The organism is Kocuria gwangalliensis (genome assembly GCF_039544365.1).
GTDB lineage: Bacteria > Actinomycetota > Actinomycetes > Actinomycetales > Micrococcaceae > Kocuria > Kocuria gwangalliensis.
Map to the genome: position 1 here is coordinate 1 of NZ_BAABLN010000001.1, position 115,343 is coordinate 115,343.

Annotated in this window: 101 protein-coding genes and 2 pseudogenes (1 of these 103 running past the window's edge); 42 read left to right on the plus strand and 61 right to left on the minus strand. The window is 65.0% G+C overall.

The window, feature by feature from the left end; genetic code table 11:
* Positions 1-93: 93 nt before the first annotated feature.
* Entirely contained in the window at positions 94-414 is a 321-nt protein-coding gene (locus ABEA06_RS00005; protein ID WP_303382509.1) for a hypothetical protein, read from the minus strand.
* Between the two features lie 209 nt (positions 415-623).
* Here ABEA06_RS00005 and ABEA06_RS00010 point away from each other — a divergent pair, with 209 nt between their 5' ends.
* Positions 624-1,115, plus strand: coding sequence for a YajQ family cyclic di-GMP-binding protein (locus tag ABEA06_RS00010; protein WP_303382508.1), 492 nt, complete (start codon positions 624-626; stop codon positions 1,113-1,115).
* Positions 1,116-1,195: 80 nt separating this feature from the next.
* Here the strand turns inward: ABEA06_RS00010 and htpX are convergent, their stop codons facing one another.
* Both htpX and ABEA06_RS00020 read right to left on the minus strand, forming a co-directional pair.
* Complete coding sequence (gene htpX / locus ABEA06_RS00015; RefSeq protein ID WP_312395671.1) at positions 1,196-2,095, minus strand: zinc metalloprotease HtpX; 900 nt, start codon at positions 2,093-2,095, stop codon at positions 1,196-1,198.
* A gap of 37 nt (positions 2,096-2,132) precedes the next feature.
* Positions 2,133-4,445, minus strand: coding sequence for a sigma-70 family RNA polymerase sigma factor (locus ABEA06_RS00020; protein ID WP_345310145.1), 2,313 nt, complete (start codon positions 4,443-4,445; stop codon positions 2,133-2,135).
* Positions 4,446-4,980: 535 nt separating this feature from the next.
* On the opposite strand from ABEA06_RS00020, the gene ABEA06_RS00025 reads away from it, so the two are divergent.
* Positions 4,981-6,477 (plus strand): catalase, encoded by a 1,497-nt coding sequence (locus tag ABEA06_RS00025; RefSeq protein WP_345310146.1) that lies wholly within the window; start codon positions 4,981-4,983, stop codon positions 6,475-6,477.
* A gap of 56 nt (positions 6,478-6,533) precedes the next feature.
* Here ABEA06_RS00025 and ABEA06_RS00030 read toward each other — a convergent pair whose 3' ends face one another.
* Positions 6,534-7,901: an SseB family protein gene (locus ABEA06_RS00030; protein ID WP_345310147.1), complete on the minus strand. Its 1,368-nt coding sequence runs from the start codon at positions 7,899-7,901 to the stop codon at positions 6,534-6,536.
* A gap of 189 nt (positions 7,902-8,090) precedes the next feature.
* On the opposite strand from ABEA06_RS00030, the gene ABEA06_RS00035 reads away from it, so the two are divergent.
* Entirely contained in the window at positions 8,091-9,512 is a 1,422-nt protein-coding gene (locus ABEA06_RS00035; RefSeq protein WP_345310148.1) for a DUF6882 domain-containing protein, read from the plus strand.
* A 31-nt stretch (positions 9,513-9,543) separates the two neighbouring features.
* Entirely contained in the window at positions 9,544-10,494 is a 951-nt protein-coding gene (rarD, locus tag ABEA06_RS00040) for an EamA family transporter RarD (protein WP_303382502.1), read from the plus strand.
* Between the two features lie 112 nt (positions 10,495-10,606).
* On the opposite strand, the gene ABEA06_RS00045 is transcribed toward rarD, so the two are convergent.
* The 4 genes from ABEA06_RS00045 to ABEA06_RS00060 all read right to left on the minus strand — a co-directional run bounded on the left by ABEA06_RS00045 (position 10,607) and on the right by ABEA06_RS00060 (position 15,014).
* Positions 10,607-10,801 (minus strand): methionine/alanine import family NSS transporter small subunit, encoded by a 195-nt coding sequence (locus tag ABEA06_RS00045; protein WP_303382501.1) that lies wholly within the window; start codon positions 10,799-10,801, stop codon positions 10,607-10,609.
* A complete protein-coding gene (locus ABEA06_RS00050) occupies positions 10,798-12,570 on the minus strand; it encodes a sodium-dependent transporter (RefSeq protein WP_345310149.1) in 1,773 nt (590 codons plus the stop codon). Before ABEA06_RS00050 ends, ABEA06_RS00045 begins: the two co-directional genes overlap by 4 nt.
* Before the next feature lie 100 nt (positions 12,571-12,670).
* Positions 12,671-13,720, minus strand: a complete 1,050-nt coding sequence (locus ABEA06_RS00055) for a polyprenyl synthetase family protein (RefSeq protein WP_303382499.1) — start codon at positions 13,718-13,720, stop codon at positions 12,671-12,673.
* A 22-nt stretch (positions 13,721-13,742) separates the two neighbouring features.
* Positions 13,743-15,014 (minus strand): geranylgeranyl reductase family protein, encoded by a 1,272-nt coding sequence (locus tag ABEA06_RS00060; protein WP_345310150.1) that lies wholly within the window; start codon positions 15,012-15,014, stop codon positions 13,743-13,745.
* 108 nt (positions 15,015-15,122) lie between these two features.
* On the opposite strand from ABEA06_RS00060, the gene ABEA06_RS00065 reads away from it, so the two are divergent.
* The 4 genes from ABEA06_RS00065 (at position 15,123) to ABEA06_RS00080 (ending at position 19,138) form a co-directional block, all read left to right on the plus strand.
* On the plus strand, positions 15,123-16,520 hold the full coding sequence (locus ABEA06_RS00065) for an isochorismate synthase (protein ID WP_345310151.1): 1,398 nt from the start codon (positions 15,123-15,125) through the stop codon (positions 16,518-16,520).
* Positions 16,521-16,608: 88 nt separating this feature from the next.
* Positions 16,609-17,379 (plus strand): ABC transporter substrate-binding protein, encoded by a 771-nt coding sequence (locus ABEA06_RS00070; RefSeq protein ID WP_345310152.1) that lies wholly within the window; start codon positions 16,609-16,611, stop codon positions 17,377-17,379.
* Positions 17,380-17,528: 149 nt separating this feature from the next.
* The gene (locus ABEA06_RS00075) at positions 17,529-18,326 is read left to right on the plus strand and encodes an amino acid ABC transporter permease (protein ID WP_345310153.1); all 798 of its coding nucleotides are present in this window, start codon (positions 17,529-17,531) and stop codon (positions 18,324-18,326) included.
* Between the two features lie 8 nt (positions 18,327-18,334).
* Positions 18,335-19,138: an amino acid ABC transporter ATP-binding protein gene (locus tag ABEA06_RS00080; RefSeq protein WP_345310154.1), complete on the plus strand. Its 804-nt coding sequence runs from the start codon at positions 18,335-18,337 to the stop codon at positions 19,136-19,138.
* 86 nt (positions 19,139-19,224) lie between these two features.
* Here ABEA06_RS00080 and ABEA06_RS00085 read toward each other — a convergent pair whose 3' ends face one another.
* From ABEA06_RS00085 to ABEA06_RS00140, 12 genes are all read right to left on the minus strand, one after another.
* Positions 19,225-20,256 (minus strand): hypothetical protein, encoded by a 1,032-nt coding sequence (locus ABEA06_RS00085; RefSeq protein WP_345310155.1) that lies wholly within the window; start codon positions 20,254-20,256, stop codon positions 19,225-19,227.
* Between the two features lie 506 nt (positions 20,257-20,762).
* Entirely contained in the window at positions 20,763-22,148 is a 1,386-nt protein-coding gene (locus ABEA06_RS00090) for an MFS transporter (protein ID WP_345310156.1), read from the minus strand.
* A 195-nt stretch (positions 22,149-22,343) separates the two neighbouring features.
* Complete coding sequence (locus ABEA06_RS00095; RefSeq protein ID WP_345310157.1) at positions 22,344-23,084, minus strand: SDR family oxidoreductase; 741 nt, start codon at positions 23,082-23,084, stop codon at positions 22,344-22,346.
* A 78-nt stretch (positions 23,085-23,162) separates the two neighbouring features.
* A complete protein-coding gene (menD, locus tag ABEA06_RS00100; RefSeq protein ID WP_345310158.1) occupies positions 23,163-25,022 on the minus strand; it encodes a 2-succinyl-5-enolpyruvyl-6-hydroxy-3-cyclohexene-1-carboxylate synthase in 1,860 nt (619 codons plus the stop codon).
* Positions 25,023-25,151: 129 nt separating this feature from the next.
* Complete coding sequence (locus tag ABEA06_RS00105; RefSeq protein ID WP_303382851.1) at positions 25,152-26,489, minus strand: sulfate adenylyltransferase subunit 1; 1,338 nt, start codon at positions 26,487-26,489, stop codon at positions 25,152-25,154.
* 1 nt (position 26,490) lies between these two features.
* Positions 26,491-27,423 carry a sulfate adenylyltransferase subunit CysD gene (gene cysD, locus ABEA06_RS00110; RefSeq protein WP_303382852.1) on the minus strand — a complete coding sequence of 311 codons (933 nt, stop codon included), beginning with the start codon at positions 27,421-27,423 and terminating at the stop codon, positions 26,491-26,493.
* The gene (locus ABEA06_RS00115; protein ID WP_345310298.1) at positions 27,420-28,178 is read right to left on the minus strand and encodes a phosphoadenylyl-sulfate reductase; all 759 of its coding nucleotides are present in this window, start codon (positions 28,176-28,178) and stop codon (positions 27,420-27,422) included. The genes cysD and ABEA06_RS00115 overlap by 4 nt, the downstream gene beginning before the upstream one ends.
* 92 nt (positions 28,179-28,270) lie before the next feature.
* A complete protein-coding gene (locus ABEA06_RS00120; protein ID WP_303382853.1) occupies positions 28,271-29,983 on the minus strand; it encodes a nitrite/sulfite reductase in 1,713 nt (570 codons plus the stop codon).
* 410 nt (positions 29,984-30,393) lie between these two features.
* A complete protein-coding gene (locus tag ABEA06_RS00125; RefSeq protein ID WP_345310159.1) occupies positions 30,394-32,676 on the minus strand; it encodes a PhoX family protein in 2,283 nt (760 codons plus the stop codon).
* Between the two features lie 131 nt (positions 32,677-32,807).
* Positions 32,808-33,815, minus strand: coding sequence for an o-succinylbenzoate synthase (locus tag ABEA06_RS00130; RefSeq protein WP_345310160.1), 1,008 nt, complete (start codon positions 33,813-33,815; stop codon positions 32,808-32,810).
* 119 nt (positions 33,816-33,934) lie between these two features.
* Entirely contained in the window at positions 33,935-35,455 is a 1,521-nt protein-coding gene (locus ABEA06_RS00135) for a catalase (protein WP_345310161.1), read from the minus strand.
* Positions 35,456-35,531: 76 nt separating this feature from the next.
* Positions 35,532-36,038 carry a Fur family transcriptional regulator gene (locus ABEA06_RS00140; RefSeq protein WP_345310162.1) on the minus strand — a complete coding sequence of 169 codons (507 nt, stop codon included), beginning with the start codon at positions 36,036-36,038 and terminating at the stop codon, positions 35,532-35,534.
* A gap of 708 nt (positions 36,039-36,746) precedes the next feature.
* On the opposite strand from ABEA06_RS00140, the gene ABEA06_RS00145 reads away from it, so the two are divergent.
* From ABEA06_RS00145 to ABEA06_RS00160, 4 genes are all read left to right on the plus strand, one after another.
* Positions 36,747-38,153 carry a glycosyltransferase family 2 protein gene (locus ABEA06_RS00145; protein ID WP_312396338.1) on the plus strand — a complete coding sequence of 469 codons (1,407 nt, stop codon included), beginning with the start codon at positions 36,747-36,749 and terminating at the stop codon, positions 38,151-38,153.
* Positions 38,071-38,733, plus strand: a complete 663-nt coding sequence (locus ABEA06_RS00150) for a family 16 glycoside hydrolase (RefSeq protein WP_345310163.1) — start codon at positions 38,071-38,073, stop codon at positions 38,731-38,733. Before ABEA06_RS00145 ends, ABEA06_RS00150 begins: the two co-directional genes overlap by 83 nt.
* A gap of 46 nt (positions 38,734-38,779) precedes the next feature.
* Positions 38,780-39,979: a non-hydrolyzing UDP-N-acetylglucosamine 2-epimerase gene (wecB, locus tag ABEA06_RS00155; protein WP_345310164.1), complete on the plus strand. Its 1,200-nt coding sequence runs from the start codon at positions 38,780-38,782 to the stop codon at positions 39,977-39,979.
* A gap of 74 nt (positions 39,980-40,053) precedes the next feature.
* Positions 40,054-41,820, plus strand: coding sequence for a polysaccharide deacetylase family protein (locus tag ABEA06_RS00160; RefSeq protein ID WP_345310165.1), 1,767 nt, complete (start codon positions 40,054-40,056; stop codon positions 41,818-41,820).
* Between the two features lie 17 nt (positions 41,821-41,837).
* Here the strand turns inward: ABEA06_RS00160 and ABEA06_RS00165 are convergent.
* Both ABEA06_RS00165 and ABEA06_RS00170 read right to left on the minus strand, forming a co-directional pair.
* Positions 41,838-42,840, minus strand: a pseudogene (locus ABEA06_RS00165) (IS481 family transposase).
* 70 nt (positions 42,841-42,910) lie between these two features.
* Positions 42,911-43,780 carry an NAD(P)H-binding protein gene (locus ABEA06_RS00170; protein ID WP_345310166.1) on the minus strand — a complete coding sequence of 290 codons (870 nt, stop codon included), beginning with the start codon at positions 43,778-43,780 and terminating at the stop codon, positions 42,911-42,913.
* A gap of 87 nt (positions 43,781-43,867) precedes the next feature.
* Between ABEA06_RS00170 and ABEA06_RS00175 the strand changes: the two genes are divergently transcribed.
* From ABEA06_RS00175 to ABEA06_RS00190, 4 genes are all read left to right on the plus strand, one after another.
* The gene (locus ABEA06_RS00175; protein ID WP_345310167.1) at positions 43,868-44,584 is read left to right on the plus strand and encodes a helix-turn-helix transcriptional regulator; all 717 of its coding nucleotides are present in this window, start codon (positions 43,868-43,870) and stop codon (positions 44,582-44,584) included.
* A gap of 21 nt (positions 44,585-44,605) precedes the next feature.
* Positions 44,606-44,800, plus strand: a complete 195-nt coding sequence (locus ABEA06_RS00180; protein WP_345310168.1) for a hypothetical protein — start codon at positions 44,606-44,608, stop codon at positions 44,798-44,800.
* Positions 44,801-45,162: 362 nt separating this feature from the next.
* Positions 45,163-46,182, plus strand: a complete 1,020-nt coding sequence (locus ABEA06_RS00185) for a DUF3644 domain-containing protein (RefSeq protein WP_345310169.1) — start codon at positions 45,163-45,165, stop codon at positions 46,180-46,182.
* A gap of 251 nt (positions 46,183-46,433) precedes the next feature.
* Positions 46,434-46,784, plus strand: a complete 351-nt coding sequence (locus tag ABEA06_RS00190; protein ID WP_345310170.1) for an SCO4225 family membrane protein — start codon at positions 46,434-46,436, stop codon at positions 46,782-46,784.
* Between the two features lie 93 nt (positions 46,785-46,877).
* On the opposite strand, the gene ABEA06_RS00195 is transcribed toward ABEA06_RS00190, so the two are convergent.
* From ABEA06_RS00195 to ABEA06_RS14515, 3 genes and pseudogenes are all read right to left on the minus strand, one after another.
* A complete protein-coding gene (locus ABEA06_RS00195) occupies positions 46,878-48,113 on the minus strand; it encodes a phosphatidylserine decarboxylase family protein (RefSeq protein WP_345310171.1) in 1,236 nt (411 codons plus the stop codon).
* A 131-nt stretch (positions 48,114-48,244) separates the two neighbouring features.
* Complete coding sequence (locus ABEA06_RS00200) at positions 48,245-48,694, minus strand: hypothetical protein (RefSeq protein ID WP_345310172.1); 450 nt, start codon at positions 48,692-48,694, stop codon at positions 48,245-48,247.
* Positions 48,695-48,800: 106 nt separating this feature from the next.
* Positions 48,801-48,869, minus strand: a pseudogene (locus ABEA06_RS14515) (hypothetical protein); the annotation flags it as partial.
* 454 nt (positions 48,870-49,323) lie between these two features.
* Here ABEA06_RS14515 and ABEA06_RS00205 point away from each other — a divergent pair.
* Positions 49,324-49,506 carry a hypothetical protein gene (locus ABEA06_RS00205; protein WP_345310173.1) on the plus strand — a complete coding sequence of 61 codons (183 nt, stop codon included), beginning with the start codon at positions 49,324-49,326 and terminating at the stop codon, positions 49,504-49,506.
* A gap of 496 nt (positions 49,507-50,002) precedes the next feature.
* On the opposite strand, the gene ABEA06_RS00210 is transcribed toward ABEA06_RS00205, so the two are convergent.
* Complete coding sequence (locus ABEA06_RS00210) at positions 50,003-50,815, minus strand: hypothetical protein (RefSeq protein ID WP_345310174.1); 813 nt, start codon at positions 50,813-50,815, stop codon at positions 50,003-50,005.
* 147 nt (positions 50,816-50,962) lie between these two features.
* Here ABEA06_RS00210 and ABEA06_RS00215 point away from each other — a divergent pair, with 147 nt between their 5' ends.
* The 6 genes from ABEA06_RS00215 to ABEA06_RS00240 all read left to right on the plus strand — a co-directional run bounded on the left by ABEA06_RS00215 (position 50,963) and on the right by ABEA06_RS00240 (position 58,249).
* Entirely contained in the window at positions 50,963-52,951 is a 1,989-nt protein-coding gene (locus ABEA06_RS00215) for a type I restriction-modification system subunit M (RefSeq protein WP_345310175.1), read from the plus strand.
* On the plus strand, positions 52,948-54,240 hold the full coding sequence (locus ABEA06_RS00220; protein ID WP_345310176.1) for a restriction endonuclease subunit S: 1,293 nt from the start codon (positions 52,948-52,950) through the stop codon (positions 54,238-54,240). The genes ABEA06_RS00215 and ABEA06_RS00220 overlap by 4 nt, the downstream gene beginning before the upstream one ends.
* Complete coding sequence (locus ABEA06_RS00225; RefSeq protein ID WP_345310177.1) at positions 54,237-57,389, plus strand: type I restriction endonuclease subunit R; 3,153 nt, start codon at positions 54,237-54,239, stop codon at positions 57,387-57,389. Before ABEA06_RS00220 ends, ABEA06_RS00225 begins: the two co-directional genes overlap by 4 nt.
* A gap of 91 nt (positions 57,390-57,480) precedes the next feature.
* Entirely contained in the window at positions 57,481-57,678 is a 198-nt protein-coding gene (locus ABEA06_RS00230; RefSeq protein ID WP_345310178.1) for a hypothetical protein, read from the plus strand.
* Entirely contained in the window at positions 57,657-57,917 is a 261-nt protein-coding gene (locus ABEA06_RS00235; RefSeq protein WP_345310179.1) for a helix-turn-helix domain-containing protein, read from the plus strand. The genes ABEA06_RS00230 and ABEA06_RS00235 overlap by 22 nt, the downstream gene beginning before the upstream one ends.
* Before the next feature lie 71 nt (positions 57,918-57,988).
* Positions 57,989-58,249 (plus strand): GNAT family N-acetyltransferase, encoded by a 261-nt coding sequence (locus ABEA06_RS00240; RefSeq protein ID WP_345310180.1) that lies wholly within the window; start codon positions 57,989-57,991, stop codon positions 58,247-58,249.
* Here ABEA06_RS00240 and ABEA06_RS00245 read toward each other — a convergent pair.
* The gene (locus tag ABEA06_RS00245; RefSeq protein ID WP_345310181.1) at positions 58,220-58,486 is read right to left on the minus strand and encodes a hypothetical protein; all 267 of its coding nucleotides are present in this window, start codon (positions 58,484-58,486) and stop codon (positions 58,220-58,222) included. The two genes, ABEA06_RS00240 and ABEA06_RS00245, sit on opposite strands and share 30 nt — an antisense overlap.
* A gap of 398 nt (positions 58,487-58,884) precedes the next feature.
* Positions 58,885-59,793, minus strand: coding sequence for a glycoside hydrolase family 18 protein (locus ABEA06_RS00250; RefSeq protein WP_345310182.1), 909 nt, complete (start codon positions 59,791-59,793; stop codon positions 58,885-58,887).
* Positions 59,794-60,066: 273 nt separating this feature from the next.
* Here ABEA06_RS00250 and ABEA06_RS00255 point away from each other — a divergent pair, with 273 nt between their 5' ends.
* Positions 60,067-61,281, plus strand: a complete 1,215-nt coding sequence (locus tag ABEA06_RS00255; RefSeq protein WP_345310183.1) for a heparan-alpha-glucosaminide N-acetyltransferase domain-containing protein — start codon at positions 60,067-60,069, stop codon at positions 61,279-61,281.
* On the opposite strand, the gene ABEA06_RS00260 is transcribed toward ABEA06_RS00255, so the two are convergent.
* Positions 61,233-62,360 carry a PLP-dependent cysteine synthase family protein gene (locus ABEA06_RS00260; RefSeq protein ID WP_345310184.1) on the minus strand — a complete coding sequence of 376 codons (1,128 nt, stop codon included), beginning with the start codon at positions 62,358-62,360 and terminating at the stop codon, positions 61,233-61,235. The genes ABEA06_RS00255 and ABEA06_RS00260 overlap by 49 nt on opposite strands.
* 348 nt (positions 62,361-62,708) lie before the next feature.
* On the opposite strand from ABEA06_RS00260, the gene ABEA06_RS00265 reads away from it, so the two are divergent.
* The 4 genes from ABEA06_RS00265 to ABEA06_RS00280 are packed head-to-tail and all read left to right on the plus strand — an operon-like array spanning position 62,709 to position 67,718.
* A complete protein-coding gene (locus ABEA06_RS00265; protein WP_345310185.1) occupies positions 62,709-63,893 on the plus strand; it encodes a TAXI family TRAP transporter solute-binding subunit in 1,185 nt (394 codons plus the stop codon).
* On the plus strand, positions 63,890-66,040 hold the full coding sequence (locus tag ABEA06_RS00270) for a TRAP transporter permease (RefSeq protein WP_345310186.1): 2,151 nt from the start codon (positions 63,890-63,892) through the stop codon (positions 66,038-66,040). Before ABEA06_RS00265 ends, ABEA06_RS00270 begins: the two co-directional genes overlap by 4 nt.
* Entirely contained in the window at positions 66,037-66,840 is an 804-nt protein-coding gene (locus tag ABEA06_RS00275) for an enoyl-CoA hydratase/isomerase family protein (protein WP_345310187.1), read from the plus strand. The genes ABEA06_RS00270 and ABEA06_RS00275 overlap by 4 nt, the downstream gene beginning before the upstream one ends.
* A complete protein-coding gene (locus tag ABEA06_RS00280) occupies positions 66,837-67,718 on the plus strand; it encodes a 3-hydroxyacyl-CoA dehydrogenase family protein (protein WP_345310188.1) in 882 nt (293 codons plus the stop codon). Before ABEA06_RS00275 ends, ABEA06_RS00280 begins: the two co-directional genes overlap by 4 nt.
* Here ABEA06_RS00280 and ABEA06_RS00285 read toward each other — a convergent pair.
* A complete protein-coding gene (locus tag ABEA06_RS00285; RefSeq protein ID WP_345310189.1) occupies positions 67,709-68,635 on the minus strand; it encodes a LysR substrate-binding domain-containing protein in 927 nt (308 codons plus the stop codon). The two genes, ABEA06_RS00280 and ABEA06_RS00285, sit on opposite strands and share 10 nt — an antisense overlap.
* Before the next feature lie 119 nt (positions 68,636-68,754).
* Here ABEA06_RS00285 and ABEA06_RS00290 point away from each other — a divergent pair, with 119 nt between their 5' ends.
* From ABEA06_RS00290 to ABEA06_RS00300, 3 genes are all read left to right on the plus strand, one after another.
* A complete protein-coding gene (locus ABEA06_RS00290; protein WP_345310190.1) occupies positions 68,755-69,999 on the plus strand; it encodes a CaiB/BaiF CoA transferase family protein in 1,245 nt (414 codons plus the stop codon).
* Between the two features lie 109 nt (positions 70,000-70,108).
* Positions 70,109-71,311 carry an acyl-CoA dehydrogenase family protein gene (locus ABEA06_RS00295; RefSeq protein ID WP_345310191.1) on the plus strand — a complete coding sequence of 401 codons (1,203 nt, stop codon included), beginning with the start codon at positions 70,109-70,111 and terminating at the stop codon, positions 71,309-71,311.
* Between the two features lie 195 nt (positions 71,312-71,506).
* Positions 71,507-72,535, plus strand: coding sequence for a phosphatase PAP2 family protein (locus ABEA06_RS00300; RefSeq protein WP_345310192.1), 1,029 nt, complete (start codon positions 71,507-71,509; stop codon positions 72,533-72,535).
* Here the strand turns inward: ABEA06_RS00300 and ABEA06_RS00305 are convergent.
* The gene (locus tag ABEA06_RS00305; protein ID WP_303383050.1) at positions 72,453-73,346 is read right to left on the minus strand and encodes an MBL fold metallo-hydrolase; all 894 of its coding nucleotides are present in this window, start codon (positions 73,344-73,346) and stop codon (positions 72,453-72,455) included. The genes ABEA06_RS00300 and ABEA06_RS00305 overlap by 83 nt on opposite strands.
* Before the next feature lie 76 nt (positions 73,347-73,422).
* Here ABEA06_RS00305 and gluQRS point away from each other — a divergent pair, with 76 nt between their 5' ends.
* The 3 genes from gluQRS (at position 73,423) to ABEA06_RS00320 (ending at position 76,807) form a co-directional block, all read left to right on the plus strand.
* Positions 73,423-74,370, plus strand: coding sequence for a tRNA glutamyl-Q(34) synthetase GluQRS (gene gluQRS, locus ABEA06_RS00310; protein WP_303383051.1), 948 nt, complete (start codon positions 73,423-73,425; stop codon positions 74,368-74,370).
* 102 nt (positions 74,371-74,472) lie between these two features.
* Positions 74,473-76,014 (plus strand): sodium/proline symporter PutP, encoded by a 1,542-nt coding sequence (putP, locus tag ABEA06_RS00315; protein ID WP_303383052.1) that lies wholly within the window; start codon positions 74,473-74,475, stop codon positions 76,012-76,014.
* Positions 76,015-76,123: 109 nt separating this feature from the next.
* A complete protein-coding gene (locus ABEA06_RS00320) occupies positions 76,124-76,807 on the plus strand; it encodes an FMN-binding negative transcriptional regulator (protein WP_345310193.1) in 684 nt (227 codons plus the stop codon).
* 82 nt (positions 76,808-76,889) lie between these two features.
* On the opposite strand, the gene ABEA06_RS00325 is transcribed toward ABEA06_RS00320, so the two are convergent.
* The 3 genes from ABEA06_RS00325 to hrpB form a co-directional block, all read right to left on the minus strand.
* Positions 76,890-77,858 (minus strand): L-lactate dehydrogenase, encoded by a 969-nt coding sequence (locus ABEA06_RS00325; RefSeq protein WP_345310194.1) that lies wholly within the window; start codon positions 77,856-77,858, stop codon positions 76,890-76,892.
* Positions 77,859-78,074: 216 nt separating this feature from the next.
* Entirely contained in the window at positions 78,075-79,013 is a 939-nt protein-coding gene (locus ABEA06_RS00330; RefSeq protein ID WP_396415683.1) for an HpcH/HpaI aldolase/citrate lyase family protein, read from the minus strand.
* Positions 79,014-79,505: 492 nt separating this feature from the next.
* Entirely contained in the window at positions 79,506-82,151 is a 2,646-nt protein-coding gene (hrpB, locus tag ABEA06_RS00335; RefSeq protein WP_345310195.1) for an ATP-dependent helicase HrpB, read from the minus strand.
* 44 nt (positions 82,152-82,195) lie between these two features.
* On the opposite strand from hrpB, the gene ABEA06_RS00340 reads away from it, so the two are divergent.
* The 4 genes from ABEA06_RS00340 (at position 82,196) to ABEA06_RS00355 (ending at position 85,928) form a co-directional block, all read left to right on the plus strand.
* Positions 82,196-83,152 carry a 1,4-dihydroxy-2-naphthoyl-CoA synthase gene (locus ABEA06_RS00340; RefSeq protein ID WP_345310196.1) on the plus strand — a complete coding sequence of 319 codons (957 nt, stop codon included), beginning with the start codon at positions 82,196-82,198 and terminating at the stop codon, positions 83,150-83,152.
* Positions 83,153-83,182: 30 nt separating this feature from the next.
* Positions 83,183-84,427 carry an AMP-binding protein gene (locus tag ABEA06_RS00345; RefSeq protein ID WP_345310197.1) on the plus strand — a complete coding sequence of 415 codons (1,245 nt, stop codon included), beginning with the start codon at positions 83,183-83,185 and terminating at the stop codon, positions 84,425-84,427.
* A 7-nt stretch (positions 84,428-84,434) separates the two neighbouring features.
* Complete coding sequence (locus ABEA06_RS00350; protein ID WP_345310198.1) at positions 84,435-84,944, plus strand: 2'-5' RNA ligase family protein; 510 nt, start codon at positions 84,435-84,437, stop codon at positions 84,942-84,944.
* Between the two features lie 102 nt (positions 84,945-85,046).
* Positions 85,047-85,928, plus strand: coding sequence for a 1,4-dihydroxy-2-naphthoate polyprenyltransferase (locus tag ABEA06_RS00355; RefSeq protein WP_303383196.1), 882 nt, complete (start codon positions 85,047-85,049; stop codon positions 85,926-85,928).
* 22 nt (positions 85,929-85,950) lie between these two features.
* Here ABEA06_RS00355 and ABEA06_RS00360 read toward each other — a convergent pair whose 3' ends face one another.
* Positions 85,951-86,229, minus strand: a complete 279-nt coding sequence (locus ABEA06_RS00360; RefSeq protein ID WP_303383195.1) for a DUF4229 domain-containing protein — start codon at positions 86,227-86,229, stop codon at positions 85,951-85,953.
* A gap of 161 nt (positions 86,230-86,390) precedes the next feature.
* Between ABEA06_RS00360 and ABEA06_RS00365 the strand changes: the two genes are divergently transcribed.
* Positions 86,391-86,954: a PLD nuclease N-terminal domain-containing protein gene (locus tag ABEA06_RS00365; protein WP_303383194.1), complete on the plus strand. Its 564-nt coding sequence runs from the start codon at positions 86,391-86,393 to the stop codon at positions 86,952-86,954.
* 26 nt (positions 86,955-86,980) lie between these two features.
* On the opposite strand, the gene ccsB is transcribed toward ABEA06_RS00365, so the two are convergent.
* The 11 genes from ccsB to ABEA06_RS00420 form a co-directional block, all read right to left on the minus strand.
* On the minus strand, positions 86,981-88,102 hold the full coding sequence (gene ccsB / locus ABEA06_RS00370; protein WP_303383193.1) for a c-type cytochrome biogenesis protein CcsB: 1,122 nt from the start codon (positions 88,100-88,102) through the stop codon (positions 86,981-86,983).
* Positions 88,103-88,109: 7 nt separating this feature from the next.
* The gene (gene resB / locus ABEA06_RS00375) at positions 88,110-89,792 is read right to left on the minus strand and encodes a cytochrome c biogenesis protein ResB (RefSeq protein ID WP_345310199.1); all 1,683 of its coding nucleotides are present in this window, start codon (positions 89,790-89,792) and stop codon (positions 88,110-88,112) included.
* Complete coding sequence (locus ABEA06_RS00380; RefSeq protein WP_345310200.1) at positions 89,789-90,547, minus strand: cytochrome c biogenesis CcdA family protein; 759 nt, start codon at positions 90,545-90,547, stop codon at positions 89,789-89,791. The genes resB and ABEA06_RS00380 overlap by 4 nt, the downstream gene beginning before the upstream one ends.
* Complete coding sequence (locus ABEA06_RS00385; protein ID WP_345310201.1) at positions 90,544-91,185, minus strand: TlpA family protein disulfide reductase; 642 nt, start codon at positions 91,183-91,185, stop codon at positions 90,544-90,546. The genes ABEA06_RS00380 and ABEA06_RS00385 overlap by 4 nt, the downstream gene beginning before the upstream one ends.
* Before the next feature lie 41 nt (positions 91,186-91,226).
* Positions 91,227-91,898 carry a histidine phosphatase family protein gene (locus ABEA06_RS00390; RefSeq protein ID WP_312395022.1) on the minus strand — a complete coding sequence of 224 codons (672 nt, stop codon included), beginning with the start codon at positions 91,896-91,898 and terminating at the stop codon, positions 91,227-91,229.
* A gap of 110 nt (positions 91,899-92,008) precedes the next feature.
* Positions 92,009-92,308 carry a glutaredoxin family protein gene (locus ABEA06_RS00395; protein ID WP_303383317.1) on the minus strand — a complete coding sequence of 100 codons (300 nt, stop codon included), beginning with the start codon at positions 92,306-92,308 and terminating at the stop codon, positions 92,009-92,011.
* A 65-nt stretch (positions 92,309-92,373) separates the two neighbouring features.
* A complete protein-coding gene (locus ABEA06_RS00400; RefSeq protein WP_005504750.1) occupies positions 92,374-92,472 on the minus strand; it encodes a 30S ribosomal protein bS22 in 99 nt (32 codons plus the stop codon).
* A 154-nt stretch (positions 92,473-92,626) separates the two neighbouring features.
* The gene (locus tag ABEA06_RS00405; protein ID WP_190781234.1) at positions 92,627-93,412 is read right to left on the minus strand and encodes a FadR/GntR family transcriptional regulator; all 786 of its coding nucleotides are present in this window, start codon (positions 93,410-93,412) and stop codon (positions 92,627-92,629) included.
* Between the two features lie 86 nt (positions 93,413-93,498).
* Positions 93,499-94,839, minus strand: a complete 1,341-nt coding sequence (gene gdhA / locus ABEA06_RS00410; RefSeq protein ID WP_303383316.1) for an NADP-specific glutamate dehydrogenase — start codon at positions 94,837-94,839, stop codon at positions 93,499-93,501.
* 42 nt (positions 94,840-94,881) lie between these two features.
* Positions 94,882-95,700, minus strand: a complete 819-nt coding sequence (locus ABEA06_RS00415; RefSeq protein ID WP_345310202.1) for an ArsR/SmtB family transcription factor — start codon at positions 95,698-95,700, stop codon at positions 94,882-94,884.
* 44 nt (positions 95,701-95,744) lie between these two features.
* Positions 95,745-96,956 (minus strand): acetoin utilization protein AcuC, encoded by a 1,212-nt coding sequence (locus tag ABEA06_RS00420; protein ID WP_345310203.1) that lies wholly within the window; start codon positions 96,954-96,956, stop codon positions 95,745-95,747.
* Between the two features lie 137 nt (positions 96,957-97,093).
* Between ABEA06_RS00420 and ABEA06_RS00425 the strand changes: the two genes are divergently transcribed.
* Together ABEA06_RS00425 and ABEA06_RS00430 are read left to right on the plus strand one after the other, a co-directional pair.
* A complete protein-coding gene (locus ABEA06_RS00425; RefSeq protein ID WP_303381692.1) occupies positions 97,094-98,533 on the plus strand; it encodes a TrkH family potassium uptake protein in 1,440 nt (479 codons plus the stop codon).
* Positions 98,526-99,194, plus strand: a complete 669-nt coding sequence (locus ABEA06_RS00430) for a potassium channel family protein (RefSeq protein WP_303381691.1) — start codon at positions 98,526-98,528, stop codon at positions 99,192-99,194. The genes ABEA06_RS00425 and ABEA06_RS00430 overlap by 8 nt, the downstream gene beginning before the upstream one ends.
* A gap of 50 nt (positions 99,195-99,244) precedes the next feature.
* Here ABEA06_RS00430 and proC read toward each other — a convergent pair whose 3' ends face one another.
* From proC to ABEA06_RS00465, 7 genes are all read right to left on the minus strand, one after another.
* Positions 99,245-100,084: a pyrroline-5-carboxylate reductase gene (gene proC, locus ABEA06_RS00435; RefSeq protein ID WP_345310204.1), complete on the minus strand. Its 840-nt coding sequence runs from the start codon at positions 100,082-100,084 to the stop codon at positions 99,245-99,247.
* A gap of 208 nt (positions 100,085-100,292) precedes the next feature.
* Complete coding sequence (locus ABEA06_RS00440; RefSeq protein ID WP_345310205.1) at positions 100,293-101,099, minus strand: sugar phosphate isomerase/epimerase family protein; 807 nt, start codon at positions 101,097-101,099, stop codon at positions 100,293-100,295.
* Positions 101,099-102,076 carry a Ppx/GppA family phosphatase gene (locus ABEA06_RS00445; protein ID WP_303381688.1) on the minus strand — a complete coding sequence of 326 codons (978 nt, stop codon included), beginning with the start codon at positions 102,074-102,076 and terminating at the stop codon, positions 101,099-101,101. The genes ABEA06_RS00440 and ABEA06_RS00445 overlap by 1 nt, the downstream gene beginning before the upstream one ends.
* Positions 102,077-102,117: 41 nt before the next feature.
* Positions 102,118-104,994, minus strand: a complete 2,877-nt coding sequence (gene topA / locus ABEA06_RS00450; protein ID WP_345310206.1) for a type I DNA topoisomerase — start codon at positions 104,992-104,994, stop codon at positions 102,118-102,120.
* 119 nt (positions 104,995-105,113) lie between these two features.
* Entirely contained in the window at positions 105,114-105,548 is a 435-nt protein-coding gene (locus ABEA06_RS00455; RefSeq protein WP_303381686.1) for a pyridoxamine 5'-phosphate oxidase family protein, read from the minus strand.
* A 10-nt stretch (positions 105,549-105,558) separates the two neighbouring features.
* Entirely contained in the window at positions 105,559-107,211 is a 1,653-nt protein-coding gene (locus ABEA06_RS00460; RefSeq protein WP_312395006.1) for a DUF7059 domain-containing protein, read from the minus strand.
* Positions 107,212-107,214: 3 nt separating this feature from the next.
* Entirely contained in the window at positions 107,215-107,679 is a 465-nt protein-coding gene (locus tag ABEA06_RS00465) for a pyridoxamine 5'-phosphate oxidase family protein (protein ID WP_345310207.1), read from the minus strand.
* Positions 107,680-107,748: 69 nt separating this feature from the next.
* On the opposite strand from ABEA06_RS00465, the gene ABEA06_RS00470 reads away from it, so the two are divergent.
* Positions 107,749-110,097 (plus strand): DEAD/DEAH box helicase, encoded by a 2,349-nt coding sequence (locus ABEA06_RS00470; protein ID WP_345310208.1) that lies wholly within the window; start codon positions 107,749-107,751, stop codon positions 110,095-110,097.
* Positions 110,098-110,159: 62 nt separating this feature from the next.
* Here the strand turns inward: ABEA06_RS00470 and ABEA06_RS00475 are convergent, their stop codons facing one another.
* The 8 genes from ABEA06_RS00475 to ABEA06_RS00510 all read right to left on the minus strand — a co-directional run.
* Positions 110,160-110,549 carry an Rv3654c family TadE-like protein gene (locus tag ABEA06_RS00475; RefSeq protein WP_345310299.1) on the minus strand — a complete coding sequence of 130 codons (390 nt, stop codon included), beginning with the start codon at positions 110,547-110,549 and terminating at the stop codon, positions 110,160-110,162.
* A gap of 34 nt (positions 110,550-110,583) precedes the next feature.
* Complete coding sequence (locus ABEA06_RS00480) at positions 110,584-110,919, minus strand: TadE family type IV pilus minor pilin (RefSeq protein ID WP_345310209.1); 336 nt, start codon at positions 110,917-110,919, stop codon at positions 110,584-110,586.
* 176 nt (positions 110,920-111,095) lie between these two features.
* Entirely contained in the window at positions 111,096-111,347 is a 252-nt protein-coding gene (locus tag ABEA06_RS00485) for a DUF4244 domain-containing protein (RefSeq protein ID WP_303381680.1), read from the minus strand.
* Positions 111,348-111,430: 83 nt separating this feature from the next.
* Positions 111,431-112,024: a type II secretion system F family protein gene (locus ABEA06_RS00490; protein WP_345310210.1), complete on the minus strand. Its 594-nt coding sequence runs from the start codon at positions 112,022-112,024 to the stop codon at positions 111,431-111,433.
* On the minus strand, positions 112,021-112,812 hold the full coding sequence (locus ABEA06_RS00495; RefSeq protein ID WP_345310211.1) for a type II secretion system F family protein: 792 nt from the start codon (positions 112,810-112,812) through the stop codon (positions 112,021-112,023). Before ABEA06_RS00495 ends, ABEA06_RS00490 begins: the two co-directional genes overlap by 4 nt.
* Complete coding sequence (locus ABEA06_RS00500; protein WP_345310212.1) at positions 112,809-114,023, minus strand: TadA family conjugal transfer-associated ATPase; 1,215 nt, start codon at positions 114,021-114,023, stop codon at positions 112,809-112,811. The genes ABEA06_RS00495 and ABEA06_RS00500 overlap by 4 nt, the downstream gene beginning before the upstream one ends.
* Positions 114,020-115,153: a septum site-determining protein Ssd gene (ssd, locus tag ABEA06_RS00505; RefSeq protein WP_345310213.1), complete on the minus strand. Its 1,134-nt coding sequence runs from the start codon at positions 115,151-115,153 to the stop codon at positions 114,020-114,022. The genes ABEA06_RS00500 and ssd overlap by 4 nt, the downstream gene beginning before the upstream one ends.
* A gap of 186 nt (positions 115,154-115,339) precedes the next feature.
* Positions 115,340-115,343, minus strand: partial view of a peptidyl-tRNA hydrolase gene (locus tag ABEA06_RS00510; protein ID WP_345310214.1) — the 3' end only. Its footprint extends 671 nt past the window's final position; 4 of the gene's 675 nt are visible here — the last part of the coding sequence; its start codon lies beyond the right edge, outside the window; its stop codon occupies positions 115,340-115,342.

Sequence of the window (115,343 nt, forward strand, 5' to 3'; positions counted from 1 at the left end):
GATGACCAGCAGCCACGCCGGGACCCCACAAGCCCGCGCGAAAATCCACACCACACTCACCGACTTTGAAATAGCCCTGCAAAATTGGTCCGATCAGTTCATGTGGCGAACGATTTTGGCCGCAAAGGCATCCGCTTGCTCCTGGGTGACGTCGCCCAGGGCGACCGCGCGATCCAGGTCTTGACGGATGCCTGCCAGGCGCCGCTGGACCGCCACGCCCTGGCCGGCCACTGCATTGGACTGGACGGCGGGAGGAGTCAGCAGTGCGCGGGGTGGTTGAGCCTGAGCCGCTCCGGAACCACCGACGATAAGTCCTGCGGCAAGCGCTGTTCCCGCGAGGGCGCCACTGCCCCGGCGGAGTACGGCCTTGGAGACCTTGACCCCGGGCACACGGATACGCGACTGCTTTTTCATGGGCAAAACCCGTCTTGACAAGGAAGAATGATGGTCTGAAGCAGAACGGCTGCGGTCGATCTGAGTCATGGACTCATCCTTACCCGTGGTCCTGAAATCCGCCTGTGCTCCCGGTGACAAATTGATAACAACCAGGAGACCAGGACGACCACTAGGCTGGTCCGTGAGAGTTATCAGCACGCCTCCAACACCCAAGTGAAAGGAACACCGTGGCTTCAGAATCTTCGTTCGATGTGGTCAGCAAGGTAGACAAGCAGGAAGTCTCCAATGCCCTCAATCAGGCTCAGAAAGAGGTGTCCCAGCGCTACGACTTCCGCGGGGTGGGCGCCGAGATCGACTTCTCGGGCGAGAAGATCTTGATCAAGGCCAACTCCGAGGAACGAGCCCAGGCCGTTCTGGACGTGTTCCAGTCCAAGCTCGTCAAGCGCGGCATTTCCCTGAAGTCCTTGGACGACGGTGAACCGTACGCCTCCGGCAAGGAGTACCGCATCGAGTCCACCATCAAGGAGGGCATTGCCCAGGACCAGGCCAAGAAGATCACCAAGCTCATTCGCGATGAAGGGCCCAAGGGTGTGAAGGCCACCATCCAGGGCGACGAGCTGCGGGTGTCCTCCAAGTCCCGCGATGATCTGCAGGATGTGATTGCGCTGCTCAATGGGTCAGAACTCGACGTGGACCTGCAGTTCGTGAATTACCGCTGAGCCGAACCCGCCCTTGGTGGGGTCAGAAAGAAGCCGTGACCCGGGTTGGGGTCACGGCTTCTTCCGTGGCTGGTCGCTGATCAGTTGGTGCGGCCGTAGAACCCTCCGCTGCGCGCCATGTTCTCCAACCGAGCCACACGGTCGTCGGTCGATGGGTGGGTGCGGAACATGCTTTTGAGCCCGCCGCCCCGGAACGGGTTGGCGATCATCAGGTGCGACGTGTTGACGAGCTGTTGATCGTTAGGATTCATCGGACGCTGAGAGGCGCCGCCCTCGATCTTGCGCAGTGCGGATGCGAGCGCCAGCGGGTCACCGGTGAGCTGCGCGCCTTCCTGGTCGGCGTCGTATTCGCGGGTCCGTGAGATGGCCATTTGGATGACCATGGCGGCAACGGGAGCCAAGAAGGCCATGAGCAAGGCCACCAGCGGATTGCCGCCGCGGTCCCCGCCACGGCCGCCGAAAATGGCGGCGAACTGCAGGAATTGCGCGGCAGATGTGATGAGCCCCGCCACGGCTGCCGCCACCGAAGAGGTCAGGATATCTCGATTGTAAACATGCATCAGTTCGTGGCCCAGAACCCCGCGCAGCTCGCGCTCGTCCAAGATCTGGAGGATACCTTCCGTACAGCACACGGCGGCATTCTCCGGGTTACGGCCGGTTGCAAACGCATTGGGGCTCATGGTGGGGGCAATGAACAAACGCGGCATGGGCTGGCCCGCCCGCTGCGACAGGTCATGCACGATGCGGTACATGGTGGGCGCTTGCTGCGGCGTCACTTGAATTGCCCGCATGGACCGAATGGCCAGTTTGTCCGAGTTCCAGTAGCTGTACGCCGTGCCGATCAGTCCGATCACGGCAAAGATCACGATGAACACCGAGCTACGGGTAGCTCCGGCAATGACCGCGCCGATAACCAGCAGCACCGCCCACATGCCGCCCAGCAGCAGCACGGTTTTCAGCCCGTTGTAATGCTTATGCATTCCACCTTCTCCTCCGCACCGGGCTACCGCGCAGCAATTACGGGCGCGCACCGGTGAGTAAATATGCGATCCAATCAGTCAACGTCCAGCCGCTTGGTACTGTTCCCCACCGCCCTGTGACGTCGCTGGGATTTTCGGCCGCCGTCACGTCGGGGACATCCACCGCATCGGTGGGGTCCGGCGCGGGTTGCGTTGGGCCGGTCACCGGAGCGGTCGGTACGGGCACGGTCGGGTCGGTGGCAGGACCCGTCGGCTGGGTGTCCGGCCCGGCAACAGGCGGTTTCTCGGACGACGACGGCGCTCCGGGCGTCGCGGGCGCTTCGACCTCCGGCGCGCTCGGCTGGGCTTCAGGATTGTCCGGAGTTGCCGGGGCGTCCGGGGCGTCCGGGGTGTCGCTGCCGTTATTGTTTTCGACCGGGCCGTTCGGATCGGCCGGGCCGGGATCACCCGTGCCGACATTGCCCGAATCGGGAACCTCAGGGAGCGAATCGACCACCGGATCCGGAGTTTCGATAGGTCCGGGAACCTCGGGGACGGGAGTGATCGACGGATCCGGAGTCTCAGCGGGTCCGGGAACCTCAGGAAGCGGACTCGCCACAGAATTTGGCGTCTCAACGGACCCAGGAACACCAGGGACGGGCGTGACCACAGAATCCGGCGTCTCAACGGGTCCAGGAACCTCAGGAAGCGGACTCATTACAGAATCCGGCACCTCACCTGGTCCAGAGACACCAGGGACGGGCGTGACCACTGATTCCGGCGCCTCACCCGGTCCGGGAACCTCGGGGAGCGGAGTCACCAAAGGGTCCGGCGTTGCTATGGGTCCGGCAACCTCGGGGAACGGATCGACCCGCGGATCCGGAGTTCCGACGGGTCCGGGAACCTCGGGCGCCTCGCCGTCCCCGCCGCCCTCGGACGGCTCCTGGGCCGGGTTGTCACGCGGACCCGCAACTTCGGGGACCGGGGGCTCAACGGGCGGCACGGGGCCCGGCGGCACGGGCAGCACCGGCACCTCGAGCTGCGGGGTCACGGAATCCTCACGGGCCGCGGGTAGCCGGATGCTTGAAGGGTCATCCTTGGCAGGTGACGGGTCAGGCGCCGAGGATTTCAACGACCCGGTGGATTCGTCACCCCTGTCGCGGGCACCCGCACCCGGTGGATCACCCGCAGAACCCGCAGAACCCCCGGCAGGGTCATCCATGGCCGGTTGCGCCTGTCGCGTGTTCACCACCTCTGATGAGTCATGCTGGACGGTGGCCACGATGCCCGCCGTACCGGTCCCCGCAACGGCCACGCCGGCGGCAGCAAGAATGACCTTGGTGGCCGAACCGGTTATGACCCCGCCCGCGGCAGCGGTCACTGACGAAACCGAGGCAGTGGACGCGGCCGTTGCCGTCGCCGTCGCCGCAGCGGGAACTGAGGCCCCTGGGACGCAGGCCCCGAGCGGCGTCGTGGTAGCGGACATCACGCCGGAAACACCGGAAACGCCGACCGCGCCACCGGCACCCGCGGTGCCGAGTGCGGCAATCAGTCGATCCGGGGCATCGCCCCAGAGCGGCAGACCCGCCAGGATGGGCAGAATCCAGCCGCGCAGGCCCACACCCAGATCCTGGAGCTGAAGGTACTCCGCCGTGCATCGTTCGCAGGAATCGAGGTGGTCCTGCATGAGCTTCATCTTGGACGGTGTAAGCGTGCCGCGGACGAAAGCCCCCAGCTGCGCGGAGTATTCGCCGCATTCCTCGAGGGCTTGCGCGGATACGTGTTGCTGCATGTATGCCGTCCGGAGGCCCTCGCGAGCCCGCTTGCCCAGTGCGGAGACGGCGTTGGGTTGAATACCCACCACGGAGGCCACTTGGCGCGGCCGATAACCCTCGATCTCGAGGTACCAGAGCACCTCTTGCCAACGCTCGGGCAGGGATGCGAAGGCCCGCGCGACGACGGCGGCGTCCACTTGGCGCACCACGGTGTCGTCGAAGAGTTGGACCCGGTCCAGTTTGCCCTGCTCCTGGGGTTCCTGAGGCTGGGTCCGACTGAGGTCATTGGCGCGATCGGCTGCCAGACGGGACACGGCGGTGACCAGGTATGCGCGCAAGAATTGTCGTGGACCGCCACCGGACTTCAGGAGCGCGAGTACCCGGGTGAAGGCCTCCGAGGTGATGTCCTCCGCCTCAGCATGACTGTTGGTGTGCAGGCGGGCAACGGCGAACACTGCACCGCAGTGGCGCTTGTACAGTTCCCCAAAGGCTTGACGATCACCGATGCGAACAGCATCGAGTAATGGCTCATCATTGGCCGCTGGTGTCGAATTCTGCTGGCTATCCCGGAGAGCGGGACGTCGTGTGTCTTCCATGGCGCCTTAGGAGTGCTGACGGGTCCAACCATTGTGTCAGCACATCGGCAGTTGTCAGGCCGGGATACCGACTGTGACACAACTGAAACTATTCAGCCCAAAAGGTGGGCCGGGGGTGCGGTTACTCCCCAGACCCGCACCCCCGTCTCCTATCTCACCCGTCCCTCCCCCATCCGAGCAGCCCGCTCGGAAGTTGGTCGCTCTAGCCCACCGCTGCGCAGGGCCCTCCCCGGTCCTTGTGCTCCAACTGCGGCGGTACGTCGGTCCCCGAGCGCTGAGACCGTCCGGAATCGCACGCAGCCCGCGTGCGATTCACTATGTAGACAGCCCGGGACGTGAATCGTGACGCGAGATCGGAAAGAAATTTTGAAACTTCTTGTGAGACGTGCAGCACATCAAATTATTGTGAGTGATTCAGAATAACGGTACGATGGATACTCAGGAACACCACGTCGACCGGGGGTATCAACCCCTCGCGGTCGGTGTGGCCACAGCCACTGCGTTGAAGCCGGCGCAGGGTCACCCAGGAGGAACCTTGTCCGACAGCACTCCCCACGAACACGGCCTTCGACAGACCGGCTCGTTCACCACCGACCAGTTGGGAAAGCACGTCGCGTCCGACGAGCACTCACTGTCGGTGGGTGCAGACGGGCCCATTGTTCTTCACGACTCCTACGTGGTGGAGAAGCTCGCCGCGTTCGACCGCGAACGCGTCCCCGAGCGCGTGGTGCACGCCAAGGGTTCCGGTGCGTTCGGCGAACTGGACATTACCGAGGACGTGTCCCGCTACACCAAGGCCGCCGTGTTCCAACCCGGCACCAAAACCCCCATGCTGGCTCGCTTCTCCACCGTGGCCGGCGAGCTGGGCTCCCCCGACACCTGGCGCGACCCCCGCGGCTTCTCGCTGAAGTTCTACACCACCGAGGGCAACTTGGACATCGTGGGCAACAACACCCCCGTCTTCTTCGTCCGCGACGGCATCAAGTTCCCGGACTTCATCCACTCCCAGAAGCGACTGCCGGGTTCCGGCCTGCGCGACAACACCATGCAGTGGGACTTCTGGACCCAGTCCCCGGAATCCGCGCACCAAGTCACCTACCTGATGGGCCCCCGCGGCATCCCCAAGAGCTACCGGCACATGAATGGCTACGGCTCCCACACCTATCAGTGGGTCAATGAACACGGCGCGCGTTTCTGGATCAAGTACCACTTCATCGCGGACCAGGGTGTGGAAGGCCTCACCGATGAGGCAGCGAAAAAAATTGCCGGTGAGGATGCCGACGCCCACCGCCGCGACCTCCACCAGGCCATCGAGAACGGCGATTTCCCCTCCTGGACGCTGTACGTGCAGGTCATGCCCTATGAGGATGCCAAGGACTACCGTTTCAACCCGTTCGACGTCACCAAGACGATCTCCAAGAAGGACTACCCCCGCATCAAGGTGGGTAAGTTCACCCTGAACCAGAACCCCCTGAACCACTTCGCCCAGATCGAGCAGGCGGCGTTCTCGCCGGGCAACACCGTTCCGGGCGTGGAGATTTCCCCGGACAAGATGCTGATGACTCGCGTGTTCTCCTACCCGGACACCCACCGCCACCGCATCGGCCCGAACTTCGCGGACCTTCCCGTGAACTTCCCGTACCGCGCCGACCAGAACTCCTACTCCCACGACGGTCCCATGCGTTACTCGTTCAAGCACCCGAACCAGCCGGTCCATGCCCCCAACACCACGGGTGGCCCGGTGGCCGGTGGCGAGAAGGCCGCTGACGAGTTGCGCTGGGAGTCCGACGGCGACATGCTCCGCGCCGCAGCCACCCTGCACTCCGAGGACGACGACTTCGGCCAGGCCGGCACCCTGTTCCGAGAGGTCTTCAGCGCCGAGGAGAAGGCCCAGACCGTTGAGAACATTGCGGCTCACGTGGGCGATGTTTCGGATGAAGCCATCCAGGAACGCGCCTTCCAGTACTGGGAGCACGTGGACACGGACCTCGGCATGCGCGTGCGCACAGCAGTTGCACGGCGGCGGGACTGAGGGTGGCGCGGGTCGGGACCGCATCCATGGCCGTCTACATCGGGTGAGCGCGGCCATTAGCCCTGTTTGTCGTGCCGCTGCCCCTCCTGCTGGGCCACGAGGTCCAGGAGCTCTCGCACTTGCTGTGCGGGGATGGTGGCCACCGGGGGCAGAGCGTTGACGCACACCCCGGCCGCTCCCGAGTCCACGGCGAATTTGAGGACGTCCCGTGACGGTGCGGCACGAACCTGCAGGCTGGTGTCCAGTGCAGCAATTTCCGCAGCCGAGGTGAACACCATGATGGTGTCCGGTGCGGCGTTCGGATCCTGGGGTTGCACCATGACGGGCATGGATTTTCCGTTACGGTCGCGCGTGCCGAAGAGCAACTGGCCGTTGGGGTTGAGGATCGCCGCCAGCAACCCGGACATGTTGTTGTCCAGCAGGGCTTCCTTGACCGCGCGGTTGTGCGGGGTCCGGTTGACCCATTCAATTTGTGCACGCTCGATGCGCATGGGGTTCTCTCCCCCGGGGTCGAAGACCAGTTCGTCGTACTGGGGGTCCGTGGCCACCATGTTGAGCACGGCCGCAGACTGCTGACGGAACAACACCGGTTCCGTTTTCTCGGGATCCTTGTTGTTCTCCCGGAACACCGCGCGCGCCTCGTCCGTGGTCGTGTACACCGCCAAGGCACGAGTGCCGTCCTCCTGTCCCAATGCCTGCACCCGGATCTGCGATTCCGGGCCTACCGGTTGACCCTCCTCGCCCGGCACCAGATCCGAACCGGTGATGTCCAGCAGCACCATGCCGGTCATGGCCTCGCGCAGGACGTTGGCCATTGCCTGGTCCACGGGATTCGCCACGTACTCGGCGATTGCCGCGCGCAATCGGGGGTGGGTGTGGTCGGCCTGGGCACCGTGGTCCTCGGACGGGTCCACGAACTCGAGATCAATGCCCTGTTCCCCGGCAAGCCCGATAGCCCACTCCGGCGTGCGTGCCACAGTGCGAGGGAACTCACCCAGATGCGCGGCGATGTCCTGAGCTTCGTAGCGGCCCTCATGCAAGAACTGCTGCGGCAAATCGTGGAAGTTATACCGCGCTGCAAAGCGGTAGTCGGGTTCGGGCCACCCCTTCGCGGCAATCGTGACGCTGACGGTGAGCCACGTTCCGCGGCCCTTCAGATAGCAACTGCGCTGTAGTTCGGCCAGAGATTCGAGCACGGGGCTGCCCTGCTTGATGGGTCCCGCCGCACCGGGGATCGCGGTTCCGTCCCGGTTTTCGGCGACCCGCAAATACACCCGGTCACCCTGCGGTTTGAAGTCGACGCGCGTGGAGTCCCACCCGGGCTCGGTCCGCAGGACCGACAAAACCCAACGTCCGATCTCCGCCACCAGCTCGCGTTCGCTGCGTGTACCCGGGTCCTGTTCGGTGTGCGGAGCTGAGGTCATGGTGAGTTTTGTTCCCTTCGGCCCGGCCGTCCGGTGCCCGTTGGCTGAAGCGGGCTTTCCCGCGGTCCTCTTGCAGCAACCCTATCCAACGCGATAGGAACGTCAGCAGCCTGGGATCTTTCTGCCAGACGCGGTGAAAACCGCCAGGAGCTGCGCGGAGGTGCCGTGCCAGTTGTTAGCCTGGGTGCTATGACAAAAACGTTGCAGGAGCTGATCGACGCTTCTATTTTCATCTCCACCGAATACCAGGCAGTGCTGGCGGAGCTGTCTCAGGGCGCGGATTGGGACGTGGATTTTTCCGCGCCGTCGTTCACCCTGCAAACCACCCCGCCGCTCACGCTCACCCCGTACCTGCTGGGCACCGAATCAGCGGCGCGCGGTAGCTGGATCTGGTCCTGGCAGGAGCTGGGCCACTTCAACCCGCAGGTCGTGTCCGCCGCCGTCCAGGCCAAGGAGGCCGGCCAGCGATTGGAAGTCGACGAATTGACCACCGACGAGCAGCCACTCCAGGACGGGCTTGCCCGCCGCCTCACGTTGGCGGCCAAAGCGGTCACGGGCCTGTACGCCCACTACCCTGCCCGCGCCGGCGGCAACATCACCGCGTGGCTGCTGCTCGAGGGCGAGGCCTTCCAGCTGCCGCGCTTGAGCGAGCAGCGCATGATGCAGGTGATTGGTGAGTCCCTGACCACCGATACCGCCGTGGACCACAACCTGGCCGTGAACAGTTACGCCGCCCTGCGCGGCGCGCACGTCGAGTGGGACACGGACGCCACCTGCGTGGTCACCGTTCACGACGGCGCTCAGCGCTTCTGGTTCGACGACCACCAGATCACCGGCGTGGAACCCGCGGAGCCCTCCGTGGGCCCGGAGGAACTCGAGGATCTCGAGCGCCGGGCCGAGACCCACCGTGAGGCACTGCGCGAGGACCGCCAGGTCGCCATGAAGCTCGCCGTACAGCTGGGCGAACTCCAACGCGCCGAGGCCGAGGAGAAGAACGAGCGGGAACGCGAGGCGTCCGAGAACGAGCGCCGCGAGCGCGAGGCGGCCAAGGCGGCGTCGGCCCCGGAAGAAGAGCCCCTGCCCGAGGAGCTGTCCGCGGAGGACATCTCCGCCCCGGAGCCGGAACAGCCCGAGGACGACGTCGCTGTTGCCGCCGGCGAGCTGCGCGACGGCGACCGCCCCTTCGATCAGGAACCCACTCGGGAGCCGGCTGTCCCCGGTCGGGTGCAGACCACCGTGCTGCCGGACCCGGAGGAAGTGCCCGAACCCACAGCGGGCCCCGAGGCTTCTCCGCAGCCGAACACCACCACCATTGGGCGTATCCCCGAGCCGGACCTCGCGGCCTCCCAGCCGGGTGTGTCCCGGGAGGAGGAGTCCGCCCTGGTTGATCGCGATGAGCGCGCGGCCCGTGACGAGCCGCGCATTGCCGATGCCCGCGGCGAACGCGAGCATGACACCGCCGCCCGCCGCGAGACCGTGGCCGGCCCCGGCGCGGCCGAGGACATCTCGGCCCCCGCCGTGGTTGACGGTGAAGAGGTCGAGACCAACGAGCAGTTGGAGAAGAAGGGCGAGAAGAAGAAGGGATTCTTCAGCCGCTTCTTCGGTGTGTGACCGAGGTGCCGTCCACCGTTAGGATCGGATGGTGACGTACAACGTGGAGACCGGTCCGGGACCTGATCGGAAAAAAAGGACCCGGGCCGGTTTTCTGTACGGTTTTGGCGCGTACGGCATCTGGGGTCTGCTGCCCCTGTATTTCATTCTGCTGTTGCCCGCCACCGCGTACGAGATCGTGTCGGCGCGCGTCCTGTTCTCACTGATCTTCTGTCTGATCCTGCTGGCGCTCACGCGCTCCCTGGGTGCCATGAAGCAGCTCTTCCGGGATGGCAAAGCAGCCATTGCCCTCATGATTGCGGGGCTGCTGATCGCCGGGAACTGGCTGCTCTACACCGTGGCCACCACCACCGAGCGCACGCTGGAAGCCTCCCTGGGATACTTCATCAACCCCATTGTGGCCGTGCTGCTGGGGGTGATCGTGTTGCGCGAGAAGCTGCGACCCTTGCAATGGGCCGCCATTGTCGTGGGGTGCCTGGCGGTGCTGGTGATGTCCGTGTTCTACGGTTCCGTGCCGTGGCTGTCCCTGGGGCTCGCGTTCTCGTTCGGGTTCTACGGACTGGTGAAGTCCACGATCGGAAGCCGCTACCCGGCACTCGTGACACTCACCGGTGAAACCGCGGCCATCGCTCCCCTGGCCCTGGTCGGCATGATCTTCTTGAACTCGCAGGGCCAGGTCACGCTGTTCTCGGAAGGCGCCGGCCACTTCTGGCTGCTGGCGTCCTCCGGCATCATCACCGCTGTGCCCCTGCTGTTGTTCGGTTCCGCGGCCGCCCGCCTTCCCCTGAGCACCGTGGGCATGATCCAATACGTAGCACCCATTGGTCAGTTCATTCTGGCCATTGCCGTCCTGGGCGAATCCATGCCGCTGGAACGCTGGATCGGGTTCGGTATCGTCTGGTGCGCGGTGCTCCTCATGATTCTCGACGCCGTTCGCGCACCCCGCGCACGCCGGCTGCAACGGAAACGGAACACTGCTTAGCCACTGTTCTTTCCCGGGTACGACAAAGGCCGGGGCGCACCCGGATTCCTCGCGGGATCCCAGCGCGCCTCGGCCTTCGGTCATGTGTTCGCCCGGTGACGGCGGCGCCCGGTCAGCGGGACGGTTCACCCACGCGGGAGCGCTCCCCCGGTTCCGGGTGACCGAAATCATCGGGCTGCTCCGGATAGTCCGGGTCCAGCTCATCGACTTCTTCCGGTGAGCGTCGGATGTTGACGATGGAGAGCAGCAGCCCGCCCCACACCAACACGATGGCAACGATCATCATGACAATGGCTGTGGTGCTCATCGGGCACTTCCTTCCTGGTTGTCACGGGTGGGCCGACCCGCGGAACGTGACGCGGCGGCGTCGTCGGCGGTTGCCGTGCCGTCTTCCCAGGGAGCCCGCTGGTGCACAACGGTGCCGTGCTGGATGGCCCGCAGCGAGTAGTCCTGGTCCAGTGCCGGGCTGCGCAGGGCCGTGCCCCGGTAGTGGGTGAAGGACTTGTCCTGGGCCAGCAGCTCGCGGTCCAGGTAGGCGTCCTGCACGCTGGGCGCAGGGCTGGTGAAAGCTGCCGACGTGCGACGGGACCAGGGCAACTTGGACAGCAGGTAGGCAATGACCACCAAGCCGCCGGCCATACCCCAGCCGAACACGTTGACGAACCACTGAGGCATGTCGTTGTAGCCCTCGGCGAGGTTGAGCGTGAGCTGATCGATCAGCATGTAGCCCAGCACCACGGGGGTCACTGCACCGGCCACGATCATCCAGGTACGGCCCAACTTGAACGAGGACACCGAGTTGAGGTGATCGCGCAGAGTGGGCAGCGCCGAGAATCCGGCAGTCAGCATGAGCACCGAGATCAGGGCTGCGGCGACAATGCCAAAGTTGTTCACAAAGGCGTCCACCACGTCCAGGAGGTTCAAACCCGTGGTCGTGGGGAAGAACAGCAGCGACACAATCGCCAGCGGAATGACAACCACCGCCACTGCCACCGGGCGGCTCAGGCCCAACTTGTCACGGAAGCCGGCCACGATCACTTCCACGATCGAAATCATGGACGTGAAGCCGGCGAAGGCCAGTGCACCGAAGAACAGCACACCGATGAGCACGCCGAACGGTGCCTCGGAAATGATGGCCGGGAAGGCAATGAACGCCAGGCCGATACCGGAGGTCGCGACCTCGTCCACACCGGTGCCAGCTGCCGCGGCCATGAAGCCCAGCGCCGCGAACACGCCGATACCCGCCAGGATCTCGAAACTCGAGTTGGCGAAACCGACCACCAGCGCCGAACCCGTCAGGTCCGACTTGGGCTTGAGGTAGGCGGCGTAGGTGATCATGATGCCGAAGCCCACGGACAGCGAGAAGAAGATCTGGCCGTACGCGGCAACCCACACGGAGGAGTCACCCAGTGCCTCCCAGGAGGGCGTGAACAGAGCATCCAAACCGCCGCTGGCGCCGGGCAGGGTCAGGGCGATCCCGACCATGATCAGGAACATGACCACGAGGAGCGGAATCAGGATGGCATTGATACGACCAATACCCTTCTGCACGCCCATCATGAGCACCACCAACAGGGCGAGCCAGGCAATGGCTGTGGCAATGAACACCGGCCAAATGAAGTTGAAGCTAATGGTGACTTCATCCGAGACCTGCATGTAATCCGACATGAAGAAGCCCGCCGGATCATCTCCCCAGGCCTTGGTGAACGAGAAGATCGTGTACTGCATGGCCCACGCGAGAATGATCGCGTAGTACAGCGCGATGACCACGCAAATACCCAGTTGCCACCACCCGATCATTTCTAGTTTGGGGTGGAGCCGGCGATATGCCAGGGGCGCGGAGGCCCGGTAACGGTGGCCCACCGCGTAGTCGAGCATCAGCAGAGGGATACCCGCGGTCAGCAGAGCGACCAGGTAAGGGATAAGAAATGCGCCGCCACCGTTGTCATACGCGACATAGGGGAAACGCCAGATATTGCCCAGACCAACGGCGGAGCCGATGGCGGCAAAGATGAACATGGTGCGTCCGGAGAAAGCCTCGTTGGAAGCGCCACCACGTAAAGATTTAGTGGACATTCGATGATCCTCACAGGGGGAACACATCCCGCCCGAGCATCAGTCTGGATCACAGCGTGATGCGGGGCGGTTTTTGGATGTTCCCCAGCTTACTGAGGTATCAGCCTTCTCTGTGCACCACCGCGTGGGCAAATTCGATCAGCGCCGCCTTGGTCACGGTTTCCGGCAGCGGCCGGATCGCGGCAATGGCATCGTCGGCCCACCGGTTGGCCGTGTCCCACGCCTCTGCGGACACGGGATGGGCGGTCACGGCCGCCACCGCTCGGGCCAGCGCGTCATCGCTGGACAGGTCACCGTCAATGAGGTCCAGGACCTCCCGGGCGGGGTCCGCGACCGACCGGTCCTCGCATTCCGCATCCCGGCGCAGCAGGAGCACGGGCAGCGTGTCCACGCCTTCGCGCAGGTCGGTGCCCGGGGTCTTGCCGGACACGTCGTCGTGTCCCGTGAGATCAATGATGTCGTCCGCGAGTTGGAAGGCCAGGCCCACCTTTTCGCCGTACTCGACCAGCATGTCGATGACGTCTCGCGGGGCTCCGCCCAACAGGGAACCGTACTGGCCGCTGGCGGCAATCAGCGAACCGGTCTTACCCGCCAACACATTGAGGTAATGGGCCACGGGGTCCTGGCCCTCGGCGGGGCCGGTGGTTTCCTGCAGCTGCCCGATGACCAGCCGTTCGAACGTCCTTGCCTGGATCAGCAAGGGCTCCTGGCCCAGCTCGGAGACCATGGCAGAGGCGCGGGCGAAGATCAGGTCACCGGTGAGGATTGCCACGGAGTTGCCCCACACCGTCTGCGCGGTCTCGACACCGCGACGCAGCGGGGCGGAATCCATTACGTCGTCGTGGTAGAGCGTGGCCAGGTGCGTCATTTCCACCACGGCCGCGGCTTCGATCACCTTCTGGTTGATCTGACCGGCCGCGTCCGCGGCAAGCAGTGTGAGCAGCGGGCGCACTCGTTTGCCGCCGGCCTGCAGCAGGTGACGCGCGGTCACGTCTGCCAGGTGATCGGTCGAGCGCAGGGCCTCTTCCAGCCGCGTTTCGATCTGCGCGAGTGATTCCACGACGAGCGGACCCAGGCGGTCGTCCCGGGCAATGAGCTCAAATCCTGCGGGCAAACGCAATGAGCCATTCAGTCGGCTGGTTTCAGTCACGGTGTATCACTCTATCGACAATTCAACGGGAGGGTGTTAGCGCATCAATGAGCGCTACGGCACGGTCGGTCATGGTTCGGGCGGGGCGGTCCGAGAGCTCCGTCATGATTTGCACCGCGAATCGCATCAACTGGGGCATGCGCATGCCCGCGCGCACTCCCGCGCTCAACAAAGCCGGGTGCCCAATGAGTTCGGCGAGCGCGCGGCCCTGCACGAAGTGGGCACCCCATTCCTCGTGTACCAGCTGCGGGTAGCGAGCCAGCGCATTCTCGCGCTGTTGAAGCCCGTGGGCCGCCGCGGCATCCACCACGCACGAGGCCGCGAACAGCGCCGATTCCATGGCGTTGGAGATGCCCTCACCGTTGAACGGGGACACCAGCCCGGCGGAATCGCCGAGCAGCATGAGGCCGGGAACGTAGTGCGGGGTGCGGTTGGCGGCCATGGGCAGGGCGGCCGAACCCACGCGGCCCTCTTGGTGCTCGGGGTCGAAGGTCCATTCGGCGGGCATGGACGCCGCCCAGTCGCGCAGCACGGCGCGGTAGTCGAGGGTGCCGAAGGCGGGCGAGGTGTCCAGGATGCCCAGGCCCACATTGGCGGTGCCGTCCCCCACGCCGAAGACCCAGCCGTAGCCGGGCAGCAGCGACCGCTTGGGGTCGGTGCCGTCCACGAGTTCGAGCCAACCCTCCATCCAGTCCAGTTCCGAGCGCGGAGAACGGTAATAGGTGCGCACGGCCACACCCATGGGCCGGTCCTTGCGGCGGTGCAGACCGGCCGCGACCGCGGTGCGGGTCGAGTTGCCGTCAGCGGCCATCACGAGATCCGCGTGGTGATCCTCGGTCTGCGAGGTCCGGCGCCCGGTGGCGGGGTCCATCACGGTGGCCCGCAGGCCGATGATCCGACCGGTGTCATCGCGTAACACGTCCTGCACGGAACGGTGTTCGATCACGGTGGCGCCGGCGCCCTGGGCATGCCGGATGAGGTCCTCGTCGAAGCCGGCGCGCGTGCGCACCAGGCCGTAGGCGGGAAAGTCGGTGAGTTCGGGCCACGGGAATTCCACGGTGCGTCCGACTGCCACCAGGCGCAGTCCCTGATTGCGCTTGTACCCGTGCTCGGCCGTGTGGGGCAGGCCCATAAGCTGCATTTGCTTCACGGCGCGCGGGGTCAGCCCGTCGCCGCACACCTTTTCGCGCGGATAGCTGGTTTTCTCCAACACCGTGACGGAGATTCCCTGGGCGGCCAACCAGTAGGCTGCGGTGGCTCCGGCGGGGCCGCCCCCGCTGATCAATACCTTCACTGTGCTGTGGCCCTCCGTGTGCCCCTAGCCGTTACTGCTCGGTCCGTCGTCCATTGTGTCATTGCCGATGAGCTTTCTCCGCCCGCAGCCGTCCTATGCTGGAGGGCAATGACCATTGATACTTCCCCACCCAGCATGAGTGTCCTCACGGTGCCCGCGGCCGACTTGCCGGCCGCCGCGGATTTCGCCACCCAGCCAGACGTCCGCCGCCTGCTGGGTAGCCGCGATCCGGCCACGTGGATCCTGCGCGGTCAGGGGCTGGTGGGGCTGGGTCGGTCCGCCGAGTTCCGGGTGCGCGGCGGGACCCGCTTCACCTCCGCTCGCGTGTGGTGGGACGCCGTGCGCGATTCCGCCACCGTGGACGACCGCGTCAACCGACCCGGCACCGGCCTGCTGGCCTTCGGGGCGTTCGCTTTTTCGCCCTCCTCCACCGCCGATTCGGGGCTCGTGGTCCCGGAACTTGTGATCGGCTCCGACGAACACGGCGCGTGGGTCACGCTGATCCGCACCGATTGCGCCGCACTCACGACCGCCGACGCCGACGCCGCTTGGCGGGCTCACGTGGTCGAGTCACCGGCCACGCTCCACACGCGAGACGCGCCCGACACGGCGAGTGCGGCGGCGTCGTACCCCACCGCGACCCCGGGTGCCCTGGACGAGGACCGTTGGATGGCGGCCGTGGCGGACGGCGTCGACATGATTCGAGCGGGTGATCTGGACAAGCTGGTGCTGGCGCGCGACGTGGTGGTCGACGCGGGGCGGCCCATTGAACTCAGCGCTGTACTTGCGCGGCTGAGTGACCGGTACGACTCGTGCTGGACGTATTGTGTACGCCCCGGTGGCGCCGCCGACCCGAACGCGGGGCGACTGCTGGGCGCGACCCCGGAAATGCTGATCCGTGTGAAGCAGGGGACGGCCTCGGCGCGCGTGCTCGCGGGAACCCTGGACCGGCACGACCTCCCGGAGGGCGCCAATCCCGAGGACTTCGCCGGCGTGACCCTGGGCGGGTCCGACAAGCAGCAGCGCGAGCACAAGTTCGCCGTGGACTCCCTGCTCGCGGGGCTGTCGCCGTATGCGCAGACCGTGCACGGCGAGGAAGAACCCTTCATCCTGGCCCTGCCCAACGTGTGGCACCTGGCCTCCGACGTGCGCGCCGAACTGCGCACCGGTGTTGACGGCACTCTGCCCTCCCCGCTCGAACTGGCCGAGGCCGTTCACCCGACCGCCGCCGTGTGCGGAACCCCGACCGACGTGGCCGGCGGCGTGATCGAAGATTTAGAGCGCATGGATCGCGGTTTGTACGCCGGTCCCGTGGGCTGGCTCGATGCCTCCGGTAACGGCGAATGGGGCATCGCGCTGCGCGGTGCGGTGCAACTCGACGCGCGGCGGGCCCGTGTGAGCGCGGGATGCGGGATCGTCGCGGAATCCGACCCCCGGGCCGAACTGGCCGAGACCTGGGCCAAACTGCGACCCATGCTCGAGGCCCTGCCCGCTACGCGCGCGTGAGTCCCTGCGGGTTCGGGTCGCCGGAAATAACGGCGTAGTAAGGTTTTCCACAAACTACACAGCGTTATTGCTTTCCGAGGGAGATCCCATGTCCAAGCTTCGCCGCGTACTGCCCGCCCTGGCCCTGCTGTCCGCCACCGGCCTGATCCTCACCGGCTGCGAATCCACGTCCGAGTCCGATTCCCAGGCCGGCGGCGAGGGCGGCAAGCTCACCGTGTGCGCCAATTCGCCCTATCCCCCGTTCGAGTTCGAGCGCGACGGCGAGGTCGTGGGCTTCGACATGGCGCTGGCCGATGAGATCGCCAAGGACCAGGGCAAGGAAAAGGAATTCATCCAGGCGAACTTCGAGACCCTGGAATCCGGCGCCGCCCTGGACACCGGCCAGTGCGAAATGGTCATCTCCGGTATGGGGATCACCGACGAGCGCAAAGCCTCCATGGACTTCTCCAAGCCGTACTTCAATGACGAGATCGGCTTGTTGACCACCAAGGATTCCGGCATCACCGGCTTCGACTCCATTGGCGACACCTCCGTGGGAGCACAGCAAGCCACCTCCGGTGAGAAGTTCGCCCAGGAAAAGGGTGCCACCGTGCAGCAGTTCGAGGACGTGGAGCTCATGTTCCAGTCCCTGGAGACCGGCGGGGTGAAGGCCGTGTCCGGTAACATCTCCACGCTGGGCAACCGCGCCGAGGAGAACGAGAACCTCGAAATCGTGGAGACCGTGGACACCGGCGAGAACCTGGGTGTGGCCGTGAAGAAGGGCAACACCCAGCTTCTCGATTCCGTGAACCAGACCCTGGACCGCCTCAACGAGGACGGCACCATGGACAAGATGCGCGAAGAGTGGATCGGTCTCTGACCCGGCAAACCACCGATGCCGGAAACCGATGTGATCTGCAACGTGTGCCGGGCGAGTCTCTCGCCCGGCACACCCGTTGCCTGCGCACTGCGAGATGATTGAACAAGAAATTCTGTGAGGACGTTTGTAATGACTGAGGGAGAAAACTGATGGCCATGACCACCCGGCAGCGCGCCAAGCTGTCGCGGGGCATCCAGTACGCCGTGCTGATACTGGTGTTGATCGCCCTGGTCGTTCTCGCGGACTGGCGCATTCTGTACGAACGGGTGTTCAACCCCGCGGTGATCGCGGATCAGTTCCCCGGGATCATCACCGTTGCCCTGAAGAACACGCTCATCTACACGGCCCTCGGTTTCGTGGTGGGGCTGAGCCTGGGTGTGGTCCTGGCGCTCATGAAACTCTCCTCCGTGGCACCGTACCGGTGGATCGCGACCCTTTACATCGAGTTCTTCCGCGGCGTCCCCGCACTGTTGGTGTTCCTGGCTCTGGGCTACGGCATCCCCTTGGCGTTCGGCTTCCGGTTCAATCACTACGTGACCGTGATGATCGCCCTGGGTGTGGTGGCAGCGGCCTACATCGCGGAGTCCCTGCGCGCCGGCCTGCAGGCGGTTCCCGCGGGCCAGTACGAAGCCGCCCGATCCCTGGGCATGTCCCACACCCGCGCCATGGTGACCATTGTCATCCCCCAAGCGCTGCGCATTGTGTTGCCGCCACTGACCAACGAGGTCATCCTGCTGACCAAGGACTCCTCCCTGGTCTATCTGCTGGGCATGGGATTGGCCCAGTACGAACTCACCAAGTTCGGCCGCGAGGGCATTTCCGGCGCCGGCGCGGGCCTGACACCGCTGGTCGCGGCGGGTATCTGTTACCTGATCATCACCGTGCCGCTGGGTATCCTGTCCCGCCGCTTTGAAACCAAGACCGACCGCGTCAAGAAGTCCTCCTAGGAGCCACGGTGTCCACATTTGCAACCGAAAACACTCAGGCGACCCCCGGATCCCAAGCACCCGCCGTGTCCGTGCGCGGGCTCAACAAGGCCTACGGCGACCTCGAGGTGCTGCGCGGCATCGACCTGACCGTTCACCCCGGTGAAGTGGTGTGTTTGATCGGGCCCTCCGGTTCCGGGAAGTCCACCCTGCTGCGCTGTCTCAACCTGCTGGAAGAACCGCAGTCCGGTGACATCACGGTCAGCGGCTTTGACGTGACCGACCCGGACATCGACGTGGACGCCATGCGCCGCAACGTGGGCATGGTGTTCCAGCAGTTCAACCTGTTCCCGCACCTGACCGTGCTGGAGAACTGCACCGTGTCCCAGGTCAAGGTGCTCAAGCGCTCCAATGCCGAGGCCGAGCAGACCGCAATGACCAACCTGGAACGCGTGGGTCTCGTGGAGAAGGCGCAGCAGCGCCCCGGGCAGCTCTCCGGTGGTCAGCAGCAGCGCGTGGCCATTGCCCGTGCGCTGTCCATGAACCCGGACCTGATGCTCTTCGACGAGCCCACCTCCGCGCTGGACCCGGAAACCGTAGGCGATGTGCTGGCCATCATGCGCACCCTCGCCAACGAGGGCATGACCATGCTCGTGGTGACCCACGAGATGTCCTTTGCCCGCGACGTCGCCGATCGCGTGGTCTTCATGGACGGAGGCGTGGTGGTCGAGGAAGGCCCAGCCCGCGAGGTCATCGGCTCCCCCAAACACGAACGCACCCGGTCATTCCTCTCCCGCGTGCTCAACCCCACCAAGGTGGATACGCCGGAGTAGGCGCTGTCGCTGGGCCCGGGGGGGTGCCAGGACCGGCGATCGCACGTGAGGGGCCGTTAGAACCTCTTCTCGCCGGCGGGAGGGTTCTAACGACCCCTCACGTGCTGCAGTGGGCTTTGGCTGCGCCTGGCGCGTGCAGGATCCAAGTGATGGAACAGCCACTGCAAGAGTTCCATGCGTCGCTTGGGATCCCTGAGGTCGTCGAGGACCACCACGCGGACCTGCCACCCATGATCCCGAAGGCGTTGGATCCGATAGTTCTCATCCCCGTACGCCTGTCCGTTCTCCCAGTGTGGGCGCCCGTTGTATTCCAGGGCGACCATGTCCGCCGGCCAGGCAAGGTCCGGATACACCCATCTGCCGTCCATCATGAACGGGTGATTGGTCTCCATGGGCTGTAGTCCGCAGGTGAGCAGCACTAGGCGGAGCAGGGTTTCCATCGAAGAGATCGTGGGCCCCTGAGCGAGTTTCAGGGCCTGTCGAACCCGCACCACGCTCTGGGCCCGCGGTGGCAGGTGAGCGAGTAGCTCCGCCACGTGATCCACAGCAAGCGGTTGGATCACCGTGCGCCCTTCGGCCACGACCCGTAGGGAAATCATTGCATCCAAGCACGCGGTGATGCGCCACAGGGGAAGGACCGGAGCCGCGGCCACGAGTGCCTCCAACGGGTGGGTCAGCGGACAATCCCACGGACCCACGATCCCCGGCAGCGCCAACGACTTGGATACGCGCGTCAGTCTCTGACTCGATGCCAGCCTCGTGCCGTTCCACGCTAAGTGTGTCGTGTGTGATCGTGCCTCGTACTCCCTGGCCCGTGGTGCGGAGGCGTGGCCCAAGAGGCGTTGTTCCCAGCCGTAGGCGTGATGGACGGGGAGGTTCAACATGTCGAGGGCCGTCAGTCCGGTCACCGCCACCTGACCTCGGTGCCGTTCCAGGTGATCCCGCAGCAGAACCGATCGCTGCTGAACACTCAGCGGTTCAGCGCTCCGAACCCACGCTCCCCTGGCCAGTTGCCGCATGTACGGTCTGCGTCGTAGGTCCCGCGGTCGCCGTTCCCATTCCCGGGCGCTCAGCAGGGTGAGTTTTGGTCCGAGGTCCATTGCTTCGAGAGTTCGCATGGGAGGGACCCTAGAAGTTCTCGACGCCGCTCGGTCGCCGTCGTTGCAGACCAAGCCGTTTACTCACCCCGGGTGTTGCCCACCGGGCCCCTGTGGAGGGCGCTCCGCGCGGTGACCGGCTCTGCGACCCGAAGGGCGCCCATTTGCGGGGCGCGATGTGACCCGATGCGGCCCTCATCTGCGCGGCAGAGGCACGGTGGGCGAACGCAGGCTACGCACGACAGGGGCCGGTAGCGCCGTCGAACCCACCTCAGGTGAGGATAGGACCCTTCCCCACCAGACAAAAGGTTCCACCGGCCCCTCAGATGTGCGGTACGGCCCTAACGGCACCTGAAGTGGCGGAGCATATCGGCGGGGTACGGCCGCGTGGACGCCAGGCATGCGGAGAGCACAAACGCAGGGTGCCGCTGCTCGCAGTGAGCAACGGCACCCTTGGTGTTTCTATGTTTCCCGAGGCAGTCGGGGTCAGCGCGCCAGGTCGCCGGCCGACTGTCGTTCCCGGAACATCAGTTCAGGACGGTCGAGGGAGTATTGGCGTCCTGGTTTTCGGAAGACTCCAGGATTTCCTCTGCCTTTTCCGTGGCGGCTTCCACAGCCTTCTGGCGGGGAACCAATACGGTCACGAGTGCGCCGAACAGTGCCACACCACCGAAGATGTAGAACGCGGTGGCGCCACCCAGACCGGCTGCAACCAGCCAGCCACCGATGAGCGGGCCGAAGATGCCGCCCAGTCGGCCGAAGCCGGAGCACCAGGCCACACCGGCTGCACGAGCGTTGGTGGTGAAGTAGTTGGAGGTGAAGCCGTAAATCAGCACCTGGGTACCCAGGGTGCCCACACCGGCCACGGCAATGAACATGAACAGCACCGGCAGCGGGAAGTGGAAGGTCATCAGCACCAGCGTGATGGCTGCGATCACGAAGGTGGTGGAGACGATGAACTGGGGTCCGCGGCGGTCGGCGAGCTTGGAGGCCACCACACCACCGATCACAGCGCCGGAGTTGAGCACCAGCAGGAATGCCAGCGAGTAGGTCTTGCCGTAGCCGTAGCTCTCCATGATCTTGGGGAGCCAGGTGTTGAGGCCGTAGGTCAGCAGCAGGCCGGAGAAGGACATGAAGCCCAGGAGGATTGCACCCACGCGGAACTGCGAGGAGAACACGGCACCGAAGCCGGTCTTGGCGGGAGTAGCGCCGGCCTTCTGAACGACGACCTCCTCCAGCAAGGGCGTGCCGGTCTTGAGGGAAAGCGCCTCGGCCTCTTCGCGGCGGCCGCGGGAGAGCAACCAGCGCGGGGACTCGGGGAGCTTGAAGAACGCAATGGGCAACAGGAACAGGATGGGAGTCGCGCCGATCATGAACAGACCGCGCCAGCCCAAGGGCTCAAGAAGGATCATGCCCAGCAGCGCGGCGAGCACGCCACCGGCGGGGATACCCGAGTACACAACGGCGTTGTAGAAGTTACGGCGCCCGGCGGGAGCGAACTCCGCAATGGTCGCACCGGCCGTGGCGAGGATCGCACCCAGACCGATACCGGTGATCAAGCGCAAAGCACCGAACGCGAAGATCGAGGTGGAGAGCGAGGTCACGAACATGCCGATGGAGAACCAGGCGATGCCGACCAGGATGATGCGACGGCGGCCCACGTAGTCGCCGATGGAACCGCAGATCAGGGCGCCGATGAGCACACCGATCAGCGCGTAGGAACCCAGGGTTCCCGCGGTGGCGGCGTCAAGTGCGCCGATGTGGGAGGGATCTGCCATCAATGTGGTGAGGACGGTCCCGTAAATGGTGAGGTCGAAACCGTCGAAAATCAGTGCGGCGCAGGCGATACCGGCGACCCAGGCGGCGGTCCTCGCCTCTTTTCGCGGGTTCGCGGCAACGAGTGTGTTGCTCATGGTGGTGGTCCTCTCGGATCAAAGATCTTCCGGAGAGCCCCTGGACCCCCGGTGCGTTTCCGGAATGGTTGCGCGTTAGAACTTAATCCTGAACCACTGTGAGCCTTACCACACGGGGATAACCCCCAGGGTTTCACCAGGGGGTGTTAATGTGTCTCGGCATATGAGTGGATGCTAATTTGCATCCACAGCTACCTAATGCATGCCCGATGGGCGCACGGTGATGACCTCCACCTGCGATGTTCGCTCGGCATCGACAACAACGCGCACGGCAGCCGCGATCTGGGCCGGTTGGATCCATTCCTCGGCGCGATATTCCTTGCCCTGGTAGGCATGCAGTTCTTCCTGCATGTCCGTGGCCACCCGACCCGGATGCACCGACGACACCCGCACGCCGTTCGCGCGCTCTTCTTCGCGCAGCGCGTCCGTGAAGGCTCGCAGGGCAAATTTGGTCCCGGAATACAAGGACGACGCCGGCCCGGCGGTGAAGCCCGACCCCGAGTTGATGGCCACCACGTCCCCGCCGACGGCTCGCAGCTGGGGCAGCACCAACTTGGTCAGTTGGGCCACCGAGAAGACATTGACCTCGAAAATCTCGCGCCACTGGTCACGAGTGGTTTCCGCCACCCGTGCCATGGGTGCAATACCGGCGGAGTGCACCACCACGTTCAGCCCCGGGAACTCATGAGCCAGGGGCGCCCACGCGGCCTCGACCGCGGCGTCGTCGGTGAGTTCGGCGACGAACGGCCGAGTGCCCGGGCCGAGCCCCTCGAGTTCGGAACGCACCCGCTCAACGTCATTGGAACGCCGGCCGCCCACGAACACCACGTGGTCACGGGCGAGGTCCTCGGCCACGGCTCTGCCGATACCCCGGGTGGCCCCGGTGACCAGGGCGGTGCGCGGTGCCGTGCTGGAAACAGTCTGCTGATCAGTCATGGACCCATGCTAGCCACGAGTGGCTCAACGATGACCGCTGCTGCCGGAGCGAGTCGGCGGCAACCACCGCTGCCACGTTTACTCCCCCGCGGGATGCTTGGCCAGGAACTGCCTAGCCGCGTCTTGCGCCGCCTCGCGAATACCCTGGTGGAACTCCCGCAGACCGGCGCGGTCGATCGGGACCTCGATGACGCGGCGACCCCGTAAAGGCGCTGCAAACAGTGCGGCCAACTCAATGGCGGTGTCCGCGCGACTGTACTCGACCGCGTAGGCCGCACACAGGTCCGGGAGGGACACCTGGTGCGGGGTGCCGAAGAAGCGCTCCACGGTATTGGTGTACCGCTCGTCCTGGGCCACGGCACCGTGTTCGAGTTTCCCGAAGATTCCCCCGCCGTTGTCGTTGAGGACCACGAGCTGGACGTCCGGGACCTCTTCGCCGTGGCCCATGAGCAACCCGCCGGCATCGTGCAGGAACGTGAGGTCACCCAGGAACACACGCACCGGGCGTCCCGTTCCCAATCCCACGCCGTGGGCGGTGGCCACGGTTCCGTCGATCCCGGACACACCGCGGTTGGCCACCACGGCCACGGGGTCGCCCGGTAAGGCGACCAGGTCCAGGTCTCGGATCGGGTTGGACGAACCGGCCACGAGCACGGCGCCGTCTGCCGCGCATGCATCCCACACGGCGTGCGCCACATGCAGGCCGGTGAGGGCGGGTAAGAAGTTCGTCTGCGTCCGTAAGGCATCGCCCGCGGCTACGCCGGCTGCTTCCCAGGTCTCGAACCACCCCTTACGCACGGGCCCGATAAGGTCGAGGACTTCGTGGAAGGAGCTGACAACCTCCTCGTCGCGGCGCCCTTCCTCGAACCACGCAACCGGCCCGGGCCGCACGGCCAGCACACGCACGTCCTTGCGCCGCAGCAGGTTCGCAACGTGGCGGGACAGTGTGGGACGGCCGATGAGCACCACGGTGTCCACCTGGTCAACCAGGTCCAGTTCCAACACGTTCTGGTACGAGTGCACGGCGGACGTACCGAAACGCGCGTTGGAGGACGGTTCGGCCAGGAGCGGCAGTCCGGCCTCCGCTGCGAACCGCGCGGTACCCGGCCCCGCGCCGTCGCCGGCCATGACCACGGCCCGTACGCCGTCCGGGGTGCTGGTCCGCTTCCCATGATTCTCACCCGAGGGTGCCGCAATGCCGCCGCCGCGCACATTGTGTTCGCGGACAGTTGTGCCGATGTCCCGGGGCAGTCCGCCCGTAGCGATGTCCGGGCTGTCTCTCACCAGGGATTCGTCGAAGACGGACCAGGGGTGGGCAATGCGTGCGGGGCGGTTTTCGGCCAATTCCGCAGCCAGTTCCACTGCCCAGTTCCTGAGGAACACGTGGTCTTCCTCGGTCCACGGGTACAGCGGGTCCCGCAGGCCAAGATTGAGGTGCACCGGGCCCGGTGCGGTGGTGCGGCTCCCCCCGGCGGCCGCGAGCGCGCGATCCAGCGTCTCCGCGGCGGGGTTTTGATCGTCGGGCACAAGATCCACTTGGGCGCGCACGAACGCCTCGAACACTCCCGGCTGGAATGTGGTCTGGTTGGCGCCGGTGCCGCGCAGTTCGGGCGGGCGGTCAGCCGTGAGGGCCACGAGCGGAACCCCCGAGTGCGAGGCCTCCATGACAGCGGGCAACAGGTTGCCCACCGCGGTGCCGCTGGTGGTGAGTACCGCGGCGGGTCGCCCGGTGGAACGGGAAATTCCCAGGGCCGTGAAGGCCGCCGCGCGCTCGTCGATGCGCACGTGGACGCGCAGCGCCCCGCTCTCCTGGGCCGCCGCGGCGGCGTAGGCGACGGGTGCGGAGCGAGAACCCGGCGCGACCACCATGTGCTCCATGCCCGCGCGCGCGAGGGCACTCAATGCGGTGGTGGCCGTCAGCAGGCTCGGAGTGATCATGGAGCCCACTCTAGTGAGCCCCTCGGACACCCACAGTCGCCCGCAGCACGCGGGGCTCCATCACGAGGACACGCGCGCACGTGATGCGGGCGGCGCCGCCCGATCACGGACGACGCCGCCGCGCAAACCTCAGATCCGCCAGTCGCCGTTTTCTGCCTTGAGACTTCCCAGCACTCCGGGAGTCTCAACGCTGTCATCCTGGATCATGCCCGCGGCCTGCGTGCGGCCCGTCTGCGGGTCGATCAGCAGGAACGATCCCAGAGTGTGCGACCGGGTATAACCGGTGGCGAAGATCGGATCGGCCACCCGCACCGTGATCCGGCCGATGTCATTGAGTCCGAACGAGTCCACGGATTCCGCGCTGAGACTGTCCAGGTTCAAGCGACCGTCGATCGACCCGACAATGCCACGAACCACTCGCGTGGTGTGTTTGAGCAGTACGCGCTGGCCCTCGTGCAACGGCTTCTCATCCAGCCAGCAGACCACGGCTTCCACGGACTGGCTGGGTTCGGCGCCCGCCTCCACACCGGAAATGAGATCACCGCGGGTGATGTCGATCTGGTCACTCAACCGCAGGGTCACGGACTGCCCTGCGACGGCCCCGTCCAGGGGCTGACCGGCCAGGTCGATGGCCTCAACCGTGGTCCGGCGACCAGCCGGCTGCACCGAGACGGTATCTCCCACGCGCACGGTTCCGGAGGCGATCTGCCCCGCATACCCGCGGTAGTCCACCAGTGCGGGATCCACCGCGGCGGACTGCGGGCGCAGCACCGTCTGCACGGGGAACGCGAAATCCTCGGACCGGGTGAGCTCGGCCGAATCCGGCAGCGTCTCGAGCCATTCCAGCAGGCTGGGGCCCTCGTACCACGGGGTGTTGGGCGATTTCTCCGCCACGTTGTCCCCGCGCAGGGCGGATATCGGGATGGTCTGCAAGGCCAGCACCCCGAATTGGTCGGCCAGCTCGTGGAGGTCCGTGGTCAACTGCGCGAACCGTTGCTCGGCGTCCGGGACCAGGTCGATCTTGTTGAGCGCCACGATCAGGTGCGGCACACCCAGCAGCGCGGCAACGGCCAGGTGGCGGCGGGTCTGCTCCACGATCCCGTGCTCCACGTCCACCAGGATGATGAGCGCATCCGCGGTGGAGGCGCCCGTCACGGTGTTGCGGGTGTATTGCACGTGTCCCGGGCAGTCGGCCAGGATGAAGTTGCGGGCGGGCGTGGCGAAGTACCGGTAGGCCACGTCGATCGTGATTCCCTGCTCGCGTTCGGCCCGCAGGCCGTCGGTCAGCAGCGCCAGGTCCGCCGAGTCCAGACCGCGCGCCTGGCTCACCCGCTCAATGGCCTCGAGCTGGTCGACCAGGATGTTCTTGGTGTCGTGGAGCAAGCGCCCCACCAGGGTGGACTTGCCATCGTCCACGCTGCCCGCGGTGGCAATGCGCAGCAGGCTTCCTCGGGTGTCGACGCTCATTTTAGAAATAGCCCTCTCGCTTGCGGTCTTCCATGGCGGCCTCGGACATGCGGTCATCCGCTCGCGTGGCACCGCGTTCGGTGAGTGTGCTGGTCGCGACCTCCGCCAGGACGTCCTGGGCACTGGCGGCCGGTGATTCCACGGCGCCGGTGCAGCTCATGTCGCCCACGGTGCGGTAGCGGACCGTGCGGCGTTCAATGTTTTCGCCCTCGCGCGCACTCACGTACTCCCCCACGGCCAGCAGCATGCCGTCGCGCAGGATCACGTCTCGTTCGTGTGCGTAGTACAGCGGCGGCAGCTCGATGTTCTCCGCGGCGATGTAACGCCAGATGTCCAGCTCGGTCCAGTTGGACAGCGGGAACACCCGCACGTGCTCGCCCGGGCGGTGGCGTGTGTTGTACAGGTTCCACAACTCGGGGCGCTGGTCGCGCGGGTTCCACTGACCGAACTCGTCGCGCAAGCTGATGATGCGTTCCTTGGCTCGGGCCTTTTCCTCGTCACGGCGGGCGCCGCCGTAAACCACGTCATGACGGCCGTCCGTGATGGCATCCAATAACGGCACGGTCTGCAACGGGTTGCGGGTGCCGTCCGGGCGCTCGCTCAACCGCCCGTCATCGATGTAGTCCTGCACGCTGGCCACTTCCAGACGCACCCTCAGCCGCTCGGCGGTGCGGTCGCGGAACTCGAGAACCTCCGGGAAGTTGTGCCCGGTGTCCACGTGCAGCACGGGGAACGGGATGGGGCTAGGCCAGAAGGCCTTGGCGGCCAAGTGCAACATCACCACGGAGTCCTTGCCGCCGCTGAACAGCAGCACGGGGCGTTCACCCTCGGAGGCGGTCTCGCGGAAAATGTGCATGGACTCGGCCTCGAGCCGCTGCAACTGGGAGAGCGCGGCCGCGTGCGGTGCCGAGGTGGAGGTAACTGTGGTGGTCATACGTGAATCCCGCATTCTGTCTTGCCCAGCCCGGACCAGCGACCAGCGCGCGGATCCTCACCGGGGGCAACTTTTCGTGTGCACGGAGCGCAACCAATGGACGGGTAACCCTGCGTCAGCAGCGGGTTGACCACCACCAGGTTGGTTTCGGCCCAGCTCACGACGTCGTCGAAGGTCCAGTCCACGATCGCGTTGATTTTGACCATGTGATGGCGTTCGTCCCATTCCACCGGCGCGGCGTTGGCGCGATGGGGAGTTTCCTCGCGGCGCAGCCCGGTCACCCACGCCTCGTAGCCCTCAAGGGCGTTGTCCAGCGGCTCGACCTTGCGAATCCCACAGCACGTGGCGGGTTCGCGGTCGTGGAGTCTCGGACCGAACTCGGCGTCCTGCTCGGGCACGGTCAGCCGCGGCAGCAGGGTGCGCACGTTCACGGGCCAGTCCGAAGCGAACGCGTCCCGGGTCTCAAGGGTTTCCTGGAAGTGGTAGCCGGTGTCCAGGAACAGCACGTCCACGTCCTTGATGTGCTGGCTGACCAGGGCGGGCACCACGGTGTCCGAGGCCATCGAGCACGCCACCGCCAGCGACTTCCCGAACGTCCTGCCGGCCCAGGCCAGCAGTTCCTGGGTGTCCGCGTTGCGCTCGCCGAACAGTTCATTGGCCTCCTCGACCAGAGCCTTCAGCTCGGCCTCGGAGCGAGTTCGTTGGGGCGCCGACGCCGCTCCGGGCGCCTTGGTATCGACGGTTGCGGAGCCCACTCCGGTTGCGGCCGGCGAAGTGGTCACGTCAGGTGACGTACCCGCGGCAGGTGCCTCGGGCGGCGTCGTCGGGGATGAAGTAGTGGGAGTGGTCATCGCAGGCAATCCTCCTCGGCGTTCTGTGCCCACTCGGCGAAGGTGAGTTCGCCGTTGGTCTCGGCCATGTAGCGGCGGGTCACGCGCTCCACGTAATCCGTCAGGTCGTCGGAGGTGACCTTCAGGCCCCGCACGGTGCGACCCAGCCCGCCCTCTTCGCGGTCCGCGGAGGCGAGCCCGCCGCCCAGGTGCACCTGGAACACGAACTCCTCGCCAATGAACTGGCCCTTGAGCCCGATGTCCGCGGTCTGGATGCGCGCGCACGAGTTGGGGCAACCGTTGATGTGCAGGGAAATAGGGTTCGTGATCTCAAGATCCGTGAGCCGCTCTTCGAGCTGATCGATCACCTGGGCCGCCAGGCCCTTGGTCTCCACGAACGCAAGTTTGCAGAATTCAATGCCCGTGCACGCAATGGTCGCGCGGCGGAACGGGCTGGGGTGCGCGTCCATGCCGTGGGGCTCGAGCGCGGCGGTCAGCTCCGCCACACGATCCTCGGGGACGTCCAGGACCAGGACCTTCTGGTAGGGCGTCAGCCGGATGCGGTCGGAACCCACGGCCTCGGTTGCGTCGGCGAGCGTCAACAGCGCGGCGGAATCGAGGCGGCCCACGGTGAGGGCGAAGCCCACGTATTTCTTGCCGTCGTGCTGCTCGTGCACTCCCACGTGATCGGGGCGGCCCACGGCGCGGGCGGGCGCGGGGCCGTCCGGGAGTTCGCGGCCCAGGTACTCGTCCTGAAGCACCTGGCGGAACTTCTCGGTGCCCCATTCGGCCAGCAGGAACTTGAGGCGGGCCTTGGTGCGCTGCTTGCGGTACCCGTAGTCGCGGAAAATGCCGGCCACCGCGGCCCACACGGGAACCACGTCTTCCGGTGCCACGAACACGCCCAGTCGCTCGGCCAGGCGCGGGGTGATAGACAGCGCGCCGCCCACCCACAGGTCGTATCCGACCCCGAGTTCGGGGTGCTCGACCCCCACGAAGCTGACGTCGTTGATTTCGTGCACCACGTCCAGGCTCTTGCTGCCGGTGATCGCGGTCTTGAACTTGCGGGGCAGATTCACGAAGTCCGGGTTGCCCACGAAGGCCTCACCCAGGGCATCCAACTGCGGGGTGCAGTCAATGATCTCGTGGGCGTCCACACCGGCCACCGGGCTGCCCAGGAACACGCGCGGGGTGTCGCCGCACGCTTCGACGCTCAGCAAACCCACGGAATCCAGCCGCTCCCAGATCTCGGGGACGTCCTCGACGCGGATCCAGTGCAACTGGATGTTCTGTCGGTCGCTGACATCGGCGGTGTCCCGGGCGAAGTCACGGGAGATCTCACCGATCACGCGGGCCTGCGCCACGCTCAGCCGACCGCCGTCCGTGCGGATGCGCATCATGAAGTACTTGTCGGACAGGGATTCCGCGTCCAGCTTGGAGGTGGAGGCGCCGTCCACGCCCTGTTTACGCTGGGTGTAGAGACCCATCCAGCGGAACCGTCCGTGCACGTCATCCGTGGGAATCGAATCGAAACCCTGCTTGGAGTAGGTGTCGATGATGCGTTCACGGACATCGAGCGGATTGCCCTCGGCCTTGAACTCCTCGTTGTGGTTGAGGGGGTCCTTACCGCTGATCTTCCATTGCCCCAGGTTGGTGCCGGGGCGCGGTCCGCGCACGCGCGGGGCAGCCGACTTGGAAGGACTCTCGGTTGAGGTCGTTTGCGCGGCCATGGCAGCTCCTTGAACGGAAACTAGTGATCGTCAGGTGCGCCGCGAGATGTCGGGGGTACGGGTGAGGTCCCCGAGCGGCACAGTTCTGCGTGACCCGTTGCATAAAAGCTACCGACGTCAGGGCGGGCCTCACAGCCCGTTGTCACGGGGAGTCACATCACGTCACACCGCGTCACATAGGTCGCGGGCACCCAGGACGACGCCGCTCGGCCCGGTGACATGTCCGGCTCGGCTTCGCAGCGGGCACCGTGTGTCCCGCGCAATACCGTGCCGGAATGTCGGGCGCGGCGGGGCACCCGGGTGCGTGAGCGACGTCGTCGACATGAACGCGTTAAAGACCCGTGCGGGGCCGCGGACAACCGCGACCCCGCACGGGTCTGATCACGCACTCAAGCGTGGCTGGCGCTGGCTCAGCGCTTGGGCAGCGGGCGGGTGATGTTGCCCTCGCCGCCGCTGTCCTGGAAGCTCCAGTCCTCGTAGGAACGGCGGGCCCGGCGAGCACGGTTGCGGGTGTCCGGGTTGGACTTGCCCCGATAGCCGCGGTACTTGGGACCCTTGGGGCCGTTCTTGCGGCGCTTGCCGCGGCCGTGTCCCTTGCCCGGCTTGTCGCTCACGCCACCGGGGAACTCCGGATCCTTGTCGCGCTCCAGCTTGAAGACCTGCACCACGGCGGGGCGGGGCATGGAGAACTCGCCTTCGCCGGCGCGGGTGGGCAGCACGTAGTCCGGGAAGTAGGAGCGAGGCTCCTCGAACGAGCCGTCCTCACCCGGGTGCTGCACGGCCACGTAGACCATGTCCTCGTTGTCGTGGACCACCGGACCGCAGGTCTCGGCGTCCTGTGGGACGGACAGGAACTGCTGCACGCGGCCACGCTCGGAACCGGTCAGACCCACCTTGAACAGGGCGTCGTTGTAGCCGATCTTGGACGGCGCACCGTCCGTGGAGATCCACAGGTTACCCGCGCGGTCGAAGGCCACGTTGTCCGGGCAGGAGATGGGTGAAACCTTCTCCTTGGGGTACCCGCCAAAGTATGTGCCGGAGTCCTTGGTGGGATCACCGCAGACCAGCAGCAGGTTCCAGTTGAAGCGGGTGGAGTTCACGCGGCCGTGGCGCTCGGTGAATTCCAGAACGTAGCCGTCGCGGTTGCCGGTACGCGGGTTGGCCTCGTCCACCGGCGCGAAGCCGGGCTTGCCGCGGTCGGAGTTGTTGGTCAGAGCCACGTACACCTTGCCGGTGTGCGGGTTGGGCTCCACGTCCTCCGGGCGGTCCATCTTGGTGGCACCCACCTTGTCCGCGGCCAGGCGGGTGTAGACGAGAACCTCGTCCACGGCCATGTCCTTGATCATGGACTTGCCGCCCTTGATCAGGGGCAGCCATTCGCCGGAACCGTCGAACTCGCCGTCTGCGGGCAGGGTGCCGTCGCCGGTGATCTGACCCTTGGGCGAGTTGCCCGTGAGCTTGGCCACGTAGAGGTCGCCCTCGGAGAGCAGCTTCATGTTGTGGCGCTTGTCGCCCTCCTTGTACTTGCGGGAGGAGACGAACTTGTAGATGTACTCGAACTTCTCGTCGTCACCGGAATAGGCGACCACCGTGCCGTCATCGCCCACGTGCACGTTGGCGCCCTCGTGCTTGAAACGACCCAGTGAGGTGTGCTTGACCGGTGCCGAGTTCGGGTTCTGCGGGTCGATCTCCACGATCCAGCCAAAGCGGTTGGGTTCGTTCTTGTACCCCTCGATGCGGGCATCGAACCGCTTCTCGACCTCCGGCCAACGGCGCGAGGGCATGGTGGTGGGGAAACCGTAGCGCTTCTCCTCCGAGGTGCCGGAGGTGATGAAGTACTGGTGCACGTTCTCCTCGCCGGAGAGGACGGTACCCCACGGGGTCACACCGCCGGAACAGTTGTTCTGGGTGCCCGCAACGCGCTTGCCCGTGGGATCGTCCTGCGTCTTGAGCAGGTCCGAGCCCGCAGCGGGACCGTCCACCACGAACGGTGTGCTCAGGGTGATGCGACGGTTACGGGCACCGCCGCGCACGTAGGACCACGGTTCGCCCACCTTGGTGCGGGTGATCTCCACGACCGACATGCCATGGGCTGCCATGGCGGTGCGCACCACGTTGGCCAGGTTCTTCTCCTGCTCTCCCGTGGGGAACATGGTGTTCTCGTTGGTGTACTCGTGGTTGTTGACCAGCACACCGGTCAGCCCGTTGGGGTCCGGGATGATGTCCAGGTAATCGGCGTTGAACCCGAATTGTTTGGACTGGGACTCCGGGGTCTGATTCTTGGGGTCGAACTCCGGGGCGTCGTAGAACAGCGGGTCGCCCCAGCGAATGATCGGGGACCAGTCGTAGTTCTCCGGGACATTGAAGTCGTCCACGGTCATGCCCACGGGCTTGATCGGGGTGAAGTCCAGGCGACTGCGGCCCTTGCCCCAGTACGCGTAGCTCGCGTTGGCCGGCTCGGCGGCACCCGCCACGGCCCCCACCGTGAGAGCACCGGCCAGGCCCAGGCCCAGTGCGGAACGGCGGCTCACGGCCGCGGAAATGATGTCGTGCGCGTACTCATTGCCGGACTGGTTGCAGTCCGGGTTCATGCACTGGCTGCCGCACTTGAGCTCACAGGTCAGGGGGCTGCGCTTGCCCTTGACGTGGCCCAACATGGGCAGGAGTTTGCGGCGTTCGGGTGTCTGCGTCATGGGATCCCCCTGGGTGAGGACATGCAAATACACATGTCAGCGAGTTGTTCCGCTGCCTAGCTCACCACCTGAGAGTGAGCTGAGTACGACGCCAGGTGAAACGGGAGGTTAATTGACCGAGCCGGGCAGCGCTAACCCGCCAGCACCGCGTGCGTCCTGCGGATCCGGTCGAGCCACCAGTCCCGCCGCTCACCCGTCACCGCGAATTCCGCCAAGAGATCCTGGTCCACGGCTGCGTCTCGCACCGGAATGTGACCCTCCTGCGGTTTGAGTGATTTGCGGGTCACATCCGCCGCCATGAGCGACAGGGTTCCTAGCCCGCACGCGTACGGCAGCTCGGGCAGCGCGGCGGCCAGGGCCACACCCGCCCGAATTCCCACGGAGCTGTCGATGGCCGAGCTCACCACGGCGGGTAGGCCCGCGTCCCGCACGAGCTCCAGCGCCCGGCGCACTCCCCCGAGCGGGGCCACCTTCACGATGATCAGGTCGGCGGCACCGGCACGGGCCACGGCGAGGGGATCTTCGGCCTTGCGGACCGACTCGTCCGCGGCAATCTTCAGGTCAATGCTCTTGTCCCGCAGCCTTTGCCGCACGGCGGCCAAGCCTTCAATGGTGGCCACCGGCTGTTCGGCGTACTCCAGGTCGAAGGCCGCCAGCTCCGTGAGCGCCGCGACGGCCTGCTCCTCGTCCCAGCCCATGTTCGCATCCACCCTGAGCTCCGCGCCGGGAAGGAGGTCGCGGACGGCGGCCACGCGAGCGACGTCGTCCGCCAGGGATTGACCGCGCTCGGCGACCTTGATCTTCACGGCGGGTACCGCGCCGCCGTACCCGGCAAGCACGTCCGCCACGCGGTCGGCGGGCACGGCCGGGACGGTTGCGTTGACGGGGATGCTCGAACGCACGGGATCGGGGAATCCCTGCCAGGCAGCTTCGATGCCGGCGCGGAGCCACTGAGCAGCCTCGGCGTCCCCGTATTCCGGGAACGGGCCGAATTCCCCCCACCCGGCGGGTCCGTGGAAGATGGCGGTTTCGCGGACCGTGATGCCCCGGAACTTCACGCGCATCGGAAGGCCAACCACGCGAACAGTGTCCAGGAGGTCGGCAACGGGCGGGAGGTTCAGAGCGTGTGGGGAGGTCATGAATCCAGGGTAAGTCTCGCGGGAACGACCCTGTGTCATCACGTTCACCGGGCAGGCAAACGCCCGGCTGGAGGAATCCAGCCGGGCGTTCGCTCAGCAAGTCACGCTAACAATGCTCGTCAGTGGACCGGTGCGTTGACGCTCTCGCCCTCGTCAACACCCATACCCGGCACACTGGCACCGGCGTCGACCTTGACGGCGTCCTCGATGCGCTGACCGATGGTCTCGTCCACGTTCTTCCAGTACTGGAAGGCGTTGGACAGCACCGGTTCCTGCACGCCGTCCAGGGCACCGGCGACGGTCTCGACGAACCGATCGCGCTGCGCGTCGTCGAACACCTCACGGACCAGGATGCCCGCCTGCACGAAGTCGCCGTCGTCCTCGCGCAGGGTGTAGGCCTCGCGCACCAGGGCGCCGTCGTCCTCCCAGCCGTTGTCCACCGGGCCGGTCTCGTCCGACCAGGAGTCACCGAAGGAGTTCGGGGCGTACACCCGGCGGGCGCCGCTGTGCAGGTACGTCATGCTGCCCTCGAAGTTGTAGGTGTGCACCTCGTTGATCGGGCGGTTCACCGGCAGCTGCTGGAAGTTGGTGCCGACGCGATAGAGCTGGGCGTCCGCATAGGCGAAAGTGCGACCCAGCAGCATCTTGTCCGGGGAGTTGCCCGTGCCCGGGACCATGTTGGCCGGGGAGAAGGCCGCCTGCTCGATCTGGGCGAAGAAGTTCTCCGGGTTGCGGTTCAAGGTCATGGTGCCCACCTTGTGCCGCGGGTAGTCCTTCTTGGACCAGGTCTTGGTCAGGTCGAAGGGGTTGACCCGGTAGGTCTTGGCCTCCTCGTACGGCATGATCTGGAAGTACAGGTCCCACTTGGGGTGCTCGCCCCGCTCGATCGCGTCGAACAGGTCGCGACGGTGAATGTCGGCGTCGGCACCGGCCAGATGCTCGGCCTCCTCGTTGCTCAGGCTCTCCACGCCCTGCTGGGACTCGAAGTGCCACTTGACCCAGAACTTCTCGCCCTGCTCATTGACCAGCATGTAGGTGTGCGAGCCGTAGCCGTTCATCTGACGCCAGGTCTTGGGCAGGCCGCGCTCGCCCATCAGGTAGGTGACCTGGTGGGCGGACTCGGGGTTCTGGGTCCAGAAGTCCCACTGCATGGTGCCGTCACGCAGACCGGAATCCGGCAGGCGCTTCTGCGAGCGGATGAAGTGCGGGAACTTCATGGGGTCGCGCACGAAGAAGATCGGGGTGTTGTTCCCGACCATGTCGAAGTTGCCTTCTTCGGTGTAGAACTTCAGGGCGAAGCCACGGACGTCACGCCAGGTGTCCGGGGAGCCCAGCTCGCCGGCCACGGTGGAGAAGCGGGCCAGCATCTCGGTCTTCTTGCCCGGCTGCAGGAAGTCCGCCTTGGTCCACTGCGAGACGTCCTCGGTGACCTCGAAGGTGCCGAACGCGCCGGCGCCCTTGGCGTGCGGACGACGCTCGGGGATGTTCATGCGGTTGAAGTGCTGCAGGGTCTCCACCAGCTGGTGGTCGTGCAGCACGATCGAACCGTTGGGGCCGGTGGTCAGCGAGTTGCGGTCGCTGACGGCGGGGATGCCGGCCTGGGTGGTCGAACCTGTGCCGTGCGGGGTGGTTTCCGTCATCACGTACTCCTTAGTTGGGTTGGGACGGGTGGGTGAACCGGTCGGCCCTGGGTGGGCCTTGCGAATGACAAAGGGTCTACCTTCGCGCTGTTGCCTTGTCGGCCTCTTGAGCCGAGCAGTCGGAACACACGCCTTGGTAAACGACATCAGCCACATGGATGTTCATCCCATGGGTTTCGGTGGGGGCCAAACAGGGGGCGTGCCCGACGGCGCAGGCGACGTCCTCGATGCGTCCACACACCGTGCACACCGCATGGTGATGGTTGTCCGCCACCCGAGTCTCGTACCGGGCCGGAGAGTGCGCCAGGTCAAGCTGACGCAGCAACCCGGCCTTGGTGAGCGAGTGCAACACCACGTAGACGGATTGCACGGTGATGTTGGGCATCACTGCGCGCACCGCGGAGAGCACCTCATCGGCAGTGGCATGCGGGGAGCGCTCCAAGGCATCCAGCACGGCCAGTCGAGGCTTGGTGACTCGCAGTCCAGCCTCTCGGATCCGCGCGGTCCACATCCCGGGAACGACGGCGGTGTCACCGGCGTTCTCGTGCTGCGGCGGTTGCGCAGAGAAAGTGGTCGAGGTCATAACGACAGTGTGTCATGTTTTGAGTTACTCATCAAAAGGTCTTGAGGTTTTTCTCGCCCTGGCGGGGGTGAATCTCAACACGCCTGGTAGGAACAAGCCGCCCCCACAACGAGGCCGAACAACCAAAGGGCCCACCCCACCACCCACGAGCCGGGGCCCCGTGCGCACCCCCGAAGACGTTTCCCCAAGTAGAACGGGTATTCATCGTGCACGAGTATTTTCAGGTCTTGGTGATGTAGTCCCCTATTGTGCGGGCATCAAATCCGAACTCGTTGAATAACCTTGCGGTAACAAGAAAGCGGTGGCACACTGACATGAGTCGGCACCTCATCGATGAATGGTGCCGAAAGTCCTGTTGGGGAACGGGACTGATCCATTGGGGGAAACACATGCTCGTAGCTTTAAGCGCGCCATTAAACAGCGCGACCAGTATCTCGGAATATACGCAATCAATCCTGCACAGCGGCGGCCGACTGCTACTGATGATCGCCATGGCGCTCTTCCTGGCGTACGTGCTGTTCATGCTGTGCGCCGTAAGCATCTCAAGCGCATTCACCACCTGGCAGTCCCTGCGACAGCACTCCAGGTCCGGCGCTGTTGCAGCCCTGACCGGCGGATCGCATACGCGACACACGGGTCGACGCGGGCGGGGCGCCCACGTTATAACCGGCCCCGGTCAACACCCCGGTCAGCGGTAGAGAATCCGTCATGATTATGTTTCTCGGAAACAGGATCGATTTGGTCCTGTGGCTCGTGATTGCCCTGGTGATGATTAGCGTTCTTTACGGATTGACCTTATTGGTGCTTTCTCGTTTTGAACCCCGTCGGCAGAGAATTTCAGCTGGTCAGACTGCTCATGCGGGCTCGGAAAAAACCGTGGTCTTCGTCGTGCCATGTTTGAACGAGGACCGCGTTCTGAAAGCAAGTCTGGACCGTCTGACCAGCCTCGATTATCCCGGGATCCATATTCTCGTGATTGATGACGGGTCCGACGACGGGACCGCCGATATCGTTCGCTCACACCCTGATCCGCGGGTTCGCCTGTTCCAGCGTGTTCTCCCGGAGGCCCGTCAGGGCAAGGGCGAAGCATTGAACGCGGCCGTTCGCCACCTCGTGGGTAGCGAATTGATCGCCGGGTCACCCCAGTCGGAGGTGATCGTGTGCGTCATGGATGCGGATGGGCGCCTCGATCCCCACGCTCTGGATGAGGTCATGCCCTTGTTCCATGACGAACAGCTCGGTGCCGTGCAGATCGGCGTTCGGATCAACAACCGTCAACAGAACCTCTTGGCTCGCATGCAGGACATCGAATTCGTGCTGTTCACTCACGTGTTCCAACGCGGTCGCCGCCACTTGGGCAGCGTGGGTCTGGGCGGTAACGGCCAATTCGTGCGGTTGTCCGCGCTGACCGGTCTGGGCCCGTCCCCGTGGTCGCGAAGTCTCACGGAGGACCTGGACCTGGGGGTCCGGCTGCACATCGACGAGTGGGACATCGAGTTCTGCTCTACCTCATCCGTGCACCAGCAGGGCCTGGTGGACGTCAAGCGGTGGATCAAGCAGCGCACCCGCTGGTTCCAGGGGCACCTTCAGTCCTGGAACCTGGTGCCCTGGGTCCTGCGCGATCTGACCGGAACGCGCAGGGCAGACATTCTGTATCACCTGACCAGCCCGTTCCTGCTCCTGGTCACGTCCTTCCTCAGTGCGGCATTCGCGTTCTGGGTCCTGGACATCCTGCTCGGGATCGCCCTGGGACAGGCCGTGGTCTCCCCCTGGTGGCTCTCTGCCTACCTGGTGGCGTTCGGACCCGCCGTGCTGTTCGGATTCGTGTACTGGTCGCAGGAGAAACATCAAGGGTTGAACCCGTTCGTGGCCGTGGTGCTGATTCACGGGTACGTCCTCTATGCCCTGCTCTGGTACGTGGCGGGCTGGAAGGCCGCCTACCGCGCCGTGATCGGCCAGAACTCGTGGACCAAGACAGAACGCAATGTCGAAAGCAGAAATCAAGTGGATACGTCCGCGGAGGAGCTGACCGGTGAGGCCATACCCGAAGAAATTGCCGGCGGTGCTACTGGGAGCCGTGCTCCTGGCGCTGTTGGTCACGGCGGGGGTCAATAACGTGTGGCGGGTCCAGCCCTGGGCGGACGGAGAAACCCACGGCCGGTGGACGGCGATGTACAACGGGCACGGCCGGACGGTGGGTACGGACCAGCAGGTGGTGCTGGAACCCAACGCGGCGACGTCGGCGGATGTCACCCACGGGTCACTGGTGCACACCACCGAGACGTACCAGGACGCGGACTTCGAGATCACCATGAAGACCGAGGAGCAGGTGCGCGAGGGATCTCCCAACGTGTGGGAGGTGGGCTGGGTGCTGTGGAATTTCCGGGACAACGACCACTTCTACGCCGTGGCGCTCAAGCCCAACGGCTGGGAGATTTCCAAGCAGGACCCCGACTATCCGGGAAGCCAGCGTTTCCTGGCCACCGGGGAGGACAAGAAATTTCCCATCGGTCAGGAATATCAAGTGCGGATCGAGCAGGACTGGCCCCGGATGACCGTCAGCGTGGACGGTCATGTTCTGGCCACGGTAACTGACACGGAGCGGCCGTACCGCGGGGGCTCCATCGGGCTGTACACGGAGGACGCCCGGGTCCGCTTCATGGACCTCAGCGTGGCCACCGAATCGGGAGACTGACGCTAACAATCGGGGTGCCGTGGGCCGGCATCCCAGAGGAGAAATTATGGTACGAACACCCCCCCTTCAGCCGGTCACCATCATGGCGGTTTACGGAACCCTCCCCGAGGGCATCAAAATGGCGCCGCTCGTTCTGGCGCTGCGCAAAGATCCGCGTTTCCGAGTACGCGTGGTCGTCACGGGGCAGCACCGCGAGATGCTAGAGCAGGTCAACGAGGATTTCGGTATCGTCCCCGATCACGATCTGGACATCCATGTCCCCGGACAGACGCTCACACAGATCAGCGCACGCACCCTCGAGGGGCTGACTCGGGTCCTGCAGACGGAGCGGCCCGATGCTGTGCTGGTTCAGGGTGACACGACGACGTCTTTCATGGGCGCGCTCGCGGCCTCCTACTCCGAGATTCCGGTGATCCACACGGAGGCCGGGCTGCGCACGGGTGACAGGTCCTCGCCGTTCCCGGAGGAGATCAACCGGCGTCTCACCGGGCAGATCGCCAGCCTGCACCTGGCCCCCACGGCGGCAAGTCGCGAGAATTTGCTGCGGGAGAACGTGGCGGCGTCGGACATTGTGGTCACGGGCAATTCGGGCATCGACGCCCTGTTGGCCACCGTGGCGTCCCGGCCCCGGATCACCGACGTCGCTCTGGTCCGACGCCTGGGCCGCGGTCGCCCGGTCGTTCTGGTCACGGCCCACCGGCGGCAATCGTGGGGCGAACCGTTGGAGGCCGTGGGCCGGGCCGTAGCCACGCTGGCCAGGAGGCACCCCGACCACGATTTCATTTTCCCCGCGCACCCGAATCCTATGGTGCGCGAGGCGCTGCGACCGGCCCTGCGGGGGCATGACAACGTGCTGATGATCGAGCCGTTGCCCTACGCGCAGTTCTGCGCGCTGATGGAACGGTCCAAGATCATCCTCACCGACAGTGGCGGTGTTCAGGAGGAAGGTCCTTCATTGGGCAAACCGGTCCTGGTGCTGCGTGAGACCACCGAGCGACCGGAGGCCGTGGAAACCGGCATGGTGAAGTTGGTCGGAACCGATGAGAACACCATTGCCCGAGAGGTTTCCACCTTGATTAGCAACAGCCTCGCGTACGGCCGCATGTCACGGGGGCTCGATCCGTACGGGGACGGCCGTGCGGCGGAACGCACGGTGCACGCGGCGGCTCGGCACTTCGGCATGGGGGATGCCGTGGATGAGTTCAGCTTTGGCAAACCACCGTTCACCCGGGCCGCCGCCCACTGAGTTTTTCACACGGTGTTCGGACTTGGGCGAACACCTATATTTCACGATCCACATCACGTTCAGGCGGGGGAGCCATGAGCAAGACTTTTCAATTGTCGAGGGGCCAACGCGCCGCCTGGGTCGCGGGACTGTTCGTTCTGTTGCTCGTGTCCACCGCGGTAGTTTTCGGTTTGACCAACGATTCGTTGCGCGAGGGCCAGGGTTCACCGTTGGCCAAGGAGTACACGACCGTCTCCGACGGGGAGGGGGATGGTTCGGAAGCCACTTTCCCCGCCACGTTCGGCGAGGAAGGTAAGGCCTCCACGCTGGTGCTGTATGACAAGACGGACAACACGTCCTCCAACGGTGAACTGTACGCCGTGGCCACGGGAAACCTGGTGACCCATTTCGGGACGGCGGAGATCAAACCGGTGGCCGAGTACGCGGACAACGCCATGAACGCCTACGACGCCGTGGTGTACATCGGGACGGATTCCGCGGCCACGCTCCCGCCCGCGTTCCTCGATGATGTTCTGACCTCGGACACCCCGGTGATGTGGGTCGGCGAGAACCTGAACGCGATGACGAGCGACCGAACGGCGCAGTTCCGTTCCGAATTCGGCTGGGACCCGGGCCAGACGCGGACCGTGAGCAGCGACCTGGTCCATTCGGTCCGTTACAACGACAAGGACGTGGCGCGATACACCGATTCCGTGGCGATCTTGGAATCGCCCGTCGTGGAATCCGGTAGCTCCGTGCAGGTGCTGGCCAGCGCGCAATGCCGCAAGGACGACGCCCCGGTTTCCTGCGTGCCCGATAATGCCGACGGCGCTCAGGACGTTCCGTGGGCGGTGCGTTCCGAGAATCTGACGTTCGTGAGCGAGATCCCGTTGGATTACATCGACGAGAATGACGTCTATTTGATTTATTCGGATTTGTTCTACGGGCTGCTGGCACCGGACACCGCCGCGGTGAAGCAGGCCGCGGTGCGGTTGGAGGACGTGGGGCCGGAGTCCGATCCCGCCGACCTGCGCGCCATGGCCGACTACCTCCAGGAAGCCGGTGTTCCGTTCCAGGTGGCCGTGATGCCCATTCACATTGCCAAGACTCCCGAGGGGGACGATTGGTACGGGCTGAGTCTGCTGGATCGTCCCGAGGTGGTGGATGCGCTCAAGTACATGCAGGACCGCGGTGGCACGCTGATTCAACACGGCACCACGCACCAGTTCGGCACCCTTGACAATCCGTACAGCGGCCGCAGCGGTGAGGATTACGAGTTCTACCGCTACGGATGCAGTGCCACCGCGCGTCAGCCCTTCGAGTTCGGGGATTGCTCGAACACCTCCTACATTCGCCAGATCGGCCGGGTTTCCGAGGACTCCGTGGAGCAGCACACCGCGCGGATCGAAAAGGGCCGCCAAGTCATGGTCGATGCCGGGCTGGGCGAGCCGGAGATTTTCGAGACCCCGCACTACGCCGCCTCACCCAACGCGTATGCGGCCATGACCGACGTCTATGACGCTCGGTACGAGCAGAGCGACTACTTCGCGGGGATCCTCTCGGGCGAGCCCAGCGAGGCAGGCCGGGCCTACAGCCAGCACTTCCCATACACCGTGCATGACATTTACGGCAGCAAGGTGTACCCGGAGAACCTGGGCAACATCACCGAGTCGGAACAGAACAACCACGCCACCCGCGACCCGGAGTTCCTGATCTCCCGGGCCGAGGCGCACCTGGCCGTTCGTGAATCCACGGCGAGTTTCTTCTTCCACCCCTACCTGGACATCAACTACCTCAAGGACACGGTGGAGGGAATCCAGGGGCTGGGGTATCAGTTCGTACCGGTGACGGAGCTGAAGTAGTCAGCTCACCGTTTCGTCTAGTTGTACTGCTCGGGGACGTTGATCAATCGTGAGAAGGGTGGCTGTCCGTCGCAGGCGGTGTGGGGACGGTGTTGGTTGTAGTGGTGGAGCCAGTCGGCGAGACCGGCCCGACGCTCCTGCTCACTGAGATAGCAGCGGGCATAGGCCCAACCGTCGGCCATCGTCCGGTGGAATCGCTCGACCTTCCCGTTCGTCTGCGGGCGATACGGACGGGTCCGCTTCGGCGTGATCGACAGCGCCTCGCAGGTGTCGTGCCATAGGCGAGACCGGTAGGCGCTGCCATTGTCCGAGAGCATCCACTCGACGGTGACTCCTCGCTCTGCGAACCACTCCACGGCGCGGTGAAGGACGCCGACGGCAGTGACAGCGGTCTCGTCGTCGTGGACCTCGGTGTATGCGACGCGGGAGTGGTCGTCGATGACGGTATGTACGAACGCATACCCGAGCTTCGGACCGCCGTATTGATTGCGCGGCTTGCCGGGGGTGGCAGCACGATTCTTCTCGCCTTGTTGGCGACCGACGTAGCGCCAGCCACCGCCGTCGGGGATGTTTCCGATCTTCTTCACATCGACATGTACCAACGACCCCGGGTGAGGGTGCTCATAGCGGCGAACCGGCTCCCCGGTCGCGCGGTCGCGCGGTCGCCCGGTCGACGTAGGAGAGCCGGTTCAGTCCTGCACAGCGCAATATGCGGTGAACGGTAGACGGCGCGATCCCCAGTCGCGCGGCCAATTGAACAGGTCCTTCCCGCAGGCGAACTCGCAAGCTCACGCATCGCTTCGTAGTCGCCTTGCATGTCTTGTTCGGAAACGCCCTCGGCCGCGACGACCGGTCTTCCATGGACTCGCCCGCGATGTATCGGTCGACCCACCGTTTCACGGTCGGCCAGGACACTTGGAACCGGGCAGCGACCTCGCTGATCGGGTATCCGTCAACTATGACCAGGCGCGCAACCTTGAGGCGATGGCGAGGGGTCAGAGCGGCGTTTGTGTGAGACATCGATTCTCCTCATCGAAACGGGCGGCCTCCTCATGGAGGCCGCCCGCGGGTTGTTGATTGGTCCGTTCTGTCAGAGCACCGGGAGGAGCTCGTCGTGAATCCAGCTGACCAGCGTTGTTGGTGTCGTTGTGGCCAGGGTTCGCGACTGTTCGGGGTGGAAGTCATCGCGCATCCCGGTGCCCATGCCTAAAACAGCGTCAGCCATCTTCGGAGGCATCCCTGCGGTGAGGTACTGCTCACGCATCGCGGCGTCGCTGATCTGCTCCACTCGCACGGGGTGACCGACCTGATCCGTCAGGATCTTGGCCACCTGCTGCCAGGACAGGTCTTCTGGTCCGTGGACTGCCAGGGTCCTGTGTCCGTGCCAATGGGGGTTAAGCAGCGTGAGTGCGGCGACCTCGGCGATGTCGCGCGGGGCGGCCCAGCTCAAAGGCTGATCGAGTGGCAGAACCGTTTGCAGCTTCCCCTGACGCACACCTTCGACGTCCATCAGTAGGTTGCTAAAGAAGTAGCCGCGACGCAGGTGAGTGACGTCAAGGTTGAGGGCATCGAGGGCGACTTCGGTGTTAGCGAGTCCGTCGATCTCCCCGACGCCAGAGCGCTTCTCGGCTCCGATGCTGCTCTGGAAGACGACTCGACCAACCTCGTTGATGGTGACTGCCTCTACGAGTGCCTGGGTCGCAAGGGCATAATCCGCGAGTGGATCAGCCGAGAAGACACTGGGGTCAACCCAGTAGATCACGTCGACTCCACGCGTGGCCGCGATGACCTGCTGAGGGTCGGTGGAGTCGGCCTCCATAACATCGGCATAGTACCTGAGCGTCGGGGGCACCTTCTCGGGGCTCCGAGCCAGGAGCAGCGGTCGCACTCCGGCTCGAACCAGCATGGACGTGACGTGTCGCCCGACGTGACCCATCGGGGTTGTGACCGCGATTCGCATGCGCGTCTCCTTGCACGAGGTCTTGATCAGCGACGCTATCCACAGATCCGGTCTGATCCAGTCCGGATCTAGCGCGACAATGATCTTATGGAGAGCCCTTCGTCGCGCGCCCTGCATCTGTTGTCACTTCTGCAGACGGACCGCGCTTGGACGGCGTCCGAACTGGCGCAACGCCTCGACATCGCCGACCGGACAGTCCGTCGAGACATCGCGCGACTGCGTTCCCTTGGCTACGACGTTCAATCCACGCCCGGGCCGGGCGGCGCTTATCGACTGGTGCCGAGCATCAAGATCCCGCCCCTATTGCTCGACGCCGACGAGGTCTGCTCACTCGTGACTGGACTGCTCGTCCTGGAAGCAGGAGGCCCGGACACTGAAACATCGGCCGTGCGCGCCAAGCTGGAGCAACTGCTACCGCCGACACTGCGGCGTAGAGCAACCGCCACAGCGTTGGCGACCCAGATCATCACTCCAGCTGCTGGCCCAGCAGACTGGCAACTGCTCGGCATGCTGGCCGAAACGGTCGCCCAGGGCCAGCACCTTCGCTTCACATACACCGACCAGCAAGGACAAGTCACTGAACGTCAGGTGCGCCCCCATCGACACGTCCTTCGCAACGGCACCTGGTACCTCATCGCCTACGACACGCAGCGCCACGGCTGGCGACTATTCCGCGTAGACCGTATCCAGAACGCAGCTCCGCAGAGCGCGGCCTATGGCCTCGATGTTCCCGACTTTCCCGATCAGTCCATCGAAGATTGGCTCACCACTGACTTTGGCCGCCAGCAAGGTCGTGTCAACTAACGCCCCCGGTCAGTACACCTAGTGGGCCAGAACGCCCCGGAGGCGAAGATCGGCCACGAATACCGCACCGCAGCCGAGTACGCCGAGGGCGCGCAGACGGCGATTTTCATGGGGGCTGTGGACCGCAGCCTGTTCATTGCCTACCCACCCGACCATGATGTCGAGGACCCGATGTTGTCTCAGGATCGGATCACCTCCGCGACCTTGTGGGGGTGACCCGCGAGGGCTGGATGGCCTGGCAGGTCCCCGCCCACGGCACAAGCGCGGTGGTCTCGCATCACGCCAACGGGTATCACCAGAAGGTTGTGGACTCGTTAGTGGACCGCGGCTGCACCGCCACCGGCAATGACGCCAGCACCCGCTTCAGCGTCACCCGCATGGACTGCCCGGCCGCCTTACCCAGCCCATAATTGAGCCACGATCGGGATGGTTGGCTGGGGCGATGATCCCAGACGAGACCAGGGAGCGAGGAGCAGCCCAGCGCAGGTAACGAGCCGGGGCTGGCGGAAAGAATGCAGTCCGGATCGGTGACCTAGACTTGGTGTCATTGACGACCGTCCCGCCAGAGGTGATGAAGAATGCCGAAGCCCTACGTATCTTCGCGGCGACTGGTCGCGAACTCGCTCTCAGCCATGCTGTCGGCGATCGAGGTTTACAACAAACCGCGAATGGAGTACCGGGACGAAGTCACCGTTGTGCTCGTCGTCAACGCCTGGGAACTCGCGCTGAAAGCGGCCCTGCGGCAGGCAGGGAAGCGCATCTTCTACACCAAGAAACGCAACCAGCCTTACCGGACATTGGCTGCTGAGGATGCGCTCAAGCAGGTGGTCAACCATAAGCTCTTCCCACCGGGCGTCGACGGCACGTCCTTGGCGGCAAATGTCACAGCTCTCATCGAGTACCGCAACCGCGCTGTGCACCTCTACGCCGCCGACCTGGGGGAGATGGTCTACCCGTTCTTGCAGACCAGCGTCCTCAACTACCGAGACTTCATACTCGACCGCTTTAACAAGGACCTAGCCGATTCGATCACCTGGCAACTCCTACCCCTCGGCGCGAAGGCACCGACGGAGCCGATCCAGTTCATGAAGGCCGAACCAGCCTCCTCGGCCGTGGCTGAGGTCCAGGACTTCATCGAAGACCTGCGCAACTTGCTCGATGAAACCCAGGCCGCTGGCGCAGACATGCAGAGGGTCGCAGCCGTATACGACGTGCACTTGCACTCGACCAAGGCCGTGACAGGGGCCGACTTAGTGGTGTCCGTGGCCCAGGAGGGTGAGCGCGTGATGGTGAAGAAGACCGACCCGAACCAGACACACCCCTACACGGTGACGAAGCTGATTCAGTTGGTCAACGCCAAGCGCAAGGACCCTGGCAAGAACCAGGCGCTGACGTCCTACGACCACCAAGCCCTGTGCTGGAAAGAAGACCTACGGGCCAACCCGCGCATGGCGTGGAAACACAGCAACGGCTCGACCCATGTCTGGTCAGGTGACGCCGTCCGGCACATGGTCGGCCTCACCGACGATCACTACGAGGCAATTCGTGGCGAATACCGCGAGCACCTGCGCGCAAAGAAAACCCTTGCCAAGGCCTGAGGGGCGGGATGTGCTCTCAAACGACGTCCCCTCCGGCTCGATCAACGTCTCCGGTCAGTACATCTAGTGCGCGGGTGAAGTCGATGGGTGAATTAGGGTCTTATTGGGAACTGAAATCCGTGTGATCTATATCACCTGCGGCGGGATATACTGGGGTCCGGACCCGAGGATCCCCTGGGGCCTGCGGCTTCAGAGCAACGGTTCCCGCACCGCCGGGCGGCTGAGCGGGAACCGTGGACAAGGACCCCCGCATGGACTTCTTCCAACGGCAACTGCGCTTCCGCGATTACAACCTGGGTGTATTCGCAATCGTGGTGGCGGGGGTGTACCTGTTCCTGGTGGTCCTGGCCCTCACGTACCTGCTGTACTTCCTGGTCAACCCGGACCCGGAAGCGATCGGTGTCACGTTCGAGGGTCTGCCCGCCATCGCGCTGACAGCGCCGACGTCGCTGCTCCTGCTCTCCGCCACGGGTCCATTTGATGTCTTCGGCCCCGGCGTGGCCCTGTTCGTACTGATCCTTTCCGGGCTCGTGCAGGCGTTCGTGCTCTACGTGGTGCTGCGGGGGCGGCGCCGTGGGGCACCGAAAACCGCGACCGTGTGAGTGAGCGCGTTCAGTTCCAGTTCCTAGCGCGCGATGGGGTCCGTGGTTCCGGCGCGGGGCCTGCGGGACAGCCGCGCGGCGGCGTCGTCGGGCTCAGCGCACGGCAGTGGCCAGGTGCGAGCGGACCTTCACGGCAACGGCACCGGAACGCGGGACGGCCTGCAGCGCGATGCCCTCATTGACGTCGGGCCGGAAGACTATGCACTCGGTGGACCCGCCGTACTGGAAATAACCCAGCTCCTCACCCTTCTCCAGGTGGTGGCCCGCAGTGATGTGCGGATCGATGACGCAGGAGGAGACCTCGTTCATGCCCACCAGCACGACCGCGATCAGGCCGATGGCGGGGTTGTCCGCGTCGATGAGGATGATCGCGCGGGTGGCCATGTGCGCGAGGTATCCCTGGGACTCGGGCGGCTCGAGGGACTTCTCGCCCTCGGTGTCGGCCTCGGAGAAGTAGGTACCGGGTTGCACGAACGCGCGCCGGACGGTCCCGGACACGGGGCTGTGCCAGCGGTGGTAGTTGGTCGCGCTGAGGAAGGCCTGGTAGACGGTGCCGCCGACGAACTCGTCAACGTCCTGGTCGTGGGCGAGCAGGTCCTCCAGGGAGTAGGGCTGTTCCTTGACCCAGAACTCGTCGCACCGGCGCACTCCCGTGCTGAGTTTGTAGGGGGTCGACTCGCAGACGGAGGCGATCACCCGGTCGTCCTCGGGTCCGGCCACCGGACGGCGTCCCTCGGCGAAGTGGCGGGTGAAGAAGTCGTTCCAGGAGGTGAAGCCCCAGTGCTCGTGGGCGGGATCGTGGACGAACTGATCCATGCCCACGGCCTCCTGGGCCGTGTCGCTCTTCCACCCGGCCGGTGAATCGTTCAGCACGGACAATGAGTCCGTGCTGTCGAGGTACTCGCACCAGGCGTTGAAAATGTCTTTCAGAACCTCGTTGACCCGGGGGTCCCGGTAGAAGGCGAAGCCGGCCGAGGTACCCATCGTCCAGTCCAGCAGCCCGGCCAACGGTGTCATGACCATTGAATCCTCGCTGAATTCCGGGGCCGTGGTGATCACCTGGTTGATCAGCCGTAGCAGTTGATCGACGCTGTGCAGGTGCCGGCGATTGTACGGCTTGGCCAGCGGCTCCTGCTCGATCATCCGCGTCATGTACATCCGCACGGTCGGGTCCGACTCGACCAGCTGCCGCAGCCGCTCGACCGCGGGATGCAGCGCAGCGTCCGACCCGCGATCCCGGTCCTTCTCCTCGAGTCGCTGCAACCACGACTCCAGGTCGTCCTGTTCGGGAAGCCACCCAGCGCGCTGTTTGTGATCCTGTGTCGACATTTCCTCAGTATCACTTGATGCCCTGTGGGAGACAAGGAGCCGACGCCGCGTTCACTTGCGGCGGGCGCTGCATACGTGTCGCACGAGAACAAGGGGCCGACCCACATCTGAAGCCTCCCGTTCATGGTTCCCTACCCTGCCCCCGCAGCAGACCGCCGTCCGGCCCGTTCAGCGAAAGCGTCGGTGGCCGCGAGCACTTCATCGCTGCGCCAAAAGGGGCCCAGCTGATGTTCGGCTTTTGACTTCGCGATGCCGGCAGACACCAGCCCTCTTAGTGGTGGGTAAATGTTGGGTTGCTTGACACCCAGTTCTTCGGCCGCGGCCGAGCTGTTGAGCACGGGCCGGCGGGCCAGAACATCCAGTAGTCTCCACGCATTGGAGTCTCGCCGGGCCTTGGGCCGTTCATCCCAGCTCGTACGGATGCTTCGGATGTCTTCCACCATCTGACGAGCATTCCGGACCGCGCGCAGAGACGCGTCTGCGAATTGTTGAACCATGGGATTCACGTCTCCGGAACGATAGGCCGTCAGAGCGTCGTGATATCCGTCGACATCGGCCAGCAGCCCAGCCGAGACGGGCACCGCCACGTTTTGAGTGACCCCCCTCTGACGCAGCATGGATTGCGCCAGCGCACGCCCCCACGCGGCCATTGCCGTCACTGAACGGGTGGATGGTCTCGAATTGAGCGTGGCCGATAGCTACCGCAATCATCGGGGATACCGAGTTGTTCGTGACGAACTCGACCAGATCATCCACGATTCCTGGATGTGGGTGTGATGCGGGGCTATGTAGGACGCCCCCACCGGCGAGCCCGAACGCGTACCGATCCGCACGGGTTCATCCCGCCACCATCCCGGCGTCTGATGAGGCTGCTGCTTCATGAGAACCCCGTGCATGTGCTGTATCGACCCCCAGGCCACTCTTGTGCCCTGCGCACCCATTCGTGCTCTTCGTAGCCGATAGCCGACCACCCCTGGTGCGCAGTCATAACAAGCTCCCCTGCAATTATGAGTTAATTGGATATCTCATAATTTTGGGGCAGAGATTCTGACGTGATGGGTTCGGGCACCGACCTCCTGCACCGGAATCTCGCCGGCCGCCTGTAGTCCGGGGATCCCAATTCGCGGTGAGTCACGCGCCGGATTTCTGTACCCGCTACGGCATGTTTTCGGCGCCGGCGTCGAGCGTCTCAAGCACGAGGAGTTCGAGCATGTCCCGCAAAACCGCAAGAAGGATCTTCAGCGCGGCGGCCGTAATCTTCCTCGTCGCAGGCCTTCTCCAGCTCTCCCGAAACTTTTCGCTCGGATGGGCGGCCGTCATCTCAGCCCTACTGACCGCCATCGGTCTCGCGGTAGCGATGAAGAGCCGCTGGGGCGGGCTAATTGCCGCCTAGGGATTGATTGTCGGCGTTTGCTGGCTCCTGACCATGGTCCATGGAGTCATGGGCCGGGGTTACGTTTTCCCTTACGTCGGCCTGGGTCCGGGCATCGGTATCGCCACGGGTGCCTACTGGAAGGACCAGCGCGATGCCCGGGCAACCCGCAAATCCCGTCGCGAACAGTGCGAATCCCCTTGATACCTGGGCGACCCCGGAAAGGCTCCTGCCGTCCCGCATCGGCAGTGGCGTGCGGCGAAACGAGCGTTTAGCTCAGATCCCTCTCATCTAGAGCCAATGACCTGGAAAGTAAAATCGCACGACGACACCGCACCACCTCGCCTTTACTATTCTCGGCAGCCTCAATCTTCACGCCGCCCCACACAGAAAAACACCGGCATGCAATTTCTGGGCATGTGCTAGAGCGCTGCACAGATCAAGCGGATGGCAAAAAAATTTATGCTGGAATGTGTACTGAGGTGACGCTAATCATCGAACTCTGCGTCACTCAGTCTCAAAGTGCGTTCGGCAGCGGCGGGTTGACTTGATATACAAAATATCGTGCATCATCGTAGAGGTCTTGACGATGAAAATCAAAAGAACTGGTTAGGATGACGGAAAATACTACCCATTCACCCACATCTTCCCGAGTTACTACATACTTGAACTCAACATCGGAGCCGCGGCCGACTTCAGCCAAGCTGTCATCCTCACCGGGGAGGTGATAAGTTGAATTATCCTTATCTTGAAACTTCCAGATTAATTCGACATCCAATGACGAGAAGGCGCTCGCTCTAAAGCGAATCTCATCCCCAACTTCCAGTCTGCCAAGGGGTTTATCGGCAAAATACGTATCTTTTAGACCGATGTTTCCAAAGGTATCCGAAACTTCCTCAATAAGAGGGTAGAATCTTGCCGATGGATCTTTTTCTGTCCTGTAATCAGAGACTAGCGTTCTGACATGCCCCGCAATACCACTTAACAGGTCTTTTTCAAACAGGGCAATTTGGCGACTATGGGCAACTGCGTTCCTCACGTCTTCCGCTACTTCAAGGTAAACCTTGAACCGTGCCCGGTCACGGAAAACAATCTTGAAGTCCGGCCAGTTCTTAAGAATAAGATCTTTAAGTGAATAAAAATCAGTAAATTCGAGAAGATCCTGTGAAGTTTGAACGCCATCCCTGCGCCGAAATTCATCATCCCTCTTGGCTTCTAACTTGCTTCGCTCGGGCGCGCCTTGTAGTTCGATCCATTCGTCACCTTCGACTGCCAATATGGCCAAGCGAAGAGCATTTTCGATAGCGCGGAGCGCGAGCGCAGGGTCCATGGAATAGACCCTAACTGGCGTTCACCTCAAGTCAAATAGCCTCTAGGTTATTCATCTTTCTGCCGAATTTCTCCATGATGCAACTTCAACCTGACCCACTAGACTTCCCTCTAGACCTCCGACCCCACGAGTAAGGCACCCACTCCCGTGTTCAACCACGCCTCCTTCATCTGGGGTGCCGCGGACATTCTGCGCGGCACCTACAAGCAGCACCAGTACGGCGATGTGATCCTGCCGTTCACCGTCCTGTTCCGCCTGGACGCGGTGCTCGCCCCCACCAAGGAGGACGTGCTGGAGGCCATCGGCCCCACCTACGTGGACACCGAGCCGCCCCTGGCGATGATCCGCAACCGGACCAAGCAGGCCGGCAACGAGCATGCCTACAACTTCTTCAACCGCTCCCGCCACACTCTCAAGACGCTGCAGGGGGACCCGGACAACCTCGAGGAGAACCTGCGCGACTACGTCAACGCGTTCTCGGAGAACGTGCGGGAGATCTTCCAGAAGTACGAGTTCGAGCAGACCATCTCCGGCCTCGCCCAGCACGATCTCCTTCTCCAGATCCTGCAGCACTTCACCAAGGCCAACCTGCACCCGGATGCGGTGTCCAACGAGCAGATGGGCCACATCTTCGAGGAGCTGATCCGCAAGTTCGCGGAGGCCTCCAACGAGACCGCCGGTGAGCACTTCACCCCGCGCGAGGTCATCGACCTCATGGTCACGCTGCTGCTGCACGACGACGAGGAGCTCACCACCCCCGGCATCGGCCGCGACGTCTACGACCCCACCGCGGGCACCGGCGGCATGCTCTCCGCCGCCGAGAACAAGATCAAGCAGTTCAACAGCGAGGCCTGGGTCAACCTGCTGGGCCAGGAGATCAATCCCGCCTCCTACGCGATCTGCAAGGCGGACATGGTGGTCAAGGGCCAGCCCATCGACAACATCGTCCTGGGCAACACGCTGACCAACCCGGCGTTCGAGAACCGCACCTTCCACTACTGCCTCTCTAATCCGCCGTTCGGCGTGGACTGGAAGCAGCACCGCAAGGCCGTGGAGACCGAGCACCAGATCGCCGGGTTCGCCGGCCGTTTCGGCCCCGGCCTGCCCCGCGTCTCGGATGGCTCACTGCTGTTCCTCGTGCACCTGATCTCCAAGATGCGCGAGCCCAGCGCCACGGACGAGCACCAATCGGCCGGCCGCGCGGCAATCGTCCTCAACGGCTCCCCGCTGTTCACGGGCGGCGCCGGTTCCGGGGAGTCCAACATCCGCAAGTGGGTGCTGGACAACGACTACCTCGAGGCCATCATCGGCCTGCCCACAGACATGTTTTACAACACCGGCATCTCCACCTACGTCTGGGTGCTGTCCAAGGACAAGGCCCCGCAGCGCCGCGGCAAGGTCCAGTTGATCGACGCGACCGGCATGTTCGTGAAGATGCGCAAGTCCGTGGGCTCCAAGCGCAAGGAGCTTTCGAGGGAGAACATCGCGGAGATCAGCCGGATCTACGACGCGTTCACCGAATCCCAGCACTCCAAGATCTTTCGCACCGAGGACTTCTTCTACCGCACCATCACGGTAGAGCGCCCCCTGCGCCTGAACTTCGCATTCACCGCCGAGCGCATCGAGCGCGTCATGGCCTCGAGACCCGTCGCCAAGCTCTCCGACGACGACGCCGTCGCGCTCCGTTCCGCCCTCCACGCCCGGTCCCGGCGCGCGGGCGGAGAGGTCAGCACCAATAAGAGCGCGTTCACATCGGAACTGCTCGACGTCCTGGCCGAGGCAGGGCCGCAGGTGAAGCCCGCAATTCTCAAAACCATCATCACCGAGTTGAGCGACCGGGACGAGGACGGGGAACTGCAAACCAACCGCGTGAAGGACCCGGAACCGGACCCCACCCTGCGCGACACCGAGAACGTCCCCTGGGACCAGGACATCCACGAGTACCTGGAGCGCGAGGTCAAACCCTTCGTCTCCGACGCCTGGATCGACGAATCCAAGACCAAGGAGGGCGCGGAGATCCCCTTCACGCGCCACTTCTACGAGTACGTCCCGCCCAGACCATTGGAGGAGATCGACCGCGACCTCGACGAGGTCCTGGGCCGCATCCGCGCGCGTTTGGAAGAGGTGAAGCGGTGAGACACGCATTCCCGACGCGCCGCCTTCGTTACCTGGCAGATGTGAATCCGCCAGTTCCCGACCACGTACGACTGGACCCAGAAGCCGAGTATCGGCTTCTCCCGATGGAAGCCATTCGGGAGTTCTCCGCTCCAGACAACGGCTACAAGCGGCCCGCGAAGGAGCTGCTGTCCGGATACTCCTATATCGAGCCGACAGACGTGGCCTACGCGAAGGTCACCCCATGTTTCGAAAATGGGAAGGGCCTCGTTGGAGCAGACCTCGATGAGCCGGTGTTCGCCACGACTGAGGTCACAGTTCTTCGCCCGAGGGACGGAGTCGACCAAAAATTCCTGTCATACGTGGTTCAATCTGCTGCATTTCGAAATCCTGCGGTATCTTCTATGACCGGAGCTGGCGGGCTGAAGCGGGTGTCCGAGTCATATATCAAAGACTTACCCCTACCGGCTCCGTCAGCATGGATGCAGCAGCAGATTGCGGACTTCCTCGCCCACGAGACCGCCGAAATCGATGCTCTCCTGGTTGGACTGGAATCCATGAAGGATCTGGTCGTGGAGCGCAGCGGGGCGGAACGCGATGCCTGCATTTGGAGCCAGGACCAGCCATTAATACCCCTGCGTCGACTCATCAAGTACGTGGATCAAGGCTCCAGCCCTCAGGTGATGTCCAGCCCAGCAGGTCCCGGAGAAGTTGGAATTCTGAAATCCGGTTGCACTAATTTTGGCATATTCAACCCCGAAGCCAATAAAGCAGTGCCTACCGAAATGAAGATTCCTGAGCAATCCTTCGTGCATGAAGGCGATCTGGTTATCTCCCGGGCCAGTGGAAGCACCAAGCACGTAGGGTCATCAGCTGTCGTTCCCAGTCTCGACAGGTCTCTCGCGCTTTCCGATAAACATTATCGTCTGCACGGGCATGATGATGTGGATGTACATTACCTCGCCGCCGTCCTGCGAAGCCGACCTTTCCGGAACGAACTGGAACCGTATATTTCCGGAGCACCTGGATTAGCGAAAAATATATCGATCTCTTCGTTGAAGGCCATGCATGTGCCTCACCTGTCCGCTGAACATCAACGAGAGATCAGTCGACGGCTTCAGAAGTCATTTGAAGACGTCCAAGAAATCACTTGTTCCATTGACCACGCAATCGACCTCGCCCGCGAGCGGCGCGCCGCCCTCATTACCGCGGCGGTGACCGGGCAGATCGACGTGACGGCCCGGAACAAGCCGGCGGCGGAGCAGCTCGAGGATGATATCGCGCAGGGTCTGCACAGGGAGTACGCATGAGTGCACCGCATCAGGAAAAGCAGTTCCAACAGGAGATCGCAGAGTACCTGGAGGGGCACGGGTGGTACCACTCCCCCAATTCCCGCGGCTACGACAAGGAACGGGCGCTGTTCCCCGAGGACGTCCTCGGGTGGCTGCAGGACACGCAACCGGAGCAGTACGCCCGCATCGTCCCGGAGCACGGCGATGACGCCGCGCGGGCCAAGGGCGAACGGCGAATCCTGGATCGCCTGGCATCGCAGCTCGAACAGTCGGAGAAGGCCGGGGGTGGCACGCTCAACACGCTGCGGCGCGGCTTCTCGGTGCCCGGGGCGCAGCGGTTCAGCATGCTCACAGCCCCGCCCGCAGACAACCGCAATCCCCGGATCACGGAGCGCTACGCGAAGAACCGGGTGCGGGTGGTGCAGGAGGTCGGCTACTCCACGCGGAAGAGTGACCGGATCGACCTGGTGCTGTTCCTCAACGGGCTGCCGGTGGCGACCATTGAAATCAAGACGAACTTCACGCAGTCGCTGCAGGCGGCCATCGAGCAGTACAAGACGGACCGCACGCCGGCCGGGGAACCGCTGCTGACCCCGCACCGGGGTGCGCTGGTGCACTTCGCGCTCACCGAGAACGACGTGTTCATGACTACCCAGCTCAGGGGCGCGGACACGTTCTTCCTGCCTTTCAACCAGGGGCATGACAACGGCGCGGGCAACCCGCCGTCGCAGGACGGTGTGGCCACGTCCTACTTCTGGGAGAGGATCCTGGACAAGGACACCTGGATCACCGTCCTCACCAAGTTCGTGTACGTGAACCATGAGAAAAAGACCGACCCCCGGACCGGGCGAATCATGGAGTCCAGCCGGATCCGCTTCCCCCGCTTCCACCAGTGGCGCGCGGTCACCAAGCTGACCGAGGCCGCCCGCTCGGACGGGCCGGGGCAGAAGTACCTGATCCAGCACTCGGCGGGCTCGGGCAAGACGGACTCGGTCGCGTGGACCGCCCACCGCATGGCGTCCCTGCATACTCCGGAGGGCGAAAAGGTCTTCGACACCGTGTTCGTCATCGCGGACCGGCAGGTGCTGGACCGCCAGCTCCAGGACGCGGTGGACCAGCTGGTGGTCGCCACCGGGACCTTCGAACCCATCACCTCTGGTTCCGAGGGCTCCAAGACCGAGCGCCTGCTGGAGGCATTGCGGGCGGGCACGCAGATCATCGGCGTGACCCTGCAGACCTTCCCGTACGCCCTGGCCAAGATCCGGGAGAAAGGCGGCACGTTCGAGGGTAAGCGCTTCGCGGTGATCGCGGACGAGGCGCATTCGTCGCAGACCGGCGCGGCGGCGTCCTCGGTTAAGGACCTGCTGTACCGCAACGACCCTGCCGCGGCGGGGCTGGACGAGGAAACCGAGCTGGAACCCGGCGCGGACCAGGACGCCCTGATCCAAATGGCCGCGCAGGCGGACGACGGTCGTCGGATCAGCTATTTCGCGTTCACCGCAACCCCCAAGGCCAAGACCCTGGACCTGTTCGGCACCCCCGGCCCGGACGGCAAGCCCCAGCCGTTCGACCTGTACTCGATGAAGCAGGCCATCCAGGAGGGCTTCATCCTGGACGTGCTCAAGAACTACACCTCCTACGAGATGGCCGCGCGGATCGCCCTGAAGGGCGCGGACCCAGCCACACTGCCGGGCGGCAGGAAGGGCGCGGCGGCGTCGTCGTCGGACGAGGAAGTGGATGTGCGGCGGGGAACGCGCGCGTACATCGGGTTCGTGGAGCTGCACCCCACGAACGTGGATTCCAAGGTGGACGTGATCCTCAAGCACTACCAACACACCGTGAAGCAGGAACTGGGCGGGCGCGCCAAGGCCATGGTGGTCACCAGCTCGCGCGCGGCGGCGGTGAAGTACCAGCGCGCATTCCAGAAGCACATCGAACGCGAGAAGCTGCCGCTGAAGACGCTGGTGGCATTCTCGGGCTCGCTGCCGGATCCGGATGTTACCGCGATCGGTAACGCGGCCGTGCCGGAGGTGACCGAGGCGTCCATGAACCCGGAACTGCGCGGGAGGGACCTGGCCGGGGTGTTTAGCCAGGAGGACCAGAACATCCTGATCGTGGCGAACAAGTACCAGACGGGTTTCGACCAGCCGCTACTCACGGCCATGTACGTGGACAAACAGCTCTCCGGGATCGCCGCGGTGCAGACGTTGTCGCGGCTCAATCGCCGCGCGGACGGCAAGAAGAACACGTACGTGCTGGACTTCGTCAACGACCCCGCCCAGATCCTGGCGGCGTTCCAGGACTACTACGAGGACGCGCGCATCGAGACGGACTCGGACCCGGACCTCGTGGCCAAGCAGATGACCAAACTGGACGCCGCGAACATCTACACTCCCGCGGAGGTCGACCGGGTGTGGGCGGCGTGGTCGACCACGCGCGGCAAGCACGGGGCGCTGTCCGCGGCGCTGGTACCGGCGGTCGAGCGCTTCATGCGCCGCTGGTCACTCGCGCTGGAGGACAACGACGCCGCCGCGCGCGACGAGCTCGACGAGTTCCGTTCCCTGCTGGCCCAGTACGTGACGTCCTACGCGTTCTTCTCGCAGATTCTGAACTTCGGGGATCCGTACTACTTGAAGCTCTCGGTGTTCGCGGACCTGCTGGGGCGGTTGCTGCGCGAGCAACTGGAGATCGGCGAGCGCGAGACCGTGACCGCGGAGGACGTGGTGCTGACTCATTACCGGCTGGAGAAGCAACGGGGCGAGGACCTGGAGCTGCAGGACGGCGAGGGCCGGGGACTGCAGGGCATGACCGAGGCCGGGATGGCCCGCCAGCAGGAGCGCGAGCGGGCCGCGAAAGCAGAGCTCGTGGAGAAGGTCAACAAGTACCTCGGCGACCTGGACGCCTCCGACGAGCACAAGCTCAACGCCGCGGAGCTGCTGGTCAGCGAGGTTGCCGGGAACGAGGAGCTGCGCCAGCAGGCGCGGAACAACACCAAGGCGGACTTCGCGTTCTCGCCGCGGCTGCCGGTGGTGCTGGAGGACAGCGTCTGGAGCCAGAACCGCCAGTCAGAGGCGATCGCCAAGCGCTTCCAAGAACTGTCCTCCGCGCAGCTGGTGGACCTCGCGATGGCATTCGACCTGTGGGAGCGGCTGCGGGAGACGGGGTAGGGCCGCTACGACATCTGGAGCTCGTCGCAGCGGAGCGAGGAAAGTTCTACAATCCTGGTGTTGCGTCGCCGGCCAACAGAGAAGAGCAGCCATGACAACTCGTAACTTCCGGGAGCTTGCAGCTCAGGCCAAGGAGACCTGGTCCGACGAGGCCATTGTGGTGTACGACGCCGCTACCGGCTCCTACGAAGCCGAGGTTGCTGCCCTTCATGATCACTTGAGAGTAAGGCCTCGTAAGCGCCATCGGTCGAATGAAGAGGACTCGCAGTGCCCACCAACACGCAGCTGACCACGCCGCAGGCGGCCGACCACCTGGGAATCTTGCGACCCGCGCTCGTGAAGCTTCTGGACCACGGGGACATCCCCTTCTCCACGGTGGGGGCGCAGCGTCGAGTTCTCCTCACCGACCTGGTCGCCTACGAAGAGGCCCTGACCAGGCGCCGTCGGGCCTGCCTACGGGAAGCGACCCGCAAAGCTGCCGCGGACGGCTCCTACTTCCAGGCGCCCACGGATACGGCGACGAGATAACAACGCTTTCCCAGCCCGGAGGTGTCCACCGCTCGTGTGGTCCCCGCCCGGCTAACCCGTAGCCTGGCGCGATGAAGTTCTTGGAACTGATCACCGCGCGGCTGCGGGCCCCGATGGAATCCGACATCGAGAAGATCACCGCCATCTGCCAGGAGCCGGAGATCGTCGCGTTCGCCACCGTGCCGAGCTCCTACCGCCGCGAGCACGCGGAGGCCTTCGTGACCGAGGCCATCCCGCATGGCTGGGCAGCCACCACGAACACCAGATGGCCACCCGAGTCCTTCCCGGCGGGACCCCGCATCTCACAGGCGTCCGGCCTTGGCCTCCAGTGAGGTGAGGTCCAGCACGCTGTTGGTGCGCTCCGGCTTGTACCAGCCGACCATCCGTCCTTTGAGCGCCTGCGGCACCACCCACGCGAATGAACCAGCCAGGAGCAACAGGACCAGCACCAGCCCGGCGAGGATCCGGAGCCAGCGCTTCCCGCTCGACTCGAAGAACACCGGTGTGGCAGCCGTGCTGCCCGTGCGCCCGGGCCCCGATCCTCCCTTGCGCCGACCGGACCGGTGCACACCCCGATTGTGAAAAAACGTGCCATGACAACCCCATCCCCCAGTCGGCGATCCGTCCCCTCGAACGGATCTGCCGATGCGCCCCTCGGTGCACTGACCCGTGGGGCCCGCCGCCGGGCTCGTGAGTGGTCCTCGTCGAGGTATTGGCTGACGGCTCACCATGCAGGTCCCCGTCGGGTAGGGTTCCTGCGCCGCCCCCCTGGACAAGGCGCAGGAACCCGTGGAGGCAGTCCTCCCATGCCCGGCCCCCCGGCTCGGACTGGGGGCTGCATCCCCCCTGTGCACCGGCCCCGGTGGGGCCGTGCATGCATTCATCGGACAACGGGGGTACTGAGAACCTACTGAGTCCCCGCTGGGGGAGGGGGCGGCGCGGACGCCGGAGGGCAGCTGGGAAAGGGCTACTTCGAGTGCCGCTCCCCGAGCGCCCGGGTGAAGTCCCCACTCTGCTGCTCGACGTCGTTGCGGCCGATCATCGGCGTCAACCCGATGCGCTGCCAGGCCTGCTCGTCCGACAGCTCCTGCCCGGCAGTGCCGTAGAGCTCTTTCACCTGAGTCTGCGCGGCGCGAGCTGCGGCCACGGACGCGTCGTCACAACTCCGCTCGGAATCCTTGCCATCCCCGTAGTTCATAATCATGAGGTTCACCCCGGTCAGGTCCACACCGGCCTCCAGCAACTGCGCCACGGTCTGCTGGGACTGCTCGTCCAGTCCTCCCGTGCCCGCCGGCAGGGTCACCCACACCTCGAGGGGATCGTCGTCGGGGCGATCCTCCTGCAACCGGGCCACGGCCTCCGCGCGGCGGCTGCCGGCGTGGCTGTCCTGCAGGTCGTCCATCTCGATGTCGAGGTCCACGGCGTCGAGGTCGTAGCGCTCGACGACGGCGCTGTACGCGTCGTACAGCTCGTCCGGATCCTTGCAACCGGTGGCCAGTTCGGTTCCGGACTGGCCACCGAAGGAGACGACCACGTCGCCGCCGTTGCTGCGCAACGTGTCGATCTGGGTGTCCAGGTCAAGTTTCTCCGCGGCGTCATCGAGTTCGTAATAGCCTCCCCACGAGGGGGTGCATGCGTCGTCGGGGTCCGAGACCACGAACGACAGCCCGGTGCGGCCCTGGCTCGCCGTGTCCTGGCTCTCGAACTCGTATCGGGGGACCGACGTCACATTGACGTAGCCGCCGAACCACGCGCTTTCAGGCACCTCGCCGCCTTCCTGGCCCCCGCACCCGGTCAGCAGTCCCACGCCCAGGATCGCGAGCGCACCGATGCGGCGCGCTGAGGTCCCCCGCCTCCGTGACCTGACTGTCTCCATGCTTTTTCCTCCCCCGGCCCCGAGGGGAATCCAGACGAACATCACCGGAGACTGTGGCGAATCTCGCGGGTGTCCGTCGAGCGTTTCTCAGGCTCCTCTAATCTTCTACGCTCTAGCCTTTGGGGGCGCCGGCGGGACAAATCGCCGGGGCGGTCTCGGCCAATGACGCCCGCGACCTGTGAACGAAAGCTCATACGCCCCGCATGGGGCCGGGGGAACACAGGAGAACGGGTGGAAACACTACGGCGCGGGGGCGCCACAGACCAGACAGCTATGACGGAGCCGGCAGTGCGCTCCAAGCGTCGGCTGGTGGGAATCGACGCCGCTCGCGGGTTGGCGTTGATCGGGCTCATGGCCATCCACATACTTCCTTCGTGGAACACGGAAACCGGAGAGGCCACCTGGTCCTGGCGCCTGTTCTCGGGCGATTCGGCGGCCTTGTTCGCCTTGCTGGCCGGGGTGGGCCTGGCCCTCGGATCCGGCGGGCGGCACCCGCGTGAAGGACGAGCCCTGGCCGGCGAGCGCGTGGGTGTCCTGGTGCGCGCCCTGTTGATCACCACGGTCGGTCTGTGCATCAACGCCGCGATGCCGGAGAACCCACCCGCGTACAACATCCTGTTCTACTACGGCGTGTTCTTCCTCCTGGCCATCCCGTTCCTGCACGCAAAGGCCCCGACCCTATTCGTGTGGGCGGCCGGATTCGGAATCCTCGCGCCCCTGCTGATGCAGGGCCTGTTGGATGTGCTCCCCGAATGGTGGTACTACAACCCCACGCTGAGCAATGTGCTGAGCAACCCGGCAGGCACGGCATCCCAGCTCCTGCTGACCGGTAACTACCCGGCGCTGCCGTACATGACCTATCTGCTGGTCGGAATGGGACTGGGGCGCCTGGATCTGCGGGCTGTGAGCACCCAGATCCGCCTGGTTTTCGTGGGTGTGTCGCTGTGGGTCGCCGCCCAGACCATCTCCTACGTGCTCCTTTACGGCTTCGAGGGATACTTCAAGTTGCAGGCGGCATCGCATCTGAGCGAAGCGAAACTCGACGAGATCCTGGTGTGGGGTGCGGGTTCGCTACCGACCACCACTGGGTGGTGGCTGACCATCACGACCCCGCACTCCAATACACCGCTCACCATCGCGGTCAGCTTGGGGGTGAGCTTGGCAGCGCTGGGGGTGTTCCTGCTGATCAGCCGGAAAATTGGGGCCTGGTTGCTGCCGTTGTCCGCAATGGGTTCCATGACGCTCACGCTCTACACGGCGCACCTGCTGGTGCTGGCCCTGGGACTGCACGAAGACGCTCCGTACCTGTGGTATGCCGTGCACCTGCTGGTGGCCGCCGGTTTCGCGGTGGTTTGGCAACTGACCTTGGGGCAGGGGCCGCTCGAGCGGGTGGTTGCCTTCGCCGCAAAAGGAACGCGCCGCCTTGTTGTGGGGCAGGCTCAGTCGAGCTCTCCGGTGCGCATGAACGATTCCAAACGCCTGAGGTAGGGGGTGATGTCGATGCCCTCGCGGGCCAACCAGTCGTCGGAGTAGTACTTGTCCAGGTAGCGGTCGCCGGGGTCGCACAGCAGGGCGATCACGCTGCCCTGCTCCCCCTTGCCGAGCAGCTGGGAGATGATGCGGAACGCCGCCCACAGGCCCGTGCCGGTCGAGGCCCCGGCCTTGCGGCCGAGCAGGGTGTCCAGGTGGCGGACGGCGGCGATCGAGGCGGCGTCGGGCACCCGCATCATCCGGTCCACGGCGGTTCCCAGGAAGCTCGCCTCCACGCGCTGGCGCCCGATGCCCTCGATGCGCGAGCCGAGCGAGGTGGTCACCGAGGCATCTTCTTCCCGCCACGCGGGGAAGAAGTCGGAGTTCTCCGGGTCCGCCACGCAGACCCCGGTGTGCCGACCGGTGTAGCGCACGTAGCGGGCAATGGTGGCCGAGGTCCCGCCGGTACCGGCTGTGGCCACGATCCACGTAGGTTCCGGGTGGCGTTCCTGCGACATCTGCGCGAACAGGGACTCGGCGATGTTGTTGTTGCCGCGCCAGTCGGTCGCGCGTTCGGCGTAGCGGAACTGATCCATGTAGTGCCCGCCGGTCTCGTGGGCGAGGCGCGCGGCGACGTCGTAGACCTGATCGGGACGGTCCACGAAATGGCAGCGGCCCCCGTGCAGTTCGATCAGCTCGATCTTGTTGGCGCTGGTGCCCCTGGCCATCACGGCGATGAAGGGCACGCCGATCAGGCGGGCGAAGTAGGCCTCGGAGACCGCCGTGGACCCGCTGGAGGCCTCGATCACGGGCCGGTCCCGGTGCAGCCACCCGTTGCACAGGGCGTGCAGGAACAGCGAGCGGGCCAGGCGGTGCTTCAAGGACCCCGTGGGGTGGGTGGACTCGTCCTTGAGGTAGAGGTCCACACCCCACTCAACCGGCAGCGGCACCGAGAGCAAGTGAGTGTCGGAGGAGCGGTTGGCCTCCGCACGGACCTTCGCGATGGCCTCGGCACACCACTGCCGGTGCGCGGGGTCGAAGCGGTCGATGTCTTCCTCGGGGCCCACGGGCTGCGCCGTCGCCGAATGATCCGTCATCCTTCCTCCTTGGGTCAACGCGAAAACACTTCGGGTGAAGCGCCCACCGGATGCAGGCGCCGCTGCGTCTTGGACCCTACCCCATGGGTGCGAAGTCCCCGCGCGTTCTCACCCGCCCCTGGATGGGTCAGGGGCAGCGACGGAAGTGCCGGTGTCCGAACCGAAGGTCCCATTGCCTCCCATGAACCGGATTATGACCGGTTCAACATGAATGACCCCGCTTAGTGTTGCGCATCACGTAATGACGGTAAGAATGGACAACGCCGGTTTCCGAGACCGCGCGATGTACTTTTGATCCTCGCGCGTCCGCCGAGCGACACCTCTCCGCTTGTGATTCATGGAGGCAACATGCCACGTTCCCTCAGTCGACGCTCATTGCTCATGGGCATGTCGTCGGTGTCTGCATTGGCGATGCTTTCGGGCTGCTCATCCGGCCCTCGCGCAACCGACCGTTCCCAGCAGCTCGTGTGGTCCACCTACGGCGTGGGCACCGGTACGTATAACGACCTCGCGGCCGTGGCCAACACCCTGACCGGCCGCACGGGCCGCCAAATCCGCTTGATGACCTCGGACACCGGCATCGGCCGGCTGGCCCCGCTCATCAACGGCACCGCGCAGTACTCCCGCGCCGGTGACGAGTACTACTACGCCTTTGAGGGCAATGACGAGTTCACGTCCGAGAACTGGGGCCCTCAGCCCATCCGCCTGGTCTGGACTCCCCCGGGTAACTACGGCGTGCTGGTCCGCAAGGACAGCGGTATCGAAAAGGTGGAGGACCTCAAGGGCAAGAAGTACCCCCGCCTGGTCGCGAGCACCTCCATGAACCGCAAACTCGAGGGCATCCTCAATTACGGCGGACTGACGAGTTCGGATGTCGAACTCGTGGACATCTCCTACGGCGGCCAGATCGAGGGCCTGAAAACGGGGCAGATCGACGCGCTGTACCAGAACGTCGTCGGCGCGAATATCGAGGAACTGGCCTCGCAGTACCCGGTGCACTGGCTGGATCTGGGCGGCAACGACCAGTCCAAGTACGAGACCTGGGAAGAACTGGCACCCATGGTGCGTCCGGGTCGATTCGTGAACGGCGCGGGCATGGACGAGGGCGAGTCGGCCGTCAACATGCAATACACGATCCCCCTGACCACGCTCGCCGAACGCCCCAATGACGAGGTCACCCGCCTGGCCACCGCCCTGGACGAGAACTTCGACTACTTCAAGAGCGCCACCCCGGACGCCAAGAACTTCGCCTTCGACCGAATCCTGCTGGAACCCCTGGTGGTGCCGTTCCACGATGCAATGGTCGAGTTCCTCAAACAAAAGAAGCGCTGGACGCCCGGCCTGCAGGCACGCAATGATGCGCTGCTCGAACGCGAGCGCCTCATGATGGCGGAATGGCCCGGGTTCTGGGAGGAGAACGGCGAGAACGACAACGTGCGCACCCAGTGGGTTGATTGGAAACGCGAGAACCTTCCCACGCTTCCCCCTATCAATGATGTTCCCGAACCGTCAGAAAATGCAGGTGCGGCATGAGTACTGTCCAGCAACCGGCCGAGCAAGCTCCCCGGACCTCGCAAACCCCTTCCGAGCACACCACGAACCCGGCAGGCGACGAGTTCATGCACGCCGGTGACGCGGTCCTGCACGACCACAATCCCCGCCTGACCCCGCTCTGGCGCGCGGTCATCATCGTGCTCACTGTGGCGGGCATCCTGCTGACCATGAACCAGGTGTTCTTCTGGAACCTGGGCGACCTCGCGGTGCTCACCAACTCGTTCCTGTACCTGCTGATGGCGTGCTTCATACCGATCGTGTTCATCGTCAATCCGCTGCGCGCAAAGACCGCACCGGCCGGCGGCGTGGACGTCACCGAACCCAGCGATGGCTCGGGTTCCACGGCGGCTCGGCTCAGCGCGCACGACGACGCTCGCGGCGTCCCGTGGTACGACATCCTTCTGATCCTGGTCACCATCGGCACGTGCATCTACTTCTCCGTGAACGGTGTGCGCATTCAGGAGTACGGCTGGCAGTTCATTGCCCCGACCCTGGCGACCATTCTGAGCTTCGTGTTCTGGCTGATCATCCTGGAGGGCCTGCGCCGCGGGTCCGGTTGGATCGTGACCGTGATTGCCTTCTTGTTCTCGGTGTACCCGTTGTTCGCGGGTCAGATCCCGCTGTCCTTCCTGCAGGGCATCTCCTACGACCTACCCACTCTGGCCCAGGTGCACACCATGGGCGCGGACAGCGTGCTGGGCCTGCCCCTGCAGACCGCGGGCACTATCCTGGTGGGCTTCCTGCTGTTCGGAACCGTACTGCAGCACACCGGCGGCGCGGACTTCTTCCACAACCTCTCCATGGCCATGTTCGGCCGCTACCGCGGTGGTTCGGCCAAGGTGTCCGTGGCCAGCTCCGCAGCCATGGGCATGATGAGCGGCTCGGCGGTGTCCAATGTGTTGACCACGGGCCCCATGACCATTCCGGCCATGAAGAAATCCGGGTTCAGCGCCAAGGTGGCCGGCGCGGTGGAAGCCACGGCATCCTCTGGCGGCTCCATCACCCCGCCCATCATGGGCACCGCAGCGTTCCTGATGGTCTCCTTCGTGGGTGTGCCCTACACGTCCATCCTGGTGGCTGCGACCATCCCGGCGGTCCTCTACTACCTGGGCATCTTCCTGCAGATCGATGGCTACGCGGCCCAGCGCGGCCTGCGTGGAACACCTCGCAACCTGCTGCCCCGCGCCGGTGCAGCCCTGGTCGAGGGCTGGCCCTATCTCGGTGCCCTTGCCCTGCTGACCGTGCTGCTCTTCACCGGCGACTCCGAGTCCCAGGTGCCCTACTGGGTGGTCGGTGTGCTCCTGCTGATCGCCCTGGTGAAGCCGAGCCTGAAGTTCGGCCCCGAACAGTGGATCGAAATGGGCATCGATGTCGGAAAGACCCTGGGCCAGATCGTGGCCATCATTGCCGGCGTGGGTCTGATCCTCGGTGGCCTGAGCGCCACCGGAGTGGCACTGTCCCTGTCCCGAGACCTCGTGGCCCTGGTCGGCGAGAACGTGGTGCTGTTGCTCATCGCCGGCGCGGCCGTGTGTTTCGTGCTCGGCATGGGCCTGACCATTTCCGCGGCGTACGTGTTCCTGGCCATCGTGATGGCCCCGGCCGTGATTGCGCTGGGTGTGGATCCCATTGCCGCCCACTTGTTCGTCATTTACTGGGCCTCAGTCTCCTACATCACCCCGCCGGTGGGACTGGCCGCATTTGCCGCCGCGGGCATCTCCAAGGCCTCGCCCATGGCCACGTGCTTCTCAGCCATGAAGCTCGGCGCGGTCAAATACGTGGTGCCGTTCGGCTTCGCCCTGAACCCCGCCTTGGTGGCACAGGATTCGCTGGGCAAGGTCATCCTGGCCTTCGTGTTCAGCATTATTGCCGTGTACGCGCTGGCCGGTGCCATCGGCGGCTGGTTGACCTTCGTGGAGCGCCAGGTGCCCCTTGCCTTCCGCGTGCTGCTGGCCGTGGGTGGCTTCATGATGTTCCTTCCGAGCCTGCTGGTCACGCTGATCGGCTTGGCCATTGTGGTGGCCACGGCGCTGCTCGTCCGGGCCATGAAGCCCGCGCCGGTCATCGACCCCGAGACCGGTGAAATCTCCCGAGTTCCCCACCCCGAAGAAAAGGAGCCCGCTCAGTGACTTCCGCTGACAACACCGTGACGGTGGACATCCAGGACGGCATGGCCGTGATCACGATCGACCGCCCCGAGGTGCGCAACGCAATCAACGCCTCGGTGCTCGGCCGCATTTCACGGGCTTTGGACGAGCTCGCCGACAACGACGACGCTCAGATCGTGATCTTCACGGGCGCCGGTGACAAGGCCTTCGTGGCGGGGGCGGACATCAACGAGTTGGCCGTCCGCAAACCGAAGGACGGGCTCCGCGCCGCAATGCAGGGCGTCTACGAAAAGGTCGAGCAGTTCCACAAGCCGACCATTGCGGCGGTCAACGGCTACGCCTTTGGCGGCGGACACGAACTGGCTCTTGCGTGTGACATCAGGATCGCCTCCACCAACGCACAGTTCGCCCTGCCCGAGACCAGCCTGGGCATCATGCCCGCCGCGGGTGGCACCCAGCGCCTGGCACGGTTGGTGGGAGTGGGTCGAGCCACCGAAATGATCCTGACCAGCAGGCGCGTCAAAGCCCAGGAGGCGCTGGCCATGGGGTTGGTGACCGACGTCGTCGAACCCGAAGAGCTCATGCCCAAGGCCAAGGAAACCGCGCGGACGATCCTGTCCAAGGGGCCGCTGGCCACCCAGCTGGCCAAAACCGTGGTGCGTCACGGATTCGACGCCGACCACGGCACGGGAATCCTGTTGGAACGCCTCGCCCAAGCGGTGCTCTACAGCAGCGCCGAGAAGGTCGAGGGCACCACCGCGTTCCTGGAGAAACGCACCCCGGACTACCGAGCAGCCCAGCGAAAGGACGATGACGCGTGAGCGAATCCACCCATCCCCTGGCCGGCATCGAACACGTCACCGTGATCGGCGCCGGTGCCATGGGTTCCCAGATCGCCATGGTCTCCGCCCTGGCCGGGTACACCACCGCCCTCGTGGACATCGCCGACGAGTACGTGGCGCGTGCCAAGTCCCAACTGGAATCCCGCATGAATCGCGATGTCGAAAAGGGCCGCCGCTCCCAGGAGGACGTGACGGTCGCGTTCGATCGACTGACATTCACCACCGACCGCGATGGCAGCGCCGCCCACACGGACTTCGTCATCGAGGCCGCCGTGGAAGACCTGGGGATCAAACGGGAACTGTTCGCGGACCTGGATCGGACCTGCCCGCCGCATGCGATCCTGGCCACGAACTCCTCCAACATCGTCTCCTCCCGCGTGGCCGACGCGACCGGTCGACCGGACAAGGTCTGCAATTTCCACTTCTTCAATCCCGCCCTCGTCATGGAATGCGTGGAAGTGGTCCCCAACGACCACACCTCCGGGGAGACGGTCGAGACCGCCGTGGCCCTGGCCCGGTCCTTCGGCAAGAAACCCGTCACGCTGAAACGGGAGACTCCCGGTTTCGTGGCCAATCGCCTGCTGGGTGCCCTGCGCACGGAAGCGCTCAAGCTCTACGAGGAGGGCATCGCGGACTTCGAGGACATCGACGTTGCCGCCAAAACCGCGCTGCGTCACCCCATGGGCCCGTTCGAATTAATGGACCTGGTGGGCGTGGATGTCGTGTACCTGATCCGCATGGCCGAGTACGAGCAGACGGGTAACCCGGAGAGCCTCCCCCGCCCGGCGATCAAGGAACTCTACGAAGCCGGCCGGTTCGGGCGGAAATCCGGGCAGGGGTGGTACAGCTACGACTGAGCGTTGTGCTCCTTGATGTGGCGGGCCTCGGCAAACATCGTGCGCGCGATCTGGACCACTGATCGCAGTGCGGGGTTCTGGTCCGATGCCCGCCACACGAGTCTGACTTCCAACGGACGTTGCTCCTCGGCGAGCGGCAGGAACACCACACCGTCCGATGAGACGTTGTCCCGCACGGAATCCAAGCTGACGGCGCATCCGATTTCCGCACCGACCAACACCACCAGCGTCCAGGAGTCCGGGGCGGTCTGCACCACGCGGGGCACAAAACCGGCGCTCATGGCCAGGGAGTTCAGCCGGTTCGACAGCGCGGACACCGCGCCGCCCGGCAGAGTGATCCACGATTCCTCGGACAGGCTGGCCATGCTCACCCGAGACTGATGCGCCAATCGGTGATTGCTGGGCAGCACCACCATGACTTCTTCATGAGCGAGGATGCAGGAATTGAGTTCCGCGGGAATGAAGTCCCAGCGTCCGATGACCAAATCCAGCGAGTCGTCCAGGAGCCGTTCCAGACCCAAGTGCGAGAACTGGGAACTGTGCAGCTCGAGCATGAGTCCCGGGCGTTTGGCCTTTACTTGTCTGGCGAGCTCGCCCACCTTGTGGTTGATGGACGCGCCGGCGAATCCCAGTCTCACCCGTCCGGTCTCGCCGCTCACGGCGTCCCTCACGGCCCGTTTGGCGTCCTCGGAGGTGGCCACGAGTCGCGTGGCCGGTTCGATCAATGCTTTGCCCGCCGGGGTCAACGCCACGTGACGGGTACTGCGTTCGAACAGCTCCGCGCCCATGCTCTTCTCGAGTTGCTTGATGAGCCTGCTCAGCGGCGGCTGGGCCACCCGCAGCTTGGTGGCGGCCCGGCCGAAATGCAGTTCCTCCGCCACCGCGAGGAACGCCCTCGCCTGGTGAACCTCCATCATGGACCGCCTTTATTGCGTTTTGAGCATCACCGGGGGACGCAATTTATATTAGACAGAGCCTAATGCCGGTGGTTATGTGGTTCAAGACGCATCCGACTCCACCATTCGAGGTCACCTTCATGACGCTGCCCCTCACCGAGGCTCCCCGCGGTCCGCTCAGTGGAGTGATCATTGCCGATTTCACCCGCATTCTCGCGGGACCGTACTGCACCATGCTCCTGGCAGACATGGGCGCCACGGTCATCAAGGTCGAAGGGCCCGGCGGTGACGATTCCCGCCAGTGGATACCTCCCCACCGAGACGGCGTCAGCACCTACTTCTTATCCGTGAATCGCAACAAGCATTCGGTGGTGCTGGATCTCAAAGACCCGGCGGATCTGGAGACAGCCCACCAGATCGTGGATTCCGCAGACGTTTTCGTGGAGAACTTCAAGCCGGGTGGCCTGGAGCGATTTGGGCTCGACGCCGCTTCGGTCGCCGAGCGCTGGCCTCACCTGATTCACGCCAGCATCACGGGGTTCGGAACCGAGGGCGGTCGCACCATGCCCGGTTACGACCTGCTGGTGCAGGGCATGTCCGGGTTCATGTCGGTCACCGGCAGCCCGGACGGCCCGCCGCAGCGAGCCGGAGTGGCCATGTTCGACGTGATCACCGGTTTGCACACCGCCCTCGGGATCATGGGTGCCCTGCATGAACGGGCCCGGTCCGGCCAGGGCCAACACCTGCAATTGGACCTGCTGTCCTCCGCACTGTCCGGCTTGGTCAATCAAACCACCGGCTACGCGGCATGCGGCAACGTACCCCGGCGCCTGGGCAACGATCACCCGAGTCTCTACCCCTACGGCCCATTCCCCACCGGCGACAAGGATCTGGTCATTACCGTGGGCAACGACAACCAGTTCGCACGGTTGGTGAGCACGTTGGGTGTCCCGCACCTGGCGCAGGACGAACGCTTTGCCACCATGAAGGGCCGCAACAGCCACCGCGACGTTCTCCGGCCGATGCTGGTGGACGCACTGTCCGCCGCGACCGCGGACGAGTGGTTCACCACGTTGCAGGCCCAGGGCATTCCGTGCGCGCCCATCCTCGACATTGACGAGGGCATTGAATACGCGGACCGTCTGGGTCTGCATCCCGTGGTGGACACCGGCAGCGGGGACCAGGCCGTGCCGACCATCAAGAACCCCATCTCCTTCAGCCGCACGCCCGTCGGATACGACAAGGCGCCGCCCGCATTGGGCGCGGATCAGGCGGCCGTGCTCGCGTGGCTCGAGGAACGCCGTCGTGATGGAAGCCCGCGTAGTGACGGAAACCGTGATCGTGCAGCTCAACCCCGAATCCCAGAAACTCGAACCCCCGGATGACCACATGCGTCGGACCCTGGGCGCGGCCCTGATTGCGCCACGGAACTGACCTTCTCCGCCGCACCGTTGCGGCAACCATCATGTGTTCCCTCAGACCGAAAGGCCCACCATGACCGCCATCATCGATCACCCCGACTTCTTTCTCCTGGACCAGGACCTCTCCCCCGAAGACATCGAGCTGCGGGACAAGGTGCGGGCCTTCGGCCAGAAGGAAATCCTGCCGACCATCAATGAGTACTGGGAGCGCGCCGAGCACCCTGAGCCGGTGTTCGCCAAGCTGCCGGAGTTGGGCATCATCGGGTCCTTCATTCCCGGCTACGGCTGCCCCGGGTTCTCACGTCAGACCGCGGGCATTGTGGCTCGCGAATTCGGTCGCATCGATGGCTCGTTCAACACGTTCTTGGGCGTGCACTCAAACCTGTGCATGGGAAGTGTTTACATGCTCGGCAACGAGGAACAGCGCAACCGCTGGCTCCCCATCATGGCTACGTTGGAGAAGACCGGAGCATTCGCCCTGACCGAACCGGACCACGGCTCCGACTCCGTCTCCCTGGAGACCTCCGCCCGCAAGGAGGGCAACCAGTGGGTCATTAACGGCCACAAGCGCTGGATCGGTAACGGTCACGCCGCGAACGTCATTGTGCTCTACGCCCGCGACGAGGCCGACGGCCAGGTCAAGGCGTTCGTGGTCGAGAAGCAGGACAACGGTGAGTACCCCGAGGGCTACCGTCCCGAGGTCATCAAGGGCAAGATCGCCAAGCGCGCCATCAACCAGGCGGACATCGTGATCGAGAACCTCAAGATCCCGGATGAGAACCGCCTGCCCAACTGCAACAGCTTCAAGGACGTGAATCTGGTTCTCAAAGCCACCCGCGGAGGCGCGTCCTGGGAGGCCCTGGGCCACGGCATGGCGGCCTTCGAGATCGCCGCGCGTTACGCCCTGGACCGCGAACAGTTCGGTGCTCCCATCGGAAGCTTCCAGCTCGTGCAAGAAAAACTCGCCACAATGCTGTCGGACCTCACCGCCATGCAGCTCATGTGCACCCGCATGGCCCACCTGGCGGAAAACGATCAGCTCACCGATGCCATGGCATCCATGGTCAAGATGTTCACGTCCCGCAAGGCCCTGGACATGTGCCGCACCGCTCGCGACATGCTCGCCGGCAACGGCATTCTGCTGGAGAACCACATTGGCCGCCACCTCACGGACATGGAGGTGGTCTCCACCTACGAGGGCACCGATTCCATGCAGGCGCTCATCGTGGGCCGCGAAATCACCGGGATCTCGGCGTTCACCCGCAAGCGCAAGTAGGTAGGACAGAGAAAGCTCGACGGCGCCCCGGCACGCACCTCGTGCCGGGGCCTTCTCTCAGCGCCACCAAAGCCGCCCGTGGGAAGATGATGCAATGGTCGATCACCAGGATCCGACCCAATTCGTTGACTTCCCCCGATAGGCTGCCCGTTGTCATACCCTCCCGCGCTCACTCGTTCAAAATCTCTGTCGTCCGTGATCCAACCGCTGCTCACCGTGGCGGTGCTGAGCGCTTGCGTGGCCCTGACCAGCTACATCAGTCTCATGACCATGACGGGTCAGTCTCTGGACGACGAGGCGTTGACGCAGGCCAAGGCCGATCGCATCAACTTCTTCCCGTGGATCTTCGTGGCTGCGGCCCAGCACATGCCGGAGCTGGTGTCGATCGCCGCCGCCGTTCTGGCTCTCGTGTGGACGGTGCGCACGCGCCGCTGGATTCCCGCGCTTGTCGGCCTGGGAATGATCCTGGGGGCGAATCTCACCACGCAGTTCCTCAAACGCGTGCTCCTGGACAAGCCCGACTACGGCATCCAGCAGATTGTGCATAATTCGTTCCCGTCCGGTCACACCACAGCCACGGCCACGATTCTCGTGGCCCTTCTGCTGGTCGCTCCCCCGCAGTTGCGCGCCAAGACAGCCACCTGGGGATGGGTTCTGGCGGCCATGACGGGCATGCTCACCGTCGTGAACGGCTGGCACCGCCCGTCCGACGCCGCCGCCGCCCTCCTCGTGGTGGGCGCCTGGGGTGTGCTCGCGGTCCTGACGATCGGCCTCGCCGACGGCGCACTGTCCCGTCCCGGGGGCCGCCCCACCGATGCGTACCGCCGGGTGCGGGAGAAAATGGCCGTCCGTCGCGGGAATCTCCTGCAGCGGGAGGATCGGGGCGAGAGCGCCTTCATTCCGCCGGCAGCACCCCGGCAGCAGCAATACCGGGAGCAGCCGTACCAACCGCACCAGCACCCGGGGTACCAGCAGGGCCCTTCGTTGCAGTACGGCCGGCCTGGTTATGGCTACGCCGCACCGGTGCGCCCGCGTCTGGGCACGGTGATCACGCTGGTGGTCCTGGCGGCAGGCTTAACGGTGACCGTGGCCCTGCTGCCCTGGCCCGCGGTGGCCGGCACGGGGACCGGCCGGGCAACCGTTATTGCCGGATACCTTGGGATTGCGGCTGCATCTGCTCTGAGTTGGCGGGCTGTGGCTCGCTGGCTGCGGTCTCTGTCCTGACGGCGGCCAACCGGTCCAGGAAGATCCGAGCCACGCCGGCCTGATACGGCAGCCGGTACATGGAGGCGGTCAGTGTGCCGTTTGATGCGGTACTGGATTGTTCCGCGCGCTTCACGGCAAGGGCCATGGTGTCGGCTTGCTGCAGCACGAACGTGTTGGAGACCGGGCTGCCGTGGCCGGGCACGAATACTTTGTACCGCTCCAGGGCGGCCAGCGCGCGCAGGGTCTCCACCCAGCGTTGCGGGTACGAATCCTCGAAACTGGGGTCCGTACCTTCCTCGACCAGGTCACCGCAGAAGACGATGTCCGCCACACCCACGCACACGTCGTTGTCGGTGTGACCCAGCCCCAGGAAGAACAAGGTCACGAGCTTGTCACCGAGTTCGATACGGGTCAGCGATGGCCTGCGGCCGTTGCCGGGCACCGTGTTGGTGGGGAACACGAGCTGGGTGTCCAGACCCTCACCGTCACCCATTTCGGGTTCCTGGGTGCCCACGAAACTGCGCTGGTAGTCACCGTGCTGCCGCATGGCTGCGCCGCAGGCCTTATGAGCCCAGAACTCCACGACACCGGCCCGCTGAAATGCCGCGTTGCCCATGTAATGGTCGTAATGCGCGTGGGTGTTGACCACGGTGAGGGGCAGGTGCGTGATCTCCCGGACGGCCGCCAGGATCTCCCGGCCTTGCCGGGGACCCGCGCCCGTGTCAATGACCAGGGCACGCTGAGATCCCACGATGAGCCCGGAGTTCAATCTCCAGTTATCCGTGCCGATCACGTAGACGCCGTCGCGCAGCTCGTGGATGCGTGCCATGCGGACAGCCTAACCGCCCGGGACCCCCTCCACATCAACCCGACGATTGAGGTCCGGCGGTGCTAGCCTGACCGGCGTGTTCCCCTCCCAGCCCGCCTCGCCGCCCCGGTACGACGCCGCCCTGCCGCCGGCCGGGCGGTTCGCGCCGTCCCCGTCGGGGGATCTTCACCTGGGTAATCTGCGCACCGCGCTGGCAGCGTGGGGCTTTGCGCGTGCCACGGGGCGGAAGTTCATCCTCCGGGTGGAAGACCTGGACCGGGTGAAGGTGGGTGCCGCGGAACGTAATGTGGCGGACTTGGCGGAACTCGGCCTGGATTGGGACGGCCCGGTCGATTACCAAGCACCCCGGATTCCCCAGTTCCTGGGCGAGGTTCGGCGGCTCACGGACGCCGGGCTCACCTACGAGTGTTATTGCACGCGCAAGGAGATCCACGCGGCGGCATCGGCACCGCACGGCATTCCCGGGGCGTATCCCGGGACGTGCAGGGATCTGAGCGAGCAGGCTCGCGAGCGGCGTCGGCAAGAACGACCGCCGGCCATCCGCCTGCGCGCGGACGTGCATGAATTCTCCGTGCACGACTACTTCGCCGGCGAGTACACGGGCGCCGTGGACGACATGGTGTTGGTGCGCAATGACCGCACCCCCGCCTACAATCTGGCCGTGGTCGTGGATGATGCCCACCAGGGGATCGATCAGGTGGTGCGCGGGGACGATCTGCTCCCCTCCGCACCGCGGCAGGCCTACCTGGCAGGGCTGCTGGGCTACCGGGCACCCGAGTACGTTCATGTCCCCCTGGTACTGGGACCGACCGGTGCACGGTTGGCTAAACGCGACGGAGCTGTAACACTTGATGAATTACATGCTCTGGGTTACACAACGCGCGACGTACTGTTGTGGCTCGGTCAATCCCTGGGGGTGAGTCGCACCCTGAATACCACCGCTGACTTGCTGAGAGACTGGAATCCCGGGGCTTGGAACACGGACCCCGCCACTTTCACGCAATGGCCCGAGAAACGGGCCTGACCCCATCCCGGGGTCAGCAATGACACTCAGCAGCTTTGGGTAGCTAAATAGCGTCCCCTACAGTGGACGCCGTCCAAATTTTTCGCACCGGAAGGGACACCCATGTCCGACCAGGCGTATCAACTCATCGCGATTGTGATTTATTTCTCAGGCATGATCGCGATTGGCCTGTGGGCCAACAGCAAGACGAAGAACCTCGACGATTACATGTTGGGGGGAAGAAATCTCAAGCCCGGCGTGGCTGCGCTGTCCGCGGGTGCTTCGGATATGTCCGGCTGGTTGCTCATGGGCCTGCCCGGTGCCGTGTACCTGACGGGCATGGTTGAAGCCTGGATCGCCATTGGTCTGACCATCGGTGCGTGGTTGAACTGGAAGTTCGTGGCGCCGCGGCTGCGCGCGTACACCGAGGTCTCCAACAACTCGATCACCATCCCGTCCTTCCTGGACAACCGCCTCAAGGGCAACACCCGCATGCTGCGCGTGGTGTCCGGTGTGATCATCCTGGTGTTCTTCACGTTCTACGTCTCCTCCGGCATGGTTGCCGGCGGCGTGTTCTTCATGTCCTCGTTCGGTTCTTCCTACCTGCTCGGCATGTTGCTGATCGCGGGCGTGACCGTGCTCTACACCTTCTTCGGTGGCTTCCTGGGCGCTTCCTACACCGACCTTTTCCAGGGTCTGCTGATGCTGCTGGCTCTGCTGATGGTTCCGGTGGTGGGTCTGTTCATGGTGGGCGGCCCCGCCGAAATGGTGAACAGTATCCAGAACGCCCAGCCGGACGCGCTGTCCCTGCTGGCAGGCGGCACCGCCGTGGGCGTCATCTCCGCGTTGGCCTGGGGCCTCGGCTACTTCGGTCAGCCGCACATCATTGTGCGTTTCATGGCCCTGCGCAGCCCGGCCGATGCCAAGTCCGGCCGCCGCATTGGCGTGAGCTGGATGATCCTCACCGTGATCGGCGCCATCTCCACCGCCCTGGTGGGTATCGCCTACTTCGGTAACCGCCCGGATCAGGATCCCACCGACCCCGAGGCCGTGTTCCTGGACCTGTCCCAGATCCTGTTCCACCCCGCCCTGGCCGGCCTGGTGCTAGCAGCGGTGCTGGCCGCAATCATGTCCACCGTGTCCTCGCAGCTGATCGTGTCCTCCTCCGCGCTGGTGGAGGACCTGTACAACCTGGCCGCCAAGAAGACCCCGTCTCCCAAGGCCCAGGTGTGGATGGGTCGCGCCGGCGTGCTGCTGGTGGCCATCATTGCCGCTGCTCTCGCGTGGGAACAGAATGCGACCATCCTGGAACTCGTGGGCTTCGCGTGGGCCGGCTTCGGTTCCGCGTTCGGCCCCGTGGTCATTCTGAGTCTCTTCTGGCGCAAACTCACCAACACCGGTGCGATCACCGCGATGATCGTGGGCGCCGTGACCGTGTTCGTCTGGCAGTACACCCCGTGGAGCGATCTCTACGAGATCATCCCCGGCTTCTTCCTGGGCATGCTGGCCGCGATTGTCGGTTCCCTGGCCACCTACAAGCGTGACCCGGAGATCGAGGCCGAGTTCGACCAGGCCGTGCGCCTGGCCAACGATCCCCACCAGGCACCCACGGAAGCCGCCGCCTCATCGCGCGTCGAATCAGACGTGGCCGCCGGCCGCAACTGAGTTCCACCCATGGCCGGGGCGCCGTCCCCGCCCATGATGCAAGGGTCCCGATCACCACCCGGTGAGCGGGACCCTTGCATTGCATCCCGATCACGGCGTTAATGCAGTCATGCTGATCAATCCGCTCTACCAACCCGTAGCCGGTCATGATTTCACCGATGTCATTGCCGACTACCCGCTGGGGATCATTGTGGGTTCCGAGCTGATGGCCGCCCACCTGCCGATGCTGCCGGTCCGAGAACCCGACGGGTCAGTTGTCATCGAAGGTCATGTTCCCCGGGCGGATCCGTTGCACGCGGTTCTTGCCGAGGGTCGGGAGGTGTTGTTGATCTTCCCCGGCCCCTCTTCGTACATCAGCCCGGAATGGTACACCCGTGCGGGATTGCCCACCTACGATTTCGAGCCCGTCCACATTCGCGGCCGAGCCACCATGATGGAGCAGCCCGCGCTGGAGGATCACCTGCGGAGGCTCATCGACCATCATGAGGAGCGGGTGCGCCCGCGCCAGGTGGGTCCTGATGCCACGACGTCCGCCGGGTCTTCCGGGCCGTGGCGGATGGACGACAGCACCGAGGAGTCGATGGGACGGCTCCTGAGCGCCATTGCGGGTTTCCGGCTGCGCCCGCGGACCGTGGAGTTCAAGTCGAAAATCGGCCAGAACAGGCCCGCGGACGAGGTTCCGACCACCGCGGGCCACTTGTCCCGCATGCGACACCCGGATGCGCGCTACCTCGCCGATCTCATGAACCGCGTGACCACACCCCGTGACGACAAGGACCCGCCCGGCCGGTGACACGGGTCCTACCGTGAGCTTTCGACAACGACGGCGCTCGCGGCGTCGTCGTCCCCCGCGCACCGTGGCCGGGTGGGCGGGATCAGAAGCCGAGCGAAACGAGGGCCTTGCGCATGGCCTGGGCGGAATCGCGCAGCTGCTGTTCCTCGTGCTCGCCCATGGGGATCGCGAGCGGTTGCTCCACTCCACGGCGGCCCACAATGGACGGGACGGAGAGGGCGAGTCCACTGATGCCGTGGAAGTCCTCCAGGATGGATGAGACGGGCAGTACCGAGCGCAGGTCACGCAGGATCGCCTCCGCGATGCGGATGCCGGACAGGCCGATCGCGTAGTTGGTGGCACCCTTGCCCGCGATCACCTTGTACGCGGCGTTGACCACCTGATCCGTCATCTCGGCCAGGCGCTGCTCGGTGAACGGCTTACGGCCGTCGATCTCCCACTCGCGCAGCGGAACCTGACCGATCGAGGCGGAGGACCACACGGGGAACTCGGAATCGCCGTGCTCACCAATGATGTACGCGTGCACGCTGGTGGTGTTGACCCGGGCCTCGTTGGCGATCATCCAACGCAGGCGAGAGGTGTCGAGCACGGTGCCGGAGCTGAGGATCTGTCGACGCGGGAGCCCCGTGATCTGCTGGGCCACCACGGTGAGCACATCGCACGGGTTGGTCACGAGCACGAAAATCGCGTGAGGCGCGTGCTCCATGAGCTGGGGCATGAGCGATTTGAGGATCTCGGTGTTGGCCCCGGCCAGGTCCAGCCGCGTCTGACCCGGTTTCTGCTTGGCACCGGCGGTGATCAGGATGACGTCAGAGTCCTTGAGCACGGCAACGTCATCGGAGCCCTCCACACGAGTGTCCGAGGCGAACAGCTGGCCGTGGGACAGGTCCAGCGCCTCCGCCTCCACCCTGGCGGTGTTGAGGTCGTAGAGGGCGATGTCCGTGGCGGTGCCGCGAATCATGCCCGCGTACGCCAGTGAGGTGCCCACCGACCCCGCTCCCACAATGCCGATTTTGGTTCGACGGACGGTGGCTTCAGTGCTGGTGGTCATGGAAACTCCCCGGTTACGGCGGATACGTCCCGCATGCCCACATAGTGTGTGTGGGATGCGGTGGGTTCATGTGGTCTTGCCACAGTCCATTCTGACGTATCCGCCGTGCCGGGGACAGTGCCTGTGACCAGATCGACAGGCATTCGGTGGTGCTCGCCGGGTTGCTCACTGGGGTGCTCGCCGGGTTATGAGCGGTGAGCGAAGTGCCCCTGGTGACTAGCAGTGATAGGTGTCGGTGGGCGCCTCGAAGTGCACGTCGTAGCCCTCCGGGATACTCATGCCGAACGATGTGGCCAATCCCAGCACCTTGCGCGCACGGGCCAAGCGGGGCAGGTCTGAGCCGTTGCGGATCTGACCGCCGTCCGCCTCGAACTCCTGCAGGAAGTCCGTGGCCCAGGACAGCTCGTTGAGGCTCGGGGACAGACCTTCGTTGACCGTGGCGGTCTGCTCGGGCATGAGACAAAGCTTGCCGGTCATCCCGAATTCGGACGTCACACCGGTGGCCTCCGCGAGCTTGGCACCCAATGCACCCACAGCGGGGCCGTCGATCGGGCCCGGCAGATTGGCCGCACGCGACGCGATGGTGAACTGCGAACGGGTGTAGGCCAGGACCATGGGGCTCTCGCCGAACCCGGTGTCACGGCGGTAATCGCCGATGCCGAAAGCCAACCTGTACGTGGAACGCGCAGTAGCAATGTCCTGCAGGTTCTGCACGCCGCGGGCGGTTTCCACTAGGGCCACGATGCGCGTGCCCCGCAGCAGCTCCGCCGTGCGGGTCACGTGTTCAGGGGATTCGGTCATGGCCAGCATGACGCCCTCCAAACCGGGAGCTTCACGCAGGGCGCGGAGATCTTCTTCCCACCAGGCTGTACCAAAACCGTTGATGCGGACCCAGCCGTGGTTGAGCTCGTGGTTCTCGTTGCGTGAGGACAGCCACTTGATCACGTGCTGGCGGGCTGCAATTTTGTCCGCGGGAGCCACTGAGTCCTCGACATCGAGGACCACAACGTCCGCTGCGCTGCTGGCTGCCGCATCGAAGCGTGCGGGCTGCGCGCCGTTGACGAGCAGCCACGAACGGGCCAGCTCCGGACCAACCTTGGGCTGCTCAGTGGTCGTGATGGTCATTTCGATGGTTTCTGACAAGGTGGTGGACATGATTCACTTCTCGATCTGTGTCTAAGAACGGACGCGCTCCCGCAGCTGCTGTGCGGTGAAAGCGCGGGTCAGCCGCACACCTGAACCAACCTGGGAGATAATGCGGTCGGAGCGGGTCAGCTGCCAGTAGAGAGCCCCAGGACAAGCGGCACCAGTTCGGTGCGTTGATGACCTACGCGTGAGAGATGACACGCCGGGCAAAAGCGGTAGGGCTACCGTAACCAAGATCACATCGAGACTCAACTTGGGTGGTTTTGCGGGGCGCAGCACAGCGCACAACATTTGCACTGCAGACTCGTTGACGATGCGACCGTGAGGTCGCGCCCGCCCGCACTCTGCTCGACGTAGAAGCCCACTTCTCCGGGCAGCTGCAAACTGACCGACGGTAAAGCCAAGATCCTCGAGGTACCGGGTCGTAGCGTCGATCAGTTTGCATTCGGCCCGGGAGGCCGGTCGTAGCGTCGATCAGTTTGCAGGCAGGCGGTCCGTTCCTCACCCACCGCTGCGCTTCTTGGTCCGCGCCGTGGCCACCGCATTCCACGGGTCCTCAGGCCAAGGGTGTTTGGGGTAGCGGCCTCGCATTTCGGACCGGACCTGCTGATACGGGCCGGACCAGAACGACTGCAGATCATCCGTGATCGCCAACGGTCTGCGCGCGGGAGACAACAAATGGAACTGCACGGGCACGTGTCCGTCCACCAACCGCGGCGTATCCGCCCAGCCAAAACACTCCTGGAGTTTCACGGCCACCACGGGAGGCTGTTGAGGTTCCTCCGGCGAGTAGACCTGCGGATAATCGATCCGCGCCGTATTCCCGCTCGGCACCGCCAACCGCTGCGGCACCAACTCCTCCAGCCGGCTGGCTTCGGGCCATGGCAACAGCCGACGCAGGGCATCCGCCACCTTGACCGAACGCAGTGACGCTCCCCGCGCAATGTCTTGCAATTCAACACTCAGCCATTCCTCGAGCCGGTCCAGCAGCGCCGTATCATCCATGGCCGGCCACGGATTTCCCAGGTGCCGGTGCAAGAGCGCCAGGCGAGCGCGCAGGGAGCGAGCGGCGTCGTCCCAGGGCAGCAGCTCCAGGCCCTGACTGTGCAGTGCACTGCGCACGGCCGGCAAGGCGGTGTGGGGATCGGCGGCGACCGGCGTGGAGGACAGGTCGATCGCTCCGACGGCTCGCACGCGGCGAGCTCGGACCTTTCCGTTCACGAATTCGCCACGCGTGTGCTCACTCGCCAACGGACCCGCAATGAGCAATGCCGTGGGCTCGTCCAACGGCGCAGCCGCACGAATCACGGCACCGGTTCCAGCGGCCACCCTTCCCGCGGCGCGACTCAACTCCGCAACTGCAAGCCATTCGTGGTGGCGCAGGGAACTCCCCGGCTCGAGCCCCGCGCGAGTACCCGATGCCAGCAGCCACTGCTCCCCCGCATTGTCCACGCGCTTGGCGATCCACTCGGGCTTCCCCAGCCCGACGACGGCGCCCTCCCGCGCATCCCGCGGGACCTCGCCGTGCGTGCCGCCCTCCACAAGAACACCGTTCACAGCACTGGCGTGCACAATGCCGGGTTCAACAGCTGGACCGTGCTGCCCGGAGATTCGTTCCAACCGTGCTACCTCCCGCGCCCACCGTGCGGACTTCGCTCCCCCGCCCGAACGCAACCGACGCACAAGGGCGGGAATGTCTGCGGCGGGGACGCGAGCGCCGTCGGCGATGGCGGCGATGACCTCCGCGGCGGCACGCCGTCCGATAAGAGCGGCGCCGTCCAGCAGGGCCCTGCCCCACCGGGGCTCCACAGGCATAGCGACCAGTACGCGACCAAGGTCGGTGGCGCGACCGTCCTCAGCGATGGCACCCAGGCGCCGTAATTGCGCGTCCGCATCGGCGCGGGCACGCGAAGGCAACGGATCCGGCAAGGACAGCCCGTCACCGCCCGGTGCGCCCCACACGGCGAGCGCCAGGCAGGCAAACGTGAGATCGGCGGTGCGCACCTCGGGAACGGTGTGGGCGGGCATGGCACCCCACGTGGCGTCGTCGTAGCACCGCACCACCGCGCCGGGCCCCTGACGTGCGGCGCGGCCGGCCCGCTGATCGGCCGATGCTTTGGACGCCGAGACCGTCACCAGCCCCGAGATCCCGCGCCCGGCATCGCGCCGCGGTTGACGGGCCAGGCCCGAATCGATCACCAGTCGTACGCCGTTGACCGTCAGGGACGATTCCGCAAGGGATGTCGTCACCACGATTCGCGGCGGATCCCCCGGTGTGCGTCCCGCGACCGCCCGGTCCTGCTCCCGTGGCGGGAGCTGACCGTGCAATTCCAGGATGTCGGCGCGGGTGAGCCTGTGCAGTTCGGTTGCCACACGGGAGACCTCGCGCGCGCCGGGCACGAACACGAGCGCGTCCGTTCCTTCGTGAGCTTTGAGAGCCTTCGCATGGGCCGCCGCGGCCGTCCGGGCCACGTGCGACAGGAACGCGGGAGTCACCCCGCGATCGTCCAGGCGTTGCGGCCCCGGGGCCCATACGAGGTCCAGCGGATACAGCGCGGACGGGCAGTCCACGATCGGTGCGGAGTCATCTGCGCCCAGTAACTCGGCAAAGCGGGCGGCATCCACGGTCGCGGACATCGCCACAACAGTGAGGTCCTCGCGCAGTTCTCTCAGTTCGGCGAGCATGCCCACCAGCAGGTCGGACTCCACGCCTCGCTCATGCACCTCATCCAGAACCACCGCCGCCGTACCGGGCAGTTCCGGGTCCCTCAGCAGGCGCCGCAGCATGATCCCGGGGGTCACGAACTCGATGCGCGTGCTCGGTTGCGTGGTGCTTTCACCGCGCACGCTCCACCCGACGACCTCGCCCGGTTGCGTTCCCGTCAGTGCTGCCAGTCGGCGGGCGGCCGCCCTGGCCGCGACCCGGCGCGGTTGCGCCACGACCACGCGACCGGTGGGCTGGGAGGTGGGAGCGGCGTCGGCAAGAACGTTGGCAATCACCGGCGGAACCACGGTGGTCTTGCCCGTCCCCGGAGGTGCCTGCACCACCGCTGCTCCCCGGTGGAGCGCGGTTTCCAGAGCGGGCACGGACTCCGCGAAGGGCAGGCCGCGGCCGATCCGGTCCAGATCAAAGGGGACGACATCCATGGTTGCCAGTATGCCCGTCCGCCCTTCCACCTAAAGTAATACCCATGACCAACGCGCAGCTTCCCGAGCAGGTATCCGAGATCTTCGACCCCCAGCAGTGGCGGCAGGTGCAGGGCTTCGAGGACCTGCAGGACATCACGTACCACCGCGGCGTCGAACGCGACGAGAGCGGTGACGTGGTCCGGGATGTGCCGTGGGTGCGCATTGCGTTTCACCGCCCCGAGGTCCGCAATGCCTTCCGTCCCGGCACGGTGGACGAGTTGTACCGCACGCTTGATCACGCGCGGATGTCCTCGGACGTGGGCGCGGTGATCCTCACGGGCAACGGGCCCTCCGCCAAGGACGGCGGCTGGGCGTTCTGCTCCGGCGGCGATCAGCGCATTCGCGGCCGCGACGGCTACCACTACGCGGAGGGTGACACGGCCGACTCCATCGACCCGGCGCGAGCGGGCCGCTTGCACATCCTGGAAGTTCAGCGCCTGATCCGCACCATGCCCAAGGTGATCATTGCGGCGGTGTCCGGCTGGGCGGCCGGCGGTGGTCACTCGCTGCACGTGGTCTGCGATCTGACCATTGCGTCCGCCGAGCACGGCAAGTTCAAGCAGACGGACGCGACCGTTGGCTCCTTCGACGCCGGCTACGGTTCCGCGTTGCTCGCCCGCCAGGTGGGCCAGAAGTTCGCTCGAGAAATCTTCTTCCTGGCCGACGAATATTCTGCCGAGGACATGTTCCGCATGGGCGCCGTCAACAAGGTGGTCCCCCACTCGGACCTGGAGTCAGCCGCGCTGGACTGGGCTCGCAAGATCACCGCCCAGTCCCCGCAGGCCGTGCGCATGCTCAAGTACGCATTCAACCTCCCGGACGACGGCATGGTCGGCCAGCAGGTCTTCGCCGGCGAAGCCACGCGCATGGGGTACATGACCGACGAGGCCGTTGAGGGCCGGGACGCCTTCCTGCAAAAGCGCGACCCGGACTGGTCCGCGTTCCCCTACTACTTCTGATCCGACCACTCCTCCTCGGTGACAGCCCCGGTGTCTGAACTTCCCGGAAAACCTCTGCGCGCACCCGCCGCCGGTACCCTGCCGCGGGACACCGTTGTGTTCGACGGTCCCGTGACGGGTGATCCGCTTGCGCTCCTCGAACCCCTCGGCGAGGCACTGTCCCGCCCCGGCCCCGCGGTGATCGTCTCGACCTCCGGGTCAACGGGCCGCCCCAAGAAGACGGTCCTGACCACGGAGGCTCTCACGGCATCCGGGCGGGCCACCGAACGAGCCACGTCCGGGCCCGGCCAGTGGCTGTTGTGCCTGCCCGCGCATTACGTCGCGGGCGTCCAGGTGTTGGCGCGGTCCGTACTCGCCGGCACCACACCCGTGCTCATGGCGCCCGGCCCCTTCACGCCGGAGGGGTTTGCGCGGGCCGCCTCGGGCATGAACCACCAGACGCGGTACGTGTCCGTGGTGCCCACCCAGCTGCAACGCATCCTGGACCCCGCCGACGCCGCTCCCCACCCCGAAGCCGTCCGCGCTCTCGCGCGCTTCGACGCGATCCTGGTGGGCGGCTCCGCACTGTCCCGCACCCTCGCCCGGCAAGCCGGAGACGCAGGACTCACCGTGGTCAGCACGTACGGCATGTCCGAGACGTGCGGTGGCTGCGTGTACAACGGGCGACCCTTGGACACGGTCCGGATCCGCACGGTTCCCGACGACGCCGCCGGCGACCTCTCCCACTTCACCTCCCCGGCCGGCCACGCGCCGGGAGTAGGGCGCATCTGGTTGGGCGGCGACATCGTTGCCGGTGGCTATTTGGACGACCCCCGGCAGACCGGTGAGCACTTCCGCGTGATCGACGGACAGCGCTGGTACCGCACGGACGATCTGGGAAGCACCGCCGAGGACGGCACGGTGAGCGTTCTCGGCCGCACGGACGATGTGATCAATACCGGCGGGATCAAGGTCTCGGCCGGCGTGGTGACCGCAGCGCTCACCCAGCACCCCGGAGTCCGCGGGGCGCTCGTGGTACCCGTACCGGATGCTGAGTGGGGCCACGCCGTGGCGGCGCTGGTGGTACCGCGGGACGGGCAATTCACGAACGAGCTGCGCAAAGAACTTGCCGACCTGGTCCGCGAACACCACGGTTCCTCTGCCGTACCCAAGTACTGGCGCTGTGTACCGGAGCTCCCCTTGCTCAGCACCGGCAAACCGGACCGCCGCGCCGCCGCGCAACTCTTCGACACCGCCGGAGCCCCCGCCGATACACCACACCCGGGGAATGGCTGACATCTGCATGCCCGCTCATTCACTGGATCTGAACTTCGCGCCGCAGGACGACTCCGTGTTCCGGGATCGCTGGCAGGCATTGCGCGCGGCGGGTTTGCCGAGCCTGGCCGACCACCGAGGGGCCTCCAACGCCCCGCACATCACCGTTCTCACGGCATCTCGGATCCCTGCCGACGTGCTGGAACGCGTCCGCGCCCATTTCGCGGTCGCCCTTCCGCTGCCGTTGACCCTCAACGGTGTGGTGGTGCTGGGATCCGGGCCGTTCGTTCTTGCCGAGCACGTGATCGCCCCGCCCGAGATGCATAGCCTTGTGGAGGGGTGGCAGCGTCTGGTGGACGGCGGCTCCCAGAGGCTGCGCCCGTGGACACCCCACGTGACACTGGCCAAGCGTCTGAGTGCTTCGCAGGTGGGGCGGGCGCTGGCGGTACTGCAAGACCGGCCCGCACCGACCACCGTGACCGCCGCCGCGCTGCGCCGGTGGGATCCCGAGCGGAAGACCTCCACCCGCGAGGCGTAGGCACCGCCCCGGCCTCCGGGGTGACGGCTACCTCAGCTCCGGGGCGGCGCCCCGCGTGAGAGAATGACTCGGTTCAGTTCACCAGTTTTCGGAGGTACATCCGTGGCCACGCCAGCACAGTGGGTCGAGGGCGCACGACTCAGGACCCTGCCCATGGCCACGGCTCCCGTAATTGCCGGCACCGCCGCCGCCCAGCAAATGCACGCCGCGCACCTGGGGCACGCCGGGTTGGCGCTGCTCGTGGCACTGTTCCTGCAGGTCGGCGTGAACTACGCCAACGATTACTCCGACGGCGTGCGCGGCACCGACGATGACCGCGTGGGCCCGCTGCGGCTCACCGGCTCCGGAGCAGCGCGGCCCGCGCACGTGAAGCGCGCGGCCTTCTTGTGCTTCGGCCTGGCGGCCCTGGCAGGTGCCGCGCTCGTGGTGCTGTCCCAGCAGTGGTGGTTCGCAATCGTGGGTGTCGCCGCCGTCTTCGCGGCCTGGGGGTACACCGGCGGCAAGAAGCCCTACGGCTACCTGGGCCTGGGCGATATCTTCGTGTTCATTTTCTTCGGACTCGTGGCCACACTGGGTACAACGCTCACGCAGGCCGGTCGGCTGAACCTGGACGCCTGGCTCATGGCGATCTCCACGGGCTTGTTCGCGTGCGCCCTGCTGATGGCCAATAACGTTCGTGACATCCCCGGTGACCGCGAGGTGGGCAAGAAGACCCTGGCCGTCCGGCTGGGCGACCCGACCGCCCGCCTGACGTTCACCGCGGAGATGGCCGTGGGCATGTTGTTGCCGCTGCTGTTGGTGCCGTACAACCCGTGGGTCCTGCTCGTCTACGCAATGACCCCGCTGGCCCTGGCGGCCAGCGCCACGGTGCTCAAGAGTGGTGAACGCCGGGCCTTGATCCCCGTGCTCAAACAATGCGGGCTGGTGAACCTGGGCTTCACCGTGCTCTACGCGTTGGCCGTGCTGGTCAACCAGTACGTCTAACCCCGGGAAGTCCGTCCAGGACTCAGATGTCCCTGCGGGCCTGCTGGTCCGTGTAGGAATCCTCGATTTCTTCGTCCTCCAGGGCCACGCGGTTCTTGGGCTTGGGAGCGCGGTCGATCCAGCGGTGAAAGTCCTGGCTGGCTGCCAGGTGCAGTTTGGGGAAAAAGATGTAACAGATCGCAAAAGCGGCCACCACCGCCGCGATGCCGGACAGGATCAGCCCCGCACCCACGTACATGGCGATCACGAACACCACGATCAGGATGCCCAACCGCAACAGGGAGTACTTGAGGAAATTCACGCGACCCAGTCTACCGGCACGCCCTGGACGCCCGCCCCATGCTGCTCATGCTGCTCCAGCACGCGATCATCATCGCAACATGTCATCACCGGCTTCGCCCATGACATAACGCCCAGAAACCGATGCGCTGGCCCTCAGCATGCTGCCCTAGGATTGGCACCATGGGCAGAGCGATACTCATTATCGGAGCAGGCGCCCTCGCCGTGGGTGTGATCATTTATTCACTCATCGAATGCGCCCAAACAGAGAAGTACAAGGTCAGGTCCATCCCCAAGGGTGCGTGGATCCTGGTGATCCTGCTGCTTCCCGTCATTGGCGCGGTCCTCTGGTTGTTCTTCGGCCGTCCCAAGAAGGAGGAGCCCGGCAACCAGCCGCAGCGCGGTCGCGGCCCGGACGATGACCCCCAGTTCCTGCGGAACTTGGAGGAGCGGCGTCGGCAGCAAGCGCATGAGCGCAGGCTCCAAGAGTGGGAGAACGAGCTCAAACGAACGGGACGTCCCCCGGGAGAAAAGCCTCAGCCGCTGGACCCGGATGACCCCCGCCTGAGCGGAGAGGTCCCGGACCACGAGGAAGGCGCCGCCGAGGCAGACACGCAGGGCGAGAAACACCCCGGCAGCGACTCCCCCGGGGATGGTGGGAGCACCGCAGCCGGCGCCGGGGAGGACGGCCCGTGGGACACCGATGAGGGCCCGGAACCGGACACCGCCCCCGGCCATCGCGCCTAGGAATCGACGCGAAACCGACTACCTGCTTACAGGCCCGAGTACGAGTGCAGACCCGGGAAGTACACGTTGACCACGGTGAAGTTGAAGACCACGCAGATGTAGCCGGCGATCGACAACCACGCGGAACGGTTACCGTTCCACCCGCGGGTCACGCGGGCGTGCATGTAGGCGGCGTACACGGTCCAGATCACGAACGTCCAGACCTCTTTGGTGTCCCATCCCCAGAATCGGCCCCAGGCCTGATCGGCCCAAATGGCACCGGCGGCGAGGGTGAAGGTCCAGAACACGAAGCCCACGGAGTTGAGGCGGAACGCAAAGTTCTCCAGGGTGGTCGAGTTGGGGACAACGCGCAGGAACCCCAGTTTGGTGTCCTCACCCGTGGTCACGTTCTTCTCGCGACGGGACTGCAGCAACTGCAGCACCGCCATCGCGAACGTAATGGTGAACAGGCCGGATGCCGCCACGGCAATGGACACGTGAATGATCAGCCAATAGGACTGCAGCGCCGGGGGCAACGGGGAAACCGGGGTGGGGAAGGCAATGGTGGCCGCGCACAGCATGAGCAGCACCAGCCCGGAGACCATGGGTCCCACAAAGCGCAAATCCTTGAAGATCAATGTGACCAGGTAGACGCCCGCCACCACCAGGGCACCCGTGGAGCAGAACTCGTACATGTTGGCCCAGGGAACGCGGTCCGCGGCAATACCACGGGCCACCACGGCGAAGGCGTGCAGCAAAAAGGCGATGCCCATGACCACCACGGCCGCACGGGCGGCAGGGCGGCTGACGGAGTCCTTGTAATTGAGGGCCTCGAACTCGTCCGCGCCCTTGGTTCGCGCGTCGGCGGTGGTGCGGAACTCGCCGGCCACGGAACCGTTGCGAGCGCCGTCGTGGCCCACAGTGCGGCCGGAGGAGGCCGCCGAGACGCTCACGGAACCACCGCGCGAGGTTGCGCCCACGAGCTCCTTGGAATCCTCCCGGCCCACGGCGCTCTGCCGTTGCGCGGCGCGCTCAGCTTCACCGATGGCCTTGGAGTGCGAGGCCATGTCCCACACGAAGGCCACGAACGCGACCAAGTAGGTGAAGGCCGCCAGGAGCATGAACCACTCGCTCCAGACACCTAACGTTTCGTTGATATTGCTACCCATAAATCACTCACGCCTTATCTGACGAGTTGAGGGGGAAGTCGCGCACACCGCGGTCTTCCCACAGCGAGGTCCACAAACTTGTCAGCTTTTCCGCTTCCGCGCCCAGGCGGTGATCCTCACCGCGAGCCAACAGTCCGTATTCCAGAACAGTACACTGCACGCCATTGTGGTCCTGGCCCACATACGCGCGCACCCACGCCCTGCGACGGGCGATGAACAGGGACATGATCAGTCCCACGAAAGCGGCCACGAACGAGATGAACGCGGGGATGCGTCCGGGGTCGTTGTGGATGTCCAATCCCACATACCGCTTGACGTCCACGAACTCAATGGTGCCCTTGCCGTCCGGCAATTCCGCCGAGCGGTTGGCGCCGTCCAAGGTGATGGCGCCGTTGTCGGACATCATCGAATTCATCTCGGTCAGCGAATCCACGTCCAGCACGTAGACGTTCTGGGATTCACCGTTGTCCAGGCCCAAGTCACCGAAGTACGAAGACATGATCAGCACCGGATTGCTCAGTCCCGGGTCCACGGAGCGGGGCATCGAGCCCTCGTCCATGACCGCGGTGGGCAGCAACAGGCCCACGAAGCCGAGCTGGTCCGGGGCGGCGTCGGGCACCTTGAGCACGAGCGAGGACGTGTAGACGGAGTCGGTGGGGATGGTCACCACGGGGCCCTCGTAGGCCAGATTTCCTTGGCCGTCCGTCACTCGGATCACCGGTGCGTAGCCGTTGCCCACAAGGTACAGCTTGGTGCCGCCCACGTTGAGGGGCTCGTTGACCTTGAGCTTCTCGCTCTTCTCCTCCGCGCCGGGTTCTTCGGTCACGGTCACGTCCGCCTCGAAGTCCGTGGGGGCTCCGTACTGCGCGGGGTCCGTGGTGTCGCGGTGGAAATCGGCCTGGAAATTGTCCAAGCGCACGGAGAACGGGTTGAGCCAGTCCGCGCTGAAGTTGGTACCCGGGGTGAACGAGTCGTAGGCGACCAGCGTGTTCACAAAGGATTCGTCCTCGATGATGATCTTCTGACCCTTGTAACCGAACAGCGAACCAATGGCCACGGAGATCAGCACACCCAGCAGCGCCACGTGGAAGAGGATGTTGCCCACTTCCTTCCACATGCCGCGCTCGGCACCCACGGACGGCGTCTCGCCGTCCAGATCGCGGGCCTCTACGCGGTAGCCGCGCTTCTTGAGCGCCTTGGTCGCCTCCTGGATCGCTTCCGACGGCGACGGCGCTTCGGCGCCGTCACGTCCGCCCAACAGTACGCGGCGGTACTGGGGCAGGCGAGTGAGCCGCTTGGGGGTGCGCGGCGGCTTGGCGCGCCACGCCTTGTAGTGCTGGGCCGCACGCGGGAGCACGCAGCCAACCAGGGAAATGAACAGCAGCAGGTAGATCGCGGAGAACCAGTAGGACGAAAAGACGTCGAACAACTGGAACCGGTCCAACCACGGGCCAGAGGTTGGGTTGGCCTCGATGTAACTGTTGACCGCGTCCGGGTCCTGGATGCGCTGCGGGAACATCGATCCGGGCACCGCGGCAATGGCCAGCAAGAGCAGCAGCACGAGTGCCGTGGACATCTTGGTCAGCTGGGTCCACGCCCACCGGAGCATTCCCAGGGGGCCGAGGGCGGGCACCGCAACGGAATCGCTGCCACTGCCCTTCTGGTCGCGTTCATCGCGCACCTGTGTCATATCGGCATCACCCAATCGGTAACGAATTCGGCCTGGATCCAGGAAACCAGTGCGGACCATACTCCCGTGGCCATGGCCAGACCAATCAGGACGAGCACGGCACCGCCCACGCGCTGAAGCGTGAGACGGTGACGGCGGAAGAATGTCATGGCACCCATCCCCCGGCGCAGGGCCAGGGCAATGAGGACGAACGGGATGCCCAGTCCCAAACAATAGGCGCTCGTGAGGATCACGGCCTTGCCCGTGGAGGCACCGTCCACGTAAACCAGCGCCTGCACGGCGGCAAAGGTGGGGCCAATGCACGGAGCCCACCCCAACCCGAAGGTCATCCCCAGCAGGGGTGCACCCCACAGACCGGGCGGTGGCCGGCGTTCGATTTTGCGGTCACGCTGGAACCACGAGAAACCGCCCATGAACACGATGCCCATGAGGATCACCAGGATGCCCAGCACCACCATGATCCACTGCTGCCCCAGGAACCAGGCGAACGCACCCAGTTGGGCCAGCACCACGGACATCACCACGAATACCGCGGAGAAGCCGAGCACGAACAACAGCACGCCCATGAACACGCGGCCGCGCTTCTGGTCCTGCAGGTCCACACCGGTCAGGCCGGTCACGTATCCCAGGTACCCGGGGACCAACGGCAGCACGCACGGTGACGCGAAAGAGACGAGTCCCGCGAGCAGCGCCACGGGTAGCGCGGCAATCAGTGAACCGTCGAGGATGACCTCGGCGAAGGGATTGCCGCTCATACCGTCTCGGCCACCGTGTCCTTGATGAGGGCGTTCAGAGTGGAGTGGTCGGCTTTGCCCAGCACGCGAGCCGCCACACGGCCTTCGGAGTCGAGCACCAGGGTGGTGGGAACGGCCTGCGGCGGAACGTAATCGCTCAACGCCAGCAACACTTCACCGTTGAGGTCCGAGGCGGAGGGGTAAGGAATCTCGAAGGTTCGCTCGAAGGCTTCGGAGGTGGCCTGCTGATCGCGCAGGTTCACGCCCATGAATGTGGCGTCACCCTCGTAGTCCTTTGCGAGGCTCACCAGATCGGGAGCCTCCGCGCGGCACGGCGCGCAACCTGCGTACCAGAAGTTCAGGACGGTGGTTTCGCCGCGCAAATCCTCAGCGGAAACGGTGGAACCGTCGAACATCTTGGCCTCGAACTCGACCGGTTCGCCGCGCTCACCGGGTGCGTATTCACTCACGGAACCGTCGCCGGCCACATAGCCCTTGTTGCCGCCTTCGCTGGCCTGCTGTGCCAGATTGTCCGATTCGGAGCCGCCGCACGCGGTCAGTACCAGCGCGGCGCACACGGACAACGACGCCGCCGCGACGCGGGTGCGCGAGCGGCGGGATCGGACGGGTTGAGCGGAACGGACTCGGGCCAATTTCACGGGTATGTCACCTGACGCTACGGGGTGGGATTCGGGAGTAATTATGAGCCGGGAAGCTGGTTGACCCCTGGGTAGAGGTGGGCTGCCGGTTCCCGGTAATTCAGCCGCGGAAGCACCGGTTCTGTCACGTCGTCGAAGGTCAGGGACGTGATGGACGCGAGGTTGCACTGACGGCGTCGGGGATCGTGCGGCAGCGGCCGCCCTTCGACCGACAAGCGTGTCAACCAAATGGGTAACTGGTGGGACACCGCGATGGCCTGAGCGCCGTCGCCACCGATCTCCACCGCCCGGCGGGCCAGATCGCGGACGGCCTCGGCCATGCGGGTTACCTGGTGCCGGTAGGGTTCGCCCCACGAGGGACGCAGCGGGTTGAGCATGTAGGGCCAATGCTTGGGATGGGACAGTACTTTCTCGTCCACATGCAAACCTTGGAAGTGATTGCGGGGTTCAATGATGCGCTCTTCGGTGACCACGTCCAATCCCAGCTCACGGGCCACGGGTGCCGCGGTCTCCCGGGCTCGGGTCAGTGGGGATGACGCCAACACAACGTAGCGGTCCCCCTGGTTCACACGAGCCCTGAAGTCCGCGGCGGCGGCTTCGGCCATGCGCGCCCCGAGCTCGGACAAATGGAAATCCGGCATGCGTCCGTAGACGATCGCATCAGGGTTGTGGACCTGGCCATGGCGCAGCAAATGAACGGTGGCGGAGGACATAATGACAGTCTCTCAAAACCCCGGCCACCGCCCAATTCAGGGGCCTCCAAGGCAACGACCGCGAACCGTGGAGGCCCGCCCGCTGCGTGGCCCAGGATTCCCCGCCTCCGTCAGCTCAATACGTCGCGCAAACGCCGCTCGTCAATGCGCAGCTGATCCCACGGGACCCCGTCCACGAACACGACCGGGATGAAATTCGCGTAGTCGCGCAGCAGGGCTGCATCCGTGGTGATGTCCACCTCCGAGAACTCGCTACCGGTGTCCTGGCACGCGGCTCTGACCACGGTGCGCGCGTCCGCACACAAGTGGCACCCGTCCTTGGTGAGCAACGTCACGTGATGAGCGGGGGCAGCTGTCGTCCAATTTTCTGCAGACAACAGGGGCTTCTGGGGATTCCGGGGCAAGCTCATGGGCCCATGCTACGGGCACGCAAAAGGCCCCGCTCCTGGGGAACGAGGCCTGCCGCGATGTCGCTTTACTTCTTGTTGCGACGCTGGTGACGAGTCTTACGAAGCAGCTTGCGGTGCTTCTTCTTGGACATACGCTTGCGGCGCTTCTTAATGACTGAACCCATAGGATCCCTCGCATTGTTGTAGACGATGACTGTTTGAACGGGTCGCGCCTGAACGCCACCCCGCCGGCCGGCTAACCGGACGGCAAAATCCGCATGAACGGCAAACTATTGATCCACCCTACCGCCTGAGCACCGATTCCCTGAAAATGAGCGCTCACGCACTGGCCTGACGGGCCTGCTTCAGACCCACGGGTGGATTGCCCCTCGACTCCGCCGCATCACCGTGATCATCGATCTCACCGTCGCGGCCGCGGTCCGGATCGAGCCCGGCCTCCCGGTACTGGAAAGTGATGTGTTCGATGGTCAAGCGAGATGCCATGTGGAAGTCACCCGCCTCCAACGCGCCGAAGATCGCACGGTGCTCGGCACGGATCCGGCTGGTTGTGGTCGACCACAACGGAACATGACCGACCAGGGCCATGGTGTATTCGTACATGGAATCGCGCAGCGCCGTGAAGAGCGCCGTGATGGCCGTATTTCCGCAGGACTTCACCAGCGCGATATGAAAGCTCACGTACAAATTGTGGAATTGCTTCAGACCCACATCATCTCGGTCCATTTCCACCATGATGGATCGCAATTCGGAAACGGGAACGTTAGCTTCCGTGGCATTCTCCAAGGCCCAGGATTCCAACTGCACCCGCGCCTGAACAATGTCACGCAACGGATACTCGGAAGTAGCCATGTGTAGCCGCAACGCGGGCCCCGCAGAAGCGGCCGGCTCTCGCACCAGAATGGGCAGGATGGAACGGTGCGGGCCGTCGAACAACTTAATGATGCCCCGAGCCTCCAGCTCCTTCAGGGTCTCCCGCATGGAGTTACGTGAGACCCTGAAGATCGCCGCGAGGTCTTTGTCGATGGGCAACTGCTGACCCAGCACGAGGTTGCCGTCGAACAGCTCGTTCTCAAGCCATTGCAGAACCTCACGATGCGTTGCCATGGTCACCAACCTCAAGTCATGTGTCGAGCACGTGCCAACCACGGCAGGTGCTTCGACTCACGAGCTTACTGGGTATCGCTGAAAAATCAGATCAGACCCTGGGCCGACATTGCGCGTGCCACCTTGATGAATCCCGCAATGTTGGCGCCGGCCACATAGTTACCGGGCATTCCGTATTCATCGGCCGTTTCAGCGCAGCGGTGATGAATTCCGCGCATGATTTCCAGCAAACGCTGCTGCGTGTAGTCAAAGGTCCACGAGTCGCGAGAAGCATTCTGCTGCATTTCCAGAGCGGACGTGGCCACGCCGCCGGCATTGGCCGCCTTGCCCGGAGCGAAGAGTACGTTTGCGTCCTGGAACATACGGATCGCTTCGGCGGTGGTGGGCATGTTGGCTCCCTCGGCCACGACCTCCACTCCGTTGGCCAACAGCTTCTTGGCCTGACGGCCGTTGAGCTCGTTCTGGGTGGCACACGGCAACGCCACGGAGCCGGGAACATCCCACACGGAACCGTCGGAGATGAATCGTGCACGACCGCCCTTGCGCTCGGCGTACTGGCTGATGCGTGCGCGCTCCACCTCCTTGACCTGCTTCAGCAGATCCAGGTCGATGCCATCGGGATCCATCACGTACCCGCTCGAATCGGACGCGGTCAGCACCTTGGCACCCAACGACTGCGCACGCTCAATGGCGTAGATCGCCACATTGCCGGAACCGGACACGAGCATTTCCCGGCCGTCCATGTCCTGGCCGCGGGTCTTGAGCATCTCTTCCGCGAACATCACGGTGCCGTAGCCGGTGGCTTCGGTGCGCACCAGCGAACCGCCCCAGGCCAAACCCTTACCGGTGAGGACACCGGATTCGTAGCGGTTGGTGATGCGTTTGTACTGGCCGAACAGGTAACCGATCTCACGGCCACCCACACCGATGTCACCCGCGGGGACGTCCGTGTACTCGCCGATGTGGCGGTACAGCTCGGTCATGAAGGACTGGCAGAACCGCATGATCTCGGCGTCGGAGCGACCGGAGGGATCGAAGTCCGAGCCACCCTTACCGCCGCCAATGGGCATGCCGGTCAGGGAGTTCTTGAAGATCTGTTCGAAGCCCAGGAACTTGACGATGCCCAGGTAGACCGAGGGGTGAAAGCGCAGTCCACCCTTGTAGGGGCCCAGTGCGGAGTTGAACTCCACGCGGAAGCCGCGGTTGATCTGCACGTGGCCGTTGTCATCGGTCCAGGGCACGCGGAAAATGATCTGTCGCTCGGGTTCGCAGATCCGTTCCAGGATGGCCGATTCGAGCAGGTCCGGGTGGCGCGCCACCACGGGGCCCAGCGATTCGAAGACTTCGTCCACTGCCTGATGGAACTCGGACTCACCGGGGTTGCGAGCAATCACTGCTTGTCGAATCGGAATCAGATTCTCGTGCATGGGTCTCCTGCCGTCTATCGGTTGTAGGTGCTCACCGAGCCATCATCGCCGCGGGCTGCGCCCACGACGCCGGAACCCGGTGAGAGTGGACAGCAGACCGCTCTGACGCCGGTGTGCGCCTCCGCTGCGCACAGGTGGAATCCCGAATTCGGGTTTCGTGGAGTTCGAACCATCGGATTCGGCTGAATCCGCGCTGGGCTCAGCGGAAGTAACGTCGGTGTTGGCTCCCACACTAGCGCCTGTGACGTCCACCTCCGCGCCCAAGGCAACAGCATCGGGAAGGGTGGAACTGTTGGATACCTCGGGGTCTTCCAGAAGTTCTTGCACATTTTTAGGCTCCGAGGGTTCTGGATCATCCGAGATCACATCAACCACGGGGGCTTCTGCAATCTCGGGCTCGAGCTCCACGGATTCGGAAGTTTCGTCGCGGACGGTCTGCCCGTCATCCTGCGCGAGTTCTTCCATGACCTCCGGTGCGCCGAACCAGGGGAGAGTGCGCGGTTCGTCAATGGCAACGGGGGCCGCCTCGGGGGTTCCGGTTAGTTCGTCCGTCGCCGGCCCTTCGGAGTCCGTGGGTTCCTCGGTGTCCACCGGGTCTTCGGTGGCCGACAGCAGATCCTCGATCCAGGCGGTCACCTCGCGCAGGGGCTGCGCTTGGACGCTGTAGTAGCGCTTCTGCCCCTCAGCGCGCGTTGCCACCAGTCCCGTATCCCGCAGAACCTTGAGGTGCTTGGACACGGTGGGCTGGGAGACTTTCAGTTCTTCGACCAACTCTCCCACCGGACGGGAGCCGTGGCGCAGTGCGGACAGGATCCGGCGCCGAGTGGGGTCGGAAAGAGCTGAATATGAATCGTTGGCCATAGGATTCACCCTAAACGTGAACCCCGACCGGGCCCCAATCAGTCTCAGTCGTACCAGGGGTCCAGGCCCCAGTGGGGGAAGACTTCCTTGCGGGTGGCCATGATGGAGCGGTCGGTCTCGTCGTTGGGGTCGAATCCGATCTCCCAGGATCGCCACCACAGGTCCACGTTGTCACCCATCATTTCGGGTGCGTGGCCGCCGTATTTCTCGGTCATGTACGTGCGCCATTCCTGCGGAACGGGCGTGGTCACCGCTACGGGATGACCACTGGAAACACCCACCAGGTGCGCCCAGGAGCGCGGCACGGCGTCGTGGCAGTCGTAGCCGCCTCCACCCGTGGCGATCCACCGGCCCTCGCACATCTCGTCCGCGAGATCGGAGACTGCCAGGGCGATCTGCCGCTGCCCGTCGATGCTTACACGCAGGTGGGTCAGCTCGTCCTGGAAGTGGGAATCGCAACCATGCTGGGACACGATCACTTCGGGACGGAACTCGCGCACCAACTGGGGCACCACGGCGTCGAACGCGCGCAACCACTGGGAGTCGTCCGCGCGCGTGGGCAGGGCCACGTTGATCGAGGTACCTGCGCACTGACCCTCTCCGATCTCGTTGGCGAAACCCGTTCCGGGAAACAACGACAACCCGGTCTCGTGCAGAGAAATGGTCATGACCCGAGGGTCCTCGAAGAAGATCGACTGGGTGCCGTCACCGTGATGGCCGTCCACATCGATGTAGACCACACGCTGCACCCCGTTGTCCAGGAGGTGCTGAATGGCCACCGCGCAATCGTTGTACACGCAGAACCCGCTGGCCTTGTCCTTGGCGGCGTGATGCATGCCGCCGCCAAAATTCACGGCGTGAACGGCCCTGCCGTCCAGGATGTCCACGGCCCCCTGGTAGGTGCCGCCCACCAATCTGGCGCTGGATTCGTGAATACCTTCGTACGCGGGGGTGTCCTCGGTCCCCAACCCGCATTCCGGAATTTCTTTCGTGGGATCGGCAGACACTTCATGTACCGATTTCACGTAGTCCGCGGTGTGAGCCAGCTGGAGGACCTGGTCATCCGGAACTTCTGGGACCTCGACCCGAACATTCTCTGCGGTGTCCAGGCCCAGTTGCTGCACCAATCGCATGGTGGCGTCCAAGCGGGACGGGCGCATGGGGTGGTAATCCCCGAAGTTGTACTGGAGCAACTGGGGATCCCAATAAACACTGGTGGGGTACACGGCACCTTTACCGTTTGTTGCGGGGCTCACACGACCATTAGATCATTGACCACGCCTCACTGGGCCGTGGTTCGCACTGTGACGGTGGATTTAGGGCAATAATGTGCTGACTGCTCGTGCGCGGGCCCACTATCAGTACATCGGAATGCGACGTTGGAGGAGGTGCGGTGAGCGAGTTGGAAGAGGCCGATCCGGCCCCGGAGCACCCCCCGTCCAATCGTGACCCGTTCCCCACGCGGATGGCACTCGGGGTACGGGATTTCGTGGACGGAATCGCCAACTCCTCCCCCGCGAGGCTGGCGGTCATGGTCTTCGTCATAGTGGATCTGGCCTTTGCCACGTTGTTGTGGTTGCCCGTCTCGGCGGCTCCGGGGAAGAACACCGGCGCCGCGGACGCCATATTCACCGCAACCTCCGCCGTGACCGTGACCGGATTGACCACGGTGTCCACCGCGGATCAGTGGTCCCTGTTCGGCCAGGTGATCATCCTGGTGGCGATCCAGATCGGCGGTCTGGGCACCCTGACAATGACCTCCCTCTTGGCCCTGGCCATCGGGCGGAAACTGGGCCTCAAATCCAAACTGATCACCCAGGAGGCGCTCAACATCGGGCGGTTGGGCGAGGTGGGTTCGCTGCTGCGCATCATTGTGGTGACATCGATTTCCATTGAGGCGGCCCTCACGGTGGTGCTGACCGTGGGCTTCCTGGTGGCCGGGGAACCACTTCATATCGCCCTGTGGCACGGGGTGTTCTACGGGATCTCGAGCTTCAACAACGCCGGGTTCACTCCGCACAGTGACGGTCTGGTGCCCTACGACCACACCGGGTTGGACTCCTGGCTGATCCTGTTCCCCATTTGCATTGGCGTGTTCATCGGCTCGCTGGGTTTCCCCGTGATCCTGGTGCTGCGCGAAGCAGGGTTCCGGTTCACCCGCTGGAATCTCAACGCCAAGCTGACGCTGTTGACCACCGGAATCCTGTTGCTGGTCGGCTGGCTCCTGTTTTCGAGCTTCGAGTGGGACAACACCGCCACAATCGGTACCAAACCCGTCAGCGAACGCATTTTTCATGGTTTTTTCGCGTCCGTGATGATGCGCTCGGGCGGTTTCAACCTGGTGGACATGACCGACACCTCCCAGGTGACCCTCTTACTCACCGACGCCTTGATGTTCGTGGGTGGCGGTTCGGCATCGACCGCCGGTGGCATCAAAGTGACCACGTTGGCCGTGGTGTTCCTGGCAATCCTGGCCGAAGCGCGCGGTGACAAATCCGTGATTGCGTTCTTCCGCACCATCCCCGATTCCGTGCTGCGCATTGCCATCTCCGTGATCATGATGGGCGCCACCGTGGTGCTCACCGGTTCCGCGATCCTGGTGGAGCTCACCGGCCGCCCGTTGGACCACGTATTGTTCGAGGTCATTTCCGCCTACGCGACGTGCGGACTCAGCGTGGGAGTTTCCGCGGACGCCCCCGATGCCGGAAAATATGTTCTGGCGATCATCATGCTCATCGGCCGTATCGGCACCAACACGGTGGCCACGGCACTCGCGCTGCGCTCACGGCGTCGGTTGTATTCCTACCCGGAAGAAAGGCCCATCATTGGCTAAGAATTCATCCCACTCCGCACCGGTCATGGTGATCGGTCTGGGTCGTTTCGGGTCCGCCACCGCCTTGCAACTGGTGCGACAGGGCAATGAGGTCCTGGGAGTCGAAAGGGACGCCACCCTGGTCCAGAAGATGTCCGGGCAGCTGACGCACGTGGTGGAGGCGGAAGCCACCGATATCGACGCCCTACGTCAGGTGGGCGCCACCGATTTCACCGCAGCGGTCGTGGGTGTGGGCACGTCCATTGAATCGTCCGTGTTGATCACCGCCAACCTGGTGGACCTGGGCATCGACCGGATTTGGGCCAAGGCCATCTCCCCCGCCCACGGCAAGATCTTGGCGCGCATCGGCGCCCATCACGTGATTTTTCCGGAGGCCGACGCCGGCCGCCGCACCGCGCATCTGGTGTCCGGGCGGCTGTTGGACTACATCGAATTCGACGACGACTTCGCGATCGTCAAGATGTACCCGCCCCGTGAGACCCAGGGCTTCACGCTGGGTGAATCGGACATCCGCTCCAAGTACGGCGTGACCGTGGTGGGTGTTAAATCCCCCGGTGAGGACTTCACGTACGCCCGCCCGGAAACCATGGTGACGTCGCGGGACCTGCTGATCGTCTCGGGCCACGTGGACCTCATTGAGCGCTTTGCCGCGCGACCCTAGCCCGGCCGGTCGATCCGACCCGATCCACCGCACCGGCTGGATGACGGGTCTCAGTGCCCGCAGTACTCCTGTTCCATCTCGTCCCCGCGCTCTGCCGAGGCTGCCGCACCGGCGGCGATCACGTCCTTGAGACTGCGTTCGTCAAACGTGTTGAGAGCCTTCTCGGTGGTGCCGCCGGGACTCGTGACGGCTTTGCGCAGGGCGGCGGGATCGGCGTCGTCGGGGCTAAGCAGCACCCCCGCGCCCGCGACCGTCTCCTTGGCCAGCACGCGCGCGACGTCGCTGGGCAGCCCGAGCTCCTCGCCCGCCCGCTGCATGGCCTCGGCCAGGTAGAACACGTACGCGGGCCCGGACCCGGAGACACCGGTGACGGCTCGGACCAGGTGCTCCTCGACCTCGACCACGGTGGCCACGGAGGAGAGCACCTCCTTCACGACGTTGAGTTGGTCCGGGGTGGTGTGGGTTCCGGGGGTCACCGAGATGACGCCGCGGCCCACGCTGGAGGGGATGTTGGGCATGGTGCGCACCACGGGTTGCCCCTGGGGCAGCGCTTTCTCGAGTGCGTCCAGGGTGATGCCGGCCGCCACGGATGCCACCACGGTCCCGGGCTGCAGTACCGGGGCGATCTCGCGCGCAAGGTCCAGGATCGCGTAGGGCTTCACGCCCAGCAGCACGACGTCCGCGTCCTTGACGGCCTCGAGGTTGGCCCTCGCGTTCTCCTCCCCGGACAGCACGGTGACACCGGTGTCCTCGCTCAGGGTCTGAGCCGAGGACGCGGACTTGGTGGTGGCGCGCACGCGTTCGGCGGGCGTACCACCGGCCAGGACTCCGCGCAGGATGGATCCGTTCATGGATCCCGTACCGAGGAAAGACAGGACGAGCTCGCTCATGCGAGTGCTCCTTTCAATGACGAATCTGGGCCTCTCTCGACCGTATCGCGCCGGCGGAGGACTGGAAAATACGCGGCGGAACCGTTCCCGACCAGCCCGGCCCAGGATTGTCAGAGGAACATCAGGCAGCGCCCTGCTCGTTCCCCACCTGGGCTCTTAGGCTGATCCCACCTCAATTGGTGCGAGTGGATATCCAGGAAACGGTCCCCTAGTCCGTTTCCTCCATGTGCCGGCGAGCGAACGCCAAGGATTCGGACAACCAGGCGTCCCGATCGTCGGCATTTTTGGCTTTTCGGGTGGAAACCTCCACACCCACCACTCCCCGCCAGCGGGTGTCGCGCAGGTACTGCAGTGTCTGCGCCACCGGCTGCACTCCGTGCCCGGGCAGCAGGTGCTCATCCGCCATGGTTTCCCCCGAGCCGTCAGTGAGGTGCACGTGGCCCAGGCGGGAGCCCAGTTCCTGCACTGCCGCCAGGGAATCCATGTGTGCGGTGGCCGCGTGGGAGAAGTCCCAGGTGACCCAGTCGTAGTCCTGACCCAGCGGGCTGTAGTGCGGTGAATACACCACTGCCTCGCGGCCCGCCACACGCCACGGGTACATGTTCTCGACCGAGATCTTGATGCCCGTCATCCGGGACACCTCGCGCACACCCTGCACGAAATTGCGCGCGTACTTGGCCTGCCATCGGAACGGCGGGTGCACCACGACCACCTCGGCGCCCACCTGTTCGGTGAGTTTGGCGGCCATTTGAATCTTGGTCCAGGCCTTGCCCCAGACCTGCTGGGTGAACAACAGTGTGGGCGCGTGAATCGTGGAGATGGGCACCTGGTACTCCTGGATGTGATTCAGGAGTTGGTGAGTCAGCTGGCTCATGCGCTCGTGGGTGACGAGCACTTCCACGCTGTCGTAACCCAGGCGGTGAGCGGCGTCGAACGTCTCGGGCACGCCCTTGGGGTAGAGCGAGCTGGTGGACAGCGCCACGTGCGGACGATACGGATCCTCGTTCTGGGACATCACTTGGCCACCAAATTCTTGGGGTTGACGGTGTGGATCGCTGCCCCGGTGGTCAACCGGTCCAGTCGGCGCAGAATGAGCCCTTCGCGCAACGCCCACGGGGAAATACGCAGGGTTCCGATGTCGAGCATATCCATTGCGGTTTCGGCCACGATAGCGCCCGCGAGCACCTGGGCCGCGCGATGTTCGGAGACACCCGGCAGTTGGGCGCGCTCGGAAACGGTCATGGCCTCCATCCGCCGGGTCCACAACCGCAAGTCTTCCGCATGCATGGTGCGCGGTACGTAGGGTCCCTGGGCCGACGGCGCCGCGCCGCAAATGCGCGCCAGTGACCGGAACGTCTTGGACGTCCCCACGACCAGGTCCGGGCGGCCACCCCTCTCGACCTTCTCCACCGCGGGCTTCAACGTGGTGCGCACATGCCTGCGCAACTTCTTCACGTCTGCCGGTGAGGCGGCGTCGCTGCTGCCCAGGAACGTTCGGTACATCCGCCCGGCGCCCAGCGGGACCGAGGTGGCCACGGTGGGTAGGGCGTTGGTGCCCACGGCCATTTCGAACGAGCCACCGCCGATGTCGAAGTCCATGATGCGCCCGACACCCCACCCGAACCAGCGGCGGACGGCGTAAAAGGTGATTGCGGATTCCTGATCGCCGGAGATCTCCGTGAGGGTGACTCCCGACCGGGACTGCACGTGGTCCAGCACATCGGCGCCGTTGGCGGCCTCGCGAATGGCAGATGTGGCAAAGGCCAGCAGGTCCTCGGCGTCGTGGTCCACCGCGAAGTCTCGTGCCTCGATCACGAAGGCCGTCAACAGGTCGCGCCCGTGATCGGTGATCCGCCCCTGCTCGTCCTGGTGTTCCACGAGCCGCAAGGCCATTTTGTGGGACGCGTACGGTTCCGGCTTGGACCCCGGATACACATCCAACAGGAGCAAATGGACCGTGTTGGAGCCAACGTCCAGGACTGAGAGCCGCATGTGGTTCCTTTACTCGACCGCGGGTCGTGGCCCGCGGTGGATTACTTCTTGCTGGCTGATGCCTTGCGGGTGGTCGTGGCCTTGGCCTTGGTCCCCGCCTTGGCCTTACTCGCGGTCTTGGACTTCGGTGCGGTTGTGGACTTCGTGTCGGTCTTGGTGGAGCGGGCGCGCGTGGTCGTCTTCTTGGGGGCGGGGCCCTTGGCGCGCTTCTCGGCCAGCAACTGGGACGCGCGCGCATTGGTCATTTGCTCAATGCTTTCCGCGCGGGGAACTGTCACGTTGGTCTCACCGTCCGTGATGTACGGACCGAAACGACCATCCTTGATCACCATGTGCTTCTCGGTGATGGGGTCCGCGCCCAGATCCGCAAGCGGTGGCTTGGCCGCTTGACGGCCGCGCTGCTTGGGCTGGGAGTAAATGGCCTTGGCCTCCTCCAGAGTGATCGTGAAGATCTGGTCCTCGGAACCGATCGAACGGGAATCCGAGCCCTTTTTCAGGTACGGGCCGTAGCGGCCGTTCTGCACGGTGATGGTCTCACCGTCAGTGTCCGCACCCAGGTCCCGCGGCAGCGACAGCAGCTTGAGGGCGTCCTCCAGGGTCACGTCCTGCAGCCTCATGGACGAGAACAAGGACGCCGTGCGGGGCTTGGGCTTCTCGATCTTCTTGGGCTTGGGGTTGCCGTTCTTGTAGTACTCGGTGGGGATCGCGTCGAGCTCGTCCTGAGTGGGCTCGGGGACGAGCTCCGTCACGTAGGGACCGTAGCGGCCGTCCTTGGCCACGATCATCCGACCGGAATCCGGATCGACCCCCAGCTCCCGGCCGTCCGCCTTGCCGATTTCCATGAGTTCCTGGGCCTTGGCGGCGTCCAGCTCGTCCGGGGCGAGGTCCAGGGGAACATTGGCGCGCACCGGGTCGGTGATCTCCCCGGTCTCCGGGTCGACCGTTCCGGCCACCTCCAAGTACGGCCCGAACTTACCCACGCGCAGGGTGATCTCGTCCGTGATGGGGATCGAGTTCACCGCGCGGGCGTCGATCTCGCCCAAATCCTCCACGATGGGCTTGAGGCCGTGTTCCTTCTGACCGTCTCCGAAGTAGAAACCGGTCAACCACTTGACCCGTTCTTCCTCGCCGCGGGCAATGCGGTCCAGGTCATCTTCGAGCTCGGCCGTGAAGTCGTAGTCCACGTAGTCCGTGAAGTGGTCCTCCAACAACCGAACCACGGAGAAGGCCAGCCACGACGGGATCAGCGCGGATCCACGCACCTGTACGTACCCGCGGTCCATGATCGTGGAGATCGTGGCCGCGTAGGTGGACGGCCGACCGATGCCCAGCTCGTCCAAGGTCTTCACCAGCGAGGCCTCGGTGTAACGGGCCGGCGGGGTGGTGGTGTGACCGTCCGCGCTGACGTCGGTGGCGTCCAGGGCATCGCCCTCGGCCATGACCGGCAGCCGCTTGTCCTCGTCCTTGCCTTTACCCGAGGTGGTTTCGGGATTCTCGTCCTTGCCTTCCTCGTACGCGGCCAGGAAGCCACGGAAGGTGATGACCGTACCGGAAGCCGAGAACTCGGCGTCGGCGCCCGAAAGCTCACCGGCGGCCGAGGATGCCGAGGCACCCAACCTGACCGTTGCGGTCGAACCCTTGGCGTCCTGCATCTGGGACGCGACGGTGCGTTTCCAAATCAATTCGTACAGCTTGTACTCGTCCACCGACAACTGCGAGCGAACCTGCGAGGGGGTGCGGAACGAGTCGCCCGCGGGTCGCACGGCCTCGTGAGCTTCCTGCGCGTTCTTCGACTTGGAGGAGTACACGCGGGGCTTGCCCGGCACGAAGTCCTCGCCGTAGAGCTCCTTGGCCTGGCGGCGGGCGGCATTGATGGCCTGGTCGGACAGTGCCACGGAGTCCGTACGCATGTACGTGATGTAGCCGTTCTCGTACAGCCGCTGCGCCACGCGCATGGTGGTGCGGGAGGTGAAACGCAGCTTACGCGCAGCCTCCTGCTGCAGCGTGGAGGTGGTGAACGGCGCGGCAGGCCGGCGGGTGTAGGGCTTGGTCTCCAGCGATCGAACCGTGAACTCGGCGTCCTGCAGGCCGGCGGCCAGCGCGGTGGCCGCAACCTCATCCAGATGAGCCATGCCACCATCGCGGGCGGACTTGAGTTCGCCGCGATCGGAGAAGTCCCTGCCCGTGGCCACGCGCTGGGAGTTCAGGGACGACAGGCGAGCGGTGAACCCGCGGCCTGCGTCCTGACCCTCGGGACGGGCGAACGTGCCGGTGAGGTCCCAGTAATCGGCGGAGACGAACGCCATGCGCTCGCGTTCACGCTGCACCACCAGGCGGGTGGCCACCGACTGCACGCGGCCGGCGGACAGGCCCGAGGACACCTTGCGCCACAGCACCGGGGAGATTTCGTAGCCGTAGAGCCGGTCCAGGATGCGGCGGGTCTCCTGGGCGTCCACGAGGTCCTTGTCGAGTTCGCGCAGCTGCCCGAACGCACGCTCGATGGCTTCTCGGGTGATTTCCGGAAAGGTCAGTCGGTACACCGGGACCTTGGGCTTGAGCACCTGCATCAGGTGCCAGGCAATGGCTTCGCCTTCGCGATCGCCATCGGTTGCGAGGTAGAGGGCGTCGGCGTCCTTGAGCTTGCGCCGCAGCTCGGTGACCTTTTTCTTCTTGTCCGGGTTGACCACGTAATACGGGTCGAATCCGTGTTCCACGTCCACCGCGAACTTGCCGTACGGGCCCTTTTTCATGTCCGTGGGCAGCTCAGAAGGCTGCGGCAGGTCCCGGATATGACCCATCGAGGATTCGACCTCGTAGGCGTCACCGAGATAACCCGCAATTGTTTTCACCTTGGACGGTGACTCCACAATCAGCAGGCTCTTGCCGGTCTCAGCGTTCTTGGTGGCCTTAGTTGGCACGGTACTCCTCGTCATGACCCGTGGATTCGAACGGGTCTGGTCCTTCCGGTTGGCGGCTGCACGAATGCCCCGTGGTCACCACCGTCTCACACGAAAGGTTTTACCACGCGTTTCGATGCTCAGGCCGGATCGTGATCCGGCTCGGTGGCCATGGTGAACTCTCGCCCGGTGGCCGAGTCAACGTCAATCACCACAAAGTGGTACTTGTACGTGGGTGCCCAGGGCTTCAACGGGAGCTGTTCGGCAGTCTCTCGTTCCGCCTGGGTCTCCAACCGGCGAGCGCGGCCGTGTACCACCACGGAGCGCACATGATCCCCGACCACGTGGTCCACTTCGAAGGCCACCTGGTTGTTGACCACCAGGCTCGCCAGCTTGGTGCCCTGCGCGGTACGGAAATACAGTTTACGGTCCTTCGCCACATAGTTGACCGGGAAGATGTCAACGATGCCTGCGGCTTGCACGGCCAGTCGGCCGAACGGGAGCTCTCCCAGGAGCTCCCACACCGCTGTGCTGTCGAGGGGCAGAATCGGATTGAAGGTTTCGCCAGTGCTCATGCCATCAGTCTTACACTTCCACCAACAGGCCGTGGGTGATGAGCGCCCTAATTTCACGTAATAATTGCTCCGACGGGCCACCCTCCCAACCCAGTAACGACCCCAGGGCCGTCAAGATCTGACGCGCACTGAGTTCCCCGTCGCACACCCCCGCGAAACCTGCGGCCTCGCTGCTGAGTACCACCGTTCGCCGCAGTCCCCCGCCCTGACGCAGCAAGATCAAAGCCGGATCCTCCGCGCCGGGGCGACCGTGACGTTCCTCGGTGACGTCCTGAGCGACGTCGTAATGCTTGTCCTGCCACGCGCCCTGCACGACGACGCCGCTCGCGGCCTCCGCGCGAAACATGACGTCCGTGCGCTGCCACTCCGCAGCCAGGGTCGCCGCAATGGGTTGCTGGATGGGATGGTCGATGTGCTCAAAAATCCTCAGGGTGCCGTGGTCGGGACCGGGATGTTCGGGTTGCGCGAGCCGAACCATGCCGAAACCGACGGCGCCCACACCGCGGGAGGCGAAGTCTGCCAGGTACTCGCGGTAGGCGGCTTCGTAGGCGTCGAGATCGCGCTGCTGCGAGGCATCTCGCAACCAGGTCTCCGCGTATTCGCACACATCTTGGATCTCACGTTGAATGACCCACGCGCCCGTACCCGGTGCGCACCATTGTTCGACGCGCTCCGACCAAATCTTTTTCGGGTCCGTGTCCGGTGCGTCCGGGATTTCCCAGTTGGCCAGCAGGTGCGCGGATCCGCCGGGTGCCAGCACGGTGGGCAGTGCGGTGATCAGTTCGGACACGAGCCGGTCGCCCGCCTTGCCGCCGTCGCGGTAGGTGAAACGGTCCTCGGCCGTTTCATGACTGCGGCGCGGGGTGATCACGAACGGCGGGTTGGAGACCACCAGGTCGAATGTCCGGCCCGCCACCGGTTCCAGGAGACTGCCGTGCAGCAGTGCAACGCGAGCCTCCAGGTCGAACGGGTCCAGCTCCAGGGCCTGGGCGTTGAGCAGCAGGTTGAACCGCGTGGTGGCCAGCGCGCGGTCCGAGAGGTCCGTGGCCGTGACGTGGCGCGCGTGGGAGAGCAAGTGGAAGGTCTGGATCCCGCACCCGGTTCCCACGTCCAGGGCGGTTTCTACATCCCGCCTTTCCGTCGCGCGGACCAGGGTCAGGGAGGCGCCGCCGATGCCCAGCACGTGATCATGACGCAGCACGCCGGGACGTTGGAAAGCGCCCAGGTCACTGACCACGTACAGCTCGCCGGACACATCCGTGGAATAGGGGCGCAGGTCCACGGAGGCGCGCACGGTTGCGTCAGCACCGTCGTCACCGTCCTCCAGCAGTCCCAGGCGCGCAAGGCCCGAGGAACCCACGGTCGGCAGGGCGGCGTCGACCGCCACCGCGGGCACGGGATCCCCGAGCAGGAACAGCGCGATCACGGTGGCCAGCCGCGGTTGGTCGGCGCCCACGTGGTGGAGTGCCATGCGGGCCGGAACCGGCTGTTCGCGCAGCCACGCGTCCATGGCGCGATCACCGAGCAGGTCGGTGACCCCGTCCACGGTGAAATTGATCTCGGTCAGATCCCGGTGGAGGTCCAGGACCGCCCGGGGTTCCCTCGAGCACGGGGAATCGACCACCGCGCTGAACGGCGCGGCAGCGGCGGGAGAATCAGCCAAGACTCAGTGGCCCAGGCGGAACTTGCGACCGGTGATGCGCGTGGGTGTGATCTCCACGAATTCGAGCTTCTCGGTCTCGAGCCACGGGCGCAGTCCCAACGACTCGACACGCTCGATGTCTTCGGTCTCGGTCAGCATCCGAGCGGTGCCGCGCACCACCACCGAGTGGGCCTCGGAACCGGTGGCGCGATCAATCTCAAGGGTCACACTGGGGTTCAGCTGTAGCTGAAGCACCTTGGCGCCCTTGGCCGAACGGAAGTAGAGGCGCTCACCATCGGTCACGATGTTCAACGGGGTGATGTCGATGTCATCGCCGTCGCGAGTGGCCAACCGGGCAAACCGCGCCTGCTCGAGCAGATCCCAGCTCTGCTGTTCGGACAGTTCCTGGATGGGCGGCTGCTTGGGCTCGTCCTGATCGTCGTGCGCCTTGGCAATGTTCATGGGGTGTCCCTGCTCCGGTGTGCTCATGCCCCCATAATTCCATGCGCGCCGCGGTGAGTGAAGTATGCGTGGTGCCGCGTGCGGGAGAATGGGCCCGTGAGTTCTTCCCAGGACATGGTCAATCTGCTCGGCCGCGGACCGCGACCCGAGCAGGTCCGTCATGTCCGCGAGCTGCCCGCGCGTGCGGCCGAGTACGCGCCGTGGCCCGAGGGAATTCATCCGGACGTCCGTGCGGCGTACGAGCGGTTGGGCATCCACGAGCCCTTCGCCCACCAGGTGGCCGCCATGACCGCACCGCGGCACACGATCGTGGCCACCGGGACCGCCTCGGGAAAGTCGCTGGTTTATCAATCACTGGTTCTCAACGCCGTCCACCGTGGAAAAATCGCCATTGCGTCGCGTCCCGGGCTGCTGCACCACCCCGAGGAAGCCACCGCGCTGTACTTATCGCCCACCAAGGCGCTCGCCGCCGATCAGTTGACGTCGCTACGTTCCCTGGGGTTCGGGGGCGTGCGCGCCGCCACCTACGACGGTGACACCGACACCGGTGAGCGGCGCTGGATCCGCGAACACGCTGACGTGATCCTGTGCAACCCGGACATGCTCCATCACGGGGTGCTGCCCAATCACACCGGGTGGTCGCGGTTCCTCCGGCGGCTGCGCTACGTGATCATCGACGAAGCCCACTCCTATCGGGGGGTGTTCGGCTCTCACGTGGCCGTGCTCATGAAGCGGCTCAAACGGGTTGCAGCCCATTACGGCGCGGAACCGATCTTTATCGGTGCGTCCGCGACGAGCGCGTCGCCGCAGGACTCGTTCGCGCGGCTGATCGGCGTCCCGTGTGCCGAGGTGACCGCCGTGGAACGAGACACCTCTCCCCATGGTTCGCGCACGGTCGTGTTGTGGGAGCCGGAGCAATCACCGGGTGGATCGGACAACAACGCGCCCTCCCGGCGCACCGTGACCGCCGAATCCGCGGACATGCTCACCGATCTGGTGTTGCAGCAGATCCGTACGATCGCGTTCATCCGGTCACGCCGGGGCGCGGAGACCATTGCTCAGACAGCCCGTCGGCAACTTGAAGAGGTTGATCCCTCGCTCGCGCACCGGGTGGCTGCCTATCGCGCGGGTTTCCTCCCCGAGGAACGGCGTGAGCTGGAACAGGCCCTACGGGACGGTCGGCTGCTCGGGGTGGCCAGTACCTCCGCCCTGGAACTGGGCATCGACATCGCCGGGCTCGACGCCGTTCTGGTCGCCGGGTGGCCAGGCACTCGTGCCTCGTTCACTCAGCAGATCGGCCGCGCCGGGCGTGCCGGCCAGCACGCTCTGGCCGCGTTGATCGCCGGAGACGATCCGCTGGACACCTACTTGGTGAATCACCCCGAGGCCATTTTTGACGTGCCCGTGGAGGCCACGGTGTTCGAGGCTTCCAACCCCTACGTGCTGGCACCGCATCTGTGTGCCGCGGCGGCCGAACTCCCCCTGCGGGCCACGGAGCTGCACCTGTTCGGTCCCACAGCGCATGACGTGGTGCACTCGCTGGAGGCGTCGGGACACCTCAGGCGCCGCCCCAGCGGGTGGTTCTGGAGCCGATCCGAGCGCCCGGCCGACATGATTTCCATTCGTTCGGGTGACGGCGGGCCCGTGCAGATCATGGACTCGCAGACCGGTGCCGTACTGGGGACCATGGGTGCACCCCAGTCCCACTACCAGGCGCACCCCGGTGCGGTCTACGTGCACCAGGGCCGCACGTACTTGGTGGAGGATCTGGACCAGGAACTCAACGTGGCGTCCGTGCGGCACGCGTTCCCGGATTTTTATACGGTGGCCCGCGACGTCACCGAGGTTCGGGTGCGCTCCGTGGCCGACACCCAGCGCTGGGGTCCCATCACCATTCACCGCGGCGGGGTGGACGTGACAACCCAGGTGATGGGTTTCCAGCGAAAGCTCACGGCCTCCAATGAGGTGGTGGGTGAAGAACCGTTGGAGCTACCGCCGCGTCAGTTGGCCACAACCGCCACGTGGTTCACCGTGGACCAGCCCCGGTTGGCCGTCATGGGGATCGAGGAGCCGGACATTCCCGGTTCCCTGCACGCGGCCGAACACGCCATGATCGGGTTGCTCCCGCTGCTGGCCTCGTGCGACCGCTGGGACGTGGGAGGCCTGTCCACGGCCCTGCACGCGGACACCGAATTACCCACCATTTTCGTCCACGACGGCCACCCCGGTGGAGCGGGCTTCGCCGAGCGCGGCTATGACATGTTCCACCGCTGGATCACGGCCACCCGGGACGCCATTGCCGCGTGCGAATGCGATACCGGCTGCCCCTCCTGCGTGCAGTCCCCCAAGTGCGGAAACCGCAACAATCCGCTGGACAAGGCCGGCGCGCTCAAGTTGTTGAACGGGGTGCTGGGCTTCGCCCCGGATGAGGCGGCTGCGCAATAATGGTGCCGGCGAACAACACGGCTGTGATCACAGGCGCACAGCACCCGGGAACACGCGAAGGGTCACGGTTCTCCCGGCGGCGGGCCCGCGCGTGAGACACCCACGGCCGGGCCGAGTGGCTCCAGCGGACCGAATAACGCAATGCTCGTGCGGACATCCACCGTGGTTTGTTCCCGCGTGACCAGCTCGCAGTGATCCATGACGGCACCGTTTTCCGCAGCCACGGCACGTGCCACATCGCATGGCACGCCACTGGCCAACCCGCGGGCCGTGTCGGCCGCCGCCAAGGCCGCGAGGTCCGCGGCTTTGGCGGCACGGTGCATCGAGATACCGGCCTGACCCAGCAGCAGGATCACGATCAGCAATGCGCACATGAGCACGGCAATACTCATGCCGTGAACGGTTCCCGAACCTTCGTCCGGGTGACCGTCCGCAACAGACCCACCGAGCACGGGTCCAGAAAGATCCGGGTCGACCGAATGATGGCTAGGGGCCCACATCTGCGTTCCTCGCTCCTTCGGTCACGGCCATGGCGTCCGCCTGTAACGTCCAGTCACTCCATGTGCCCAGGATCCCGGGCGCGGGTCCACTGACGGTCACGGTCACACGGTCCGGCCCGGCAGCCACGGTCACCGCGGAATCTTCGCCGGCGATCTCACGCGCCCTGTCCTGGGCCACGGCCACGGTTTCGCCACGAGCGGCCGCCCGCGCGGAGGCCCGAGCCGCCTCTTCGAAACGGACCAGTGTCATCCCCGCCGCGGCGGCGGCCAACATGACCGCGAGGAGGAGCACGAGAGCGGGCATGACGACCGCGGTTTCCACGGTAACCGCTCCCCTTTCCCGCTGCTCCGGGGTTCCGTGTCCGGGCCGGCAGCCAGATAACGGGCTTGCGGGCGCACTGTGCTGTGGTCTCATATCGGTACCTTTCCGAGACTTCACGTGGGCCCGTGGGGCGCGCCTCATGGTCGAGGCGCGCCCCACGGGGGCGTCCCATCGGATTACACCGACAGCGCCTTCTGGATGATGCCGAGCAGCAGTCCCGAGACAGAGTCCGAGGACAGCACGGCCGCCATCACACCGCCGAAGGCAGCGGCGGCCAGGACGATCACCGCGTACTCCGCGGTGGACGCCCCGAGGTCGGGGTGATCCGCGCCCAGGGCAAGGTCCGTGCCGGGTGGTTCCAGGACGGCGTCGGGCGCAATGGTTGTCGGTGCGGCGGGGGTGGACGTGGCAGCAATGTTGGTGGACATGGGGTTCTCCTGTGACTCAAAGGTGTGTGGTGGTGGCTGAACGAACGTGTGGTCGCCGGCCCCGGGCGGCGCGCGGTCGCGGATCATGATCCGAACACCTTGGGCAACAGGCTCATGAGCACGGGCAGCACGCCCCAGCACATGAAGGCGGGCAAGCAACACAATCCCAGCGGCAGGACCAGCCGAACCGACAGGGCCTCCGCGGCACGTTCTGCCCGGCGGAACTGGGCGCGCCGCACCTGCTCGGCCTGACCTCGCAGGACCGATGCCGACGCCGCCCCGGACGTAGCCGTGAATTCGAGCGCATCGCGGTAATCCAGTAACGCTCGAGGCAACCGGTTACCCGAGGACCACGCGGTGTCCCAGTCCAGCCCCAACCGAAGCGCAGCGGCGACCCTCTGCAGTTGCGGGTACCCGGAGCCCGCGGTGCTGTGGGCCAGGATCGACACGGCCTCTGCCAGGGGTAGCCCGGCATCCAGTTGCGTGGCGGTGAGCTCCACCAGTGTCGCCGCCGGGAGCCCGGGAGTATTGCTCGGTAAGGGTGCCGCAGCGGCGTCGTCGAACGTGCCCGCTCGTGAGGCGGCAGCCCCGACCAAGGAAGGCCCCACCGAGCGTGGCGAGGACCAGACGAAAAACGCCGCGGCTAGCAAAAGGCCCGCGCTGAGAGCACCCATCATGGCCCGTCCACCCCCTCGGCATGGCGCATGAGCTGACGGGTCCACAACCGACCGGCAACGGTCAGCACGGCTCCCGCGACGAGAGCTATCCGTCCCCACGGTGTGGTGATCAGAGTGGTGATCGGGTCGGTTCCCATGAGCATGCCGAGCCCGAGGGCGAGTACCGGTAGCCAGGCCAGCACTCGGACCGTGGCACGGGGACCGGCGAGTGCGCTCTCCCGCGCTGCCTGGGCGTCGATCTGGGACTCCACGGAGTCGGCCAAACCGTGGAGGGTCTTGGACAGTGAGGCGCCGGATCGTTCGGAAATCTCCCAGCATGCGGCGAGCTGCACGCTGGCGGAGCGGGCCCAACGGGCCAGTTCATGGTCGGATACGTCCGGCGCGGTGTGGGCCACGCGACCCAGCGTGACCGATACCGGAACGCCGAGTTCCGATGCTGCGTGAACCTCGCCGCACAGCCGGTCGATCCATCCCGCAGTGGGATTGGCGTGCGGCTGAGCGGTTGTGCGGGAAGCATGAGAGAACACGAGGGACGGGCTGCGGCCGGCATGAAGTAAAGCCGCCAGCCGCCGGATCAACGTGACCCATTGGGCTGCTTCGGCCGCGCGGTCTCGACGCCACCGCCGGGTTACGAAAGACCTCAAGGCCGGAGGTGCTCCCCCGCGTGCTTTGTCATCGCTTCTCGCGGCCGCGGCACCGCGGTTGACGAGCATGCCTCTTCCGGTCCCACCGGCCCAGATCAGACCGGCTGCGGCAACCAGGGTTCCCGCGGACAGCGCAAAAATCATGACGCACCCCTCGGGCTCGCAGCGGCCGTATGTGCAGCTTCGGGTGCGCTCACGAGGGTTGTGGCGCGTGACAACAACTGCGCCACACGTGGCCATCCCGGGCCCTTGACCGGTTCTCCATCGACGCAGGCCAGGGCGGTCTGGGTGCTGAGTCGCCCGCTCGACAGTTCGAGCGTGCACAGGGTCTCCAGTCGCCGCCCGTGGGCTCCCCTGCTGACATGGGCAATCAGATCGAGGGCGCTGAACGCCTGCAGGTCAACGGCCTCTCGGCTCATACCCGCCAAAGATCCCAGTGCAGCCAATCGAGCAGGGACCGCCTGCGCCGAGTTCGCGTGCACGGTCCCGGCACCGGCGTGACCGGTGTTCAGCGCCGTGAGGAGCTCACGTACTTCGGCACCGCGGCATTCCCCGACCACCAAGCGGTCCGGGCGCATGCGTAGGGCCTGCCGCACCAGCTCCGCCAGGTCGACGGCGCCGCTGTTTTCCACGTTGTCGTGGCGGGCCTGCAACCCCACCACGTGAGGATGATCGGGATCGAGCTCGGCGGCGTCCTCAATGAGCACCAGCCGTTCCGACGGGCGGCTCTGGGACAGCAGCGCGGAGAGCACCGTGGTTTTCCCGGATCCCGTGGCTCCGCTGATCATGAGGTTGGCCCCGGCTCTAATGGCCGAGCACAGCACGTCCGCCATGAACGGGTGGATGGCGCCGCAGAGCACCAGGTCGGACAGGGACAACCGCTGAGGTGCACGGAATCTGATGGACAACAATGTGCCAGTCGTGGAGACCGGTGGGATCACCGCATGAACGCGGAGCCCGGTGGCGGTCTGAACGTCCACGCACGGGTTGGCGTCGTCGAGCCGGCGCCCCGCGGCCGTGATGAGACGCACCGCGAGGGCCCGGACGTCAGCCTCCACAGTGAAGGGCGAGGGGACCCGTTCCACACCCCCGAGGGTCTCGATGAAGACGTTCTCGTGTCCGTTGACGTACACGTCGCTGAGACCCGTGGTGGGTAGGAGCGGTTCCAACGGACCGAGCCCGGTGAGTTCGGCCCTGATGTGTTGCACGGCCCTAATGGATCCCACCGCGCCCAGCACCCGTCCGGTGTCCTGGATGGCGCGGGCAATCCGCGCGTCGGTGAGGGCACCACCTTCCTGCAGCAAGCGGTTACGGACGTCTTCCAGGAATCGGGTATCCAGTTCCGTGCCGTTCATGAGCCCACCGCCAGCCTCCGGGCGATGGCGCGCACGGCTTTGGCGTGCTTGGAGCGTTGGCCCCGCTGCAGCGCGGCACCGTTGTCCAGCTCTTGCGGCAGGCGAGGGTCGAAACTCAGGGACCCGGCACATCCGGCTCCGCTGGCCGATTCCACCAGAGCGGCATCCACGTCCGCCACGTTGAGCCCGGTCAGGACCGTCATCACGGGAATGTCACCGCAGCGCTGAACCGCCAGCGTGGCCGCCAACACTCCCCTGACGGTGCGCGGTGTGAGCACCAGCACGGTGGAGCACCAGCGAGCTTGTTCCTCGAGACGGTCCGCTTTCAGGTCAACGACCAGATAGCTCGCCGCACTTCTCAGCGCATAAATCACGGTGCCCACTGGAACCGTGGTGGCGTGGGTGCCCTGGCGATCCCAGGAGAGGTAACGCAGGGGTCCCGTGCTCGGCAGCGCGGCCCACAGTTGGTCCGCAGCCACCGTGCCGGAGAACTGATGCAGTTCTGGCCACCGCAACCCTTCCTCCGACTCGGTGCCCAGCACCAGGTCCAGACCCGCCGCACCGGGATCCGCATCAACCACCGCCGTGGGCGCACCGGTCCCCGAGAATTCCTGGGCGAGCCAACACGCAAACGTTGACGCCCCCACCCCACCGGCGGCACCAACCACACCGATGACGCGTCCGAGGTCAACCGCGTCCGCATTGTGATCGGGGCGGGAGAGCATCTCCGCGAGCCACTCCGCGGCGTCGGGGAGGACAACCACGGCGCTGGCCGCGCTGCGCGCCGCGAGCTCCCAGGCTGCCTGTTGCGAGGACAGCGCGACAATGATCGCCCCGCTGGGTACCCGTTCCACCGCCGACGCCGCGTCGACCAGTAACGTGTCCGCATCCTTGGTGTCCACGAAAGTATCCGCGACCACCAACTCAACACGACAGCTCACGCACACGGCCTCGACGGATTCCACGAGCTGCGGATCCGCGCTCAGAAGGTGGATCGTCCTGGTCAGGCCAGACACCGGTTCACCGGAGCCGCGACGATCGACGGCCGCACGGTTGATGACGGTGCGCTGAGCTCTGCGCGTCCGCGGAATCACCGCCGCGTTCGGGGAGCTGTGTGGTGAAGGGGTCATGCCCTTACGGTCGCCGGATCACCCGTTCAGTGGACCATCCGGGCTCTCAATTGTGGAGTCGGACCCACCCCTCCACGGCATGACTCGAGCCTGTGCAGTGGCATCACCGCGAGCTATGACCCTCGCGGGGTGGCTGACCATGAGTCGGACAGGCCCCATGAACGGTCAGCACTGGAGGTTTCCTGGTCAC

Excerpts from the sequence above, each read along its gene's own strand:
- ABEA06_RS00295 (WP_345310191.1), top strand. The coding sequence starts at position 70,109 with ATGACCGCCATCATCGATCACCCCGACTTCTTTCTCCTGGACCAGGAC.
- ABEA06_RS00445 (WP_303381688.1), bottom strand. The coding sequence starts at position 102,076 with ATGCGGCTCTCAGTCCTGGACGTTGGCTCCAACACGGTCCATTTGCTC.
- gdhA (WP_303383316.1), bottom strand. The coding sequence starts at position 94,839 with ATGCACGAGAATCTGATTCCGATTCGACAAGCAGTGATTGCTCGCAAC.
- ABEA06_RS00005 (WP_303382509.1), bottom strand. The coding sequence starts at position 414 with ATGAAAAAGCAGTCGCGTATCCGTGTGCCCGGGGTCAAGGTCTCCAAG.
- ABEA06_RS00090 (WP_345310156.1), bottom strand. The coding sequence starts at position 22,148 with ATGAGCAACACACTCGTTGCCGCGAACCCGCGAAAAGAGGCGAGGACC.
- ABEA06_RS00095 (WP_345310157.1), bottom strand. The coding sequence starts at position 23,084 with ATGACTGATCAGCAGACTGTTTCCAGCACGGCACCGCGCACCGCCCTG.
- ABEA06_RS00210 (WP_345310174.1), bottom strand. The coding sequence starts at position 50,815 with ATGGACCCTGCGCTCGCGCTCCGCGCTATCGAAAATGCTCTTCGCTTG.
- ABEA06_RS00260 (WP_345310184.1), bottom strand. The coding sequence starts at position 62,360 with ATGACGGATCATTCGGCGACGGCGCAGCCCGTGGGCCCCGAGGAAGAC.
- ABEA06_RS00405 (WP_190781234.1), bottom strand. The coding sequence starts at position 93,412 with ATGGCAACGCATCGTGAGGTTCTGCAATGGCTTGAGAACGAGCTGTTC.
- ABEA06_RS00225 (WP_345310177.1), top strand. The coding sequence starts at position 54,237 with ATGAGTGCACCGCATCAGGAAAAGCAGTTCCAACAGGAGATCGCAGAG.
- ABEA06_RS00390 (WP_312395022.1), bottom strand. The coding sequence starts at position 91,898 with ATGTCCTCCGCCACCGTTCATTTGCTGCGCCATGGCCAGGTCCACAAC.
- ABEA06_RS00325 (WP_345310194.1), bottom strand. The coding sequence starts at position 77,858 with ATGACCACCAGCACTGAAGCCACCGTCCGTCGAACCAAAATCGGCATT.
- ABEA06_RS00195 (WP_345310171.1), bottom strand. The coding sequence starts at position 48,113 with ATGTCGACACAGGATCACAAACAGCGCGCTGGGTGGCTTCCCGAACAG.
- ABEA06_RS00070 (WP_345310152.1), top strand. The coding sequence starts at position 16,609 with ATGTCCAAGCTTCGCCGCGTACTGCCCGCCCTGGCCCTGCTGTCCGCC.
- ABEA06_RS00075 (WP_345310153.1), top strand. The coding sequence starts at position 17,529 with ATGGCCATGACCACCCGGCAGCGCGCCAAGCTGTCGCGGGGCATCCAG.
- ABEA06_RS00305 (WP_303383050.1), bottom strand. The coding sequence starts at position 73,346 with ATGGCACGCATCCACGAGCTGCGCGACGGCGTCTACGTGATCGGCACG.
- ABEA06_RS00190 (WP_345310170.1), top strand. The coding sequence starts at position 46,434 with ATGGACTTCTTCCAACGGCAACTGCGCTTCCGCGATTACAACCTGGGT.
- ABEA06_RS00240 (WP_345310180.1), top strand. The coding sequence starts at position 57,989 with ATGAAGTTCTTGGAACTGATCACCGCGCGGCTGCGGGCCCCGATGGAA.
- ABEA06_RS00035 (WP_345310148.1), top strand. The coding sequence starts at position 8,091 with ATGACAAAAACGTTGCAGGAGCTGATCGACGCTTCTATTTTCATCTCC.
- ABEA06_RS00120 (WP_303382853.1), bottom strand. The coding sequence starts at position 29,983 with ATGGCCGCGCAAACGACCTCAACCGAGAGTCCTTCCAAGTCGGCTGCC.
- resB (WP_345310199.1), bottom strand. The coding sequence starts at position 89,792 with ATGACACAGGTGCGCGATGAACGCGACCAGAAGGGCAGTGGCAGCGAT.
- ABEA06_RS00365 (WP_303383194.1), top strand. The coding sequence starts at position 86,391 with ATGGGCAGAGCGATACTCATTATCGGAGCAGGCGCCCTCGCCGTGGGT.
- ABEA06_RS00380 (WP_345310200.1), bottom strand. The coding sequence starts at position 90,547 with ATGAGCGGCAATCCCTTCGCCGAGGTCATCCTCGACGGTTCACTGATT.
- ABEA06_RS00415 (WP_345310202.1), bottom strand. The coding sequence starts at position 95,700 with ATGGCCAACGATTCATATTCAGCTCTTTCCGACCCCACTCGGCGCCGG.
- ABEA06_RS00030 (WP_345310147.1), bottom strand. The coding sequence starts at position 7,901 with ATGACCTCAGCTCCGCACACCGAACAGGACCCGGGTACACGCAGCGAA.
- ssd (WP_345310213.1), bottom strand. The coding sequence starts at position 115,153 with ATGACCCCTTCACCACACAGCTCCCCGAACGCGGCGGTGATTCCGCGG.
- ABEA06_RS00160 (WP_345310165.1), top strand. The coding sequence starts at position 40,054 with ATGAGCAAGACTTTTCAATTGTCGAGGGGCCAACGCGCCGCCTGGGTC.
- ABEA06_RS00330 (WP_396415683.1), bottom strand. The coding sequence starts at position 79,013 with ATGTCCACCACCTTGTCAGAAACCATCGAAATGACCATCACGACCACT.
- ABEA06_RS00170 (WP_345310166.1), bottom strand. The coding sequence starts at position 43,780 with ATGCGAATCGCGGTCACAACCCCGATGGGTCACGTCGGGCGACACGTC.
- ABEA06_RS00255 (WP_345310183.1), top strand. The coding sequence starts at position 60,067 with ATGACGGAGCCGGCAGTGCGCTCCAAGCGTCGGCTGGTGGGAATCGAC.
- putP (WP_303383052.1), top strand. The coding sequence starts at position 74,473 with ATGTCCGACCAGGCGTATCAACTCATCGCGATTGTGATTTATTTCTCA.
- ccsB (WP_303383193.1), bottom strand. The coding sequence starts at position 88,102 with ATGGGTAGCAATATCAACGAAACGTTAGGTGTCTGGAGCGAGTGGTTC.
- ABEA06_RS00020 (WP_345310145.1), bottom strand. The coding sequence starts at position 4,445 with ATGGAAGACACACGACGTCCCGCTCTCCGGGATAGCCAGCAGAATTCG.
- ABEA06_RS00125 (WP_345310159.1), bottom strand. The coding sequence starts at position 32,676 with ATGACGCAGACACCCGAACGCCGCAAACTCCTGCCCATGTTGGGCCAC.
- ABEA06_RS00490 (WP_345310210.1), bottom strand. The coding sequence starts at position 112,024 with ATGATGGGTGCTCTCAGCGCGGGCCTTTTGCTAGCCGCGGCGTTTTTC.
- ABEA06_RS00085 (WP_345310155.1), bottom strand. The coding sequence starts at position 20,256 with ATGCGAACTCTCGAAGCAATGGACCTCGGACCAAAACTCACCCTGCTG.
- ABEA06_RS00465 (WP_345310207.1), bottom strand. The coding sequence starts at position 107,679 with ATGAGCACACCGGAGCAGGGACACCCCATGAACATTGCCAAGGCGCAC.
- ABEA06_RS00050 (WP_345310149.1), bottom strand. The coding sequence starts at position 12,570 with ATGTCCACTAAATCTTTACGTGGTGGCGCTTCCAACGAGGCTTTCTCC.
- ABEA06_RS00270 (WP_345310186.1), top strand. The coding sequence starts at position 63,890 with ATGAGTACTGTCCAGCAACCGGCCGAGCAAGCTCCCCGGACCTCGCAA.
- ABEA06_RS00145 (WP_312396338.1), top strand. The coding sequence starts at position 36,747 with ATGATTATGTTTCTCGGAAACAGGATCGATTTGGTCCTGTGGCTCGTG.
- ABEA06_RS00140 (WP_345310162.1), bottom strand. The coding sequence starts at position 36,038 with ATGACCTCGACCACTTTCTCTGCGCAACCGCCGCAGCACGAGAACGCC.
- proC (WP_345310204.1), bottom strand. The coding sequence starts at position 100,084 with ATGAGCGAGCTCGTCCTGTCTTTCCTCGGTACGGGATCCATGAACGGA.
- ABEA06_RS00230 (WP_345310178.1), top strand. The coding sequence starts at position 57,481 with ATGACAACTCGTAACTTCCGGGAGCTTGCAGCTCAGGCCAAGGAGACC.
- ABEA06_RS00045 (WP_303382501.1), bottom strand. The coding sequence starts at position 10,801 with ATGAGCACCACAGCCATTGTCATGATGATCGTTGCCATCGTGTTGGTG.
- ABEA06_RS00340 (WP_345310196.1), top strand. The coding sequence starts at position 82,196 with ATGACCAACGCGCAGCTTCCCGAGCAGGTATCCGAGATCTTCGACCCC.
- ABEA06_RS00500 (WP_345310212.1), bottom strand. The coding sequence starts at position 114,023 with ATGAACGGCACGGAACTGGATACCCGATTCCTGGAAGACGTCCGTAAC.
- ABEA06_RS00495 (WP_345310211.1), bottom strand. The coding sequence starts at position 112,812 with ATGATTTTTGCGCTGTCCGCGGGAACCCTGGTTGCCGCAGCCGGTCTG.
- ABEA06_RS00400 (WP_005504750.1), bottom strand. The coding sequence starts at position 92,472 with ATGGGTTCAGTCATTAAGAAGCGCCGCAAGCGTATGTCCAAGAAGAAG.
- ABEA06_RS00175 (WP_345310167.1), top strand. The coding sequence starts at position 43,868 with ATGGAGAGCCCTTCGTCGCGCGCCCTGCATCTGTTGTCACTTCTGCAG.
- ABEA06_RS00065 (WP_345310151.1), top strand. The coding sequence starts at position 15,123 with ATGACCATTGATACTTCCCCACCCAGCATGAGTGTCCTCACGGTGCCC.
- ABEA06_RS00440 (WP_345310205.1), bottom strand. The coding sequence starts at position 101,099 with ATGTCCCAGAACGAGGATCCGTATCGTCCGCACGTGGCGCTGTCCACC.
- ABEA06_RS00105 (WP_303382851.1), bottom strand. The coding sequence starts at position 26,489 with ATGAGCGTCGACACCCGAGGAAGCCTGCTGCGCATTGCCACCGCGGGC.
- ABEA06_RS00395 (WP_303383317.1), bottom strand. The coding sequence starts at position 92,308 with ATGAGCTTGCCCCGGAATCCCCAGAAGCCCCTGTTGTCTGCAGAAAAT.
- ABEA06_RS00290 (WP_345310190.1), top strand. The coding sequence starts at position 68,755 with ATGACGCTGCCCCTCACCGAGGCTCCCCGCGGTCCGCTCAGTGGAGTG.
- ABEA06_RS00250 (WP_345310182.1), bottom strand. The coding sequence starts at position 59,793 with ATGGAGACAGTCAGGTCACGGAGGCGGGGGACCTCAGCGCGCCGCATC.
- ABEA06_RS00455 (WP_303381686.1), bottom strand. The coding sequence starts at position 105,548 with ATGAGCACTGGCGAAACCTTCAATCCGATTCTGCCCCTCGACAGCACA.
- ABEA06_RS00350 (WP_345310198.1), top strand. The coding sequence starts at position 84,435 with ATGCCCGCTCATTCACTGGATCTGAACTTCGCGCCGCAGGACGACTCC.
- menD (WP_345310158.1), bottom strand. The coding sequence starts at position 25,022 with ATGATCACTCCGAGCCTGCTGACGGCCACCACCGCATTGAGTGCCCTC.
- ABEA06_RS00285 (WP_345310189.1), bottom strand. The coding sequence starts at position 68,635 with ATGATGGAGGTTCACCAGGCGAGGGCGTTCCTCGCGGTGGCGGAGGAA.
- ABEA06_RS00320 (WP_345310193.1), top strand. The coding sequence starts at position 76,124 with ATGCTGATCAATCCGCTCTACCAACCCGTAGCCGGTCATGATTTCACC.
- wecB (WP_345310164.1), top strand. The coding sequence starts at position 38,780 with ATGGTACGAACACCCCCCCTTCAGCCGGTCACCATCATGGCGGTTTAC.
- ABEA06_RS00265 (WP_345310185.1), top strand. The coding sequence starts at position 62,709 with ATGCCACGTTCCCTCAGTCGACGCTCATTGCTCATGGGCATGTCGTCG.
- htpX (WP_312395671.1), bottom strand. The coding sequence starts at position 2,095 with ATGCATAAGCATTACAACGGGCTGAAAACCGTGCTGCTGCTGGGCGGC.
- ABEA06_RS00485 (WP_303381680.1), bottom strand. The coding sequence starts at position 111,347 with ATGTCCACCAACATTGCTGCCACGTCCACCCCCGCCGCACCGACAACC.
- ABEA06_RS00135 (WP_345310161.1), bottom strand. The coding sequence starts at position 35,455 with ATGACGGAAACCACCCCGCACGGCACAGGTTCGACCACCCAGGCCGGC.
- ABEA06_RS00205 (WP_345310173.1), top strand. The coding sequence starts at position 49,324 with ATGTCCCGCAAAACCGCAAGAAGGATCTTCAGCGCGGCGGCCGTAATC.
- ABEA06_RS00130 (WP_345310160.1), bottom strand. The coding sequence starts at position 33,815 with ATGACCTCCCCACACGCTCTGAACCTCCCGCCCGTTGCCGACCTCCTG.
- hrpB (WP_345310195.1), bottom strand. The coding sequence starts at position 82,151 with ATGGATGTCGTCCCCTTTGATCTGGACCGGATCGGCCGCGGCCTGCCC.
- cysD (WP_303382852.1), bottom strand. The coding sequence starts at position 27,423 with ATGACCACCACAGTTACCTCCACCTCGGCACCGCACGCGGCCGCGCTC.
- ABEA06_RS00185 (WP_345310169.1), top strand. The coding sequence starts at position 45,163 with ATGCCGAAGCCCTACGTATCTTCGCGGCGACTGGTCGCGAACTCGCTC.